This window comes from Pseudoalteromonas sp. J2K-J031, assembly GCF_058197095.2.
Window position 1 is genome coordinate 479,462 of the sequence record NZ_CM200279.1, and the last position, 115,343, is coordinate 594,804.

Below are 115,343 nucleotides of genomic sequence, written 5' to 3' on the forward strand. Positions count from 1 at the left end.
CCTCACCATTGAGCTCAATAATGTTTGTTTTTGTTAGTACTTCAAGCGTAATAGTGGTTGAACCTGAGAACTGTTCTTGGTTTGGGTCTAAAATTAGCGAGACGCTTTGAGCGCTTGGTTTAGCGAATTTTTCGATGACATATTCATTGGCGTGCGCGCAGATACTGGCGGAGGCCATTGCCAAAGATAGTGCGCTCAGGGTGAGCTTTTTCATACGTTCCCTTAATTTATTGTTATTGTTCTGGATTATTAGAAAAAAGACTATGCCAAGGCATTGTTGCTTTGTCTAGTTAACCTGAGCTTTGGTTAAGAGATTTACTAACGTATTGATATTGAATTGGTAGATGTTTTTTCAAGTCTGTAGCCGCTGGAGATAAATTTATTATCCAGAGCTCAGGTTAGTTACGTACTGAAAGTTGATTTGAATTTATCATCGGTAGGGGGGGGGCGCATATTAGGGTTTTAAACGGTTTACAAAACGCTTCCATGTAATACTTGGATTTAGTTGCCGCACGCCAAGGACAATAGTGTGAAGAGCACTTAAATCAAGCGTATTTGTCGCTTGGTATTCATTAAAACCTAATAGGTAATTAAAAAGTTCTTTTTGTTTTATTTGCATCGCGCTGATGCGGATATGTTGTTCGAAATTGATACGAAATGAACTCATCGCCACTTTTCGACCATCGTGATCAATATTGGGGATGCCACATTTTTGTAAATATCCTTGGCGTTCGCCTTCACCAGAAAACCAAATGCGCGCTTTTTCGCTATATCGGCCACTTTTTGATGGTAAATCATGCAGTAAGCGGGCGTTGTCACTTAAAGAGTTTACGTAGTCATTAAAGCCGGCTTGCAGTAAACCTGGGTGAATCGGGATAAGGCGACTTTGTATTTTGCTGTTGGTGTGGAAGTTAAAAAACCAACCGTGTTCGGTTTTAATAATATCTTGGGTGGTTAAACAGCCAATTTCATCACTGAATGCACCGGTGTAGTAAGCGAGTAAAGGCAGCCAAAAATGCCAATCTCTGGCTTGCTCTTTAATCACTTTATGATCGGAATAAATATAGCCACTAAACAGAGCATGAAGCTCCATTGCTGTGAATGGTCGCCGACCTAGGTGTGTTTTCAAATTAATATCGCATTAATAAATTGAGAGCGATATTATTTTAAACTCAAATTGGTGGAATAACCTATTAAAAATATTTATCTTTTAACCAACCATATTGGTAATAAGCGGCTTGGCCTAAGCGCCTAAATTGGGCAAAAGGAAAAGTAGGCGCTGCAGTTTGGTATAAGGGCAGTTCCGGAACTCGTTCTCCTGCTAGTTGCTGCGCCAGCCTAAATCCTGCTTGCGCGCTAAACGCGACGCCAGAACCACAATAACCGATGCTATAGGCACTGCCATTTTGATTAATCACATGTGGCATATCATCAAGTGCGGCAGCAATCCAGCCACTCCAAAAGTAATCGATGTTTATTTTAGCGAGAATAGGAAAACAAGTTGCTAAAGCTGCGGTTAAGTTAGCTTGATAACGAGGTTTATCTTGATCTTGCCCCCGAACCGCGCCACGGCCACCAAACAAAATGCGATTATCGGGCAATAGTCGGTAGTAATATTTAAGTGTACGAGTATCCATAGTAACTTGATGGGTTTTAATACCGGTAATTGCTAGCTCTTCTTTTGTGAGTGGGCGGGTAACTAAAATATTGCTCAAAATGGGGAGGTAGCGATTGGCAATGATGGCGTTATTCTTTTTATTATTATAAGCATTGCCAGCGCAGACAACTTGTTTGGCGGTAATGGTAGCGTGCTCTGTTTCAAGGGTGTGTTGATTGTTTTGTTGCTGCCAACTTTTAACTAAAGTGCGCTCAAAGACATCGACACCGGTTTTTTTTACCATATCACCATAGCCAAGCACTAATTTAAGAGGATTGATCCCAAACCCATCGTCAAGGCGCAGCGCGCCATAAGCTTGATGGTTAATCATATATTCTTTTTTTAGCACATCAGGAGACAAAAACTGCGCATTGCCACCTAAATTAGCACTTATAAATTGGCTTTGGCTCTGTAATGAATGTAATGCTTTGGCGTTGTGGGCAATTTTTAAATACCCATATTCTTGTTTGTCGCAGTTAATTTGATGCTCTGAAATTAAATCTTCAACACGTTGTACGGCTTGGCTAAATTCATGGTAAATACCTTGGGTAATTGGCATGCCCCATTTATCGGCCATTTGCCGATAACTCAGACGACCCGATCCCTTGAGTATAAAACCTGCATTGCGACCGCTTGCACCAAAGCCGATTTGATTGGCCTCGAGGACACAACAATCAAGGTTATATAATGTACTTAAATAATAAGCTGTGGTTAGGCCCGTGAAGCCGCCACCAATAATTGCGATATCAACCTGACGATTTTGTTTTAATGGCGTATTTGCTGGTGGATAGTCGATGGTGCTGGCCCAATAGCTCTTTGCTAATGGAGCGCTGCTACAATTTTGAGAAATGAGAGGATCATAGTGCATAAATTAAAACCCTAAAAACATTTCAACGGCATCACAATGGCATTTATTGCCACATAATGTACACACATACCCTGATTCAGCTCCATCATTAACCCAGCGATCAGGATGAATTTTAACGGTTGTACCACCCGCTTTACTAAAATAACGAAATGCAGCATTGCCAGGGCTTTGTTGCCATACGTGACAAATGCCGCCTTTTGCACCTTGTTGTTTTAGCGCTGCAATGGATGCATCTAATAGTTTTCCGCCAAGACCATTTCGTCGTACAGATGGGTGTAGTGTGTTCGATTTGAAATAGCACACATCTTGACTTGGAATAGGCCAGAGTTCGGTACTGCACCACTGGTCAAAAGGCCAAGAACCAGCTGCATAAGTTAAACGAAAACCAACAACGCGATTATCTAGGAGTGCCACAAAACTGGCGTTAATATCATTTTGAATTGAATAGTGGTAGATTTTTTCGATGCTTGGAATATCGAGGTAGTTGTCACCATGAACCAAGTTTCCAAGAGCAATAACTTCTGTAAAATGTTCAGGTGTAAATTCTGTTATTATCATGACTGCCTTAGCTGAATGCGTGAGTTAAATACAAGCTTCAGCTAAGGACGTTAACACTGTTTGTTGTTAGCTATCAAGTAACGCTTTTGCTACATCAATCGCTGTAAGCTCAAGGCATGCTTCTTCATCAGTCCATTGAATGCCAACAAAGGTATTATCTTCGCTTAAATCTTCAACCCAGTATTCTAGGTATTCTTCTTTGCTGATTGAAACTGGCGTATAGTCAGCCCACTCATCACAACAATGCTTTTTAGCTGTTTCTTTATTGCTCCATAGCAATAAAACGTCAACGTCTTCGTATTGCTCAGAGTCACACACGACATAGCCGCCATCGGGTGCAGTTAACGCCCATAATAAATCGTTTTGGTTTACTTCTTGCGTGAAAATAGCTAGTTGTGAAGTTTGCTCTGTCATGTTCTTGTGCTCAATATTTTAAATTATTGCCAAATAAATTTGGAGTTTGGAAAAGTGCGCTAGTTGATTGTTAGCCAAAGCTAAATATCACACTCATTATAGATCTCAAATAAATCCGAATACTTGAATTTATGTCAAATATAACCTTAATAATAACCTCATTTTCAGTTATTAAGAGTTTTGTTTACACCCTAAAGGCTGCAGCAAGGTTAGATCTAATTAAGCTGGCAATATAAACTGATTGCCGAATAATCAAAAGCTTTTAATGAACATTCGCTACCACTGGTTATGAGTATCAATAGGCGATGTTAACTATTAAAACAGAACAAGCTCACTAGTCATGATTGAAAAGTACTAATGAGCTGGTGGTATATTATGTTCGGCTTGTCACTTCAAGAAGGTGGTAGCCAAATTGAGTCTGAACAGGTCCTTGGACCGTATTTACTGGGGCTGAAAAAACAACCGAATCAAACTCTGGTACCATCATTCCAGGTCCGAACTCACCGAGCTCTCCGCCGGCTTGACCTGATGGGCAAGTTGAATGTTCTTTTGCAACGAGAGCAAAATCAGCGCCTGACTCAATTTGTTTTTTTAATTCAAGACAATGTTCTTCACTGTCTACTAAAATATGGCGTGCACTTGCTAATGCCATGATAATCCTTATTTGTAATCATTATTGGTTGTTTGCTAGTTTAAATCAAAAATCAAAAGATGCTAATTTTTGATAAGCCAATAAGTGACATTCCTTTTATTTATTGGATAAGCTTAGCTCGATGTTTTTAGTGTCTGTAAAAAAAGCCTAGCTTCAGCTGAATTACTGAATTTTTTTTCAACATAGCCCGATGCATCTTCATAAATTACTTTGCATTTATTGATAGACACAAAGCTGATGGGATGGTGCACAGGTGTTAAATCTGTATTTTGTAACATCATAATAATCTCCTGAAATTATCTATAAAATAGTGCCCTCTCTTTAAAGTTTTATGACAATCCACATTAAAGTGATAAATTGTTTATAGCGGCTTTAGAGAGATTCTTCAATAGCTTTAATGAAATCAGCATCTTCAGGTGTTGTTTTACTATTGAATTTAAGTACTGTTTTTCTATCTTTACTGACAATGTATTTATAAAAATTCCACTTAGGTGCGCTTGTTTGCTCTGCTAAGTGTGTAAATAAAGCGTTGGCATTTTTGCCTCTAACAGAGGTTGGTGCGAACATGTCGAATGTAACGCCATAATTGATAAAGCAGACTTTGGCTGTGTCTTTCTCGTCATCTTCTTCTTGGAAAAAATCGTCCGATGGAAAACCCAAAACAACTAAGCCTTGATCTTTATACTTTTTATGGATTGCTTCAAGTCCTGTAAATTGTGATGTGAAGCCACAGTTACTTGCGGTATTAACAATTAATAAGGGCTTATCTTTAAACTGGCATAAATTAAGTGTTTTATCTGAGCGTAACTTTTTCATTTCTACGTTGGTAAAATCGTCGCATTGTTCTGCAAATGCATTGGCGCTAAGTACAGTTAATGACAGTAATATTGCTTTTAACATGGTAATCCTTGTCTATTTTATTATCGAGTAAATACGGTTGAGTATTGAAGTCAGATCATTTGATTTATAGATAATGTCACGAAAATAACAAAGAGTCTTTAATTGAAGGTGTTGAAGTTACTTGTTCAGTAATTTGCACGCTGCTAAATTAGCGACAATTGAGTATTGAGTGTTAGAGGTAGAAATGATCCGAAAAGCTGTTGCAACCGATTTAGCCGCAGTGGTTGATATTTATAATGAAACAATCGCCAGTCGAATGGTTACCGCTGATTTAACACCGGTGAGTTATCAAGAGCGACAAGCTTGGTTTGATGGTCACACAGAACTGCGCCCACTTTTTGTTTATCAATCTGGTGATGACGTTTTGGGTTGGATGAGTTTTAAAACCTTTTACGGTCGCCCTGCTTACCAAGGTACAGTCGAGGTGAGTATTTATGTTGCAACGCATGCTCGAGGGAAAGGCATTGCAAAGCAACTACTCGATTATGCAGAAAACTATGCACACATCATTAAGGTGAATGTCTTTTTGGCATTTATTTTTAGCCATAACACTCCAAGCATTGAGTTTTTTTCTCGAAATGGTTTTTGCCATTGGGGGGAGTTGCCTGAAATTGCCAATATGGATGGTACGCTGCGTAGTTTAACTATCTTAGGTAAAAAAATAGAGGTAGTAAATTAACTGATAAACAGGATCAAGCGATGACATAAAATACCGCAGACTATTTATTAGACTATGCTTTGATATTGGTGAGGAAAACTCATTAATGCATGGTTTTAGGAGTGGTTGATGAAAAAAGTGTCTCTTGGTAAAAAACTACTATGGCTAACGACGAGTGCAGTCTTAATGACCGTAGTGGTTTTGTCAGGTGTATTGTGGTGGCAGTTAAAGCAAAATAATCTAGAGCTTTCCGAACAAGCACAAAAAATAATCCTTGATGAAATAGAAATAAAACTTAATGCCAAGGCTGGGCAAGAGTCTGAGCGTATCGCGGGCTTTATCAATGAAGCGTATCGGATCCCTTATACTTTGGCAGCTGAGCTCGGTTTCAGTGCAGAAAAGGCTCCTTTAAATCGAGAGTCTGTTCAATTATTAGACTTGGCTGTTATCACGCAAAATAAAAATATTTCATCGGTTTATTCTCAATTTGAACCCAATGGTTACGATAACCTTGATGGGCAATATATTGATGGGGCGAGTCATTCGGTAGCTGGATCTGGTTCGCTTGAAATTTATATGACGCGTGATAAAAATGGTCAGGTGTTGCAGCAATCCGTAGAAAATTCAACCGATAAATACCTCGATAAAATAAACGAATTTGGAAAGCGTGAAGCTGAATGGTATTTATGCGCCAAAGATAATAAAACCCCCTGTTTAATGGAGCCTTATCTTTACGAAATCTCGCCTGGTTACTCTGAAATGATGACATCACTTACTGTGCCAATTTTAAAAAATGGCGAGTTTATAGGTGTTACAGGAATTGATTTAAATTTACCTGTATTACAAAAAATTACTCAAGAGCTTTCACGTGAGCTTTATGATGGTAAAGCTCGGGTCACCTTATTGAGTCAGTTAGATTTAATTGCAGGCTCCAGTCATTATGACTCAAAGTTAGGGCGACCATTAAACGAGGCAATTAAAGCTGATGCTTTTGCTTTATACAAACAGCTCAAGCAGGGGAAAAGCTTGGTTTCATCCGATATTGATTATTTGGTCTCAGCTGCCATTCATATTCCATTAGCTCAAACCCAATGGCGGTTGTTAATTGAAGTGCCAAAAGAGTTGGCTTTGTTTGGAGCGTTTGAGTTAAAAAATACCTTGTCTGATAATGCGCAATCACTCGGGCAGACCATCCTCATACTCGGAGTTGTAGTGGCCGTTGTTGTGTTAATTATTATGAGCGCCATGATTAAAACGATTATCGCGCCACTTAATTTAATTCAAGCTCGTGTTGATAACCTTGCCAGTTCAGAGGGTGACTTGACCCAAAAAATCGTAGTTGAACATCATGCTGAGTTGATTGCATTGGCTGGTGGGTTTAATCAATTTTTGTTTAAGTTACGAGAGCTTATTTCAGAGCTTAAGGGCATTACGGAGCAGAGTCGGCTGCAGTCCATTAATTCGGCGAGTTTGTCCGAAGAATCAAACCGTTATTTAAGTGAGCAGTTTAGCGAAATAGAAAGTGTTGTGACGGCAATGAATGAAATGAGCGCGACTGCTGAAGAAGTTGCGAATGCTTCAGAATTTGCAGCCAGCCAAACGAATGAGATAAGTCAGCATATTTCCGATTGTGAAAAAAGTTTATCCGATGCTGTTAAGCAAGTTGAAACTATGTCTCATGAAATATCTGATGCAAATCAAGCGGTCGCTAAAGTATCTGCGCGAAGTCGAGATATTAATCAAATACTTGAAGTTATTCGCGCTATCGCAGAACAAACAAATTTATTGGCGCTCAATGCCGCTATTGAAGCTGCAAGAGCCGGTGAGCAAGGTCGAGGCTTTGCTGTGGTCGCTGATGAAGTAAGAGCTTTGGCCTCAAAAACACGCGCTTCGACAGATGATATCAGTCGCTTAATAGAGTCGTTGCAGCTTGAAGTGGTAAATGCCTCAAATATTATAGAAAAAGGGGTTGCTCGAGCATCTGACTCTGTAAAACAAACCAGTGTCGCGTTTAATACATTGAATGCTGTGGTTGAGCAAGTCAAAGCTGTCAGTGATCAAGTAACGCAAATCGCTACCGCGGCAGAAGAGCAAAGTGCGGTGACAGAAGAAATTAATCGTAATTTAACGCGTATTTCTGATGCCGCTGGGCATTTATCTGAGTTATCAGGTCAGGCTGGGGCTGGTAGTGTGGAGTTGGCAAAATTAGTCAGCCAACAAAGTATTCAGTTAAATAAAATGAGAACCTAATGTTTTAAAAGGTTGTCTGAATATTAAAGTTAAAAAACCCCCAATGAGTTTTAGCTCATTGGGGGTTTTTATATCCGCCTCAAAGGTGTTTTTTAAGGTGGTTTCTACAATAACAATTAAGTTTCTACTGTACTTGTATTGGCTGTGGGCTCTTTTAATACTGACATTTTAGGTGGTTGCATTGCAATGATCATATCGCCGCTTGCAGGTGTTTTATCTATGTCGATTGTAAACGGAATCAAATCAATAAAGTCTTCATCAGTGAGTCTGAATATAAATAACGGTACCGCATCTTTGTTAACCGCCAAATAGTCTTGCCAAGTAAACGCATCAGCTAGTTTGGTGGTGCTGACTTTGCCGCCTTTGGCTATCATGCTGCTTAAACGAGCGTATGATGCATTTTCACCAAATAAAATTTGGCGCGATAAGAAAGTGGCGCTGTCTTTATTTGCTTTGGCATGTGCATCTGAAGATTTAAGTGAATAGACATTTTTTTCGCCAAGCATATGTGAGAAATATTGTATCCCCAAAGCATTATGGTGGCGGTTAGGTGATAAAGCTAAGACTGATTTTAGATTCGACATAGGTAAATAACGCTCAGCATGCTCTGATTGTGGGTTACCGTAATAGCAGGTAAGGCCATCCATCCGTGCCATTTTGCAGTTTTCCCAGGCAGGATCTGATAAGTGGACTTCAATTTTTTGATCTTGTAGCCCTTTAGCTATCGCGCGTGAAAGGTGATTCGCACCAATAATCAATACAGTTGAAGGTTTTGGTTGGCGCATTTTAAGCAGTTTAGCGATGGGGATTGCGGTTAAACTTTGTAAAATAACCGTCACAATAATTACCGTAAAGACTAAAGGCACTATCTTTTGAGCATCTGCAATCCCCGCTTTTGCCATACTGAGCGCAAACACCGAACCAACCGCTGCAGCCACAATGCCCCTAGGTGCAATCCAAGCTAAAATAGCGCGAGCTCGCCAATGCAGTGGTGAATTGTAAGTTGATACTGCAATACAGGCTGGGCGCGCTACAAACAATACAATTAAAAGAAAAACGATAACGCCAGGTCCAAGGAGCATTAAATCCGATAGTTTTAAACGCGCTGCAAGTAAGATAAACAGTGTAGATATTAATATTTGAGATAAGTCTTCTTTAAACTCTAAAATTGAGTCGATCTCAAGATCGTCCTGATTGGCTAAATAAATACCAAAAACAGTGACTGCTAATAACCCAGATTCATGGCTAAGAAAGTTAGAGACTGTAAAACTAATGAGTACGAGTGCTAATACGCCAAATTTATGCAATTCATATGGCAGCCATTCACGGCGGATTAACTGAGTTGTGATCCAACCAGCAACGATACCAATCACAAAGCCCACACCAACTGTTTTAATTAAAGCTATTAATGTATGACTTAATACACCTGTTTGTCCTGCGAGCATGACCGCTTCAAAAACAAGTACTGCAAACAAGGCACCAATAGGGTCAATAACAATCCCTTCCCAGCGTAAAATCCGGTCGACCTCTTTGGTTGGGCGCATCGCATTTAACAACGGGGCTGTTACTGTTGGGCCTGTTACGACTAACACAGCGCCAATAACGGCAGCAACACGCCAATCTAAGCCCAGCAACCAATAGCTACTGAGCCCCAAAATAACAAATGTCACCACCATGCCGGTGGAGCATAGATTCCGAACTACCTTACCAATGCCTTTCAGTTCTCTAAAATGCAAAGTTAATGAGCCTTCAAATAAAATGACTGCAACCGACAACGAGATGAGTGGAAATAATAAATCACCAAAAAGTGCATCAGGGTCGAGTACATTAAACACCGGCCCGAGTAACAAGCCTGTGACGAGTAAAAATAAAATTGCGGGTATTTTCACTGCCCACGCTAGCCACTGGGCTAATACAGAGCAAAGTGCGATCCCGGCGATATAAATAGCTGTCATTAAGTCTCTAAAATCCTAGTTAAGTTGCTTTAATTATACGCATGTTTACAGATTAACTGCTTGAAATAAAATTATATTACGAATGTTGCAAATTGATACATTAAACATCGAAATGATGTATAAATTAAACTAGGAGATTTGATTGTATTATTTTTAATATTTAGAGGCCGCAGAGTGGAGTCTTGTGTGGTAAACGACTAAACAAAGCGCTATCCACACTCACACGAAGGGATATGATTATTAGTTTAGTTAAAGTAAACAGCTTTAAGGGTGGCTAACGGTTGTTGTTGGTCATTAAGTAACTGAAGAACCTCTCCATCAATCTGGTAATGCGTTGTGTTATTTAACGCGGCCAAAAAAGAGTCTTCGATTGGCATAACTTTTTGGCACACTTTTCGAGTGCTTGCTAGTTGTAAAAACTGAAGCTCTGATTGACCAGCTTCATAACGACCCATAAAACTATTGCAGCCACTAAACCCTTTAGCGCGGTGTTCACTGCGTAGTTGCACAAAAAGTTCTTGGCTGTTTTCATCTTTTATAGGCTTTTCTTTGCCAACAGAGATCACTTTCCAATAAGTATTCGTCAGAGGGGTATTGAGTTTCAGTGCATTGACTGGGTCTACCTCAATGGCCACTGTCGCACCGGTGCTTCCTTTAAAAGGGTCATGTAAAGTGGTTGATGTATAAAGGAGCTTATCTTGTGAGTGAATTTGCGCCCGAACATTGTATTGTAAGTTCGGTTTAATTAAATCAGCCGAGTAGGGCAGTGTTATTTTAAAAGACTGTGCAGAACTGATAGTGGTTTTGGCGCTACTAATAATCGGTGCGGCAATATCCATTATTGAAATATCTTCAAGAGTGATACTCAGCACGGAGTCGGGCGGTAATATTGCGTTATCGCGAAAAGATATCGAGAGAACTAGTTCATCTTGGTTATCTGATTGCTCGGTACCTTGCATTTGGCAAGCAGTTAATACCAAACAACTTAATGTTACAAAAAAGACTAAAACCAGATTATTAGTTAGGCGGCTGAGCGACATAAGGCAAAATCCTAAAAGTATAAGGTGACAACACAGTGAGAGATAATAGTGAGTCGAGCCTTAATCTAAGCTTAATTAGTTGCTTGGTAAAGTAATTAACCCACGCTTTAGTTAAGCGTATCGAGCCTGTAAATACTGATTGAGTTATTTTTGCTGCTAACAGCCCAGGATCCCTTGCTATAGATTTGCTGTTTCTGCATTAAGTTAGCGGTTAGTCAGAATAGGTTCTGACTTAAAGTGTTAAATGTAATATGTTAAATTAATTCCATCGATTAAGGTGTAATTAAAACAATAAAAAAGCCCAATATACTTGGGCTGATAAATATACGTTTTGCTGTTAAATTACTTTTTAACGTACTTCGTTAAAATAACAATACGTTGGCCTTCAACTCGCCCTTCAATATGTTCAGGATTGCTTGTTAAGCCAATATTACGTACCGCAGTGCCGCGTTTAGCGACCAAGCTGCTTCCTTTGACATCTAAATCTTTGATAAGTGTGACGGTATCGCCTGCTTGTAATTGCACGCCATTGCTGTCGATATGTTTAATCTCGTCGATTTCAGCAATTACTTTTTGTGCCCATACTTGAGTTTCTTCTTCAAGATAAAGCATGTCGAGCAAGTCTTTTGCCCAACCTTCAGTTGTCAGGCGGTTCAGCATGCGCCAGGCCATAACTTGCACCGCAGGAGTTTGACTCCACATGCTGTCATTTAAGCAGTGCCAATGGTTAACGACGAGTTCACTGTTATTTTCAATCTGATCTTTACAGATTTGGCATGTATAAATGCATTTGTCTGAATGCGCTTCTGCTACAGGTGGGACTTCATATACAGATAATGATTCGGTTGAACCGCAAAGTTCACATTTATGACCACTACGTTCAATTAGTGTTTGTTCAATGCTCATGGGGAGGCGTTCCTGTCAATTACAAACGCGATATTATACTTATGTGGTGATAAAGTGCGAGAACGAAGGAAAATAACGTTATAAATAGTAAGGTTAATTATGGCAAAATACGGGGTTAATTCATTTTATGACTGCGGCTGGGGTACCATCTGCATATAGCGCTGTACTATCACATCGAGCACACCTTGTTGTTGTAGTTTTATAATCGCCTGATTGAGCGCTGGTAATAGGTCTGCATGCTCATCTCTTAAACGAATATGTGTAAAGCCCTTAGAATGAACAGGACCTAATTTAATAGGAATATTAAGCTGTTTAGCCCAATAAAGTGTCGGTAAATCACCTGAAATAGCCACCTCGATACGTTGCTTTTCTAATGCAATGATGAGCTCTTTTTCGGATGTTAAATCGACTCGCTCAAACAAATAATCATTATGATAGAAATACCCCCTCACCGTGCCAACAGGGTGATGTTTAATTGCATCAATTGTGGACCATAAAAATGCTTTTTCCGGTAAAAAAATCAGGTGTTCTGTAACGCTTAAAATAGCAGTTGATAACACGTAGCCTTTAGGAATTTGATGATTGGGAAACCAGCTGGGGCTAATGATGTCAAAGTCGAGTTCGCCGCGAGCCAATGCCACTTGGGTTCTTTTAGAGGGCAGTGCAATCTCAACCCCTTTGATATTTGCCTCTTGTAATACCAACTGGATAAATTCGGGGTAAATACCGGGGAAGTCAGGGTTATTATTGTAATAGGGGATTAAGCCATTTGAAGCACTTAAGTCGTACTTTAAACTGGCAGGCACGCTGTCAGCTAGAAGGCTGCAACAAAAGCAGAGGAAAATGGTGAGCACTATTTTCACAATGTGTACCTTTTACAAAATCTATCAACGAATGAGGGTGGATAACCTTTTGTTTTAAAATCTATTTATTTGAGTTTGTATTTTTTATTCTAGAGTTTAAATTCTAAATAATCCAACATTGTATTGAAAATAGCCTATGATCATGTGTAGTTAAAAAAGCAAAATACCATTTTACTTATAGTTAAGTAGTCATTGAGCAGAGTGCCAAATTTGGGTTTGTATAAATGAAAAGTGATGAAAAAAATAATGAACAGCAATTTGTTGCCCGCCAAGCTATTTTTGATAGCCATAAGCGAATTTATGCCTATGAATTATTATACAGAGATTCGGCAGATAATTTTTTTCCAAGCCATTTAACCGATGATCAAGCAACTGGCCGAATGTTTTTTGATGCTTTGTTATTACATGGAGTAGATAAATTAGCCGCAAACAAAAAAGCATTTATTAATCTATCTACTTCGGGGCTTATTCTGGAATTGCCTCATCTAATATCGCCACATCATGTAGTGATTGAGATTGTTGAGCGCACAGACGATATATTGGAAGTTGCTGATTTTGTAACCCAAATGCGTTCAAAAGGCTATGCGTTTGCACTAGATGACTATGATGGAGCCCCCAAATGGCAGCCACTACTTGAAAAAGTACAGTATGTAAAACTAGAAGTTGAAACGCCTCTTATGCGTACTTTATTGCAAGTAAAAAAAATAAAGCGGTTTGATCCTAATATTAAAATCGTAGTCGAAAGAATCGAAGACCACACAACGTTTATCGAGTTAGAAAAAGCGGGCGTTGATTTATTTCAAGGTTACTTTTTTGCCAAACCCGAAATGATGAATTTAAAAAACATTTCGCCAATTAAGCTGGTGGTCATTGATTTACTGCGCTTGGTATTACAAGAATATTTAGATTTCACCGCAGTACAAAGCAAAGTAGCACGAGATCTGAGCTTAACTGCTCGAGTTTTAAAAATGGCAAACTCTGCCTGTAAAAGCTCTAAAAGTACAATTAGCTCTTTGTCTCAAGCCATTATCTATTTAGGTGAAGAGCTTATTCGCCAATTTATTACCGTATTAGCATTGAGTGAACTGGGCAAAGATAAACCATCTGAGCTCACTAAGCTTGGCCTGACACGTGCAAAATTTATGAGTAATATGCTCGATGGAAACGACCAAAACCTCAGCAATACGGCTTATTTGGTTGGTTTGGTTTCGGTATTAGACGCTATTTTAGATAAGTCGATGAATGAGATTTGTGACGAGTTTTTATTAAGTTTTGAATGTCGTGATGCTTTGTTATTCCATGAAGGTGATATCGGTGCAATTTTAGAATTATGTATGGCGATTGAGCGAGATGATACCGAGGTTATCCTCAAAGCAATACATGATAAAAATCTTACTTTTAGGCAAATAGGTCAAGCTTATGTAGAAGCTTTATTTTATGCCGATGAAACTTTGGAGTTTATTTCATAATCACCTGATGAAGTGAATGATCGTTCAAAAGCTCAATATAAAAAGGCACTTAATTTTTAAGTGCCTTTTTATATTGAGCTTAATTATGCCGTGAGATTTTATTGGAAAGACGGAGCAAAATTAACGCTAAAAATACAATAAAAGTACTTTAAATCAATAGATAAGAATCACAGCTAGCATGGTTAAATATCTACCCAGATGTCACATTACCCCAAAATATCAAGAGTGAGAGTGTCGATATTTATAATGTGAATATCGGTAAGGTGAATATCGGCACGTTAAATCTCAAGCAACTGAATGCCATTAATTTTTAGTTTCAACCATTAGCCAGTCTATCGTAATTTAATCTAACACCGAGAGTGCTCTATAAGCTGTGTTGCTGAATGCCGAGGGTAATAATATTGTGTTTTTAGATATTAACATTAATTGATTTTAGCAATAAAAAGGGTGCTTAAGCACCCTTTTCCATAAATTGATAATAATTTATAAGTATTATCAATTGGTTACGCTTATTAGCGCATGGTAACAAACTCTTCAGAGCCTGTTGGGTGAATGGCTACAACTGAATCAAAGTCCGCTTTGGTCGCGCCCATTTTCATAGCAACCGCAAAGCCTTGGATCATTTCATCAACCGCAAAACCAATTCCATGTAAACCGACAATTTTTTCGTTAGAGCCTTGGCAAACTAGTTTCATTTTGCACGGTTGACGGTGCTGGGTTACCGCTGTGTACATCGCAGTAAAACTAGAGGTGTAAACTTTAATATCGTCTTTACCAAATTGCTCAATCGCTTGCGGTTCCGTCAGGCCAATCGTGCCAATTGGTGGGTGGCTAAATACCACTGTTGGGATTAAGTTGTAATCCATTTTTGCATTTGGCATCGCTGGATTGAATAAGCGCTCGGCTAACATTCGGCCAGCTTTGACTGCCACAGGTGTCAGTTCAACACCACCTTCAATAATATCCCCAACGGCATAAATATTGTGAGTAGATGTTTGCTGGTATTCATCAACAATCACATAACCACGATCGTTTAAAGCAACACCTGCCGCTTGAATGTTAATGGCATCAGTTGCAGGCTGGCGGCCTATCGCCCAAATTAGTTGGTCAACATTATGGCTTTCGCCATTTTCTAAATGGAGCGTAACGCTACCATCCGCTTCTTTTACCACTTTTGATGGTGTGGCATGGGTATGTAATTGTGGGCCTTCAGCGGCCATCACTTGGGTTAACGTATCAACAATTAAAGGGTCGAAACTACGCAGTGGTGCATGTTGGCGCACAAACAGTTGAGTTTGGGTGCCTAACCCATTTAAGACACCTGCAAGTTCAACCGCAATATAACCCGCCCCGACTACAGCAACGCGTTTTGGTTGGTTTTTTAACTCAAAAAAGCCATTTGAATCAATGCCATGTTCAGCGCCAGGAATGTTTGGAATGCTTGGCCGGCCACCTACTGCAATTAAAAAGTGATCCGCAGTGTAGTGTTCACCGTTTACTTCAATGGTTTTTTCGTTAACAAATTTAGCAAAGCCTTTAATAACCGTTACACCGTTATTGGCCAAGTTTTTGTCGTATCCTTGGTGAATACGGCCAATGTAAGCCTCGCGACTTTCAAGTAATTTAGACCAATTAAAGTCTTTAATGTCTACGTCAAAACCGTAATCAGGGGCGTATAATTTTATTGCTTCAGCAACTTGAGCACCATGCCACATGACTTTTTTTGGTACACAACCAACGTTGACGCAGGTTCCACCCATGTGTTTAGCTTCAATTAGTGCCACTTTAGCACCACGCATGGCCGCTCGGTTTGCAGATGCAATACCACCACTACCGCCGCCAATTGCAATATAATCAAAATGTTGAGCCATTTTGTTTCCTTAACCGTTTTGAATGTAATGCCCAATAGCATAACATTAAGTAAATAAAAGCAAGAATAAATAAGGTTGACCTATGTTTAGTGAAAAAACATTCACATTTTTGGCCGAGCTTGAACAAAACAATCAGCGCGATTGGTTTAATCAGCATAAAGCCCGGTATGAAGATACGGTGCGAGAGCCCGCTTTAGCCTTTATTCGTCAGATGCAAGCATCAATTAGTGAAATATCGAGCCATTTTATTGCTTCGGATAAAAAGGTGGGGGGCAGTTTAATGCGTATTCAGCGTGATGCGCGTTTTAGTAAAGACAAAAGTCCGTACAAAATCAATATCGGCATTCAGTTTCGCCATTTTTTAGGCAAAGATGTGCATGCGCCGGGGTTTTATTTCCATCTTTCTAATCGGGAGTGTTTTGTGGGTGCCGGGATTTGGCGTCCTGACTCAAAGCCGCTAAACAAAATTCGCCATTGCATCGATGAAAACCCAAATAGTTATAAAAAGGCGATTTTTAATCCTGCCTTTAATGACGTGTTTGCGATGTCGGGCGAGAGCCTGCAGCGCCCACCAAGAGGGTTTGAAAAAGATCACCCCTTATTGGCTGAACTGAAACGAAAGGATTTTATCGCAATCAGCCCGCTCACTAAGCAGCAAGTGTGCAGTGAACACTTGCCTGAGTTAGTGGCTGAGCGTTTTAACTTAGCTGTGCCACTCATGGCCTATTTATGTTTTGCCCTTGAGCAGCCGTTTTAGGCTTGTAATTGCGCAGTTTGCCCCAATTTCTGTTTTTATATGCAATTAACGCAAGAGACACATTATGACTAATCCATTGATTAACCTTGAAGGTTTACCACCATTTTCTCAAATCAAGCCAGAACATATTGTCCCTGCGCTCAAGCAAGGCATTGAAAAGTGCCGTAAAACGATTGATGAAGTGCTGACTCACGCAACCCCAACATGGCAAAACTTTATTGTGCCACTTGAAGAAGTTGATGACGAACTCTCTCGGCTTTGGTCGCCGGTGTCGCACATGCATTCGGTAGTCAATAGCCCTGAACTTCGTGAACAATACGATGTGTGTTTGCCGTTAATCTCCGAATATTCAACCTTTGTTGGTCAACATCAAGGTTTGTATCAAGGTTATCAAGCTATTTTTGATTCGCCAGAATTTGCCACTTTGTCGGTAGCGCAGCAAAAAGTAATTACCAACGCGCTGCGTGATTTTAAGTTATCGGGCATTTCGTTATCGCCAGAAAAACAACAGCGTTATGGTGAAATTAGTGCTCGTTTATCAGAGCTTGCAGCTAAATATGGCAACAATGTGATGGATGCCACTCAAGCGTGGCAAAAACACATTACCGATGAAGCACAATTAAGTGGTTTGCCTGAATCAGCCAAAGCATTAGCGGCACAAACAGCGCAAAGCAAAAACTTAGAAGGTTGGTTGTTTACCTTAGATTTCCCCTCGTATTTACCTGTAATGACCTATGCCGACAGTCAAGAACTTCGTCATGAAACCTATGTCGCCTTTGCCACTCGCGCTTCAGAGCAAGGCCCAAATGCCGGTGAATTCGATAACAGTGCCATTATGAATGAGCAACTGGCACTGCGTCATGAATTAGCTCAATTACTCGATTTTGAAAACTATGCGGAACATTCTTTAGCAACCAAAATGGCTGAAAATACAGCGCAAGTTTTTGATTTTTTAAATGACTTGGCGGCACGCTCAAAACCACAAGCAGAGCAAGAGCTCGCTGAAGTGGTCGAGTTTGCAAAACAAACCCACGGTGTGGATAAGCTCGAAGCGTGGGATATTGGTTATTACAGCGAAAAACTCAAACAGCAAAAATATGCGATTTCAGATGAAGTACTACGCCCGTACTTTCCGGCAAACCGCGTATTAAGTGGCTTGTTTGAAACGGTTAAGCGTTTATTTGGTATCACAGTGGTTGAAGTTAATGGCATTGATACATGGCATCCAGATGTGCGTTTTTTCGACATTATCGATGAGCACAACAATAAACGTGGTTCATTTTATTTAGATCTTTATGCCCGTGATAATAAGCGTGGCGGGGCATGGATGGATGACTGTATTGGCCGCAAAGTGCGCCAAAATGGTGAGCTACAATTACCCGTTGCCTATTTGGTGTGTAACTTTAATAAAGCTGTTGGCAATAAACCTGCGTTATTTACCCACAACGAAGTAACAACGTTATTCCATGAGTTTGGCCATGGTTTGCATCATATGCTGACTAAAGTTGATGCCGGTGCAGTATCGGGTATCAATGGTGTAGCATGGGATGCGGTTGAGCTGCCAAGTCAGTTCCTTGAAAACTGGTGTTATGAAGAAGAAGCATTGGCGTTTATTTCAGGCCATTACGAAACTCATGAGCCTTTACCAAAAGAATTACTCGATAAACTGTTAGCTGCTAAAAATTATCAATCGGCAATGATGATGGTGCGCCAAATTGAATTTTCACTCTTTGACTTTCACATTCATGCTGATTTTAAAGTGGATGCCAAAGAGTATATCCAAGCGACCATCGATGCCGTCAGAGAGCGTGTTGCTGTGATTAAAGCGCCGCATTTTAATCGTTTTCAGCATGGTTTTAGCCATATTTTTGCTGGTGGTTATAGTGCTGGTTATTACTCATATAAATGGGCTGAAGTGCTTTCGGCTGATGCGTTTTCTCGGTTTGAAGAAGAAGGTGTATTTAACAGTGAAACAGGACGCTCATTTATGAGGAATATTCTTGAAATGGGTGGTTCATTGGAACCAATGGAGCTATTTACTGCCTTTAGAGGGCGCGTACCACAAATTGATGCCTTACTTCGCCATAGCGGGATTGGTGCATAAGTTTGGTTAGTTTTTTATATTGTAAAAGCACCTTAGGGTGCTTTTTTTTACTTTAGCGGCTGATTTATTGAAAAAAAATTTTCAAAACTCCACCTAAGTACTATGCTTTTTAAACCTCATCTTCGCCCAGTAATCATGGTAAAAGGAAGCCCAAAAATGTCCAAACTGGTTTTAGCCATAGATGACGACAAGTTTATTCGATCGTTAATTCAACAAACTTTACATGATTATTGTGAGGTGATGGTGGCTGAAAATGGTGAGCAAGGGATCAGAACCGCCATCAAAAAAAGCCCAGATATTATTTTACTCGATGTTGAAATGCCCGGAATGACCGGTTATGAAGTATGCCAAATGCTCAAACGCGACTCATCGACTAGTGATATTCCGGTGATGTTTATTTCAGGGCGTGGAGCGCTTAGTGACAGGATCCGAGGTTACAATTCAGGCGCAGACGATTACATTGTAAAACCTTTTGAAAAAGACGAGTTACTTGCGCGTATCGAAGTGCTTTATCAATATCGGCAACGTTCAATTTCGCTCAAAGAACATATCGCACATGCCGAATCGACAGCCGAAATGGCGATGACAGACTTTAGCGACATGGGTCGTGTGATGCGTTATGTTGGGCAAACTTATAACGCGCACAGTTTAGCGCGACTCAGTGACTATTTTTTTGAGTTTTTTATGCCACTCGATTTAAACGTGGTATTGGTTTTTTGGTTTAAAGAGGAGGCTGAATTTTTTAGTAACCATGACGCAGTGTGCCCACTTGAAGAAGAGCTACTGAACAAATGTCGTGATGGCGATCGTTTTATTGACTTTGGTGCGCGCACTATTATTAATTACCCCAAAGTTTCGCTCTTAATCAAAAATATGCCCCTAGCGGATGCTGCCACGTATGGCCGTTTTAAAGATTTGTTTCCTCACTTACTTGAAGCTACAAATGCCAAAGTGATGTCGATGGAAATCAACGAAATGATTTTAGATCAGGCGAATGAAATCACAGATACCTTTAACTTGGTTGACACCACACTTCGCACTCAAGTTGAGCAAATTTATGCTCATGGTCAAACCTCGGTAGAAATGGTTGAAAGTTTGTACAGTAATTTTATTAATGTTATCCCCACCCTTGATTTAGAAGATGAACAAGAAGAATTTGTTTTATATTCAGTAGAGCATACAGTCAAAGAGTTGCAGCAACATTTACAGCTCACTCAACAAATGCGTAGCTCCTTTAACGATGTAATTGCATATATGGAACATATCATGGCGCAACGTGCACAAATGCTAGAGCGATTTTCTCAGCAGCATCAAGAAGAAACCATTAACGAAGTCACCTCTCAAATTGATATCGAATTATTTTAACGTGGCTTTATTATTTATTATTGAGGTTATTTTAGCTTAACGGCTCAGTTTTAAATCGCTTTGCTTGCACTGCTTTGGGTATAATGGCGTGGTTCATTAGTAAGAGTATTCGTCTTGATAATTCAAAGCCCATTTTCAGAAGTTCGTCCTTATTTAGCCCGCATTGAGCAGCAATTTAACCTTGCAGCTTGGCAAAACCCCGGCAATCTATTCCAGCTGTATTATGATGAACATGGTTTGTCGTTGTTTAAAACTGACGAAAAAAAATTAGGGGCTATTCGAGTTGATTTTGTCACGGGTGCCGCAGCGCATCGGCGTAAATTTGGTGGTGGTAAAGGTCAGGCAATTGCAAAGGCTGTAGGGCTTAATAAAGGTGCAACACCTACAGTACTTGATGGTACCGCAGGACTGGGCCGTGATGCATTTGTATTGGCAGCCCTAGGGTGTAAAGTAATTTTGCACGAACGTCATCCTGTTGTTGCAGCCTTGCTTTATGATGGTTTACAACGCGCTTATCAAGACCTGGAAATCGGTAGTTGGATGCAACAAAACATGCAAATGGAGTTTGGTAGTAGCCATCAACTTTTACCAAGTTCAGGTCATACTATAGATGTGGTTTATCTAGATCCTATGTATCCACATCGCGATAAATCAGCCTTAGTGAAAAAAGAAATGCGGGTATTTCAAGATTTAGTAGGCCAAGATCTGGATGCAGATGCCTTGCTACCCGATGCCTTAGCCCTTGCTACTAAACGTGTGGTGGTAAAGCGGCCAGACTATGCACCAGATCTCAATTTGCAAAAGCCATCAATGGTGATCGCAACGAAAAAAAACCGTTTTGATGTGTATGTCAAAGCCGGAATGAATAAATAACACGTTTGTTATTTTTAATTAAATACAATGGTCTAACGTTGTTTGTACCGTTCCTCATTGGTCAGTAATATATTTTAAATAAAAATGTCACACAAAAGCGGTACTGTCGGCGCGTTTAGCTAGCCAATAGGAGCGTTTGTTAATGCGTGTTTCATCTTTTACTCGATTATTAGCTGTGCTCTTGCTGGGGGCCAGTATCACCTTGGCAGTTACGTTGTTTTGGGCTGCACAAGTTCAAGTCACATTAAGTGAGCAAAATCATTCTTACAACACCGTTAAGCAGGCTTTGGTTGTGATGCTTTCACGGCAAATAGAAGACTACCTTGCCTCTGGCGATAGCCAAGCACTAACTAAAGCTCAAGAGCTTATTGGTCAAATCGAAAACGAACAATTAGCACATTTACCCAAAGAACTTCAACAAAAGCTTTTGGCGCAATTTGAAACCTTATTAAAAGGCATTCAAACCAAATATCGCGCTTTAGGTAAATTATCAGGTAATGAAAACGCCTTGATTGATAATGCGATTAGGCAGATGTCGGGCAGTGCGACCTCACTTACCAATTACGCCCAAAAAGCGACAGAAGATAAACGTGAACTTGCCAAAAAATACTCGGTCTTAGCTGCGGATTACGCAGCGCAAACCCTCAATTTGGCGCTTTATAGCCAAGCCTTGAGTCAATCGTATTCAACCGAGGGCGAAAACAATGTTAAAAATGCCACTCGTGCATTACAAACCTTAGCTAAAACTATTGAGCAGCTACCGACCTTTGGGTTGTATGCAGCATCAGATGAAGACGAGTTGTTTATTGATGATGACAAAGAAGAATTATCAGATGAAATAAAAGCAGAATTAGGCAGCTGGCCGAATCGTTTTTTACGTGATTTTAGCAGCACAATTGAGCAGGCTAAAAATCGTGTGGCAGGCATTACTGCACTGCGAACCGAAATTGCAGCGTTAGCCAATACGGTGCTTGAAGCAGAACAAGATTTGCAGAGTGAGCAACAGGCCACACAGAGCCAAGTATTAATGATTTTTACCGTCAATATTGGTGGATTATTTATTTTAGCCATTGCCGTGTATTTTACCCAGCGCCAACAAGTGCTTAATCCGCTGCGTAATTTACGCAATGCTTTTAAAAACTTACTTGAAACCAACGAACTTAAAGCCCTCGAAAATAGCCGAGCCGATACCGAAACGGGCGAAATCACAGCCTATTTTAATCAACTGATTGAACAGCAACGCGTGCAAATGGCTGAGCGTGAGCAAATGCTTGGCTTAATTAACGAATTTATGCAAGATATGAGTGAAAACCTCAATAATATCAGCGGCCACTCGCATCATACGTTTGATCAAGTAGAGCGTAACGAAGGTTTGCTTATTGATATCAAGCAGATGGCTGAGCACCTTAATCAAGTTAATGCACAAGTAGAAGATAACGCTCAAAATACCTTTAGTGCGATGGATCACAGTTTGGGTTATGCCCAATCGATGCTTGCGGCCAGCTCTTCAACCCACAGCAAGGTTCAGCAAGGGATGAATAGCCTTGATGAGCTGCTAAAAGGTGTGTCTGATGTGCACAATGTGGTTGATGTGATTCAATCGATTGCGGAGCAAACGAATTTATTAGCGCTCAATGCCGCTATTGAATCAGCTCGAGCAGGTGAGCATGGCCGAGGTTTTTCGGTGGTGGCTGACGAAGTGCGAAAACTTGCGCAGCAAACGCAGTTATCGTTGGGCGATATCAAAACCCAGCTCGATTTATTGACCAACAGCTCTAAACAAGTATCGACCCAAATAAACGCTTTAGCGCAAGATTCTCAAAGCCAAACTAGTAATGCTGAGCAACTTAAACTCAATTCAGAGCAAGTAGCACAAAATGCTCAGTCAGCCAGCCAAGTGGCCAAAGATGCCAGTCAAGTGGCGGCTAATCAGCACAATTTACTGGAGAACTTTTCAAATGCGATGGGGCAGATGAAAAGCCAAGTGACTCAAGCGAACGAGTTAGTCAGCCACGTGCAGTATAGTTTGCAGCAACAAATGCAAAATGTCCGTCAAAGCCTTGGATTAAACTAGCATTTAATGGATTGATAGGTTACAAGTAAGAGGTTGTACTTAACAAATTAATTTAAGGAACTCAAATGATTACAGTAGGCCAATCTTTACCGACTCATGTATTTAATGTCTTAACAGCCGATGGTATGAGCAACCCTACCACTGCGGACTTATTTGCTGGTAAAAAAGTAGTAATGTTCGCATTGCCAGGCGCATTCACGCCAACGTGTTCAGCTGCACATTTACCAGGTTATGTTGTATTAGCCGACGAATTAAAAGCCAAAGGTGTTGATAGCATTATTTGTTTATCAGTGAACGACGCATTTGTAATGAAAGCGTGGGGCCAAAGCCAAAATGCTGAGCAATTAATTATGCTAGCTGATGGTGATGCAAGCTTTAGCCAAGCGCTTGGTTTAGCACAAGAAACCGGTGCATTTGGTGGTACTCGCGCCCTGCGTTATGCCATGATTGTTGACGATGGTGTTGTGAGCTATTTGGCAGTTGAAGAAGGCAAGGAATTTGAAGTATCGAAAGCTGAACACATTCTAGCGCAGCTTTAAATAACTGTATTAGCTGAATAATAGTTTGGTTGTTAATACGAATTACAATCAAAAAATTAGCTGAAAAGTACTATAAATCAAGTTGATAGAGCAATCTGTTAACTTGTTTTTTTTTGCTCAATCACCATAAACAGAGATTAATTATCCTCAGTTCTGAATGAGAGATTTAACAACGCATTGAATTAATAGGCAAAGCATCATTCTGGATAGGCAAAGGCTAACAAAGCTGGTTAAAATGGGCTCAAGTTCTATTATGGATCCGAGCGCTTAATAGAGTAAAATCGCCCCCTCAGAGAAAAGGATGCTATGCATCCTTTTTTTATCGGCCCAGCTTGATTAAATTAGCGTAAAAGCACCGTTGGGCGCACAGTTTAAAAGGTATTGGTATGCAAGAGTTTGATGTAGTGATTATTGGTGCAGGCGCCGCAGGGCTAATGGCTGCGGCTACCGCAGGGTATCGTGGTCGCTCAGTAGCCGTGCTTGATATGGGCAAAAAGCCAGGCCGTAAAATCCTCATCAGTGGTGGTGGCCGTTGTAATTTTACCAACGAAAATGCCACCCCCGAAAACTACCTCTGCCAAAATCCACATTTTGTGAAATCGGCCTTAAGCCGTTATACCCAGCACGATTTTATTGAGCTAGTCGACCGCCATGGTTTGGCTTATCACCATAAAACCCTTGGTCAGCTATTTTGTGATAACAGCGCCCAAGATATTGTTGATATTTTAATGACCGAATGCGAATGGGCTGGTGTGCAAGTGATGCTGCGCAGTGAAGTGGTGAGTGTGAGTAAAACGGATGCGGGTTATCAAGTTATTACCTCAGATGGCAGCTATCAATGCCAATCGCTAGTGGTGGCATCGGGCGGGTTAACGATGCCAAAACTAGGCGCAAGTCCAATTGGCTATAAAATTGCGGAACAGTTTGGTTTAAACGTACTGCCAACGTGCGCTGCGCTCGTGCCTTTTACTTTGCATGACCATGATAAAGAACGCTTTGATGGTTTATCGGGAGTGAGTGTCGATTGCCTAGTGAGTAGTGAAGAAGGTACTCAATTTCGTGAAAATATCCTGTTTACCCATCGTGGTTTATCAGGCCCCGCAATTTTGCAAATATCATCATTTTGGCGAGCGGGGCAAGCCGTTACCATAAACCTATTGCCAGAACTAGATTTAGCCGTGCACATTCATACTTTACGTGAGCAGCAAGGCTTAAAATCACTCAAAAATACCTTGGGGTTATTATTACCAAAACGCTTAATCGACATCATGATCAAACATAACGACATTCCCGATAAAGCACTGAACCAACTGACCCACGGTGAAATTGACGCCCTTGCAGCCTATATTCACCAGTGGCAAATTAAACCAAATGGCACCGAAGGTTATCGCACTGCTGAAGTGACTTTAGGCGGAGTCGATACCGACGAACTTAGCTCTAAAACCTTCGAGGCCAAAAAAGCCCCCGGTTTATTTTTTATCGGTGAAGTTATCGATGTCACAGGCTGGCTTGGCGGCTACAACTTCCAATTCGCATGGAGCTCAGGTGTAGCATGTGGTGGTGCAGTATAATTATCTAAAGGTAATACAAGACCTAATGCAAAACTACATTAAATTTACTGGTAAGCAGCCAAGTACCGGTGCGTTAAAACGCCGAGGCTTGTTATAAGCTTTTTAGCGTAAGTATTTAAATTAAGCCTGCAATTGCAGGCTTTTTTAGCGCTGTTTGTACTGTGTTTTACAATGGCTGCGCATGATATCGGGTGAGCGCAATTTTAGGTGCTTGGTTTTGCGACCGCTGTGGCGCTCACGCCAGGTTTTAAACGATCCTTTGGCTATATTGCTGCGCATAAAGCGTACCAGCTCGGGTTCAGTTAAGCCGTAGAGTTGTTCAATCGCTTCAAATGGGGTGCGATCTTCCCAGGCCATTTCGATGATCCTTGAAGTATCGGCTTGGTTAAAGTGGGTCATATTATTATCAGTTGTTGAGATTTATGGCTGTAATACGATGAGTGTTTGCAGGTGCGATCAATTTAATGCGAATTTTAACGTTTTGGGCACAAAGATGAGAAGGTTATAGCGACCATTACATTTGCAATGGTCGCTACGATAGCGTAACTATTTTGCTTCTGACTTAGCATTTTTTACATATTTTTCAAGCCATTGCTCTTGTTCCCACAAAACATGAAGCAATGATTCACGTGCGCGATAACCATGTTGTTCATGCGGTAACATCACCAAGCGAGCATTGCCACCTAGGCCTTTCATTGCGGCAAACATGCGCTCAGACTGCATTGGAAAAGTACCTGAGTTGGGATCTTCTTTACCGTGGATCATCAACATTGGCTCATCAATTTTTTCAGCATGAAAAAAGGGTGACATATCGCCATACACTTGTTGCCCTTCCCAAAAACTACGTTCTTCACCTTGAAAACCAAATGGCGTTAACGTGCGATTATAAGCTCCGCTTCGTGCAATACCGGCTTTAAATAAATCAGAATGCGCTAATAAATTAGCCACCATAAATGCGCCGTATGAGTGGCCTGCAATCGCAATGCGCTCTGGGTCGGCAATGCCTTTATCAACCAATACTTTTACCGCAGCAGCTGCACTGTCGACTAACTGCTCTCGAAAGCTGTCGTTTGGAAGTTCACTGCCAGTGCCAATAATTGGCATTTTAGGGTCATCAAATACCGCAAAACCTTGTGCTAAATGCGGCATTGGACCCCAATAGCTGACATTCACAAATTCATACGGTGAGTCTGTGACTTGGCTGGCTACTTTTTTATCTTTAAATTCTTGCGGATAGGCCCACATTAATACCGGTAAACGGCCTTGGCTGGCATCGTAATTTGGCGGCAAATATAAAGTACCAGTAAGCTCTACGCCATCTTTACGGGTATAGCTAATTTGCTCTTTTTTAACGCCATTAAATTGTGGGGCAGGGTGTGGAAAAAAGGTAAATTGGTTAACGGTATTATTGGCTAAATCACGAATAAAAAAGTTAGGCTGTTCGTTGGTTGATTCGCGCAAGGTAAGCACTTTTGTTGCTTGGTTATTTAGCGTGACTAAAACGCGCTCGTAATACGGTGCTGCTGATTGCCACAAGCGTTGTTTTTCGCCCGTTGCAAAATCAAAGCTATCCATAAATGGAATATTACCTTGTGGTGACGCGCCAATGCCTGTTAGTAATACTTTACTGTTATCAACTACTTTAATCACATTTTGGTTGTATTGATTGCGCTCATACACAAAATTACCCGGATCGTTGTAATTATCATTATAAGAACGTTGTTCAAATAATACGGTTTTTTCGCTGGGATTGTCGGGTGTGAATTTCCACGAGCGCACTTGGCGATCGCTAAAGCGCCAATCACTAATAATGGCAAATTGGCCGTTACCCCATTGAATACCACTAAAGCGGCGCTCAATCTTCATCAGTAAATTTGGTTCGTTTTTAAATGGTGCAGTCCAAGTGTAAACAGAGTCATGAAAATCATGCTTTTGGCTCATATCGCCGCCATCAAGCGCTTGCGCCCATGCCAGTGTCGCTGGGTGGTCATCGCGCCATTCAATGCTGCGGCGCCCTTCACGTACCGAATCAAATCCTTTTGGCATGCTTTCGCCAGAAGGTAAATCGGCCACTGTAATCACAGTTTTACCTGCTTTATCCCAAATTTGGCTTAGCAGTGGAAAACGGCTAGCAGGCACTAAATACGAAAATGGCTTTTTATATTGCGACACTAATAAATACTGGCCATCGGGCGATGGACGGTACTGATTAATAATACCCGGCTGACCTAGTTTTTTTATTTTTCCTTTGAGGCTTATTTCGGCCAATTGGGAGATTGTTAAAAAGCTAAATACCGCTTCATCATGGGGTGACGTTAATAAATTTGAATAGGTACGAACCGCTGCTTTTTTACCATCAGAGGTTTGAATAATTGGCTCAATATTACTAGTTGTTTGTTTTGGTATATCGCTTGCGGGTGCCACAGTTAAACGCGTGTAAAAGCCCGATGAATCGTCTTTCCAGCGATATTTAGCCCCACCTAATGCGGCATTTATGGTGTTTTTGCTTACTTGATGTAATTTTTGGCTTTTTAAATCAAAGCGCCACAGTGTTAAGCCGTTATTGGTTTCAACAATAAACGCAATGTGCGCATTGTTAGGGGCAAATTGCACATCAAGAATTTTACCCTTAGGTAAATTCTTGACGGTAATGGTCGTGTCATTGGTTAGTGAGCGTAGCTCAATGCCGTTGTAGCCTGTAGCACGGCTGGTAGAAAAGATATTTGGATTAATACGCAGGCCAGCTAACTTTTCCTCTGGCTGGGCGAGTTCTTCAATGCTGGCGAGTCCTGGGCGATTTAATACAGCAACCCATTGTTTATTTGGCGAAATGCTAAAACCCGGACGCTGAGGCGCATCGACCAAATCCGCCATCATTTTATTTGGGGTTTGGTAGCCCGTATTGGCCAGCACCCATTGGCTAAGCAGTAATAAGCTGAGTAAAAATATTCGATACATTCAAGCAGTCCTTTTTAGGTAAATGAAGGCATCATTGATTAAAAAATCAAATTTATCAATAGACTAGTTTGATTATGTGATGGGTGGACTGAGTCTTGGCGTAAACGGGGTTTCGGGTTAAAGCACGCTATTATGCCACTGAAACATCAAGTTTAGGGCCTTTCGCCATCAGAGTTCGATGAGAATACGTGTAACTTTGGACTGATTTTTTTGTTTTTATACGCCAGATCGCCACTTTTTTTGGTTGTTAGTCGTGCTGTAAAATAAACACACTAAGTTTGGGGTGTTTTTCGTTAAATGCACTGATAAATAAGGCTCTTTAAGCGTGAATTAACAAGATTGTAGTATGCCGCTTTATGCTTAATTTTTCACAGTTTTTTTAGCGCATACTGGTACTGTGCTCTAAAGTTTATAGACATCGATAGAATTTTACTGTGCGTTCGTATAGCGGCTACCCTTGGAGAGGTGAAGAATGCTTAACTCGTTATTAGAAAAAGGTTCAATCAAATCAAAATTTAATGTAGTGGTATTACTGCCCTTTACCATCATTACTTTGATATTGGGCTACCTTATCTGGCAAAACGTCAAGGAATACCAACAGCAAAAAGCAGTGCAAGCGCGCTTAGTGCAAGTTAAAGTACTGGCATCGGTTGCACATAATTTTGCCGTGGAGCGTGGTTTGACAGCTGGTTTTTTAGCGCGCAAAGGTGCCAATGCAGAACCATTAATCAATCAGCATAAAAATGCAGATCAAGCAGCCCAAGCACTGATTGCCATTTTACCTGAGTTAAAAATCAGCGCCCACCAAGATGAAATAAAATTGTTAACAGAGCTTGAAATGGCTTTGGCGCAGCGAGATAGCTTACGCCAAGGCGTATTACAGCTGGTGCCGCCTTTTTTACCGTTTGATTACTACTCCAATATTAATACCAATGCACTGACGGTACTAGAGCAAGTTATGGTGTCGCTTAATGACCCCAAAGCAAGCCAAATATTTAATGCCTACCTATCACTTAGTTGGTTAAAAGAAAAGGCGGGTCAAGAACGAGGCGCGTTAAATGGTGTATTTACCACCAACGAATTACCGCTTGAAAAAGCAGTCACAATAGAAAGTTACCTTGCACAACAAGCTTATTTTCAGCAACGTTTAATCCACTTTAGTTCTGAAGCGTTTCATGATGTGTTTATCCGCTTACTACAAGAAGACACCATGAAAAATGTACAAAATATGCGAGCGGTATTTATTAAAATACTTGGGCTAAAACAAAGATACAATCAACTGCTTGAATTGCTCGATACTAAAAATAGTACAGGTATTGAGGTGTTTAAAGCACAGCTTGCTTCAAGCGCAGATAGTCTTGATACTGCTGAGTTAACTGTGTTGCAGCAGCTGATAAGCGCTATTGAGCAAGCGCAAACAACAGACGAGAAACAAACGGTGTTTGCCGATATTGTGCGTTATAAAGCGCAATTTAATCCGCTTGGTACTGTACAAGCAAGTGATTGGTTTGGTGCTGCGACTGAGCGGATTAGTTTGATAAATCGCTTGGCAATTGAAAAATCAGAGGAGTTAGCGGCTCTCGTTAATAGCAAAGCGCAGTATTTATTTTGGGTTTCTATCATTGAATTGCTCTTTGGCATTGTTTTGTTGGCTGTTTTATTCATTATCAGCCGCGCAATATCAAATAAAATGGTGCAAGATCTTGGCGTTATTAATAAATCAATCAGTGATGTGTCAAATCTGTTTAGTTTTAAAGCTCAAGCAACAGTGACTGGCCAAGATGAAATTGCTACCACTGCGACGATGTTTAACCGAATGTTGGTGAAGCTTGATGCTGCGATTAGTGAATCTGTACAAGTCTCTGATGCGATTGCAAGTGGTAATTTTACCAAACGTATTGAAGGGGATTTTGTGGGCGATTTAGCGCTGTTAAAACAAGGCATTAATCGTTCTGCACTCAGTGTTGCCTCGACGATGAGTTCGCTTGAAATTGTGGTTGATGGTTTGGCTGATGGCCGACTAGATGTAAGGCTGCCGCAAGAAGTAAAAGGACAGTTGCGGGAAAAAGTAAATTTTGCCATGTCGCAAACTGAACAAGCACTTGAGCAAATCGAGCGTTCGGTCAGTAGCATCAGCCAGGGGGATTTTAGTAAACAAATTAACGTGCCACTCAAAGGGACGCTACAAACGGTAAAACTCAGTATTAATAGTGCATTAGAAAATATTAATTCAACCGTAACGGCCATTGCAGATGCAATGAGCGCTGTTGAAAAAGGCGATTTTTCAGCACATGTTAGTGGTGACTATAAAGGTACTTTTGCACAGTTACAGCAGTCAATTAATCAGTCTGTTAAAGTGAATCAGCAGGCACTATCGGCCATTAAGCAAACCTTTACTCATTTAGCTAATGGTGAATTCAAAACAATGGAAGTGGCAAAGTTACAAGGTGATTTTGTTTTGTTAGGGAAGGAGATTAACCATACCATTTCACAATACCAACAAACCTTTGCTGAAATTTTAGCCGCATCAAACCAACTTGCAGAGGGGCAATTGTCGGTGCGTGTTTCTGAGCATTACCCCGGTGAGCTTGGTAAATTAAGTAAAGCATTGAATCGTTCGACGTATCAGTTAGACGAGGGGGTTGCCAATATTAACGCTGTGATGAAACACGCATCAGCGGGGGACTTTAGCCATCAAATTACTGCGCAATTAGGCGGTGATTTAGCCACACTAAAATCGAATATGAATAAAATGCTCAAAGATACCGAAGGGGCGGTCGGAGATATCGCGTCTGTGGTGCAAAAGTTATCACAAGGTCAATTAACTGACCCAATATCAGTACATTATGACGGGATGTTTGGTCAGCTTAAAGATGATACCAATTACACCATTGAAAAGTTAAAGCGTTTTATTGAGGGGGATTTGGCGTTTATTATAGAGGCTGCACAAGCGGGTAAATTAGATCAACGAATTGAACTAACAGGAAAAAAAGGTTTTTATCTGCAAATCAGTGAAGGGGTTAACTTAATTGTTGCACGCTGCGCAGATGTGATTGATGACTGCCAACATGTGATGGAGCGTTTAGCCAAAAGTGATTTAACACCTCGAATTGAGCGTGACTATCAAGGTAGTTTTAATGATTTAAAACGAAATACCAATGCCTCACTGGATCATCTTTGTAGTGTGGTTGATAAAATTAAGGCTGCTTCATTAGTTAATCTCACTGGTATTGATGAAATTAGCAAAGGTAATACCAGCTTAAGCCAGCGCACCGAAGAACAAGCAGCATCTCTTGAAGAAATTAACGCAACGATGTCAGAAATTACTGAAATGGTGTCTGGCAGTGCAGAACAAGCAAAACTGGTTGAATCGCGGATGCAAGCAACATGTGAAACAGCTGAACTGGGTGGCACTGTGGTGGAGCGTGCGATTGCAAGTATGACTGAAATAAATCAAGCCAGTAAGAGCATTGAAGATATTATTAGTGTGATTGATGAAATTGCATTTCAAACTAATTTGTTAGCTTTAAATGCTGCTGTAGAGTCTGCTAGGGCGGGTGATTCGGGTCGCGGATTTGCGGTGGTTGCAGCTGAAGTACGCAATTTAGCGCAGCGCAGCGCAAGTTCAGCGAAAAAAATTAGCCAGTTAATAGCAGAAACAGTGGCAAAAGTTGAACAAGGGTCGTTATTAGTTGAGGAGTCGGGCACGACACTGCGCCAGATCATTAGTTTGATCCGTCAAGCGGCTAATAGCGCTACACAAATTGCTACTGAGTCGGTTGACCAGCAGCAACGTGTTCAAGAAACCAAAGCGGCGATAGAGCAATTGGATAATGTGACACAAAGTAATTCATCGCTTGTGGAGCAAATTGCAAGTGCCAGTCAAAACCTCGCCTCACAATCACAAGATACTTTGTCTTTATTAGAGGCATTTAGGTTGGCAGGGCAAACACAAGGTAGGCACGGTACGCTGCTATTACCAGGCTAGTGGTATTATTACGAAGTGATGCTAGCTCGTTAGTTAAGTCTAGCGGCTAGGATTACTTTACTGGTATTAAAAACGGGGCTTTTATTTTATTTAACGTAATTGAACAGATTCTTTTGATATTTGCTGGCATTTATGACGTTAATTGATTTAGTTACAGGTATAATGTGTTATCTGATCGGGTCGAAACGACCTTCAATCCATTTATTGCCGCTAGGAACATCATGAAAAAGACTTTTGTATTGTCTCATCCAAAAATTAAATTAGAGCGTTTGGTTGATTCATTTAAATTTGAAGCAAAAAAATACATTAAGCGCGAGCGCAATAAAAAATTGCCTGAAGGTGCTGACTTTTGGGATTTTGATTGCCGTTTTGGCCAAACAGAAGAAGTGGCTGAAGAAATCCGTTTATCTGCAATCAGCAAATGTATTGATGAGATTGTGAGCCAAAATCACACTTCGTTTTATTTAGAAATATTAGCCAAGCCAGGGTTTAAAAACACTGACTTTGGTGATGATGAATAATCTAAACTGATTATTCTTATTACAAAAAAGCCACTGATAGTTATATCAGTGGCTTTTTTGCTTTTGAAGGAAAATCAACCAATAAATATTTCTAATTCATCGGTATTTGCGCAGAGTGATGAAAGCTGAGAGGGATGAAATCCTTTTCCTGCTAGAGCGCTTTTTAACATCGCTTTGTTGTACGCACCTATTTTATCGTCATTTAAATACTCATCGACGTCCATCCAGCAGGCATCGGCAATCTCACTCGTCTGCATCACAATATCGTTATTTAAGGGTGTTAAACGACAAACGATGTACATGTTAGATGTATTAAATTGGCCTTTGTGATAATGACGAAAGCCCAATACAGACTCAAATGTGGTGCGGATCCCCGTTTCTTCGAATACTTCACGAATCGCACCTTGAGCTATGTGTTCTTTGGGGTCGAGCATGCCACCTGGAAATTTCCAGTTATGAGGGTGGCTAATTATATGGTCGCGCTCTCGTATGGTAAGAAGTTGATTTTTATCGTTTATGACTAAACCGCCAACCCCAATTGTATGATGAGCAAAATTAGGGATCAGGGCGTTTTCTTCTAGGCGTTTGGTCAAAGTGATATGGTTTGTCGTGCAGTGGTGGTTGGTAAAACCAGCTTTGTAGGCTTCGGGTAATAAATGGGCGTCATTATTAAAAATGGTCAGCCAAATTACCTTGCAGCCATTTTGTTGCCAGTAATCTTGTGATTGACTCAGCTGGTTGGCAAACATGGTGGCATCGCTGGGTAGATCGCGCCCAGAAATTTCAATTCCTCCATACTGATTTAGTTTGGCAATAAGATGCGACATAACGCTTTTTTACCTATTTGGCCTATTTAATTGCAGCAAACGTTACATTTGTTTAATTCAAATGGCTAGTGGAACTTAATGGGTTGTGGTTTTAGAGTTTTATAGTTTGTACACATTGATGACCTAAGTATTGTTCAATAGATTTTTTGAAACGATCAAAAAGAGTGTGTTATGGGCGGCATAAGCGAGCGATTTCGCTAGCTGTTTTACCATAATATGCAGCGATTAAACCCAAGCGCTGAACATGTTCGTTAATCGGCAAAGCTTGCTGCTGTAAGTTTTTGAACACTTGAGTCAGTGTGCTGTTTATATTGTCTGGTTGAATGGCTTGAAGTGTTTGCTCGGCTTCCATTAATCCGAATAACGCACTTAACTCATGGGCTGCTAGAGCGTCAAATTGACTGTTAACCCTCAAGTACACTTCAATGGGTGTGAGGTTTTTACAATCTCTGGCAATTAAAGCGTGGCTTAGGGCTTCGTTTGATTCAAATAACAACATTGAACGCAAATAATTAAAAGGAGGTTTTTGGCTGGCAAATAAATAATGCAGTACATTACGCTGTAAATAATTACGCTGGGTAAAGTGAGCATTAAGTTGTAATGCAGGGGTGAAAAAACTGAGCGCATCACTTGTGTTGATTTGCATAATTAAAGCTTCGGGTAAACCCGCACCTTCGATAAATTTAGTCGCAATTTGCTGATAAAACTCAAATACACTCAAAGATTTTTGACTTTGTTGATAAACAAAAGCCAGCATGTCGATTTTATCTTGCTCATTCGATTTTAGATAATGCGTGAGTAACGCTTTAAATTCTTTATTGGTTAATAACTGAATTAAGGTTTGGATATGAGGCTTCATTTTTAGCCCTTGTAATGCGTGACACTGCCATTTTTTGCTCAATTACATAGCTTTCAGCGTGTTTTATCAAGCTGTTTAGTTCACCTGTTTTGGTTAAGTGGCGAATATGCTGATCAATAATGGGAACCAGTCTGGCATCTTTTTTATGAATATAATGATAAAGCGGTAGTGCTACTAATGGATTTTTCATTGGTTTGATGTTGTTAAACCCTGCGCTTTTAATGATGATTTCGCCATCAAATGTATTGGTTAAGCCAATGTCTATTTTGTTTTGCTCTAATAACTCAAACATCAATTTAGTGCTATTAAAGTCATAAACCCCGGTTAAATTTTGGGTGATATTATTGGTGTGTTTGACACCTCGTACTCTACCAATGCGGTATTTTTTTAATTCAGCCTGTTGATTAATTTCGATATCACTATTGGCGCGTACAAAAGGCATTGTTTCTAAATAATAATACGGGGTCGGCACTCGTATTACATCGGGGTTTTCATCGCCGTAGCTCCAAATACGCATGATTTCACCATCGAGTGTGCCGTTGTTTGCTTTATATTGGGCGCGATTTGCCGGTAAAGGAGTGATAGCTATGCTGAGGTCGAGTTGCTGATAAATTTGTGTTAAAACAATTTTACCAACCTCTTGTTCTATTAAATATTCAATAGAAGCAAAGTGATAATGAGACTTAGCCTGAGCGGTAGCAGCCGTTGAGTAAAGCAGAGGTAGCATGGTAGAGAGTATTAAAATTAACTTCAATTTAATCCACATACATCAATCATATATCACATCATTATAGGTATAATTTTAAAGCAGTCGCTAGCATTATTAGCTTTATTTTATGGCTATTTTAATTGTACTTTATATTTTGTGCATAATGGGGGGATGTTAATTTATTTGCTTTATAAAGTGACTAGTAAAAATCATTATATGGGCAAAAAACAAGCGATTTTAAAAAAGTACTGACTGTAATGCTTACTGAAAAATACCCTAAAGCTACCGTAAAAGTTGTTTCGCTTTATATCGGTGAGCTTGTAAATAATAACTGTGTTCAGGCCAGACAAAATCAGATAACTTTCCACAGTCAGAATATTTACAAGGTTGTGTAATACGCCTTTTTACAAAATGCTACAGGGTAAGTGTAAGATACTTTATTTCAACACAATTAGGGCTGAATGATGTCATTGTTTTAGTTGGGGTAATAGTGTGTATAAGCAATGCGCAGCCACGTTATAAGGGCGACATTTGCGACAACCGTGATCCAAAACAAGCGTAAAAAAGCTGTTTTGGCTGATTTGTGCCGCAGCACAGCCTGCGCCATCGCAGCGCCAGGCCACCCACCAAGCAATGAGAGTATATGCAACGAGCGCTCTGAAATACGCCAATACCCTCTTTTTGCTTTAACTTTATCAAACCCATAAATAAAAAAGGTCATCAAGCTCATCGCTATATAGTAATAGCTCACCGCGCTAGCTTGCCAATCGAAATCGAAATAAACAGCTAAAAAACAAATCGCCAAAACACTAAAGCCTAAATAAAAGCGCATACTAGGCTTATTGTTTTTATGAGTTATTTTTGAGCGAACAGCTGCTTGGTGTTTTGTAATAATTCCCAATGACTTTTGCCCATCAATCTATACAAGCAAACAGCGTGTATTGTTATAAGAAGAACCTAAAGCCCTTTTTTGTTAATCAAGGGCTTTATGGCGAGGTAAAGCAGATTTATTTTTTATTCGATATTTTGGATCTGAATGTTGGTTATCTATTTAAACTTTTTATTTATTAGTTAGTTAGCTTGTTATTCTCGGTGGTTCATCTGTTTTGGTAACCACTTTAGTAACCAGTTGTTTGCTAAAGTGAATTCATTAAGGCTTCAAAGATCTAAACAGACCTTGCCATCCACCAGCTGTTTAACGAATGAGTTTTGATTATGGCCATGGCTAGGGTTTTAGCCCATCGCTCATTCTACTACAACTATATTGAGGAATGTCTTTAAGATTATAAAAATAGGTTGTGATTTTATAGCTGAATCCCTATAGTTTAATATAACAACACCCCTCCCGCGACCCGTAAGCACAGCGCCCTGCGAGGGGGTAATTATTTCTATAGCATGATAAAAGGATTTAGCCTTCATGCAATTCCCTAAATCAGGACACTTTTCTTAAGGAACTTTGCTCATACTCTACTGGCGACAGATCATCGTTAGTCGTATGAAGCCGTTCTAAGTTGTAATAACGCATATACGCTGTCACATCATTTCTCATATGCTCACGAGTTGGCTGTGGTACTTTCAGCAACCAATCATGTTTTAAGCTGCCGAAGAATCGTTCAACAACTGCATTATCCCAACGCGCACCGACATCGCCCATGCTTGCTCTCATGCCATAGTTTGCTAACAGTTTAGATAATGCTTGCTGGTATATTGTGAGCCTCTATCGCTGTGAAATACTAAGCCTTTTGGTGGCTGGCGTAAGTTATAAGCTTTCATCATGGCTCTGTTCACCAAATCAGTCATCCGTTTATCAATATGCCAGCCAACAATACGGCGAGAATATAAATCCATGACAATGGCTAGATACATCCAACCTTCGCCAGTTCTTAAGTATGTCACATCACCAGCCCACACCTGATTTCGCGCAACAGGGTTAAAGTTCTGATTCAACAGATTGTCAGCAACCGCATCACTATGTTTGCGCTTGGTTGTTACCTTGTAAGCCACTCGTTGAGTAACAACTAAACCAAGTGTTGCCATTAATTTCTGAACGCCATAATCACTGACGTTAAAGCCCTCACTGCGTAACTTCTTTCTAAGCTCTCGATAGCCTAAGCTATTTCTGCTTTTCTCGAAGAAATACTTGGCCTTTCGATTTAAATTAAGCTGCTCTACAGTAATGACCTTTGCTGGCCACTTGAGCCAAGCATAATAAGCACTGCGGCTTACTTTCATCACTTTGCAAAGCTTAACCACAGGAAATAGCGAAGATTGTAGCTTAATCGTTTTAAACGTTACTTGGTTTCCTTTAGCAGGAGGGCGCTGGCCTTTTTTAATATCTCTTTTTCCATCCTTAGTTCTTTATTTTCCTTGCGTAGTATTAACAGCTCAGCCCGTTCATCTGCATTTAAACTGGCTCCAGATTGCTCAATTTCAACCTTGGCTTTCCAGTTATAAAGTAATTTATCTGTGATACCTAAAGACGCAGCTGCCTTTGGTACGCTATAACCTTGCTCGGTTACTAATGCCACAGCTTCTTGTTTAAATTCTGCTGTGTAACTTCTGTTTGTTCGTTTTGTCATTTAACACCTCAATATTGGATTATATTCCATTATTAAAGGGCTCTGTTTAATCATTGCAGATCAGTGAAAGGTATGTGCCTTTGCCTAGATGCTTACATCATTTAAAGGTAAAGTTCCGTTCTCAAAATTATTACTTCTGTTATTTGAAAAACAAGTTGATATTTTTATTACTGTAAACATATTATCAACTAATTATTATTAAGTTCATTGGCGAAAAGTATTTATCTGTAAAAACGACTTAACAAAAGTTAAACTTGTGAAACTCAGCCTCAAAACTGCTCAATATTTGGTCATGAATGTATAAAAAATCTGTACTATAGTTCAATTTATAAAGGTGAAGGATGTTTAAATTATTTATAAAGGGTTTAGTCTTTGGATCGGGCTTTATGGTTTCTTTACTAATTTTTGAAAAATTAGTTGCTTTAAATTCAATTGATCATGACGCTATTGAGGATAATTTAAACAAACTTATGCAAACACCTAATATTTATTCCTTTGATAAAGCTGATTTAAATGAAAAAATTACTTTGGCCTCACATGTTTTTGTAACCAAGTATGAGGAATCAGAAAATGGTTTTGGAAACGCTATAATTACTAAGGTTTTAAAAAACTCCGAAACCCACCCTTTGCCTTATTCTGTTGGAGATATCTATCCAAAGGATAGTTACTACCTTAATGATAGTGCACATAAAATGGATGGCTCCGTTGTTTTTTACATTGGTCACGAACATAGAATTAGAAAGAGTTTTTTATATTTCGATGGTCAATTAGATGCTTTGGATTATATGTCTTTAGACGAGTTTATAAGTATTTTTAACGAGTGAAATAAGAATTTAAAGTTCATTGATTCTACACCTCCAACCTTTATCTAGTTAAATGACTCAATGAGTTGTTGCGAATGGAGGTCGTAAACTTGTTTTATGCTCAACTTAATTGGCTGTTTTTTAACCTATTTTATGGCTGGTTATAAATAGCACGATTAACGCCCCCACACAATCATCTGAGATATTTTTTCTAGTAGAGTCATATCTTTTACAATAATTTTTGCTGTTGCAGACAAATTTTCGGTTAGGTTTATATTTGAATCAATCTGTTCTGGATTTATAATGAAATCAAAATAGAATCCTTCGGGGGTTTCCACTTTTGAAATAGCTGTAATTTTAGCTTCGATATACTCGAATTTACTGGCCGGAAAACTAAAAACATCTAACAATATTTTCTGACCTACTTTGAGCTTTCCTGCATTAGTTGCTTTTGCAATGCCGACACCTTCAATTATCTTCTTATTGCTGTATATTGTTAAAAGGTGATTGCCTTTTTTAACTAATTGATTTTCTTTTCTATACTTATTAAATGTTGTGGTTGAATTAGCAGGACACTTTAATAAAGGAATATAATGCCATTATTGAGGTGAATATGACTAAACGAATAAATAAGCAGTATCCAAACGATTTTAAACAAGAAGCAGTGGCTTTGGTGCTTGAGCAAGGTTACACAATAGTTCAAGCAGCCGCTTCTTTAGGTATCACAGATAAAATCCTTTACAGCTGGGTTTCTAAACACAAAAAGCAGGCACAAGGTGATACCTTATCTGTCGATGAACGCACCGAACTTATGCTGTTACGCAAAGAGAATAAACGCTTATTAATGGAGCGTGAAATCCTAAAAAAGGCCAGCGCCTTCTTTGCGAAAGAAATGAAGTAAGGTACTCATTTATCAAGACTCTTGTGTCGAAATATCCTACTTCGATGGCGTGCAAAGTGATGCAGGTCAGTACATCAGCGTATTACGTTTGGCTTAAAAGTCCTGGTGAGCTTATCACTGCCGATACACTCGCATTGTTTCGTCGAGCTAAAGCATTATTCAAGGCCAGTCGGAACAGCCTAGGTAGTCGAGAGTTAGCTAAAGCGCTACGCAAAGAAGGGTTTAGTATCACACGTTATCGCACCATTAAGTTAATGGCGCGACTGAAGCTGCATGTGACGCAACGTCTGGCTTATAAGGTCACCACAAAGCGTAAGCACAGTGAGAGTGTGGCTGACAATTTGCTTAATATGAATTTTAATCCTGTGGGGCCAAACCAAGTTTGGGCAGGTGATGTGAGCTATCTTAAAACAGGCGAAGGTTGGCTGTATCTCGCAGTGGTAATGGATTTGTATTCTCGCAGAATCGTCGGCTGGAACATATCTAAGCGAATGACGCGAAGCTTAGTTGAGAAAGCATTTATAAAGGCTTACAACTTGCGCAAACCACCTAAAGGCTTGGTGTTTCATAGCGATAGAGGTTCGCAATATACCAGTAAAGGTTATCGACGTTTATTAAAACAATTGGGCTGTCGAGCAAGTATGGGTGATGTGGGAGCATGTTGGGACAATGCTGTTGTAGAGCGATTTTTTGGTAGTTTAAAGCATGACTGGTTGTTAAAAGTACCACAGCCAACTCGTCAACATATGCGTGATGATGTGGCGGAATATATGAAATATTACAATGTAGAACGACTGCATTCGGCAAATGCTGATCAGTCACCGATAGATTTTGAAATCTCTTTTAGAAAAGTGTCCGGTTGGAGTTGACCAGAACAATGTTAGCTGTTCTCTCGTAACGGTATAACCAACTGTGCAGCCATATTGTTTACTGAGCTTTTTTTGCTGTTGTTTAATGAATTGGCAAAAGGTTTGATTGTTTGTACTGAATTCATTTGGGTGAAGATCGATTCGTATTACACACACTTTTGAATAGAGTGAGAGCATTGATTCTACTAAATAAAATAATTTGTTTAGCGCTTTAAGATTTTGACCTTTGCTTTTGGGTTTATAAATTTCATAGCTATGGTTTTTATATTTAAAAATTAAAGAGTTATATTTTGTTATTTTAAAAGACATTGTTTAATTTACTGCATGATAACGAATTACATAAACCTTATATTTCTAAATATCCGCTTATTCATAAAGGCATAACTTTTACTTAAAGCTTGTAAAAATAGAGGGTTAGTAATTTTTTTATAAAAGTTCAAAGTGTCTTTTTTTGATCAACTTTGTCTCAATGTGTGTCATTACTAGGCAAAAAAAAGCAGGTAATTAGCCTGCAAGTTGCTTATGTTGTATATCTCGCCACTTTTTATAGTCTTGAAACTCCCACATAGAGCGGCCATTAATAATTTGTTTGGGTGGGGGGAAAATTCCGTCTTTTATCCAGCGACCCAAAGTCGAGCGGCTAATCCCCAGTAACCGCTGTAAATCCGGCTTTTTTAAAATACGTGTATCTTCGATATATTGTTCTAAGTGATTTGAAGGTGTTTTTGTCATTGTGAAACACCTTGATTTAATATTTCACGAGTTCTCACAAACTCTAGTATTTCGCTCAATAGCCAGCATACTCGGTCGCTACTTGGGTGAAGTTTTCGCCTTTTTGGGAAGTAGCCCTGTTTCTCAAGTTTCCATGCCGTGGTTCTTGAAATAGAGGTGATTTTAGCTCGCTCATCTTCACGGATTAAGCGATCAATAAATGGTGCTGGTGGTGTTGTTAATTCTTTCAAGGTGGTTTCCCCTGTTTGTAATTGTCTGATGGGGATAATAATTATGTTTAAATGGGGGAATAAGCCCTGATCATGATCAGGGTTTATTAAATTTATTAACCTTATGATATTACGTTGTTTATTTTATTTGCTTCTTCAATGTATCTTTCATTTATCCAGTGAGTTACTTTTTTAAGAGATGGTACTGAATGTGGTTTGTTGCCCTTTTTAGCGGGCTTACCAAAAGCAATATTGATATATTTTTTTATGGACTTATAAGATGGTTTATTTTTATGTTGGAATAATTCATAAATAGCTTCCGTTATATTTGCTCTGCTTGCTGTCACCATGAGTTCATCTTTTTTGATGTCGCTTACCATCACATTTATTAATTCAATAAACGGTATAAAGTTATTAGGAGGTGTTTTTCCTGCTTTTGAACGGTCGTTAGTGTTTTTCTCTGTTGCTTCTAGTGCGTATTTATGTTCAACAAGATCATTATATGCTTGAACTTTAGTGCCAAGAGTATACATTTTGTGGAGTAACTCAGTAAGCCAATAATTGTAATCAGGATGGGATGTATCGGGGAGAATTCTACTTATTTCCTCGACACTAGTAGCTGTATCTATGATTGTTCGCCTATCTAAAAGAATCAGGTCGAGCCCATACTTAGGTGGTGGTAAATTATTAATAGAATTAATAATAGTCCCAGCTATAAGCAAGCCGTTTTTTTCAAGAGCGTTTATAGTTTCTGCATTTGAGCGAACTTCTTCCATAATCTCCCCGCTTTGTCGGGCTATTTCTAAATCTGGAATGCTTTGTGCTTTTTCTAACTCACGTCTAATGCATTGAGGGAAAATGTCATATTTATCCATAAAATTCTGCCGTGATTTTCTTAATGATGGTTTGTTAAAGGGGTAATAAGTTGTGCTAGTTTTCTTAACGCTTCTCTGCGTTCATCTAAATAATCGTATTGGTTGTAAACCCCCATCACGCCTTTGATTTTATGATTTAAGCATCTTTCAGCTACATCATTAGGCGTGCCTAAATGTGCCAGTAAACTTCGGCATGTTCTTCGTAAGTCATGAATTACAAAATGCTCAATTCCTGCTTGACCAAGTAAATTAGGGTAAGGTTGTTTATTGCTATCGACTTTTTTACCAAATAATTTGGCTAGTGCATGGTTAAGGGTATCGTCAGAGATATAAGCTCTTCGTTGGCTTGTTTTTCTGGCTGGAAATAAATACTCAGACCCGCATGCTCTTACTTTTAATTCTTCAATAAATGGGAGTAAGTCAGCTGAAATAGGAATAGTGATACCTACACCTGTTTTACTGCGCTCTTTTGGCAGGTGCCATAGGTTTTTTATAAAATCAAATTCATGCCACTTTGCAGCGATGAGCTCGCCTTTACGAATGCCTAACGTGAGTAAAAGCACCACAGCGACATAGTTGTCTCGGGTAAAAATATCAGAGCGCTGTTTTAAAACGTTGAATAGAATCTCTATTTCATTAATGCTTAAATGTCGTGTTCGATTTTGTCCTGCACCACCAGCGTCGGAGTCATTAAATGCAAACGCAGGGTTAGAGTTTGTAATATCTAACTTACAGGCGTGATTAAATAGCTGTTTACATTGCAATAGCGTTTTATTGGCTATAGAAGGGCGGCCTGAGGCAACCACCTTTTGAACTATCGAGCGAATATCACGAGCATTTACATCCTCAATTCTTAGTTGGCCAATTTGAGGTTTAATTTCTTTATTGTAATAACGCGCTTGAATGTGTGGGTGTTTTAGTTTTTTTGTTACACCTTCAAACCAGTCATTAAACAAATCATCAACAGTAATAATGGTCTCTTCATTCTTGCGAGCTCTCTCTGCAAGTGGATCGATACCATTTTTGACTTGCTGTGTAATTTTGGCAGCTTGAAATTTTGCATCAGCTAATGTCATTTCAGGAAAGTTACTGCCTTCTAAGGTCATAAATCGGCGTTTACCATTAATGCTATATCGTGTTTCCCAAGCGCCGCCATCTTTCTTTGTATTTGGTTTTATATACAAACCATCACCGACACTAAACCTAAGTGTATTGCAGCTCTTAATTTTTGATTTTATCTCTTTATTGTTCATTTACTCACAGCCAAAGTGGTTACCAAAAATTGCATCAAGTGGTTACCAAGCGTTTTGGTAACCACTTTGGTAACCACTTGAACGCAAACAATAGGTAACTATTATGAACGGTGTAAAACAAAAAACCTAGCAAAAGCTAGGTTAATTAATCGGTTATGAACGGCAAGCCCTGTCAGGAAACGCTATTCTATGTTTTGGATCTGCTCGCGCATTTGCTCAATGAGTACTTTGAGTTCGACGGCAGCATTGGTGATGTCGCTGTTGATTGATTTAGAAGCTAAAGTATTAGCTTCGCGATTGAATTCTTGCATCATGAAATCTAAACGACGGCCACATGCTCCGCCTTTTTTAAGCATTTTACGAGTTTCTTTGACGTGTGATTTTAAGCGATCGAGTTCTTCGGCTACATCTTGTTTTTGTGCTAAATAAATGAGTTCTTGCTCTAGGCGGCTTTCGTCAATGTCAGTTTTGAGTTCTTCGAGTTTTTGGCTTAAACGTTCGCGCTGCCAAATTTTTACTTGTGGCATGTGCTGCTCAACAATATCAACTTGCTCTGTGATTGCGTTTAGGCGGCTTTCGATCATTTCTTGTAGGTTTGCGCCTTCTGCTGCGCGAGCTTCTAAAAAGTCGATAATTGTTCTATCAAGTGCAGCAAGTAATTCGGCTTGCACTGAATCCATATCAATTTCTTGCGCTTCCATGACTCCTGGCCAGCGGAGTATGTCTACAGGGTTGATTTCACCCTGACTTAAATTTTGTACCCATTTTGCACTGTTTACTAATTGGTTTGCAAGGGATTCGTTAATGGTTATTTCGCCAACATGCGCTGGGTTGGCTGTAAATTTTAGGAAAACTTCGACTTTGCCGCGTTGAAGGTTATTGCGCAAACGATCGCGAATGACAGGTTCCATGCCACGAAATTGCTCAGGGGCGCGAATAAAGGTTTCTAAATAGCGTTGGTTTACAGAGCGAATTTCCCAAGTGCCTGTACCCCAATCACCTTTTTGTTCCTGGCGAGCGTATGCTGTCATGCTGTGGATCATGAAATGATTCCCTTTTAATTGCAGGTTGTTGCTTAAATTTAAGTTCTATCCATTATAACGAAAGATATTATGAGCTCTAGTACTAATTTTGTTTGCTGGGCGGGGGTCTATAAAGTTTTTAAATTGGTAATGGCGTGTTGGCGGTCAAACATTCTATAATGTGGCAAATTTATCGATTAGAGAAAAGACGATGCGTCCAAGTGAAAGAACACTAAACCAGATTCGACCTGTTACCTTTACTAGAAATTATACTCTTCATGCAGAAGGGTCTGTTTTAGTTGAATTTGGCAATACCAAAGTTTTATGTACCGCAACTGTTGAAGCTGGTGTGCCTCGTTTTATGAAAGGTCAAGGCAAAGGTTGGATTACTGCTGAATATGGTATGTTACCTCGTTCGACGCATACTCGTTGTGATCGTGAAGCGGCCCGTGGCAAACAAAGTGGTCGCACTATGGAAATCCAGCGTTTAATCGCTCGTTCTTTGCGTGCAGCGGTTGATTTAAAAGCGTTAGGTGAAAACACAATTACTATTGATTGTGATGTTATTCAGGCTGACGGTGGTACTCGTACTGCTTCTATTAGCGGTGCTTGTGTAGCATTAGTTGATGCGCTGACTCATATGCGTGCTAAAGGTATGATCAATACTAATCCATTAAAATATATGATTGCCGCAATTTCAGTGGGGATCTATAAAGGTGAGCCAATCACAGATTTAGAATATATTGAAGATTCAGCCGCTGAAACAGATATGAATGTGATCATGACTGAAACGGGCAAACTTATTGAAGTGCAAGGTACAGCAGAAGCTGAGCCATTCTCGTTTGAAGAGTTAGATCAATTACTTACTTTAGCTAAGCATTCGATCCGTGAAATTATTGATATCCAAAAGCAAACATTAGCGTAATTAAAAGGTTTAAAATGAAAGATTATCAAATCGAGTTTATTGAATTTGCCCTTGAAAAGCAGGTTTTAAAGTTTGGTGAGTTCACTTTAAAATCAGGCAGAACAAGCCCGTATTTTTTTAATGCTGGTTTATTTAATACTGGCCGTGATCTTGCTCGCTTAGGTCGCTTTTATGCAGCTGCATTAGAAGACGCGGGTATTGATTATGATGTGTTGTTTGGCCCTGCTTATAAAGGTATCCCAATTGCGACCACTACGGCTGTTGCATTAGCTGATCATCATAATAAAGATGTGCCTTATTGTTTTAATCGTAAAGAAGCTAAAACACATGGTGAAGGTGGTTCGTTAGTTGGCTCTGCGTTGGTTGGTAAAATCATGCTCGTTGATGATGTGATAACCGCAGGTACTGCTATTCGTGAATCAATGGAAATCATTCAAGCAAGCGGAGCTGAGTTATCGGGTGTATTAATAGCACTTGATCGCCAAGAAAAGGGTAAAGCTGAACTTTCAGCAATCCAAGAAGTCGAACGAGACTTCGGAACTCAGGTTATTTCGATTGTGAAATTAGCAGACCTAATTTTATACCTAGAGCAACAAGGCACAATGGATAACCATTTAGCTGCGGTAAAAGCCTATCGAGAGCAATACGGCGTAGCATAATAATGAACCCTGCAGCTGCAGGGTTTTTAATTTCGAGTGAGAGTATTTAAATGAGTGAAGTTAATAAACCAAATGGCGGAGGTTTACAGCGTGTTTTTAAAGCGACCTATTGCTCGTATTTAGGTTTTAAAGCTGCAATAAAAGAGGAGGCCGCATTTCGTCAAGAATTAGGTTTGGCACTTGTTATGTTTCCTGCATCATTTTGGTTAGCGCAAAATCTACTCCATTGGGCTGGATTGGTAAGCGTGCTTATTTTAGTGCTTCTTGTTGAAATGCTAAATTCAGCGATTGAAGCATTAACCGATCGCGTAGGAACAGAGCGTCATGTTTTATCTGGGCGAGCAAAAGATATGGGCTCGGCAGCGGTCACGTTATCTTTATTAGTTGTCTTAGTTGTTTGGGGTGCGAGTTTGTATCTAAAACTTGTATAAAAGCACTGCTTTTATACAAGTCCTTCTTTATATAACTTCAATAAATAATGCCATCTGTTCAAAGCACCCAAATACTTCTATTTATTGTTGTGGCTATCCTTTTAAAGCAAGGATTGTGTTTCTCAAAATCCAGATAATTAAAGCTCAGAGCTAATCGGTGTATCTAGATATATAACTTATCCACAGCTTTTTGTGAGTAAGTTGAGGGTAAGGTGGTGTTAAGTCTGTATGGCTAACTAAGTGAAATAAATCGTAAATTTATGCAAAAAAACGCTTGCCAAAAAAGTTCGCCGCCCTATAATGCGACCCCACTGAGACGGCAGACAGCAACGCTTAGCGAGGCAAGAGTCGACTCACAGAGTTACATAAAACTTAGTTTGGTTTTGAAAGAAATTTCAAATTAAGTGTTGACTTGAAAAGTGAAACGTTTATTATAGCGCTCCACTTCGCAGCAAGCTCCTAGAGTTGACGCTGCAACGTTCTTTAACAATTTAAGCAATCATCTGTGTGGGCACTCGTACAGGTTGAGTTCTAACAGCTTAGTTACTTCGGTAGCGAAGCAAAAAATTTAGAGTCTCAATAATGAATGAGTGGCTATACAGTCAATTTGATTTCACTTTTTTAAAGTGGAAACGAAAATCAGAATTCATTGAGCTGAACCGCAAGGTTCAAAAAAACTTTTAATTGAAGAGTTTGATCATGGCTCAGATTGAACGCTGGCGGCAGGCCTAACACATGCAAGTCGAGCGGCAGCACAAGGGAGTTTACTCCTGAGGTGGCGAGCGGCGGACGGGTGAGTAATGCTTGGGAACATGCCTTTAGGTGGGGGACAACAGTTGGAAACGACTGCTAATACCGCATGATGTCTACGGACCAAAGTGGGGGACCTTCGGGCCTCACGCCTAAAGATTGGCCCAAGTGGGATTAGCTAGTTGGTGAGGTAATGGCTCACCAAGGCGACGATCCCTAGCTGGTTTGAGAGGATGATCAGCCACACTGGAACTGAGACACGGTCCAGACTCCTACGGGAGGCAGCAGTGGGGAATATTGCACAATGGGCGAAAGCCTGATGCAGCCATGCCGCGTGTGTGAAGAAGGCCTTCGGGTTGTAAAGCACTTTCAGTCAGGAGGAAAGGGTGTGTTTTAATAGAGCATATCTGTGACGTTACTGACAGAAGAAGCACCGGCTAACTCCGTGCCAGCAGCCGCGGTAATACGGAGGGTGCGAGCGTTAATCGGAATTACTGGGCGTAAAGCGTACGCAGGCGGTTGATTAAGCGAGATGTGAAAGCCCCGGGCTCAACCTGGGAACTGCATTTCGAACTGGTCAACTAGAGTGTGATAGAGGGTGGTAGAATTTCAGGTGTAGCGGTGAAATGCGTAGAGATCTGAAGGAATACCGATGGCGAAGGCAGCCACCTGGGTCAACACTGACGCTCATGTACGAAAGCGTGGGGAGCAAACAGGATTAGATACCCTGGTAGTCCACGCCGTAAACGATGTCTACTAGAAGCTGGGGTCCTCGGACAACTTTTTCAAAGCTAACGCATTAAGTAGACCGCCTGGGGAGTACGGCCGCAAGGTTAAAACTCAAATGAATTGACGGGGGCCCGCACAAGCGGTGGAGCATGTGGTTTAATTCGATGCAACGCGAAGAACCTTACCTACACTTGACATCCAGAGAAATCGCTAGAGATAGCTTTGTGCCTTCGGGAACTCTGAGACAGGTGCTGCATGGCTGTCGTCAGCTCGTGTTGTGAGATGTTGGGTTAAGTCCCGCAACGAGCGCAACCCCTATCCTTAGTTGCCAGCGAGTAATGTCGGGAACTCTAAGGAGACTGCCGGTGATAAACCGGAGGAAGGTGGGGACGACGTCAAGTCATCATGGCCCTTACGTGTAGGGCTACACACGTGCTACAATGGCGAGTACAGAGGGCAGCAAGCTGGCGACAGTGAGCGAATCCCTTAAAGCTCGTCGTAGTCCGGATTGGAGTCTGCAACTCGACTCCATGAAGTCGGAATCGCTAGTAATCGCAAATCAGAATGTTGCGGTGAATACGTTCCCGGGCCTTGTACACACCGCCCGTCACACCATGGGAGTGGGTTGCACCAGAAGTAGCTAGCTTAACCTTCGGGAGGGCGGTTACCACGGTGTGATTCATGACTGGGGTGAAGTCGTAACAAGGTAGCCCTAGGGGAACCTGGGGCTGGATCACCTCCTTATCACGATTTAGAACTGATTTGTTCGTAGTGTCCACACAGATGATTGTTAGTTAAATGGCTTAGGCTGTTTAATTAATATTGCTCTTTAAAAATTTGGAAAGCTGATAGAAAAAATTCTTTGAATCGAAAGATTTGAAAGAGTTTTCAAAAGTAAAATTATGCCATTTGCATCGAAAGATGTGATTGGTGTCTACTTTAGTATTCAATATTTAACTTCTGGCGAAGTTTAAATCAGTCCTTTATGTATAACTCAAACTATTTTGGGTTGTATGGTTAAGTGACTAAGCGTACACGGTGGATGCCTTGGCAGTTGGAGGCGATGAAGGACGTATTAACTTGCGATAAGCCTAGTCAAGCTAGTAAAAAGCGCTTGAGACTAGGATTTCCGAATGGGGAAACCCACCTATTTATAGGTATCATATGGTGAATACATAGCCATATGAGGCGAACGCGGAGAACTGAAACATCTAAGTACCCGTAGGAAAAGAAATCAACCGAGATTCCGGAAGTAGCGGCGAGCGAAACCGGAGCAGCCCTTAAGTTTATTTGTGATTAGTGGAATGTTCTGGAAAGGACAGCGGCACAGGGTGATAGCCCCGTACATGAAAATCTATAGTAAATGAAATCGAGTAGGTCGGGACACGTGTTATCTTGACTGAATATGGGGGGACCATCCTCCAAGGCTAAATACTCCCAACTGACCGATAGTGAACCAGTACCGTGAGGGAAAGGCGAAAAGAACCCCTGTGAGGGGAGTGAAATAGAACCTGAAACCGTGTACGTACAAGCAGTAGGAGCACCTTCGTGGTGTGACTGCGTACCTTTTGTATAATGGGTCAGCGACTTATATTTTGTAGCGAGGTTAACCAATTAGGGGAGCCGTAGGGAAACCGAGTCTTAACTGGGCGTATAGTTGCAAGGTATAGACCCGAAACCCGGTGATCTAGCCATGGGCAGGTTGAAGGTTGAGTAACATCAACTGGAGGACCGAACCCACTAACGTTGAAAAGTTAGGGGATGACTTGTGGCTAGGAGTGAAAGGCTAATCAAACCGGGAGATAGCTGGTTCTCCCCGAAATCTATTTAGGTAGAGCCTCGGACGAATACTTACGGGGGTAGAGCACTGTTAAGGCTAGGGGGTCATCCCGACTTACCAACCCTTTGCAAACTCCGAATACCGTAAAGTACTATCCGGGAGACACACGGCGGGTGCTAACGTCCGTCGTGAAGAGGGAAACAACCCAGAGCGCCATCTAAGGTCCCAAAGTGTATGTTAAGTGGGAAACGATGTGGAAAGGCCCAGACAGCCAGGAGGTTGGCTTAGAAGCAGCCATCCTTTAAAGAAAGCGTAATAGCTCACTGGTCGAGTCGGTCTGCGCGGAAGATGTAACGGGGCTAAACATACCACCGAAGATGCGCCTGCGTACTTTGTATGCGGGGTAGGGGAGCGTTCTGTAAGCCGTTGAAGGTGATTCGAGAGGGTTGCTGGAGGTATCAGAAGTGCGAATGCTGACATAAGTAACGATAATGGGAGTGAAAAACTCCCACGCCGGAAGACCAAGGGTTCCTATCCCATGTTAATCAGGGTAGGGTGAGTCGACCCCTAAGGCGAGGCGGAAACGCGTAGTCGATGGGAAACGGGTTAATATTCCCGTACTCGACATGAATGCGATGGGGAGACGGAGCAGGCTAGGCAGGCATGGCGTTGGTTGTCCATGTGAAAGTAAGTAGGTTGGAGACTTAGGTAAATCCGGGTTTCCTTAAGACTGAGATACGAGACGAGCTACTACGGTAGTGAAGTTGTTGATGCCATACTTCCAGGAAAATCCTCTAAGCTTCAGTTCATGTGGAATCGTACCCCAAACCGACACAGGTGGTCAGGTAGAGAATACTAAGGCGCTTGAGAGAACTCGGGTGAAGGAACTAGGCAAAATAGTACCGTAACTTCGGGAGAAGGTACGCTGCTGACGGTGAAGGGACTTGCTCCCGGAGCTGTTGGCAGTCACAGTAACCAGGTGGCTGGAACTGTTTATTAAAAACACAGCACTGTGCAAAATCGCAAGATGACGTATACGGTGTGACGCCTGCCCGGTGCCGGAAGGTTAATTGATGGGGTTAGCGGCAACGCGAAGCTCTTGATCGAAGCCCCGGTAAACGGCGGCCGTAACTATAACGGTCCTAAGGTAGCGAAATTCCTTGTCGGGTAAGTTCCGACCTGCACGAATGGCGTAATCATGGCCACGCTGTCTCCACCCGAGACTCAGTGAAATTGAATTTGCGGTGAAGATGCCGTATACCCGCGGCTAGACGGAAAGACCCCGTGAACCTTTACTATAGCTTGGCACTGAACATTGAACCTACATGTGTAGGATAGGTGGGAGACTTAGAAGCAGGAACGCTAGTTCTTGTGGAGTCGTCCTTGAAATACCACCCTTGTAGTTTTGATGTTCTAACGTAGGTCCCTAATCGGGATTGCGGACAGTGCCTGGTGGGTAGTTTGACTGGGGCGGTCTCCTCCTAAAGAGTAACGGAGGAGCACGAAGGTTTGCTAAGTACGGTCGGACATCGTACGGTTAGTGTAATGGTAGAAGCAAGCTTAACTGCGAGACGGACAAGTCGAGCAGGTACGAAAGTAGGTCATAGTGATCCGGTGGTTCTGAATGGAAGGGCCATCGCTCAACGGATAAAAGGTACTCCGGGGATAACAGGCTGATACCGCCCAAGAGTTCATATCGACGGCGGTGTTTGGCACCTCGATGTCGGCTCATCACATCCTGGGGCTGAAGTCGGTCCCAAGGGTATGGCTGTTCGCCATTTAAAGTGGTACGCGAGCTGGGTTTAGAACGTCGTGAGACAGTTCGGTCCCTATCTGCCGTGGGCGTTTGAGAATTGAGAGGGGTTGCTCCTAGTACGAGAGGACCGGAGTGAACGAACCGCTGGTGTTCGGGTTGTCATGCCAATGGCACTGCCCGGTAGCTACGTTCGGAATCGATAAGCGCTGAAAGCATCTAAGCGCGAAGCGAGCCTCGAGATGAGTTCTCACTAGAGCTATAAGCTCTCTGAAGGGCCGTTGGAGACTACAACGTTGATAGGTTGGGTGTGGAAGCGCTGTGAGGCGTTAAGCTAACCAATACTAATTACCCGTGAGGCTTAACCATACAACGCCAAAGTGGTTTGTATGAAGCACTGATGAATAGCAAGAAGTTAGATAGCACTGAAGTAGACGAATTGAATATCAGCCTTCCGAATTTTAGTTAATTGCGAGCGTGATTAACGAACCAAATTTTGCTTGGTGACAATAGCGTTTTGGACCCACCTGATCCCATTCCGAACTCAGTAGTGAAACGAAACAGCGCCGATGGTAGTGTGGGGTTACCCATGTGAGAGTAGGACATCGCCAGGCTCCTAATAAGAGAAACCCGTTGCAGCAATGCAGCGGGTTTTTTGCTATGTGCGTTTTAAATTATCAGAGTTAAGTTACATTTTTAAATTACATTGTATGTTTTTATTTAAAAAAGCAGATGAAACATTGTTATTAGGTGGGCGATAAACATATAAAAAGAAAGCCACCGATAAATCAGAGGCTTTTTGTATTTGGTGATTTAATTAAACAGGTACAGATAAAAATCTTGAATCTCGTCAGGGGTTTTATCTTAATGATCCCAGTATGCTTGCTGAAGACTATCTTCGCGTTCTGGTAAACCTTTGGTTAGGCGTGGGGAGTGCTGAACTAGCACCTCATAACTGACCCGATTTGCATATTTACTTATCTGTGAAAGCGATGAGTAAGTGAGTGCATTGAGTTTATGTTTGCTTGAGTTTGGTACATGAATATGATGATACACATTCGCGCTCAAATCATGTAAAACAGCTGCAAGAGCAGCATCACCAGCACCATTTGTGTTTTTAATACTGTCAGGTCCACCCATATAAGGAGCTGTATGTGAATAGATTTTTACCGGCTTTTCACAGTCTTGAAAGCGCATACCGCGAGAATATTCATAACGATTAAAATCTGGAATTGCACCTGGCATTAACATGTGTGTAGTCGCACGTTTCCATTTTTCATCGATATAGCCGCCTAAAAACATGCCTTTTTCACCAGCAGTGCAAATGACTAAGTCAACCCAATCAAGCGCTTTTTCAGTGGCGAGAAGCGGATCTTCAAATCCGGTTATCGCTAGACCTTCTTCTTCATTCATGGCAAGAATATCAACATGGTTCTTAACAAATTCTTGCCACCAAGTTGGATCTTGTTCGATTAAAAATTTAGTACCAAGTGTTAGCACGACAGGAACATTTGCTGCATTGGCGTACTCAACTGCTTTGAGTGCTGCTTGAGTCATTGTATCGCAGGCTTCTGTACGCATTAAGTACGCACTGATCACTAAGGCTGAAGATTCTGTAATTAATTGCTCTGAAATTGATTCAGGACGTAATCTGTTCATCAGCCCAGGACTAATCGCAAAGGTGCGTTCGCCTGACTCATCAATAAGTGTAAAGCAACGGCCAATAGGGCCATCAACGGGTTGTAAGTATTCCAAATCAACACGGCTTGAGGTATTGCTTAAAAAGCGATAGGCATAACTACCAATTTTAATGTTCTCACTCATTACACCCAGTAAAACTGAACGATCATCTGCTAAAACAGAATAATTGTGCATGGTATTACCAATTGTGCCGCCTGCAAACTCATAATCAACCATTTTGTTGTTTTTGAGATGTTCGTACAGCGCGTGAGTTGTTTCATCGTCAATAACTTGAGACATCCCGCGTTTGAGGCCAAATTGCGTTAAAAAGTTATTATCAACTTTTGCTTCTATATCAACGACGATTTGGTCTATTCCGACGATATAGTTATTTTGCAGCTTAGTATGTTGCTGAAATTGATTACTGAGAGGATCTTTCGCCTCAACAGGAAAATAATGTTTGTGCCTACGGCGTCCTGGAAATTTCATGATTTATCTACATTGATTAGCTAAAACAAAAAGCGCCGAATTATAGCGTAAAGGGGGGCTTAAGTGCTATTACTTGGCACTATTTCACTCAATAATGCTCTATTGTTTGTAATACTAGATTATTTTTTACCTTCGAGAGAGGGTATAATCCGATAGTTTTGAATATAAATGCACTTAACAACGAATGAAGACAGATGAATATTGGATGCAACAAGCGTTGTTGCGCGCAGATAAAGCAGAAGCTGAGGGAGAAATTCCCGTTGGTGCTATTGTGGTTTATCAAGATGAGATTATCGCTGAAGGTTGGAATCGCTCGATTATTAGTCATGACCCTTCAGCTCATGCAGAAATGTTGGCGATTAGAAATGCAGGGGTCGCATTACAAAATTATCGCATGATTGACTGTACGCTTTATGTCACGCTTGAGCCCTGTGCTATGTGTGCAGGTGCTTTGGTACATAGCCGAATGAAGCGAGTGGTATATGGGGCAGATGATTTAAAGACTGGCGCGGTGAAATCGGTGATGAACATTGTTCAACACCCTCAGTTTAATCATCAACTTGAAGTAACTGAGGGGGTGTTAGCACAAGAATGTGGCCAGCGTTTATCTGCTTTTTTTAAGCGTAGGCGATCTGAGATCAAAGCATTAAAACAAGCAAATAAACGAAAAGAGCAGGGTGCGCTTGAGGATTAAACGACAGGCTCGGCGACTACGATAGGGGTATCATTATCTACGAGCATTTCAAAGATTCTTCGGCGCATTGCAATTTTACGACGTAGTGCTTTGATTAAAATACGTCTTCTTGGATTACTTTTGTTTAATGTGCGTTTCTTGATTCTTAAGTTTCTTCTTTTCAAAATTTTTCTCCAAAAGTGTGAGAGCGGAGAAACAATTCACAACTAATTAAAATGTTTATGGTAACAATTGAATTAAGATTGTTATGTTTATCAGTTTATAGTGCTTGGTTCATTGCTGGGATTATCAGAAAACTCAGTTACTTCATCTTTGTTTTCATCTAACCAAACCAGAGTATCATAATAGCGGCGAATGTTGTCAACATAGGTCACTGCCACGTCACCTCTAGCATAGCCATAGCGTGTTTGCCGATAGTATCGTTTTTTGATTAAAAGCGGTAATCGTTTTTTTACTTCAGCCCATTTATCCGGATCCGCCCCTTCTTGTTCTGTAATAATTCTTGCGTCATTCACATGACCCCAACCAACATTATAAGCGGCTAATGCAAGCCAAAGCCTGTCAGGTGAGCTAACCCTTTGCGGAATTCGGTTTAGTAAACGCGATAAATACAGTGCCCCACCTTTTATATTTTGCTCTGGTTCTAGCCTGTTGGTTACACCAACTTGTTTGGCAGTTGGTAAAGTTAGCATCATGATCCCTCTGACACCTGTAGGAGATTTCGCTTTGGGATCCCACATTGACTCTTGATAACTCAAAGCGGCCAACAAGCGCCAATCTAACTCATTAGCATACTCCATAAACCAATCTTGGTATTTTGGTAGAGTTGTTTTTACCGCATTAATAAATGAAAGCGTATTGATGTAGTTAAATTGACGGACATGGCCGAAATATTTCTCTTCAAGCTCATGCAGTAAGCCAGATTGTTTTGTTAAACCAAAAAACTCAATCATCAAGGCATAAAGCGAATCATCATTTGAGTCACCTAACATCCAAGCAACGGGCTCTTCTCTTGTTACTGAAAAGCCAATACTTAATTCGGGATGATAGCGACGAAATAAAGCTAAATTGTTTGAATCAGCGATTGTGTAATCTAGTGTGCCATCCAAAATCATTTGTAATAGCTCGGCTTCATCCATGTCATCGGTTTCTTGCCATGATAATTCTTCAAAGCGCAGCTTTGCTTGTTTTAAACTTTCAGCGTGGCTGCTTTGAGATAGCACAGTTAAAGAGCCTTTAAGCTGAGAGAAGTTTCGAGGGCGCTCGTTTCCTTGTTTAAAAACAAGTTTTTGGCTAATCGTGCGATACTGCGGACCAAAACGATACTGTTTAATTCGTTCTTTATTGAGGGAGAGTCCTGAAGCTATGATGTCGATATTGCCATTTTTTAAACGAGGAAATATATCAGCTCGACTAAAAAAAGGTACAACTTCGAGTTTTACCCCTAAAAAGTCAGCAAAAGCAGAAGCTAGCTCGAATTCAAATCCAGCTTCACCATCATTATCTAAATAATAGGTACTTTGCCCAACAAGAATTCCTACGCGTAGCTTTTCTTGTTGTACGATTTTTTGTAGTTGTGTGGCATTTTCTTGCTCAGTACAGGCAAGCAAAAAATAGCAACTTATTAACAAGAAAATAATTCGCATAGTGAGCTTAAAATAAAGGTATCTGTTTATTTTATAACAGATGTTCAGGTTAGGGTCACGCGACAATATAAAACGTTTAGTTCTGTAAAGCAGTCTAGAAATCTAAACGTAACATTGCTTTTGGCTTTTAATTTGGCGAATTTTTGATTTTAGAGTTAAAACCAAGTTTTATTTCCACTATAATACCGCCTTTATTGATATATCGTTCACTCCTAACCCCGGATGAAAATACCTATGTTGATCCTACGTGGTGCTCCAGCACTCTCTGATTTTAGAATTCAAAAGATCTTAAAAAGCTGTGCTGATGCAAATTTAGCTGTCACAAATGTTTATGCCGAGTTTATGCATTTTGCTGATCTTACTGCTGATTTAAAAGCGGCAGAACTTGATAAACTGAAAAAACTATTAACTTATGGGCCAACTGCGGTTGAGCACACGCCTGCAGGAACGTTAATTTTAGTTACACCACGTCCAGGTACTATTTCTCCTTGGGCTTCAAAAGCAACGGATATCGCAAAAAATTGTGGTTTAAGCCAAGTTCATCGTGTTGAACGTGGCGTAGCCTACTACGTTGAAGGTTCTTTAACGGCAGAACAATTAGCTGAAGTAGCTAAATTAGTGCATGACCGCATGACTGAAGCAACTCACAGCTCGCTTGAAGCGGCTGCTGCGCTTTTTAAAGTTGAAGAGCCTCGCCCAATGTCATCAGTGGACATTTTAGGTGGTGGTCGTGATGCGTTAGTACAAGCTAACATTGAGCAAGGTTTTGCTTTAGCTGAAGATGAAATTGATTATTTAGTTGAAAACTTCCAAAAGTTAGGTCGTAACCCGAACGACATCGAATTATTTATGTTTGCTCAAGCGAACTCTGAGCATTGTCGTCATAAAATCTTTAATTCTGATTGGACAATTGACGGTGTTAAACAGCCGAAATCATTGTTCAAAATGATTAAAAATACCTATGAAGTAAACACCACCAACGTATTGTCAGCGTATAAAGACAATGCTGCAGTAATGAAAGGCTCGTTTGCGGGTCGTTTCTTCCCAAATGCGGTCGGTGAATATTCTTATCATCAAGAAAATATTGAAATTTTGATGAAAGTTGAAACGCATAACCATCCAACAGCAATTGCACCGTTTTCAGGTGCTTCAACCGGTTCTGGTGGTGAAATTCGTGATGAAGGTGCTACGGGTCGTGGTTCAAAACCAAAAGCAGGCTTAGTAGGCTTTACCGTTTCTAACTTACGTATTCCAGGGTTTGAACAACCATGGGAAAGCAATTTTGGTAAACCAGCGCGTATTGTTAACGCCTTAGACATTATGATTGATGGCCCATTAGGTGGTGCTGCATTTAACAATGAGTTTGGTCGTCCAAATTTATTAGGTTATTTCCGTACTTACGAAGAGCAAGTAAACAGTCATAACGGTATTGAAGTTCGTGGTTACCACAAGCCAATTATGCTTGCCGGTGGTTTAGGGAATATTCGTACCGATCATGTACAAAAAGGTGAAATTCCAGTCGGCGCTAAGTTAATTGTATTAGGCGGCCCGGCAATGAACATCGGTTTAGGCGGTGGTGCTGCGTCTAGTATGGCTTCAGGTCAATCAAATGAAGACCTTGATTTTGCCTCTGTACAACGTGAAAACCCAGAAATGGAACGTCGTTGCCAAGAAGTGATCGATAAATGTTGGCAGTTAGGTGATGCAAATCCAATTGCGTTTATTCATGATGTGGGTGCTGGCGGTATTTCAAATGCATTCCCTGAATTAGTGAATGATGGTGGCCGTGGTGGTAAATTCGAATTACGCAATGTGCCAAACGATGAGCCAGGCATGGCACCACACGAAATTTGGTGTAATGAATCACAAGAGCGTTACGTATTAGCGGTTGCAGCTGAAGATTTCGCTCGTTTTGAAGCGATTTGTAAGCGTGAACGCGCGCAATATGCTGTGATTGGTGAGGCGACTGAAGAGCGCCATTTAACGGTTTCTGATAGCCATTTTGATAACAATCCGGTTGATTTACCACTAGAAGTTTTATTAGGTAAAGCACCTAAAATGCATCGTGATGTGGTGACTCAAAAAGCGCAAGGTCAAGCACTTAATTTTGATGGCATTACATTAGATGATGCTGCTAAACGTTTATTACGTTTACCGACGATTGCTGAAAAAACCTTCTTAATCACCATTGGTGACCGTAGTGTTACGGGTTTAGTATCGCGCGACCAAATGGTTGGCCCTTGGCAAGTGCCTGTTGCCGATTGTGCGGTGACAGCTGCTGCATTTGATACTTATCATGGCGAAGCAATGTCGCTAGGTGAGCGTACACCTGCGGCATTATTAAACTTTGGTGCATCAGCCAGATTGGCAGTCGCTGAGTCATTAACAAACATTGCGGGTGCTGATATTGGTTGTTTAAACAACATTAAATTATCGGCTAACTGGATGTCTGCTGCAGGCCATCCAGGTGAAGATGCAGGTTTATATGAAGCGGTAAAAGCCATTGGTGAAGAGTTATGTCCTGCATTAGGCTTAACAATCCCTGTGGGTAAAGATTCAATGTCGATGAAGACGCAATGGGAAGAAAACGGCGAGAAAAAAGCGGTTACTGCCCCATTATCATTGATCATTACTGCCTTTGGCCGTGTTGAAGATATTCGTAAAACAGTGACACCACAACTTCGCACCGATAAAGGTGATTCAAGCCTAATTTTACTTGATTTAGGTGCGGGTCAAAACCGTTTAGGTGCATCAAGCCTTGCGCAAGTTTATAAGCAATTAGGTGATGTAACCCCTGATGTTGATAGCCCTGAGTTACTAAAAGGCTTCTTTAATGCCATGCAAACCTTGGTTGCAGAGCAAAAGTTATTAGCTTATCACGATAAGTCAGACGGTGGTTTATTCACTACTGTTGCTGAAATGGCATTTGCTGGACGTGTAGGTGTAACGGTTGCGATTGATGCATTAGGTCAATCTGATATTGCAGCATTATTTAACGAAGAGTTAGGTGGTGTAATCCAAGTACGCAATAGCGATAAAGAGGCTGTGTTTGCCGTATTAGCACAACATGGATTAACTGCGGTAAGTCATGACATTGGGTCGTTAAATGATACTGATTCTGTGGTCTTTACTCGTGGTGGTCAACCGGTGCTTGAGCATAGCCGTGTTGAATTACGTACTATTTGGGCTGAAACAACGTTCCAAATGCAAACATTACGTGATAATCCAGCGGGTGCAAAACAAGAGCATGAAGCTAAATTTGATGTTAAAGATCCCGGCTTAAATGTGAAATTAACGTTTGATATCAATGAAGATATCGCAGCGCCTTATATCCTCAAAGGTGCAGCGCCTCGTATGGCTATTTTACGTGAGCAAGGTGTTAACTCGCAGGTTGAAATGGCTGCTGCCTTTAACCGTGCTGGATTTAGCGCAATTGACGTACACATGAGCGATATTCTTGAAGGTCGTATTTCATTAGATGAGTTTAAAGGCTTAGTGGCGTGTGGTGGATTCTCTTACGGTGACGTACTGGGTGCGGGCGAAGGTTGGGCGAAATCAATTCTCTTTAATGAGCAAGCGCGCGAGCAATTTGTTTCGTTCTTTAACCGTACCGACACCTTTAGTTTAGGTGTATGTAATGGTTGTCAGATGTTGTCATCAATGCGTGAGTTAATTCCTGGCACCGAGCATTGGCCGCGTTTTGTTACCAATAAGTCAGAGCGTTTTGAAGCACGTTTTAGCTTAGTTGAAGTGCAAGAAAGCCCGTCAGTTTTCTTTAGTGGTATGGCTGGCTCGCGTATGCCGATTGCGGTTTCTCATGGTGAAGGTCATGCCGAATTTAAAAACGCAGTGGCATTACAAACAGCTATGGCATCAGGCACTGTTGCACTTAAGTTTGTGGATAATTATGGTAACCCAACCATGCAATATCCAAACAATCCGAACGGCTCACCTGAAGGTATTACGGCGATTACAAGCTTAGATGGTCGTGCAACAGTAATGATGCCACACCCTGAGCGTGTTTTCAGAACCGTTGCAAATTCTTGGCATCCAGATGAGTGGTTAGAAGATAGCCCGTGGATGCGCATGTTCCGCAACGCTCGTAAAAATATTGGTTAATTAAGCCATCAATAAAAAGCCGCTTCAAAAAGCGGCTTTTTTGTCGATTAAATTTGTGAGAGATTGCCTTATTTCAGTGGTGTAATAAGAGGTAATTGCAATTCGAGCAATAGAGTATCTATTCTGTTGTCTTTTTATGTAGTTGTTTTTAAATGGTATTTAATGGGGCTGTCGATATCGTTCATTTTATTGTCATAAAAAGTTCAATAAGCTCACCTAGGTAGAGTATTCACTTTAGAACTATAATTTCGCCAAGCAATTAGCTCATTAGGCAATAAGATGGAACTTACTAAAGCAAATATTCACCCAGCTCAAAAAGAAACCGCAGAAGACGTGATTGGACGCTATCAAGCGTGTATTAACGAGTTTGAAAAACTTGGCTATGACGACCCGTATTTACAGGAAATAAAAGCAGAAATGTTAAAGTTGAAAACGAGCCTTAGCACTGATTAATCAGCTTTTGGTTGGATCTGCAGCGCAAGATTTTCTACGGTGTAATTTTTAGTTGAATGATGCGCTAAGCTAAATGCTGAAAAATCGATTCGACCTATTTCGTTGTTGTTTATTAGGTTGATAATATCCTTACTGCATTGTTTTGTTTCATCAGTAAAAATATCAAGTAATTGTTTATTTTGATGGCTTTGAATTAATCTTTTTGATAAGTCGTTAAGGTAAACAATCGCATAACCGCCTAGCGTGACATGCCCCCCAAGTGAACGTACCTTTTCACCATAAACAGGTTTTTCGTCCCAATTAATCCCACCGACAACAATTTGATGTGTTTTTGAGAGGTTTTTTTCAACCGCCAACGACGCGCCAAATGCCATTGGATCATTTGCAGCCCAAATGAGTTGAATATCAGGTACTCGTTTGAGCCAAGCTGCGGTGATACGTTCACTTTTTTGCGCTGACCAGTTAGCTGTTTCGCTTGCTAATAAATCCACTTTAGATTCAAACGCTGCTTGCATTCCTTTGGTGCGGGCAAGGCTTGCTGGAGTAATATAATCGCCTAATAATGCAAGCGCTTTTATAGAACCATTGGTCGTGGATATCTGCTCAAGCATTGCTTGTGCCAGCTTAAACCCTGCTTGATAGTTGTCGGGTTCAATTGAGCCTAAAAAGTAATCTGTACTCGATGTGTTTTTTTTGTGTTTATACCATTGTTCGTCATCAATTCCGTTAAGCAAAAATAAGCTAGGGATTTTTGCTTGTTCAGCCATTTTTAGCATGCTGAGACCGACATTTTTTTCGTTCACTAGAATTAAATAATCAGGCTTAAGTTGAATAGCTTTTTGCAGCAGTGTTTTCATATAAATGTGATCTCGATTGGCATAAAACGTGGTTAGCTCAACGTTGAGATCATCGGCAGCAGCTTGCATAAAGCGCGTAGTATTTAGCCAGAAATCGCCAGTTGGATTGGGGTGAGCAAAACCTGGGTTTATAAACACGACAGATAAAGCATGTGATGGATTGCAAAAGAAAAGGGCCGTAAAAAAGAATACATGTAATAACGGGGCTTTCATCGTTAAGCCTTAAAAAGCGGTGGTGAGTACTTGCCATTATAGTTGCCACGAGATTAGGTAGTCGATGTTTTTAGGGGCTTTGTCTCTTAGTGGTAGACAAAAGAAATGGGAGTGATAGCGTAGCGGCACATTATTATTTTAGGGAAATATATATGTTAAAAAAAGCACTTGCATGTGCGGTGTTCGTTGCATTAACTGGCTGTAATGACACGACTAATAACGCTACAACAGCAGAGAGTTCATCGGTGTCTATACCCAATATAAAAGTAACCTATCCAACAACAATGAAAAATGAAGTAGTCGATCAATACTTTGATACCAAAGTAACTGATCCCTATCGTTGGTTAGAAGATGATATGAGCGCACAAACCGCACAGTGGGTGAAAGATCAAAATAAAGTGACATTTGATTATCTGGCAAACATTCCTTATCGCGATAAATTAAAAGAGCGCCTTGCTGCATTGATGAATTATGAAAAAGTCGGTGCCCCTTTTACAGAAGGCGAATATAGCTATTTTTATAAAAATGATGGTTTGCAAAATCAATATGTTGTTTATCGTCAGCTTGAAGGTGGTGAAGTTGAAGTATTTTTAGACCCAAATAAATTTAGTGTCGATGGTACTACCTCGATGTCAGGGTTGAGTTTTTCAAAAGATGGATCATTAGCGGCGTATCAAATATCTGAAGGTGGCAGTGATTGGCGAAAAATCGTTGTTATAGATACCAAAACTAAGCAGCCGATTGAAGAGGCATTAGTAGATATTAAATTCAGCGATATCTCATGGGTTGGTAACCAAGGGTTTTATTATTCAAGTTATGATAAGCCAAAAGGTAGCGAATTATCGGCTAAAACAGATCAGCATAAATTGTATTATCACCAAATAGGGACATCTCAGCAGGATGATAAGTTAATTTATGGTGGTGTTGAGGCGCAAAAACATCGTTATGTTGGTGGCAACGTGACAGAAGATAATCGCTATTTACTGATCTCAGCCAGCACATCAACATCGGGTAATAAATTATTTATTAAAGATTTAACTCAACCTGATAGTCCGCTTGTAAGTATTGTTGATCATACAGATTCAGATACATATTTACTTGATAATCAAGGGTCTAAGTTAATTTTAGTCACGAACTTAAATGCAGCAAATAAAAAAGTAGTGACGGTTGATGCAGCAAAGCCACAACCTGAGAATTGGCAAGATTTAATCGCTGAAACTGAGAATGTACTGAGTGTTTCAACAGCGGGTAAATATATTTTTGCTAAATATATGGTTGATGCTATTTCAAAAGTGAAGCAGTACGATAAGCAAGGAAAGTTTGTACGTGACATTGCTTTGCCTGGTGTTGGCACTGCACAAGGGTTTTCAGGTAAAGAAGATCAGAGCACGATTTATTACTCGTTCACTAATTATAAAACGCCAGGTACAACATTCAGCTTTGATATTGAGACTGGAGATTCAGCTGTATATCGTAAGTCGGGCGCACAGTTTGATGGCGATAACTACGAGTCGAAGCAAGTTTTTTACAAGTCGAAAGATGGTACACAAGTACCCATGATCATTACTTATAAAAAAGACACCAAGCTTGATGGCAATAACCCAACAATTTTATATGGTTACGGCGGTTTTAATGCCAGTTTAACGCCCGCTTATAGCCCAGCAACGGCTGCTTGGTTAGAGCAAGGTGGTGTTTATGCGGTTGCGAATATTCGTGGCGGTGGTGAGTATGGTCGTAAATGGCATGATGCGGGCACGCAACTACAGAAACAAAATGTTTTTGATGATTTTATTGCAGCGGCTGAGTTTTTGATTGCAGAAAAATATACTTCAAGCAATTATTTAGCACTACGTGGTGGCTCAAACGGTGGCTTGTTAGTGGGTGCTGTTATGACTCAACGCCCGGAGTTATTTAAAGTTGCATTACCAGCTGTCGGTGTACTTGATATGCTACGTTATCATACCTTTACCGCAGGTGCTGGTTGGGCTTATGACTACGGTACAGCAGATCAAAGTAAAGAAATGTTTGATTATTTACTAGGTTATTCACCAGTTCATAATGTGAAGGCGGGTGTACAGTATCCTGCAACGCTTATCACCACAGGTGATCATGATGACCGTGTTGTACCTGCGCACTCGTTTAAATTTGCGGCCCAATTGCAAGATAAACAAGCAGGTTCAAATCCGACATTAATTCGTATCGAAACGAATGCGGGTCATGGTGCAGGTACGCCAACGAGTAAGATCATTGAGCAATATGCAGATATTTATGGTTTTACTTTATATAACATGGGGATAACTAAACTATAGTTATTTCTTTTTGGAGGGTATTGCGCATTCGCAGTGCCCTTTTTTATAAGTGCTTTGATAGAAATTGATACAGAGCTTTTACCCGATTACTGTGTTTTAAATCACGGTGATAAACAAACCACAATGATTCACTTAATGGAATATCAATAGCTGCTATTTTGTGAAGATTAGGGTGCTGTTTTGCTTGTTGTAAATCAAGTGGGCCAATACCAAAACCATCTATAACAGCCTGATGAACATCAGGAAAGCTATTACTTTGATAAATTATATTCTCTTCTTCAATGTGTTCAGTTATATGCTTTATAAACGGAATTGAACGCTTACCCTGACTTGGTAATACCCAAAAGTGTTGTTTAAAGTGGTTTGTTGAGGTTGGCACACCATGCTCTGCAACATATTCCGCGGTGGCATAATACGCAAACTCAACATCGGTTAACTTTTTGACAATAATGTCACCATCGGTTGGTTTTTTACCAATACGGATTGAAACATGAACCGCGCCACTTTCAAGGGGGACAATGTCATCGGTAGAAACTAACTCGATGCGTAATTTAGGGTATTGTTTAATGAAGGCCTTAAGTGCGGGGTTGAGAATTTTTGAATAAGTTAATACCGATGTAATGCGCAACATTCCCATAATTTCACCTTCACTATCACACAGCATATTTTGTAAGCGGGTCAGTTGGTTATTAACGTTTGGCATATTGTTTAAGAGTAAAAAGCCAGCATCGGTCAGTTGGTAACCTCGTTGATGACGAATAAATAACTTAATACCTAATGAATCTTCAAGTTGGTTGATGTGGCGAAGGACCGTAGTATGGTTAATATTCAGCGTGATGGCCGCTTTACTTAAGCTGCCATCAACCGCAACTTGATACGCAATGCGATAATCATCCCAACTTGTTTTTTGCATACGGTGACTGATTCTATGTGATAAAAACGAGTTTTAGTGTAGCGAGCTTGTGCAAAAATGCACATTCATTTTGCATTTTTCGCTATTTTTTAAAAAACAGATTGCCGTAAACTGTAATTATATTTTCGTTTAAGAGTCTCTCATGTTTAAAAATACGATAGCGGGCTATGGCTTGGTAGCTATTTTGTTGCATTGGTTTATGGCTTTAGCCATTTTATTTTTATTTGGTTTGGGTCTCTATATGGTTGAATTAACATATTACGACGCGTGGTATACCGGTTCGCTTGATTTACATAAAAGCATTGGAGTGAGTTTATTTTTATTGCTGCTCATCCGTTTTGCATGGCGTATATTTAATCCGACACCAGCCCCTGTTGATACCACCGTTGCAGCGACAACGTTAAATCGAGTTGCACATTATATGCATTTACTGCTTTATAGTGTGATGCTGCTTGTAATGTTAACTGGGTATTTTATATCTACGGCCGATGGCCGAAGTATAGATGTGTTTGGTTTGTTTAACCTGCCAGCCATGCCTGCGAGTATCGAACAGCAGGAAGATATCGCAGGGGAAATACATTTTTGGCTGGCGTGGAGCTTAGTTATATTTGCTGGTGTTCATGCTCTTGCTGCATTCAAACATCATTTTATCAACAAAGATCGTACGCTCACTCGGATGTTTAAAGTGAGTAACACTTCATCATAAGGAAAAAAGTTATGAAAAAATCATTGTTAGCAGCATCACTTGCCGCAGCGTCACTTTTTACATTTAATAGCTCAGTGGTCAATGCAGCAGAATACAAAGTAGATGTTGCAGGTGCTCATGCATTTATTAATTTTAAAATTAAGCACTTAGGTTATAGTTGGTTACATGGTCGTTTTAACCAATTTGATGGTAATTTTTCGTATGATGCGGCTAAAATTAATGATTCACAAATTAACATTGAAATTAATACTGCAAGCTTAGATTCAAATCATGCAGAGCGTGATAAGCATTTAAAAGGTAAAGATTTTCTTGATGTGAAAAGTTATCCAACAGCCAGCTTTAAAAGCACTCAAATTAAATTCGATAACGAAACGAATGGAACTGTAACAGGTGTATTCACGTTACACGGCGTGAGTAAAACCATTAGTTTTCCGGTTGAAAAAATAGGTGAGGGTCAAGATCCTTGGGGTGGTTACCGTGCTGGTTTTGCTGGCGCAACATCATTAAAATTAACTGATTACGGTATTGATTATAATTTAGGCCCAGCTTCAACGCATGTTGAAATTGAGCTGTCGATTGAAGGCATTCGTCAATAAATACTTTATGGCGTCACAATGACGCCATATTGACTCACTTCTTGCTGTAAGCTTTTGATTAACTCAACATGAAATTGTTCTGGTAACCAGCGTGTCAGGATATGGTAATACTCCTTAAGTGGGTAAATGTTTCGTAAAGCATGATCAAGCTGCTTAATATGCGCCTTGTTTTTAAACGCTACTTAAGCGTTTATTAGGCTTACTACTCAGAGGAATAAGAGGTTTGTTGAGTGGAAGGTAGCCTTGTTCAATAAGCTTAAACTTATTAATAAGTGCTTGTAAAGTATCAGCTTGATGCTCTACTTGCTTGAAGTTTGTCGCCAAATTATTGAGCATAGTCGCATTTTCTTGTGCGCCATTATCAACTCGTTTTACAGATTGCGTCACAGAAGCTACTTGTCCTGATTGTAACTGCATTGCTTCAGTGACTGAGTTAATAACATCTTTAACTTCATGACTTGAAACTGTGATATGGCGTAAAATAGTCCCCGATTCAGTTGCAAGTACCACACCTGATTGGACTTTGCTGGCAGACTCTTTGATTAATACAGATATTTCTTTCGCTGCAGCGGCAGAGCGCTGGGCGAGGTTTCTTACTTCTGCTGCAACGACAGCAAACCCTCTGCCTTGTTCGCCTGCACGCGCTGCTTCTACGGCTGCATTGAGAGCAAGTAAATTTGTTTGGAAAGCAATTTCATCTATCACACTAATAATACTCGACATTTTTTTTGCTGAGTGGTTGATTTCTTGCATCGCCGCAATCACTTTTGCTACAACTTGTTCGCCATTATTGGCGAAATCGTAGGCTTTGACCGAGAGTTCCATCGATTGCTCTGTCTGATTAACGGTTTTAATAATCGCATCATTCATATTAACCATCGCATTACTGATGGTTTGTAAATTATCAACTTGTTCAAAAACACTTTGATTAATATGGCTAGTTTCTTCGGAAGATTGCTGTGCTTTGTGAGTGACAATATCTGCAGTTTTATGGATGTCTTCAATCATCAATACTAGGTTTTGTACGGTTTGATTAATACTTTGTTTGACAAGTTCGTATTCGCCTTCACTTTTAAATGAAATCGAGTGAGTTAAATCTCCTTTTGCAACAGCTCCCATTACATGTTTAGTTTGGCCAAAAATAGTTGCTAACGTATCCGATGTTGCATTTACTGCTTCAACTAATTTGGCAAAATCACCACTGCTTTCAATATCAATGCGTTTTTCAAGTTGCCCTTTTGCCAATGCTTGCATTACATCAGAAACCGCATGGACAACAATATCACATCGTGTTGCTGCATTATTGACATTATTTTTAAGGTCGAGCAATTGCCCTGACGCAGCTACAGCGACTTGCTGCTCAAATTCACCACGAGCGACTTTTTGCATGACCGTAATAATGTCTGAAATAACTATGTTGGTATCTTTTGCTGCGGTATTAATGCAGTTTTTTAATGTTGCCAAGTCGCCATTGGCTAATACAGTTAATTGATTGGTAAAATTACCTTTAGACAGCGATTGCATCACTGAAACTGCATCGTTAATAAATGACGATGTTGCGCTGGCTGAGGAGTTAATGGCTGTTTTTAATTGTGCGAGCTGCCCTTTGGCGGGGCTTTGTACTTGGCTAGTAAATTGACCATTCTCAATATCTTGCATCACATTAATAATGTCAGAAATCACATTGTCAGTATCGTGCGCTGCGGTATTAATACAATCTTGCAGTGTTTTTAGCTCGCCTTTACTAGGTACATCAAGGCAAACATCAAAGTTACCCTGCGATAAAGATTGCATTACATCGACTGCGCCAGAAATGAAAGTAGAAGTGCTCTTCGCTGAATCATTAATCGCTTCTTTGAGCTGATTAAGCTGGCCTTTAGCGTGGCATTGAATTTTTTTGCTGTAATTACCTTGCTCAATTGCGGCCATGACACTCACAATTTCATCAATGACTATTTCTGTATTGGTGACCGATAAGTTTATCGCTTCTTTAAAATGTAATAATTCACCTTGGCACTCAATATTAACGCGATTATGGTATTGTCCTTGCTCAACTTGTTGCATGACATTGACACCTTCTTTCATAAACTGACCTAAGGACTTGGCCGTTAGATTGACATTCTCGGTCAGTTGCGCGAGTTGGCCTTTACTGTCCACTTTAGCTATTTGATCAAAGCGACCGTTGCGCATGGTTTGCATCACTTGGCTTATTTCATCGATTGCAGTATCAATGCTGGTGGCTGAGGAGTTAATCGTATTTTTTAATGTGTTGAGGTCGCCATCGACCTTTACACCGACCCGGGCTTTAAATTGCCCTTCAGCTAACTGTGACATAGTGTTGTTTATATCACCGACAGCATTTTCTAAAGAGCTGAGCATTTCATTGAGTGATTTGGCTGCTTGTGCGGTTTCATCATTGCCAAATACAGGGGCGCGCATCGAGAACTGCCATTGATCTTTAAGTTTTAACAAGAACGTAGACAATTTTTTTATTGGCATCGCAATACTGGTTGCAAAACGAATGGCTAAAAACGCGATAATAGCAGTAACAATAACCAAGATGACCGAAAAAATAGTGGCTAAATTGTACACCAAAACAAAAGCCTCACTTTTGTTTTGCTCGATAATTAGCGCCCATCGATTACCATGAAGATCAATCCCTTCAAATGCGCTTAAAACATCATCACCATTATAATTTTTTGTTTCAATAACACCTTTCTCACCTTTTAACGCGCGGTTAATATTATCGCGATTAGCAAGGCGATTTATTGGTTCTGCAAAGCTTTTAGCGACAGTCATTGAAGAGTCAAAAAAACTGTTTGAGCGAAGTTTTAAATCAGATCCCACTAAGTAAGACTCACCTGTTTCACCTAAACCAAAGTTAGAGTTCATAACTTGGGTTATTTTATCCAGTGGTAATTGTAAAATTAATACACCTACGAGCGTGCCTTGATCAAAAAGTGGGGTTGAAATAAAGCTAGCAGGAGAGGCGTAAGATGGCGTGTAAGGCTGGTAATCGATCATACTGACAGAGTTATCTGTACTTTTGCGTGCTTGTTCAAATGCATGGGCAAGGCCGCTATCTTTATAGGGGCCATTAATTAAATTGGTTGCAAAATCTACTTCTTTATAAACGCTGTAAATAACATTTCCCGAAGCTGCATCGACTAAAAAAAGATCGTAATAACCAAAGTCGGCTACAAACCGGGCTAAATCCGGGTGGAATTTTTGATGTGCTAAATCATAAGGCAAGCCATCTTTATTGCTTTGCAGTAAGTGCTTTGCGCCAACAGGATGGTGATTATTACTGATATAAACGGTCTGTAAGTCTCTGGCTGATTCAGAGAGTTGTTCATAAATTGCATCAACATTAATTGATTGAGTGCTTTTTTCTTTATAGGTTGTGGCAAATTTAGAGTGATAAAAATCGGAGAGTTGAGAGGTATCTTGCTTGGCCACAAGGCCAAAACTTTCACTGAAAGCATTAAAACTCTGCTTTAAGGCTGATTGGTGAGAGAGGCTTCTAAGTTGTTGGGTTGCTTGATTTAAGTAGTTCTCTATCGCATTGGATTTTAGGCTTGCTATCGCAGAAAGGTTATCGGCTTTGATATTGTGGATGGCACTCGTTGAGTTATACAGCGCTGTAATAGCTAAAAATGTAGCGGGTAAAATGCCAATAAGTAACAGTAAATAGGTTAACTTTTTTTGTAACGTGAGTTGATTGAACATGCCCATCATGCCAGCGTCCTTACTAGTTAAAATAAATTGAGAGTTTTGTACCTCAGAAAGTATAGGTACAAAATGCAAGTTTGTAGTAAAAACCGATTATTTATATTTTCGCAGTAGTTTATGTCGTTTGTGCTCAATTATTTCTATAGTGAAAATAGATAAATTGGTACAAGAAGCCCTTGCTGTTAGGTGTGCAACAAATTTCCTACTCTCGGTCTGATTTGCTATAATCGCGCGCTTGTCGCTGAGTGAGTGAGTTGAGATGTTTAAATTTATTGTTAAATTGCACCCTGAGATTTCTATTAAGAGTCGTCCGGTTCGTAAACGCTTTACTAAGTTATTAGAAAATAACATTAAAATTGTAATTCGTCGTATCGATGAAGCTGCAAAAATCATTAATAACTATGATAATGTTAGTGTTGTTTCTAAAAGTGAAAATCCTTTAATACGTGAGGCGTTAATTGATGGATTAAAAAGAATTCCGGGTATTGTGCAATTTATCGAAGTGCAAGAAATTGCATTTGAAACACTCGATGATATTTATCAAGCAACTTTAAAGCTTAATTACGACATCGTAGCGGGTAAAACATTTTGCGTTCGCTGTAAGCGTCAAGGTAAACATGAGTTTACCTCAACCGATGTTGAGCGTTACGTGGGTGGTGGCTTAAATCAAAATGTGCCAGGTGCAAGTGTGCGTTTAAAACACCCTCAAGAAACAATCAAGATTGAGATAAAAGATCAACGTGCTTATATCGTTACCGAAACGCATTTAGGTATTGCGGGCTTTCCTCTTCCAACTCAAGAAGATGTATTGTCTTTGATGTCAGGTGGGTTTGATTCGGGTGTCGCTACTTATCAAATGATCCGTAAGGGCGCGCGCACGCACTTTTTATTCTTTAATCTGGGCGGTGCAGCCCATGAAATTGGCGTCAAGCAAGCGAGTTATTTTCTGTGGGATAAATATAGTTCAACCCACAAAGTAAAGTTTATTAGTGTTGATTTTGAACCGGTAGTCGCTGAAATACTCGAAAATGTTGAAAACAGCCAAATGGGTGTTGTATTAAAACGTATGATGATGCGTGCAGGTAGCTTAGTTGCAAAACAGTTTGGCATTGATGCGTTAGTGACAGGTGAAAGTTTAGGTCAAGTCTCAAGCCAAACCTTGGCCAATTTAAATGTAATAGACCAAGTAACAGATACGCTTATTTTACGCCCGCTTATTCAATACGATAAGCAAGAGATTATTAATATCGCTCGCCAAATTGGCACCTCTGAAATGGCAGAAGCGATGCCAGAATATTGCGGCGTGATCTCGAAAAAACCAACAGTAAAAGCAAAACTTGAAACGATATTGGCAGAAGAAACAAAATTCGATTTTGATATTTTGCAAACCGTGGTTACCAATGCCCGTGTGATGGATATTCGAGATATCCAAAAAGAAGCGAAAGAAGAAGTAAAAGAAGCTGAATCGGTGCAGGATTTACCCGTTGGTGCTGTGGTAGTCGATATCCGCTCCCCTGAAGAAGAAGATGCTAAGCCGCTTGAACTCGAGGGGATTGAAGTGATTCATCTACCATTTTTCCGTTTGGCGACTAAATTTGGTGATTTACCTCAGGATAAAGAATATTTCCTTTATTGCTCAAAAGGGGTTATGAGCCAATTACAAGCATTGATCTTACATGAAAATGGCTATGGTAATGTCAAAGTGTATCGCCCCTAAAGAAGCGAACAATACTCAGTGAATTAATGTAAAGGCGTATCGATAGGTGCGCTTTTTTTTGTTTTTTCAAGTGCTTTAACTATGCCAAGTATTTGTTTATTAAAAGGTGTTTGAATATTTTGTAATTTTGCTATTTCAACTACATAACCACAAATAGCGGTTATTTCAGTTGTTTTACCCAGTGTGATATCGCGATTCATCGACGAATAATTATCAGCCGTTGAGCGCATCACTTGATACGCTAACTGCAAGGCTTTGGCGAGTTCAAGTCGAATGCCTTGTGATTGCGCCACCAAATACACTTCATAAACTAAATTAAAGACTTGGCTTGCAAAATGTGGGGCTGTTAATTGACCGTTTTGTACATTATGCACTGCGCTAAGAGGGTTAATTGCAACGTTAATCAGTAGCTTTTGCCATAAAAGTTGGTCGATATCAGACACTAAATTTAAGTGTGCAAATGCAGGTTTTAAAAATGCAGCAACCTGATGTTGAGATTGTTTGGCCGCATGATTTATTGGCCCTAAATTACTTGCCCCCTGACCAGTATGAATAACATGTAAAGGGGCAGGCTTATATGCCGCTTGTGTGGTGGTTAAAAAATACAGCTGCTGCTGACCAACAAGTAGCGGTGCTATTTGTTCAATACTGCCCATGCCATTATGGCTTAAAATAATGACTGCATTTTTTGTTAAACGTGGCTTAATTTGCATAAAAGCATCGAGTACTGCAAATGCTTTGGTTGGGATTATAACAAATTCGATTGGCTCAAGGTTGTTACTCGTTTGATGATTAAAATCGCATAACTCAACGGATTTACCCACTTGGTAGTGGTATTGTTTGGCTGTACTTGGCTGTTTTAAATAAAACGTGACATCTGCAACGGATTTTAAAAAATAGCCATAAAGTAATCCAATAGCGCCTTGACCAATAATGTGGACTCTAGGCATGTTTTTTTGCTCGACGTTGCCAAATAGCCTGAGCGATAAAATAGCTGACCGCACCAAGGGTATCGGCAACAAAATCACCTAATGATGCCTGCCTATGAGGTAATGTGTGCTGCATCATTTCAATCGCACCACCATATGCAGCTAACAGAAGTATATACACCCATAAAGGTGCCTTTACAGCGTGAGATAACAATGCCGCTAAAATAAAGAAAATACCAAAGTGAGCTACTTTATCGATATGAGGAAAGAGCGGCAGGCCTGATTTTATTTCTTTAGCAAATAGCACGGTAAAAGCTAATACAGCGATAAAAAACAATATTTGATAAATGCGTCGACTCACAATTCGAACTCTTAGAGAAAATAGGACGCCAGTATAACAAACAAACTTAACGAGATTGATGGTTTTTTGTTAAATTTGCGGTGCCTTTTTATCGTGTCACTTATTTTTATGGTGTTTATCGGCAACTGTTTATTGTGTTGATTGCTCAACTTGTTTTTTGAATGTAACCACTGATATGGGTATAATCAGTCCATTATTGTTTAGGAGAGCACTTATGCCATCTTTTGATATTGTATCTGAAGTTGAAATGTCTGAAGCACAAAATGCAGTTGATAATGCCAATCGTGAAATTGCCACTCGTTTTGATTTTCGTAATATTGATGCAACGTTTGAGATCACTAAAGAAACCATTACTATGCATGCTGATGCGGATTTTCAGCTGCAGCAAATGTTTCCAATTTTAACTGGTTGTGCGGTTAAACGTGGTCTTGATGTTAAAAGCTTTGAAGTGAAGGAAGTTTCTTACACTGGCCGTCGCTGTAGTCAGCAAGTTGCGGTGCAGCAAGGTATCGAAAAAGAAATGGCGAAAAAAATCGTCAAACTTATCAAAGATGCAAAAATTAAAGTGCAAGCATCTATTCAAGGTGAAGAAGTACGCGTAACAGGTAAAAAGCGTGATGATTTACAAGAGGCGATGCAGTTAATTCGCACCTCTGATTTAGGGCAACCTTTCCAGTTTAAAAACTTCCGCGATTGATTCTTTATTGCAATATTGATGACAAGCCAGCATCACAAAATGCTGGCTTGTTTATTTCAGTTTCATCTTTATTTGGTTTTGGACATCCGTACGTCCATTGACAATTATTGTTAATCTCATCACAATACGCGCCGTTGTAACTATCACATATAAACAGTCTGGTTTTCTGATAGATACATTCTCAATTAAGGTGCCTCAAATACACTGAATTCTAAGAAGTGCATATTTATGAGGATAATCGGGAAGTTGGTGCCATCTTTTGATTTATTCCAACGCTGCCCCCGCAACGGTAATAGCAATCTTTGTTTGATACACAGATAGGCTAAAGCCCGGATACCGGCCTTAATTATTCATTAGCTACTTACATTTGTGCGGTGGGCACAAAGGAGACATCATGTTTTACCAATCTAAAACTGCACTTGCGGTGTGCGCTGCTATTTCGTTTAGTGCAACGGCACAAACTAATTCAAATCAACAACCTATTGAACGTATCACTGTCACGGCTAATAAGTTTGAGCAAGCGCTTAACCACTCATTAGCAACCGTTAATATTATTGACCGTGCTGAAATTGAACAATCAAATATCCGCGACTTGCCTTCGTTATTAAATACCGTAGCGGGTATCGACTTGGTGCGTAACGGTGGTTTTGGTCAAAAAGCCGATATTTTTGTGCGCGGTGCGGCAGCTAAACACACCTTAGTTTTAGTCAATGGTGTACGTATTAGTGATGCTAATTCTGGTGCTGTTTCGTTTACCAATATTCCAGTTAATAGCATCGAACGTATTGAAGTTGTTAAAGGTGCTCGCGCGGCTATTTATGGTTCTGATGCCATTGCTGGGGTGATTAACATTATCACGCGCCAAGCAACACAGCATGAGGTTTCAATTACCACAGGTACGCATAATTATGTTAATTATCAGCAAGCAGGCAGCTTTTCGACTGATAAAGTAGCACTGAGCTTTAACCTTGGCTTTGAAGATACCGATGGGTATGACGTGACTCAAAAAGACCCAGCAAAAGCCGTGGGTAAAGATCATGATGATGATGGCTATCGTAATAAAAACGTAGGTGCAAACTTTGCTTACGATGCTGCAGAACTGGGTGTTTTTGCTTTAGTGGGTCAGTATAGCGAAGGTGAGGGTGAATATGATAACGCATGGGGTAACGATGCGTATGAATTTGAAAATTACACTAGCAAATTATCGTGGTCGAAAAAATTAGCTGACTTTGCACATTATGCTTCAATCAGTTTCGCACAAGAAGAAAACACCCAAACGGGTACGCCAAAACACGATGTTTATAGTACTGAGCGTGTTGAGCTTGAATACCGAGGTTTATATACAGTATCGGATGCCGTTCAAATTACAGGCGGATTCAATCGCTTAACGGAAGATTTAGGCAGTGCATCAGCTGAGTTTTCAATCGCTGAACGTGATAACCAAGCCTTTTTTGTAGGCGGTTTTTATCAAGATAACAAATTTATTGCCAATGCAGTTGTGCGCACCGATGATTATGAACATCATGGTCGTGCCAATACGTATACCACAGGTGTGGGCTATCAATTTAATTCACAGGCGACGTTTAGAATTAATCACGGTACTGCGTTTAGAGCACCGTCACTGACTAATGCATTTGTAAAAAATAGCCCTTGGTATTTACCTAATGAGCAAATTAAACCTGAAGAAGCAACGAATAACGAGATTGGTTTTAGTTTAGATACTGGTTCGGCTCAGTACGATGTCGCAGTATTTCGTAATAAAATTGATAATTTAATTTCGAATAAATACGACGTTGCTACTAAAAAATACATTCCATACAACATTGATTTAGCCACAATGGAAGGGGCTGAATTTAGCGCGAATGTGCAGGCGTTTGGTTTTGGTCACAACGTTAATTTAACGCTATTAGATGCAGAAGATGATCAAGGTAAAGATTTAGTTCGTCGCCCCTCAGAAACATTTAACTATTCGATATCAAAAGCATGGGATTTATTTGATGTGAGTTTTGCAATGCAATACCGCTCATCTCGTCCTTCAATTGCCTTGTATAATGCAGCGGCAGGAAAATCTGAAGCGACAACATTGCCAGCGTTTACGATATTTAATTTATCTGCAAACTATGAAGTGTTTAATGGCTTTAAGTTTCACGCTCGCATTGAAAACTTAACCGATAAACAATACATCACTGCTGGTACAGGTTATACCGCTACGGGTGACGTATTAGGGTATGTGCCATTAGGCCGTCAGGTTTATGTTGGCGGTAGCTACCGTTTTTAATTGTGACTAACAATTAAAAAATTAAATGAAAAGGCGAACTCTGAAGTTCGCCTTTTTTGTCTTTATTCGATGAGGTAATTGGTAAAAATCGCGTTAAATTTTGCAATTTTTGGGGCGATCATAATGCTGCAATACCCTTGATTCGGATTGGCACTGTAATAATCTTGATGATATTGCTCGGCAGAGTAAAACACAGGGACAGGGCTTAATTCTGTCACAATTGGTGCTGAATAAGTCGCTTGTAAAGCGGCGATTTTTTCTTGGCTGTTTTGCTGCTGTTGGGCACTGTGATAAAAAATCACGCTTCGGTATTGTGTACCCACATCATTGCCTTGGCGATTAAGTTGTGTTGCATCGTGCAACACAAAAAACATATCTAATAATGTATCGAACGTCACGACGGTTGGGTCAAATTCAATTTGAACAACTTCAGCATGGCCTGTTTGACCGGTGCAAATTTGTTGATAGGTTGGCGCTGTTATCTCGCCTCCAGCATAGCCAGAAAGTACTTGTACAACGCCTTTTACTTGGCGAAAGGCGGCATCAATACACCAAAAGCAGCCCCCACCCAATGTTGCTAATTCTGTTTGAGATGTCATTCACATTCCTCATTAAAAAACAGCGTATTGTTGGTCAATACGCTGTTATTGTTGTCTGGATCATAACCTGTCAGCGTCAGAGCAATGACAGGTGAGTTTATTGAGTTGGATGGTCTTTATCCTGTTGCTCGAGTTGATGCAATAAAAACTCAGGTGATTGGGTTTTCTTTGCTAAGGCATAATACGCGCAAGGCACAATAAATAAGGTTAGTACTGTGGCGGCAATCACACCAGTAAAGACCACAATACCAATCACCATGCGGCTTTCAGCGCCTGGTCCTGTTGCCATGACCAAAGGCACTGAGCTCATCACCGTCGTGAGTGAGGTCATTACAATTGGGCGCAAACGTTGGCTTGCCGCTTGAATAATCGCTTGTTTAAATTCAATGCCTTTGTCACGTAGTTGATTGGCAAATTCCACAATCAAAATACCATTTTTAGCACTTAGACCAATCAGCATCACAATACCGATTTGGCTATAAATGTTAATCGTTGAACCGCTAAAATACAGGCCGAGCAGTGCGCCCACTAAACCAAGTGGTACGGTTAACATGATAACAAAAGGATGAATAAAGCTTTCAAATTGTGCAGCTAATACTAAAAAAGTGACCAGTAACGCCAAGACAAAAACCGCAGTCATCGCTGAAGCGCCTTCGTAGAATAATTGCGACTCACCTTTGTAAGCAATTGAACCTTCAATGTCGTTTTCTTCTAGTGCGACGGTATTTAAAAAGTTAAGCGCCTCAGAAAGTGGGTATCCATCAGCTAAGTTGGCGCTAAGAGTGATCGCGCGCATCCTATCAAAGCGGTTTAACCTTGCTGCGGTCGCACTTTCGGTTAAGGTGATTAAACTATCAAGCGGGACAAACTCCCCAGAGCGTGATTTTAAATAAATATCGGCAATGGCTTTAGGATCGCTAAAGTTATCTTTTGTGCCTTTGATCATCACATCGTATTCTTCGCCTCGGTCGATAAATGTTGTGACGCGGCGCTGGCCGAGCATGGATTCTAGTGTACGACCAATTTCACTGACAGAAATGCCTAAGTCGGCTGCTTTGTTTTTGTCGATATGAACTAAAAACTGTGGAAAGGTCTCTTTGTAATCGTGGTCAATACGCACCAAACCAGAATTAGTTTTAGCGCGCTCAATGATCCTATCGCGCCAGCTTGCTAGCTCATGATAGTCATTCCCTTGTAATACAAACTCTACTGGGCGGCTATTACCACCGCCACCAATACCTGAGCGCATAATGGCAAAAGCACGAACATCGGTTACGCTTTGAAGCTCTTTGCTGATTTCATCCATTACTTGCCATGTTGAGCGCGTGCGGTTTTCCCAATCATCCATCCCAACAATCGCGACACCACCTTGGCCGCCCCAGCCTGGTACTCGAACCAGCACTCGGCTTAGCTCACCAGCTTCGGCATAAGGCAGCAGTTTGTCTTCAATTTTGGCCATGTTGGCCGCGTTATTTTCATAGCTTGCACCTTCAGGCCCATTCATCATGATAAAAAATGTGCCGCGATCTTCTTTGGGGGTCAGCTCTGAAGGAAGCAGTTGCATTAATAAAAAGCTCGCCACGGCCGCTAAAATTAGCACTAGCGACATGCTTTTGCTTTTTTGCAAATTGCTTTCAAGTACGGCCTGATACTTTTTCTCAACGCGCGTTAAGAAGCGCTCAATCATCTGGTTAAATTTAGATTCTTTATTGGATGGTTTGAGTAGTTTTGAGCACAATGCTGGTGAAAGGGTCAATGCAGTAATACTTGAGAAAATAACCGCAGCACTCACCGCCATGGCAAATTCAGTGAATAAGCTACCCACGCGGCCCTCCATAAAAACAAGAGGTACAAATACGGCAATCAACACTAAGGTTGTAGCAATAATTGCAAACCCAACTTCACGAGCACCCCGATAGGCTGCCAATAAGCGAGGCTCGCCCAGTTCAATACGGCGGTGAATGTTTTCAAGCATTACAATGGCATCATCAACCACTAAGCCAATAGCAAGTACCAAAGCCAATAATGTTAAGAGGTTTATCGAGTAACCCATTGCATATAAAAACATAAAGCTGCCAATGAGCGCGACAGGAACCGTAATGGCTGGAATAAGCGTGGCGCGTAAATTACCTAAAAATAAATAGATAACAAGTACCACCAAAATCATCGAAATAACTAAGGTGCGATATACCTCGTTGATTGATTCACTGATAAAAATCGATGAATCGTAACTGTCTTCAATAGTGGTGCCTTGCGGTAAACTTTGTTTAATTTTATTAAGTTCGGCGCGGGCATTTTCAACCACGGTTAAGGTATTTGCTTTAGCTTGTTTGATGATCCCAAGGCCAATCATATTACGGCCATTGCCTCGAAACAGGTTTTCTTCATCTTGTGCTTCAAGTTTAACGTCTGCCACTTCATTTAATCGCACTAAATAGCCATCAAGGCCACGTTTAACGACAAGGTTTTCAAAGTCTTCTTGGTTTTTATAGCTGCGAGCGGTACGTACGGTAAAATCACGGTCAACCGATTCAATTTCACCTGCGGGTAACTCTACATTTTCGGCGCGTAATACTGTTTCGATTTCGGAGGCGGTGATGCCCCTTGCGGCCATTTGATCTCGGTTGAGCCAAATTTTCATCGCATAACGACGCTCACCACCAACACGCACATTCGCGACGCCATCAACTACAGCAATACGATCAACAATATAACGCTGCGCGTAATCTGATAGTTCAAGTGAGTTCATAGTTGTGCTGTTAAGTACAAACCAAGCAATGGGGCTATCGTCGCTATCGGATTTGGTTACTTCTGGTGGACGTACTTGATCAGGCAGGTTATTAACCGCGCGTGAGACACGTTCGCGCACATCATTAGCTGCAGCATCAATATCACGATTGATATTAAATTCTATCGTAATATTTGAGCGGCCATTGCTACTTGACGATGTTATGTTGTTGATGCCTTCAATGCCTGAAATTTGGTTTTCGATTATTTGAGTGATTTTTGTTTCAATAATTTCAGACGATGCGCCAGGGTAAGAGGTGCTAATTGAGACGATAGGTGTATCAATGTCTGGATACTCACGCAGTGGCAGCATTGAAAAGGCGACGATGCCAAAAGTGAGTAACAACAGGTTGATTACAATTGCAAAAACCGGTCGTTTGACTGAGATATCGGTTATTTTCACAGTGCGTCACCTTTTACTTCAACGCTGCTTCCTGGGCGAATTTTAATAATTCCTTCAGTAACCACGAGCTGCCCTTCGCTTAGCCCATCAGCGATGGCTACTTGCCCGTGTAAGCGCTGTAAAATCGTCACTTCTTTACGATTAGCTAAGCCATTTTCAACGACATAAACAAAGTGCTGATTTTCAATCGGAATAATGGATTTCTCGGGTACTAAAATAGCGTTGAATTCTGATAATTTAACAAAGGTATGCAGTAACATCCCTGAACGTAACTGTTTATCTTTGTTTGTAAAACTTGCAGTTACAGGGACGCTTCGGGTGGTTGAGTTTATGCGAGAGCCGATATTGCTCAGTACGCCAGAAAAAATGACTCCCGGATATGCAGGGCTTTTTGCTGTCACCGTCATGTTTGGTGTTAAAGCTGCAAGGTATTTTTCTGGGACGTTAAAATCGACTTTAATCGTGCTGATGTCATCAAGGGTGGTTATGTCATTGGCGCTGGTAATAAATTCACCAGGCGATACTAAACGGCGTCCAAGGCGGCCTGAAAATGGTGCCGTGATGGTCATCTGCTCTAACCGTATTGTGGCTGCAGCAAGTTGTACTTGAGTTGCTTCAAATTTAGAGCGTTGCTCTTCTAATAATGATTTTGCTGTCGCTTGGCTTTTTGCCAGTTCAGTGAGGCGATTAAGTTGGCGTTGTTCTTCTTTTAAATTAATTTGCAACTCTTTGACAGCTGCTTGCTCTTGTTCAACATTGAGTTGGACTAAAATGTGTCCTTTTTCAACTTCGTCACCATCATTAAAAAACACCTCACTTATGTAATCATTGTGTGCGCTTTTAATGAAAATGGCTTCTTTCGCTCTACTTGTACCGAAGGATTCAAGGTCAATGCTTTGTGTTTGTGAGGTCACTTTTATGGCACTAACAGTGGTAGGCTTGCTGGCAAATGCCTGATTTTCATCTGAATGCTTTGGGAAATATAAATAGATACACGTAACAGTGAGCAGTACGATTAAAAATGGAAATAAAATTTTACCTAATTGATAATTGCGCATCATAAGTTGGTTTCGTTATGTTAGGGGCTAAGTAGTTTACGTAATACTGACTAGAATTGATCTACCATGTATCTCAGAAAAAAGGCAGTTGACCGTAAAGCTTGGTTTAATTAGGAACAGCAGGGAGCAACTTAAAGTGTAAACAGTGTTGTATAATTTTAACAGGCTTATTAGATAAGCGTTAATTAACCTCAGTTCTAAAAAAGGTTTAACAATGCATTTAATTAAAATTAACTTTTCAAGTTGTCTATTTTAGCCTGACTTTTTAAAGGCTAGCACAGTGAGCGTTGACAATAGCTGTCTGAAATTAATTTATGATCCAGTATTGAGGTTAATTAATAAATAATATGAAAAAAATAAGTGAATGCCCTTATTGCCGAACAATAAGAGCGATGATTATTTGGGGTGTGCTGATGGCTGTTGTTTATTTTAGTTTTTATCGTTATGGCTAAATTATTAAAAGACCAAGCACGCTTAGTGATCCAAGCTTCAAGCAATAAGCATGGTGTCGAAACTCTGTTAGTGAGTAGTTTGGCGCTGCTAATTTTAATGTTGGCAATTAAGCTCAAACCAGGTTCCATTTTACTGGCGGAAATCGGACTGATCAGTGCGTGTTTGGTCGGTATGCTGATTGGCTACTTTAAAATGACCGAGCCACGCTTTAGTTTGGTTTTTTATGAGCAACAACTTGAGTTTCATCATAAATATGGTTGTTGGGAGTTACAACTCAGTAATCTTGAAGTCGCTGGGATCCCAAGCATAAGTAGTGAGTTCTTAAGCAAACCTCTCAATTGCATCGGTCTTAAAATTAAAGATTATGATGGCTTTTTACAGCAGCTTTCACCTCGTTTAGCTGCGCGAATATTGATCGAGCAACGACACTTATTGCGTGAACCGCTGCGAGAAAAGTATCAGCAATTACAAGATGTAGAGTCTTTTTTAGTTGAAAACACAGATTTTTGTAGTAAAAAAGGGCAGACTTATAGTGGATTGATCGCTATGTTTGCTAATAGAATGACTAACTTACGTCAACTTATTGGCTATGATTTATTAATACCTCTTAATATGCTTGATAGAAATGCGGATGAGTTTGTTTATTTGATTCACCGTTGGCAGTTAAATGCAGATAGTATTTTAAGTTCAATTGATAATCAGCAATCGTTGTAATATAGAAGCATAACAGGAACAAGATCATGAGTATGGAAAGAGCTTATATTCTGAGTGGTCGCAATACCATCATCCATAAAGAAAAAAAGTTTGATTTGGTGTTAGTAAATGGTGAGAACCATCCAAAAATTAAAGTGACGCAGCATGGTCTTGAGCCCTTCAAAGAAGAACTGCCAAAAAACCGTCGCGATGCAAAAGAGCGTTACCTTGAAGTAATGCACATAGCCAGCCCAGAGGTGTTTAGTGAAGAGAAATCTTTATTGTTTGTTCAATCACTTGATGGGCGCGAATATAAAATAGATTACACAAAAATAGGCACGAAGTTGTTTGTTCGTATTCATCAAGAGAGTTACCTTTAGTCAAAAATAGCTGGCTCGCTTTTTGCTTTATCTGTTTCAGTCTTAGTACAGGAATAGATTATGTATAAAAACTTGGTATGTCTCACTTTTTCAGTATGTCTGCTGACTGCCTGTGGCGGAGGCGGAGGGGACTCATCTAATTCATCAGCTCCACTACCTGTAAGCAGTATCAATGCGGGTAGCGATCAAGCTGCCGCAGAAAAATCAGTCATTACACTCTCTGGCCAAGCCACTCCTGCGGGTGGTGAGTTTATTTGGTCGCAAGTCAGTGGTCCTCTGTTGAGTAATTTCCCGCTCACTGGTGCAACACAAACAGTCACGCTGCCTTCTGTTAAGCTGGCAACGAAGCTGGTTTTTGATCTTAAGTACACCACACCTGCAAAAGAAGTGTTAATGGACTCCGTCACTGTTACGGTCAATTCGGTGAATCAATTACCGATAGTTTCTATTAAACAAACTGCCCCTGCACAGCTGCCTTCTAAATTTAACGATACGATAGTTCTTAGCAGTGATGGCTCGAAAGACCCTGATACTGATGGCGTTTTAGTGGCATATAATTGGCTGCAAACGTCGGGTGCATTAATTGAAATCAGCGAATTAACGGCTAAAAATTTAACCTTCAAACACCCAATGTTAGAACAAGACAATCAAGTACAATTTAGTTTAACGATTACCGATGATGAAGGCGGTAAAAGCACTAATTATCATGATTTAATATTACGAAAAACCACACAAGTCATTGCACCTGACGCAGGTAATAGCCAGACGGTGAAAGAATTTGAAACAGTGACACTGGATGCATCAGCGTCAAAAACTTTAACTGACGGTTACACCTGTTATTGGCAGCAAGTGACAGGGTCAATGATGGATTTAATCGATGCTGAACAATGCCAAGCACGTTTTATTGTGCCGGACATTGATGTTGCAGAACAATTGATTTTTGAAGTCACCATTACAGATGACAAAACGCGTACAGCAACGGCGCAAACACAAATTAACATTCAGCCATTACCGCTTGGGCTAAATAATGATTCAGGTATGAAAAAATGCTTCAATAATACCGCTCAAATTAGCTGTGGTAATGCGGATTTTCCTGGGCAAGATGCTGAGTTAGGGCGTGATGTGGTTGCAGATCATCTCGACAAAGTAGGCGCAGGTACGCTGGCGTTTGATTTTACCAAACTCGATGAGTTCGCTGATGAGCTGCCAGACAATGCGACTAAGTTTAGCTGTGTACGTGACAATGTCACAGGGCTTATTTGGGAGGTCAAACAAGCAAACACCGGTATTTTGCCAAACACCCAATTAAGAGAGGGTAAAAATCACTATAGCTGGTTTTATACTGGCGAAGGGAACGGCGGAGTGTCAGGTGTTGCAGCAGCGGCTAAGTCTTCTTGTCCAAGTGATATCGATTGCGGAATCGAAACCTATGTCGCTCAGGTAAACGCAGCTAATTATTGTGGTGCGAATAATTGGCGCATACCAAGCTATAACGAATTAATGGGTTTAATGGATTTAGATAAGCAAGGAAATGGGCCGCTAATAGATAAAGTATATTTTCCTAATTTACCTAACGTGAATACATTGGGCCACTTGCGCTATTGGACCAAAGAAACCAGTGCTGATGGACAAAGCTTGAGTTTTGCCTGGATCTTAGATTTTCAAACCGGTAATGATTTGGCTTATCCAAAAACAAGCACAGCTTATTTACGTTTGGTTAGAACACCATAGGAGTTGATGATGAAATATTACCTAATGGCTCTTGCAATTGTTAGCCAAACAGCCACCGCACAAACGTGCTATGACAAAGATTTGATTGTAACCACCAGCACAGAATCATTTAGCACAAGTGTCGATGGTACAGCCCATGACTTACGAACAGGCTTGATGTGGATGCGCTGTAGTTTAGGGCAAACATGGCAAAGCAGCAGTAATACCTGCACAGGAAATGCGTTACAAATGACATGGCAGCAAGCATTAAAAAATGCAGAGACAACGAGGTTCGCAGGGTTTAGCGACTGGCATTTACCGAGCGCAAAAGAGCTTGCGACAGTCGTTGAGCGAAGCTGTGTTGATCCTGCTATTAATAGCGAGCTGTTTCCAGCCACCGTTGCTGAAAACTATTGGAGCAATACCTCTAGCATTAATATGGCTGATCATGCATGGTCGTATGCATTTTACAGCGGTAAAAATAACTTAAAACGTAAACAAGCAGATGTTTTTGTCCGTTTAGTTAGGTACGCACAATAAGATCAGTCGCAATAGTTAGGTTTTAAGCAAGTTAAACGCCCCTTTGTAAGCAAGGGGCTTCGATTTGTTTTGAAAGCGGTTATTCAGTTTGTTACCCTTGAGTACTCAAGGGGGATTCATGCTCAAACATCTGCTCAGTTTTAAACCATGCAGCACCATGTTGCTGTTGCTGCTTTGCAGCCCACAACTTTTTGCTCAAGAACAATGTGATGTTCAGCTTGGTCATGGTTTAATCATTACCGAGGATGTGATCCGCATCGTTGATAAAGGGCAAACCCGCGTGCAAATAAACAATGATACGCAATTGTTTATTAAAGGCCGTTGGAAAATCCTTGATGAAAAAGATAGCCAAGTATTGATGCAATATAGCAAAGGCCTACGTGACACTGTACCTGAGCTAGTTTCATTGGCGACGGATGGTGTGAACTTGGGGTTAACAGCAATCGAACAGGTTGTGACGGGCTACACAGGTAAAGAACCTGAAGTGCTCAAAGATCAATTGCAATATGTCGAGCGGGCGCTGATGGATCGCTTTAAAAAAGGCGATGACTTTTTTTATATCGCACCACAATCCTTGGCTAAATTAGATGATTTTTTTGAAAAAGAAATCAGCGGAAAAATTCACTCTGCGGTTCATGGCTCACTTGGCGCTATTTTAGTGGCCCTTGGTGATGCATTTGAATCAAATGAAGGCAATATCGAAGATCGCATCTCTGACATGGGCGATCGAATGGATCTTATCGCCAAAGAAATTGATCGCTCCTTATTGCGCAAGGCAACACAAATGGAAAAGAAAGCTGCTGAATATTGTGGTTATTTAAAACTACTTGATGAAACTGAAACCCAGTTACAACAGCTAGTGCCAGAGTTACTCGATTTTGATTTAGTTCAAGTTAAATAACAGTGATACACAATACATTAACCCCAATACTGGATAATTAATCAATCTCTGGCTGCTATTTAGGATTAACTCACAATAGGCTGCAACGCAGCCTTTTTTAGTTTAAAAATATTGCTCAATTATAATTCGAACTTGGCAATTTCATGATCAAGTTTGGTGATTAAGCGCTTCATTTGATCGCTCGAACTATGCGCTTGCTGTGATACTTCGGCAGTATTACTGGCTGTATCTGAAATATTTACAATGCGTCTTGCCGTGTCTTCACCTGCTTCTAGCTGCTCTTTTGCGGCAACCGAAATTTGGTGGCTCATTGAAGAAATAGCCGATAGTGATATCGCTATTTTTTCGAGTTGATCTGACACTTTTTGTGATTTAGTGACCGTTTCTTCGCTGGTGGCAATGCTTTGTGTGACCGAACTTTTTGCATCTTTTGTGGCACTTTGTAGTTTCGAAATCATTTGTTGAATTTCTTCAGTGCTTGCTTGAGTGCGCTGCGCTAGTTGGCGTACTTCATCTGCAACCACAGCAAACCCTCGACCCTGATCGCCCGCGCGTGCAGCCTCAATTGCTGCATTCAGAGCAAGTAAATTGGTTTGCTCGGCAATGCCTTGAATGACAGATAACACACTCGCAATATTTTTAACTTCGTCATCCAGTATTTGAATATTGCTCCCTGCACTTTCAATTTGCTTTTCGAGTAATGCGATCGTTTTGGCCGATTCTTCGGTCAAAGCAAAGGCGTTTTTACCTTGAAGTTCAGCCTCTTTAACAGACTCTGCAGCTTGCTCGGCGTTGCTTGATACTGTGCCCGCCGAAGCCGATAACTGCGTAATAGTAGCGGCGATGATGTGGGTTTCATTGCTCATAGAGTGAGTTAATTGTTCAAGCTCAATCGTGCGTCGCTCAGAAGCCCGGCTGTGTTCATTAAGGGTATCTGATACATTTTTAATGCTATGGACCACTGTTTGAAGCCCGGTTTGCATGTAATTCATGGCACCAATGATGCTATCGCTATTCGCTTGAGCGTATTGGGCATTGTTTTTAAGATTACCGCGTGATACTTGTTTTACAACTTGTAATACATCGTCAATTTCAGCGCCTAAATTATTAATCAAACCAAAGCCAAACTTAGCTAAAATGGCTGACATTACAATCGAAATCACGACCGCATAGGCCAATAGCCATTTGGCAGTTGACCAGTAGCGATCATCGACTTCTTTTGAGCTAATGCCAGTGCCAACATACCAACCCCACACAGGCGTTTTTTGGACCACAGAGGTTAAGTCGACAACTTCACCGTTGCGCTCCGAATCCCAGTGATATGTAATGATTCGGTTTGTTTGGCTGCCAACTAAGCGTTCAACCATGCGGCCAATACTCGCACCGCTGGCGTCTTTAAAGTCATTAAAACTGGTGCCGTGCAGTTGTGGGTCGTGAGGCGTTGCGACAAAATTCAGTGAATCATCAACAATATAAACATATTCTGAATCGTGATATTTGTTTTCGCGTAGCATTTGAGTGGCAAATTGTTTGGCTTGAGACTCAGTGATTTGACCCGATTGGGCGAGTGCTTCGAATTGATTGACTATGTTACTCGTGCTTTTCATCAGTTGGTTTATGCGGGATATATTGTCAGTTTCGCTGGCATGGCGCATAGACTGCAAGCCTAAGAACGCGATACTGACCAAACATAAAAATAAAATCGAGACGAAAAACGTAATTTTTGAACGTAAGCTAAGCGATTTCAAAACTGACCACCCTAATTATCACAGTTTGTTAACTAGATAATAACGCTTTTTTTGCGCTCAGCTAGGGGAGATATTATAAAAATCGCTTATTTAACATGATATTTATTAATGTTGAAGCAGCTCCTAACTAGATAGACTGGATTTCTTCGGCTGTTAATCGGCGGTATTCGCCAGGCGCTAAATCAGCATCAAGTGTAATGCCTGCTATTTTTTCGCGGTGTAATACTTCTACTTTATTACCAACGGCTGCAAACATACGTTTAACTTGATGGTATTTTCCTTCGCAAATAGCGATACGAACTGAGTATTCGGCTAGCTGTTCAACAATAGCGGGTTGGGTAGGGCCTTTTTCGCCATGAAGTTGAACGCCATCACGTAACTCTTGTAAGGCATCATCAGTCAATGGCTCTAATGTTTCAACTAAGTAAGTTTTATATTTTTGGTATTTTGGCGATGTTACTTTATGCGACCATTCACCATCGTTTGTGATAAGCACAAGGCCAGTGGTATCTAAGTCTAAACGACCCGCAATGTGTAATTGTGACATGACGGGTTCGTCGAGTAATTCAAGTACTGTTTGATGTAACTCATCGCTGGTAGCGCAAACGTAACCTTCTGGTTTATTTAGCATAAAATAGCGGTCGCCTAGTACTTCAAGTTGCGTGTCTTGCCAAAGCACCACGTCACTTTCGGTGACTTGATAATCAAAGCTTGTGATCACTGTGCCATTAACTTTGGCGTATTTGCGCTTAATGCCCGCCTTGGTTTTGGTGCGCGGTAATTCGGTTAAATGACTAATAAATTTATCTAATCGACAAGGGAATTTCATAGGGCGGCTCTGGCGGCTAAGTTACAATGGCGGCGAGTATAGCCGATTGCCTATGGGAGTTAAATGCAAGAACACTATTTAAACTTAGTTGCGCAGGGGCAATTGCAGGCCGATCCGGCTCAGCAACAAGCGATTTTGGCGCTGGAGAAGCTTGCCTCTAAGCTCAATGGCCGAGCCCAATCCTCTCGTAATTGGCTGTCATCATTGTCAAAGCCTAAAACAATTAAAGGGGTGTATTTATATGGCCCTGTTGGGCGCGGTAAATCGATGTTGATGGATATGTTTTTTAACAGCTTAAAAACCCCACATAAATCACGCCTTCATTTTCATCATTTCATGCAGCAGGTTCATCAAGATTTAGCGCGCTTGCAAGGGCAAAAAAATCCGTTAAAAACCATCGCTAGGCAGTGGCGAAGTCAAACCGAAGTATTATGTTTTGACGAGTTTTTTGTGAGCGATATTGGCGATGCGATGATTTTAGCTAATTTAATCGAGGCTTTGTTCGAGCAAGGCGTTATTTTGATTGCAACCTCTAACTGTGCGCCTGCCGACTTGTATCGCAATGGCTTACAACGCCAACGATTTTTGGCCACCATTGATTTACTGAATCACTACTGTGACGTGGTTTCATTACAAGGTTTAGTGGATCATCGCTTTGCCGCAGGAAAGCGGTATCGCCATTATTGTTTACCTAATGATATTGAATGGCTATACGCCCAATTTAAAGCAAATTCGAAAAGTGAGACTAAAAGGAGAAATTGTGCTGGTACTTTGCTGATTAATCATCGTCACATTGATTATTTAGCATGTTATCAGCGGCATATTATGTTTGATTTTATGGCGCTGTGCTCAGGCCCCCGAAGCGCCAATGACTACATTGCTTTAGCGCAACAATTTAAGGTGATTTATCTGGCGAATGTGCCTGTGATGGCAAAGCATAAAGCGAAACATCAGCTGGTGCAGGGCGTTGAAGATGGTTATCAACGAGGTGGGGATGCGGCAGAACTTGCGCAACTTGATGACGAAGCGAGGCGTTTTATTGCGTTAGTGGATGAATGTTACGATCAACAAGTTTTGTTAGTGATTAGCAGTGATGCTGATATGCAAGCGCTGTATCAAGGGGAGCGCTTGGCGTTTGAATTTGCGCGCACAGAGTCGCGTTTAGTTGAAATGCAAACTTGGTTGGTATCTTAGTGTTCTTTTCCTATTTTAGCGTTTGAATTTGCGAGTGTTGCCTGTTGAGGCTTGCGCCATATTGCTGAGTTTGAAACAAAAAAAGCCAGTTTTAACACTGGCTTTGTTGGGATTATCTAAATGAATGAGCTGTTAAAAGCGTACTTCAGCGCTTAAATACGCGAAACGACCCACACCACCGCCATAACTACTGCTGAAGTTGCCTGTACCACCGAGTACAAATGGTCCTTTGTTATCAAACACATTGTTTACACCACCTGATAGTCGCACATCAGAAGTTTGATTCAATGAGAAGTTATAGGAAGCTGACACATCGTGTGTGGTGTAAGAAGGTAGCGTGTGATAAGCAAGTTGTTCAGGATTGGCGATACAACCTGTGTCATTAGCGGCGCAGCGCTCGTTATTAGCCTCCACTGCTTTTACATATGAGTCAGCACGAGATTGGCTATCAATTACCGCACCACGGAACTTAGTGCTCCAACGTAAACGCAGCCCCTCATAGGCCCAAGCAAGAGACATCGATGCGCGATCGGTAAATATGCCGTTATCTAGCTGGCCTGCATATTGATTGGTTTGAATACCATCATTGGTTGCAAATGTTTTTGAATATTCAATAACGTGAGTCATGTCAGCTTTAAAGGTTAAGCTGCCAAGTTCAGTTAAATCGTAACGGTATTCAGCTGCTACATCGTAACCGCGAGTACGTAATTCATCTAAGTTAAATGAACGCTGTAAAATCTCAATGATATTACCTTCTGAATCACGTTTGATGTCGTTACAAAAACGGTTATCAGATCCCCATGGTAATGCGGAGTCGTAACACTGCGTAATAATGTCGGCATTGTCGATTTGGGCAATCGCATCGCTAATTTTAATATCGTAGTAATCAACTGCTAAACGAAAGCCTTCAAAAAAGCTAGGTGCAAATGTCATCCCAAGGGTGTAGGTGTCGGCACTTTCTTCTTTTAACTCAGTATTACCGGTATTGGGTGAGTAACTGTTATTACCATCTATAAATACGCCTTCATCGGCAATAACCGCTGCAATGGTTGGCTCTTTACGGCAATTATCATGACCAGGATTGGTTGATGTTGCTGTGACACCATTACAAATATCGGTAAAAGAATCATAGTCACCGCGTGGTGGAGAGACTAATTCAGTAATGGTTGGCGCTCGTTGTGCTAGTGCGTAGTTGGCTCGTACAGCGTAACCTGCAATTGGCTCCCAAATTAAGCCGACTTTATAGCTGCCCACTAAACCTGTATTTGACCAAGAGTAATCTGCAATTCTAGCCGATAATTCAGCGGTTAAGCTTTTAGCACCCGGTGCATCTTTTAAGAGTGGAATTGCTGCTTCGGCAAATAGTTCAGATACTTCAACTTCACCAGAAAAAGTCGGGACTACGTTAAAAGTAATGCCACCAAACTCTTGTTCTTTACTGGTTTTTACTTTTTGTGAATCACGGCGGAACTCACCCCCAAATACCGCGGTAACAGTACCTGCTGGCAATTCGTACAAATCACCTGTCATGTAACCGAGCACATTGAATTGCTCGATATCGGTTGTGATGGTTGGGTTGGCGCGGATGTAATCGGCCGCTTCAGGCGTGATAGAGCCAATACCAAATAAATTTAACGGCACACAGCCTTCAGCTCGTGCGGCTTCATCTTTACATTGAATGGTGACACCATCTTGTGCGTATTCAGCTTGTAATGCATTGTTAACGTGAAACGTATTTAATTCATTGTAGCGATTTTGTTTTTGCTTAAATTGACCAAAACCAACGGATACATCCCAATCCCATTGATCATTAAATACCGTGCCTTGCAAACCAGCCCAAGTGCGTAATGTGGTGCGTTTATTGTCATTCACAATTTCACCCACTTCACCAAAACGACGATCCCAATAAATTCTATTTTTGTATGGGTTTGCGTCTAAAATCTCTTGCGGTACATAAGGGTTATTAATTGGGATGTAACCCGGTGCCACCCGACTTGGCTCACCCGTTATAGGGTCTAACACGAGCGCATAGGCGCCTTCGTATTCATCTTCAGGTGATTTAACATTTTCTGAATCATTTTGGGCGTATTGAACTTGGAAATACCCCGAAAGCGACGAGTTAAAATCATAATCAAATTTAATAGCGCTCGACATTCTATCTTCAGGAATTTTTAAATCTTCCCATTGTGCTGAATTCACACCAAAACGCTCTTCGTTATCGCGCCAGTCATTACGTAATCCACTTTCGTCATACCAAAACTGCGTGTCATTTTGACTGGCCTCTAAAAAAACGCCACCTAAAGTGCCATCGCTGCGGTCGCGCCAATCAGCTTGCGAGATATCAGCAATACATTGATAACCGTTTTCGGTATTCATTTCGTTACACATTTTAGTATTGCTGTAACGATAGTCTGTTTCTATAGCCGCGCGTTTACGGTCATAAAAACTAATCCCTAACTGGCGATCAAATGAAGTGCTGACATACATGTAGCCATTTTCATTACCAAATGACGAGCCGTAGCTTAAATCAAGGCTAAATTCTTCAGCCCCACCTTCAGTTGCGCTACCCGCGCGGGCCTTTATTTCTGCACCTTCTTTTTTGCTTTGAGTAATAATATTCACAACCCCAGCGACCGCATCAGAGCCATAAGTTGCAGATGCACCACCAGAAATGATTTCGACTCTATCGACCATACCGGTTGGGATAGTACTTAAACTGACATAATTACCACTGTAACTATTTGAGACTACGCGGCGACCATCAATTAATGTTAAGGTACGGTTAGTGCCTAAGTTACGAAGGTCAATGGTTGATAAACCGGTATTTTGTACACTCGATTGTGAGTTAGTATTGCTGCTACCTTCGCTAATAGCGGGAAAGCCTTCAACCAAAATTTCAGACAGCGAGCCTAATCCTGAATCTTGGATTTGGGCCTTGTCCATTGTGACCAGAGGCGTTGCTACTGAAAAACTATCACGACGCAGGCGAGAGCCAGTTACAGTAATTTTTTCGGGTAAGTCGTCTTTTGCAGTTGAACTTTGGGCTGCTACATTATTAACGCTGCTTTTTTCTATCGATTGTTCATTTGCATGTGTTTGACCGATAAAGGCACTGCTGATAGCGCATGCGATCAGACACTTTTTAAAAGTGATGTACTTCATTTTAATTCCCTTGTTTTTCTAGTTGTTGTGTTTTTTGCAAACTCAGTTTTATGGGAATGTTGAATAAAGCACAATCTAAGGTGTCTCTATTGTTAACCGTTTCTATCTCTATTTAATATCTATTGATTTATATTTAATTTAATCAAGGTGTTAACCTTGAGCCTAAAGTGGGTAATAATGCTTTGTTACATCGTAATTTTTGCCTTTTAATGTGAAAATTAGGTATGCTGAGCGGTAATTTAGACGCGATTTTTTACTGGAATTGGATAAAAGATGTTAACAAAAACGCCATTTCGTATTGGTAGTTATCAGATTAACCCGTTGGAAAATACGGTTGTGAATCAAGAACAAACGAATAGCTTGCAGCCAAAATTTATTGAGGTTTTGGTTTTTTTGGCATCGCAATATCCCAGTATTGTTACCCGTGAGCAAATTATTAATGCGGTATGGGATGGCAATGGTTATGTCGGCGAAAAAGCCCTCACCAATGCTATTTGGCATTTACGAAAAACCTTGGTCGATAAACCAACACAGCAAGAATATATCGAAACAATTCGTAAAACCGGCTATCGACTGTTGTATCAACCTCACTACCAGGAGTTAGAGACACCGTCTGCAGAGTCACAGATAAGCCATAAATGGTATGCAAAATGGCCCATAAAATGGTTAAGTGTCATTGCGTTCATAGGGGTGTTTATTTCAATTGGTTTATTTGTGGGCTTTTTTTCACGGCCAGATGCTGTGCAAGGTTATGATAAACCTGAATTATTAACCGAATATCCTGGGCGAGAGTTGTTTCCTGCGATGTCTGAGGATGGCCGCTATTTATTGTTTTCGTGGCGCAAAATGGATCGCGACACTGACCTATATCTTAAAGATTTATCACAACCTAGTGTGCCACCTAAAAATATAACCAATAGTGAATTTGTGGAGTCGCGGCCAATTTGGTCCAGTGATAACCAAACGATTTATTACTACCGTAAAAAACAACAATGCCAAATCATTGCTCAACATTTGGAAACAGACGATGTGACTGTCATTGGTCAATGTGCGACCTCAGCGGGCGGGGCATTGGCGTTGTTTAAAGATGATACTCGTTTACTCTATATCGGTAAAACCGAAGCGGATGAGGCAAATGCCGTTTATCAGCTTGATTTAATAACGCAACATCGAGAAAAGTTGACCTGTGTCGTAAGTTGTCATTTTGATGAAGAATATGTGGCACTTTCGCCTGATGAACTTACTATGATGGTGGTACGTAGCTTGCCTACAGGCCAATACCAGCTTGTTTTACACACATTTTCAACGCAGCAAGAAGAGATTTTATTAACTTGGATGCATACCATTCGGGGCGTTTCATGGCACCCGAATTTAGCAAAGTTGGTGTTTGCTTCACATGAAAATGGCAAGCGGCTGGGTTATGAAATGGATATGAAAACGGGGGAGCTCACTTTATTGCCCGTGCAAGGGTTTAGTTATCCGCGTTACGATGCAAAAGGTGATATTTATTACCACAATTGGCAAATGGGCACTGCCATTATGCGCATTGAGCTTGATGCACAAATCAATTCGGCACCTTTTCCTTTATTACAATCAGATTATAATTTTCGTTACCCTAATTTTTCGGCTGCGGCCAACAAGCTGGTCGTGGTCTCTAATGAATCGGGAGGCGATGAGCTGTGGCTAGCCAGTTTAGATGGTACAAATCGCACCCAATTAACCGAGCTTAACGCCGTGGTGCGCGACCCTGTTTGGTCTCATGATGGCAGGTTTATTGTGTTTAATGCCATTACGCTTACCGAAAATACCCTGTACTTATTAGACGTTGCGACCCGCCAAGTTCAGGTCTTGAATACGCAATTTGCATATCATTACAAAGCGAGCTGGTCATTGGATGATAAAGCTATTTTTGTCAGTGATGGTAACGATGTGTTTAAGCTCACATTAGCGGATCAATCACTTGAAAAAATCACCGATAATGGCGTGCGTTATTTGGTCGAATCAGCACCAAATACTTATATTTACAGCAAAAAAGATGAAAAAGGCTTGTGGACTAAATCAGCACATGAGGCTGAGCGCAGTTTGTTTGATGATGTGAAATTACCCAGCAGCACCGGTTGGCAATTAACCGAGCAGGGCATTTATTATTTTAAAGTGCGCGGTCATGATTATCGTTTGGGATTTTATAATTTCAGTACTGAGCAGCACCAAGATTTATTGCGTGTACCAGAGCGTACTTATAGCCGCACCCGCGGTATGGCGTATGTGCCAGAGCGAAACTGGCTGTTATTTACTGGCTACGAAACGCCGCAGGTGGATATCAAACGATTAGTACAAAAATAGCCTGCGGCTATTTTTGTTGTTTGCGGTAGCTTTGTTTATCCATTTCAACAATCTCAACACTGAGGCAACCTTCATTGGGCCAATAATGTTGTAAGCAGTCGAGTAAACAATCACTGAGTTCTTGTTTTTGCTTCTCGCTGCGACCACTTAAAATGCGGGCTTGAATATGGATAAAGCTATCGCTTAAATTACCCAGTGCAAAATGTTGATAAATTATGGCGCGACTTTTAACGCTGGGTGCATCAAACAAGCCGCACGATAAAGCAGCTTGTTGAACTTTATAGACCATGTCCTGTGCTTGGTTGGCTAAGTTATCAGATAACTCAATCACTAAATGTGGCATCGAAACCTCTTGTCTATTAATGCTTAAAAGCGGTAGCTAAACCCTGCACTGGCTTGAAATTGAGTCAGTACATCACTATCAAAATGCCATAAACACTGGTCGTCGTTCTTGTTTGATGCATTACAGCTGATACTACTGTTATTATTTACCAAGGTGTTCATCCAGCGAGTTTCAAGTTGAAAGCGTGCTGCATGAGTCAATTGATATTGGATGCCGGTATATAAACCGACCGCAAAGTACTCATCTGATTCGGCCATGCTTGGTTTTACTTTATTGATACCAAGGTGCGCACCAAAATAGCCACTTAAATCCTGATAGAGCGGATATTCAACGGCACTTTGAAAGGCGAAATACTGCATTGTTAATTGAGCGTTGGGTTGTTGCTCAAGTGTTGACTCAAACTTGGCGTAATAGAGGCCATAACGGGCATTTGGAATGGCACGCTCGAGACTTAATGCGATGTGAGTATCATCGGCCACATCAATTTCTTTTGCTTCTTTGGTGGTTAGAGTGTGGCTCACGGTTTTACCGGTTTGAGCGCTTACAATGACAGCTGCAACACTCAACTGGCTAACACTCAGTAATAAAGCGCTGGTGATTAATTGTTTTAACATTTCTTTATTCTCAAAAAATTATCCGGTTATTGAAGCATATTCGCCTGTATTCAACCAAGTTAATTCTTTGCTAAATGAATTGACAGGGTAGTCAACTCAGTCGCATAAAATGCTACTATAGCGGGTCATAACACTCGTTTTGCCTAATATCTAAATCCAGCAAAACGGCGTAATAAGGTGGCCAAAATGATTGACCACTGTTACTTTTTCTCGCTATTGTGAGCGAAAATTGATTAGGTCATTTTGAAATGCGTTTTTTATTTATCAGCCGTAATAACGTCCATGTTCGTTATTATCGTAAGTTAATACCTTTGTTAGGACTTCAAACCGAGCTACATATCATGGGGAAACCTAAATTGTCGGCTTGGCGTTTTTTATCTGCTGCATGGCGCTGCGATTTAAGTGATTTGATTGCTACGCAAGTTCGTCGCAAGCAAGCTAAACAACCGGTATTTTGGCGAAATCCAGTCGTACTGTTTTTATATCGTACTCTTTTAGCTGGGTTTGAAACGTTACGTTTGGCTAAATATTTGGCTTTACTAACCGAACATAAACCAGATAAGGTGGTGCTCTGGAATGGAAAAAAACTACCGAATCAAACCGTTGTTTTAGCCGCTGAGCAATTGGCGATACCTGTATATTTTTTTGAAAATGGATTATTACCTCAAACCACCAGTTTAGATCCCAGTGGTGTGAATGAAGCTGCGAGTTTAGAAAAAGACCCCGCATTTTATTTAACGCAAGCTCATTTGACTGACATGCCGTTTCAAGCGCCGGTTATTGAGCAGCGTAAAGCCGATAAGCGTAGGCAGTCAGAAGATGAGCAAAGCCTGCCTGCCCGTTATATTTTTGTGCCTTTTCAAGTACCGCATGATACTCAAGTGGTGTGCTATTCACCTTGGATTGCAGATATGGAGGCCTTATTTGATGCTGTGATGCAGGCTGTTAAAGCGCTGAATCAACCGGATTTAATGGTCATATTTAAAGAGCATCCTTCGTGGCATAAACATTACCCCCAGCTATATCACAAAGACCCTCAAGCTCGTTTTGCGAATGCAAACTTAACACAAGAGCTTATTTTAGGAGCGCAGGCGGTTATTACGATTAACTCAACTGTGGGTCTTGAGGGACTGTTGCTCGATAAAAAAGTGATCACCCTCGGGCAGGCTTGCTTTAATGTTGAAGGATTGGTTTTACACTGTGATAACCAGCGAGCGTTAAATGACACTTTGCAAACGCTGCCAAACTGGCAACCTAATTCAGCACTTAAAAATGCATTTTTTAATTATTTAAAGCAGGTTTATTGCATTACAGGTCGTTGGTTAGATTGCACCGATGAACATGCGCAAGCAGTAAAAGCGCGCTTGTTGGCACAAGATGACTTTTCAAAAAATAATAAAAAAAGTGCACCAGCTAAAGACGTTGCTGCATAACGTAACGCAATTATCGTGCTGTTTAAGGTGGGTTAGTTCGGTTTATTTTTAACTGATTAGCGAAGGAAATATATGCAATTGCCGCACAATTGGGTGTCGTGTCACTGGTTGGCACAGCATCTTGATGATGAATCATTAGTGATTTTTGATGCAGGAATGAGCCCCGCAGGCTCAACAAAGCCATATCAGGTTGATGCCATAATCAAGGGCGCACAGCGTTTTGATTTTTCTCATCATTTATACGATGCTACTAACCCATTACCGAATATGATGCCCTCGGCTGACTTTTTTAGCCAAGCGATGCGCACCCTGGGGGTGAATCAAACCAGTGCCGTGGTGGTTTATGATGACCAAGGAATTTATAGCGCAGCACGGGCTTGGTGGATGTTTAAAGCGATGGGGTTTAATAATGTTGCAGTACTTAATGGCGGCTTACCTGCGTGGCGTGCGCAGCAAGGGGCAGTACAATCTGCTTATTCTTCGCCATTAGCGCTAGGTGACTTTGTTGCTCAAGAGCAAGCTGGTTTGTTTATTGATGCAACACAAGTATTGCAAAGTGCGCCCGATAAAAATGTGTTGTTGCTTGATGCACGCCCCGCTAACCGATTTAGTGGTGAGCAAGCGGAGCCCAGAGCGGGTATGCGAGCGGGTCATATTCCTCATTCAAAAAACTTACCTTATGCCGATGTAATTCATAATGGCTTTTTACGTTCCAAAGCCGAACTTAAGGCGCTGTTTGATATGCGTATTTGTAGCACCGTATCGCAGTTACAATTTAGTTGTGGTTCGGGCGTCACGGCATGTATTTTAGCTTTGGCTGCCAGTGAAATCGGTTATAGTCATTTAGCTGTTTATGATGGGTCTTGGAGCGAGTGGGGGCAAAGAGCCGACTTACCGATAGAACAACAATAATTCGGCATCTTGAGGTGGTTTGGGTATCTATCTATTTTAACTGAGTTACTTTGATCTCAAGCGTAATAGACTGATTACCTTAACCTTGTCGGTTGTGTTAAATTAGCTGGTCTTTGGTATATTTAATTGGTATTTGTTTGGCTAGAAAAATTAAGCAGGTTATTACTTCTTCAGGTACCGATCGCCGCGCAACGGGTTATTACGCAACACCGTTATCAATTGCTGACTATTTTTATCAGCGCTGCGTAGCAATTAATCCTCATGGCTACGTTGTTTTTGACCCTTGCGTTGGGCAAGAAGAGTTACTGACGCCTTTTATTGCTGAAAATGCTAAACAAGCACAGTGTTTTGAGTTGCAAAGTACCGATGTATTGCGTCATTTATCGTCTTACCAAAGCCAGTTTATTCAAGGTGATTTTTTATTAAGTGCTAAAGCCCAGCAAACCAAAAAGAAAAAGTGCGATTTTATCGTTGCCAATCCGCCTTATAATTGTCATGAAGTAGATTATATCAAACAGCATAAAGCTGATTTAAAGCATCAGTTTAAAGATGTTGGAGTGCATAATATGTACTCGATGTTTTTAGCTGCGATGATAGATAAAGCAAACGATGGCTGCGTGATTGCGACTATTTGCGATAGCTCATTTTTAACCGCCAAAGTACACCGTAAACTCAGAAAAAAAATCCTCAGCAGTTGTATTATTCACGATTTAATTTTGTGCCCAACCGATTTGTTTTTAGATCAAGGTGCCAATGTGCGCACTTGTATTTTGGTGTTGCAAAAAGGGCGAAATTTACAGCAGCCTACGGTGCGTTTATTAAATCGCCCGCTCAATCAAGCTGATTTTTTTGCTGCATTAGCCGAAGAGCGTTTTATTTATAAAGCGCTTACAGACATTGTATTAACGTCTTGTGCCGACAACATGGAGCTATTGGTAGGTGTACCTTGTGAGGTTAAAACGCTGTTTGATGGCCCAAGGCTTGCGGCTAAATTTGCGTGTATTAGTGGGGTCTCAACGGGCAACGACCAAGCGTTTATTCGTAAACAACCTGAAGCTGGATTTTCAGTGCCATTTTATAAAAACCCGAGTTCGAGTAAGTTTTATTGTGCTCCGAATGGCTTTTTAATTGATGACTTTTTACAGCGCAGCCAGTGCGATGTTAATTTTAATGTGCGTAATCCTCAGTACTTAATGCAAAGCGGCATTACTTGTTCATCAATGGGCATTGAGTTTTCAGCCTGTTTGTTACCACAAGGTAGTTTGTTTGGCGTTAATCCCAATATTATCTGTGATGAGCAATCAAGCTGGTGGTTAGTGGCCTATTTAAATTCGGATTTAGTGAAGTACTGTGTGCGTGGGGTATTAATAAGAACCAATATGATCACATCAGGTTATGTTGCTAGATTACCCCTGCCGGATTTTACTGTATTAGCAAAGCAGCAATTAGCCCAACTGGCAAAGCAGGCTTATCAAGGTGCGCGGCAACAACAAGATTTAGCTGCGCTACTTGCCTCAATCAATCAGCTAGTGAATAAAGAGCTGAAGTTTAGTGAGCAAACCATTGCTGACATTGCGTTATTTTGCCGACAAATAGTGAAACGCACTTAACCTTCGTTGGCCAATTCATCTAAATAACGCATTACCAATATACTGGCTTCTTCTGTTGCTTGAAGGTGTTTTACAACGCTATTTTTTTTCACCTTTTTGAATCATTTTAAGAGCAAGTACACCATTTTGGTGAATTCCTTTATGGGGTTCTTCCCGCTTCTTAAAGACCGCACTTTTACTGAGCCCAGATGCTAAGGCGTATACGTTGCCTTTCCAAATAATATGATCAAGTTTGACTGTTTGAATAAAAGTGCGCAGTGAAGTATTAACTATGGCTGATTTCATTGAATTACAACATGAAATAATATCGGTGTAATCCTCGTTGAGTTTTTCGACCTCTTAAAGTAACTCGTTGTTTTTAATTAAATTAAAAGCGTTAATCAAGGTTTGCGTGAGTTTTTTTAAACTTCCACGGGCAGTGTTTACAGCCATTACCACAGCAATAACCGCGTTTAAGGTGTGACCAACTGCTAAATACATAAAACCCTTGCTCAATCGTGTAATCAAGCCCTGCAATAGTTGAGGGGCTCGATTGATATGGCGCAGCTAATGCTAATAAGGTTTCAATCGGTTGCGTTTGGTATTGTAGGGCTAAAAAAGTGTTTATTTGTGTAATTAAACAATTTTGGCATAAGCAGCTTGCAGTACTGTCAAGCGGCAGAATGTTGGGCAGTGCCATACACCAGCAGGTTTTTTCGGCGCTGCATGCGACAGGCGCTTGGCATTGTGGGCATAGGCTGGGCATTTATCAGGGAATCTGTTGGTAAAAATCGGCGCTATCGTACCATGTAAAAAGCGAAATTGCAGAGTTGCGAGAGTCATTTTTAGCGAAATTAAAACTGAACTTATTTCCCTTTATTCACTCCATTAATACCTTGTTGCACATTTTTACTGTGTATTAAAGAGCGAAATGGCAATACTGCCAGCTCGAGGAATCAATAAGTGAAAGGATTAAACATGCATAAAATTACAAAAATAGCAGCCGCACTCAGTTTAACGGCCAGTGCACTTTTAGGATCGCTTGCTCATGCCAAAAATGATGACGTGGTCACGTTTGATCAAGTGACGCTTAATGGCGCGCACGATTTATCGGGTAAATTATTTTACCTCAAACAAAATGATGCCCCGCGTCACATGGTGATTGTCGGTCTGCATGATAACCAAGTGGTATTGCATGTTTTTGCTGATTTTGACCGAAATGCCAAAGCGCCGATTAAAACATTTGCGTTGCCAGCCAACGTATTATTTTTTGGCAAAGGCAGTTTGGCGGGGCAACAAAGCGAGAGCATTTTATTGTTGACAGCGACAGAGTTGTTATCGTTTGATATTCAAAGTGGTCAATCAAAAGTATTAACTGCAATAGACTCTTTTTATGGCCCACAAAGCCAGACGCTTGCCAGTTATGCTGACTTTAGCCAAGACATTAATGGCGATGGTTTGGCTGATGTACTAAGCACCAATTTTACGGGTGTTAATGTGTATTTGCAGCAAACCAATGGTGAGTTTAGCCGCCAACAACTTAACTTTTCGCCCGAGCAGGAAATTAATGGACGCCAAGTCATTATTAAAGAGCCAAATAATTTTAGTTTTGATGTAAATGGTGACAGTAAAGCCGATTTAGTGTTGCAGCGTGATAATTTTATTCATGTTTTTAAACAGTTAGCGGATGGCTCGTTTAGCCCTCAAGAGCAAATAATTAACCTCAATGCCGGTATTTTAGACGCACAACAAATTAGGCTTATTGATGAGCAAGATGATAACGAAAGTGCCATCACTCGCTTTCATCAATTCAAAGACCTTGATGGCGATGGCTTGATGGACTTAATCACCCGCACCGCAGTGCCCGGAGGCATGTTTGGTGGTAAAGCGGAATATGATATTCGATTTGCGAACCAAGATGCTCAAAACCAGCTTGTGTATGCCGCTAAAAGTGATGTAACTCTCAATCCTAAAGGGCAAAGCTCGATCACATTTGATGATATTAATAATGATGGATTAGCCGATTATTCGATGTTTTCACTGGAGCTTGGTGTGGGTGCGGTAATGTCGTTTGTATCAGGATCCATTGATGGCGAAATGTCTGTTTATCGCATGCAGCAGGCGCGTCAATATGTAAAACAAGCAGATTTTAATACTGAGATAGAAATTCAAATTAATACTGATACTGGCAATGGTGGCCGTCAAGTTTTTGAATTGGCTGATTTTAATGGTGATGGTTTAAAAGATTTACTTATTCAACATGATGATGACGAGTTGCGCATTCACCAAGGTGGAAATAGCCCCTTGTTTGCCAAGCAAAAAACTAAATTAAATGCGCTTTTACCAAAAGATGGATCTTTGGTGGAAGTGGAAGATTTTAACCATGATGGTAAAGCCGATATTTTAATTCGTTACGCTAAACAAGATGGAAAAGAGCGTGAAAAATCGCTGGTTTTACTGTTATCTCAAGCAAGTGAATCCGTGACTGCTAACCAATAAGGTTGGTATTTATCATTTACTATTCATCATTACGAAATGGGTGTTTTTTACACTTGCTAAAAAAATGGAGAACTAGGTTCTCCATTTTTTATTGCCACAGCAAAGTATTACTGGTGATAAGATAAGCAGGTTTCAACTTCGTCTTTTGAGCCTAAAATAACCGCCACGCGTTGGTGAATGGCATTGGGCTGAATTGCCATAATGCGCTCAGTGCCTGTTGATGCAATGCCGCCAGCTTGCTCTATTAGCATGGCCATTGGGTTGGCTTCATACAGTAAACGCAGTTTGTGAGGTTTATTTGGATCTTTTGTATCGGTTGGGTAAGAAAACAGACCACCACGCGTTAATACGCGATGTACATCACCGACCATGGCTGCAATCCAGCGCATGTTGAAGTTTTCTTTACGTGGGCCTTCTTCACCCGCAAGTAAGTCGGCAACGTAATTTTGCATTGCAGGTTGCCAATGACGTTGGTTTGACATGTTTAACGCAAATTCATTGGTTTTAGCTGGAATGTTTGCAAATTCATGAGTCAGTAAAAAACTGCCGTGAGTTTTATCGAGTGTGAAAATACGCGTGCCTTTACCAACGGTGAGCGCCAACATAGTTGATGGGCCATACAATACATAGCCTGCAGCCACTTGTTTGTCGCCCGGTTGCATAAAAATGCTAGGGTCGCTGGCATCTGAGCCTTCAGGCGCTTCCATAATTGAAAAAATTGTTCCGACTAATGAGTTTATGTCGATATTTGATGAACCATCAAGTGGGTCAAAGGCAACAATAAATTTAGCATTTGGATTGCCTGCAACTGTGTAGTCTTCTTCTTCGGACGCAATGGCTTTTACGTAGCCCGTTTCAAGTAAAATATCTTTAAGTAGTTGATTAGATAATACATCTAATTTTTTTTGTGTTTCGCCTTGGATGTTTTCATCTAAAGTTGAACCTAATACACCTGACAGTGCACCTTGGCCAACACGAAACGAGATTTCTTTACAGGCCGCTAAAATAGTGCGGATCAAAGATAATAATTCTCTTGAACAACCATCTTCAAGTAAAACGGGTGGGAGTCTACGCATTTTGTTTTCCTAATCACTGAGCGTTGTAATAAAGCAAATGTGAGAGAGCATTTATTACAGGGTAAGCGCTGGGTTGAAATTTAAAGTATTGTTTAAGCTTAATAGAGCAGGCCGAATAAAGGTAGTAAATGACAATGAAAACATATTACTAGCTAAATTAACTTAGTCGCAAAGCTAAACCTAACAGTTGCAAAAACGTGTACCATCATGCGGTATATTGTGTATCATCTTTATACAACATGGCTTCGTACATAAATAACAAAGGCACCATTATGCTAAGAAATCGATTCTACCTATTCATAACACTGAGCTTGTTGCTGGGTATTGTAACCCAAGCGCACGCTGCACTTAAGACAATTGATGAATTTACTCACGATATGAATCAATATCCGGGTTATTTTCCATTTTATTATGACGATAATAGTGGCAAGCTCTTCCTTGAAGTAGAAAAACTCAATCAAGCCTTTTTATTGCAACAAAGCTTACCTTATGGCTTGGGCTCAAATGATATTGGGCTAGACCGTGGTCAGCTAGGTGAAACCCGTTTGGTGCAGTTTGAAAAAATGGGTAACAAATTAATGTTACGCCAGCTCAATACTTATTATCGTGCCAATACAAGTAATGAAGCAGAGCAACAAAGTGTTAAAGAGGCTTTTGCATCCAGTATTTTGTTTGGTTTTGAATTAGCAGCCAGCACCGAAAAACGTTATTTAATTGATTACACGCCTTATTTACTCTCTGATGTGCACGGTGTAAGTCGTACTTTAGAGGCGCGTCAGCAAGGTAGTTTTAGCTTAGATACCAGCCGCAGCGCGGTATTTATGCCGCGCTCAAAAGCGTTTGCTAAAAATACTGAACTTGAAGCGGTACTGACATTTAAAGGCTCGAAACCTGGTGAGTTTGTTCGCCAAGTCAGTGCCGATCCATATGCTATTTCAGTCAATATGCATCACTCCTTAATTGAATTACCTGATGATAATTACCAGCCTCGCGCGTTTCATCCACAATCGGGTTTTTGGAGTGTTGAACATAAAGATTATGCTGCTCCGCTTGGACAATCAATGTTGGTGCGTTATATCCCGCGTCATCGTTTAGCAAAAAAAGACCCTAGCGCTGCTGTGAGCGAAGCCGTTGAGCCAATAATTTATTATCTCGACCCTGGTGTGCCAGAGCCAGTGCGTACTGCGTTACTTGATGGTGCCAAATGGTGGGATCAAGCGTTTGCTGCAGCCGGATATAAAAATGCCTTTCAAGTTAAAGTGCTGCCTGAGCATGCTGATCCGATGGACATTCGCTATAACGTAATTCAATGGGTGCACCGTGCAACACGAGGTTGGTCTTATGGTGCTTCTGTCATTGATCCGCGCACGGGGGAAATCATTAAAGGTCACGTTACGCTAGGTTCGCTGCGTGTTCGCCAAGATATTTTAATTGCCGAAGCATTGGCAGCACCATTTGTGAAAGGCAATGAAGTGAATGATGCGCTGCAAGCAATGGCGTTAGATCGCATTCGTCAACTCAGTGCGCATGAAATTGGCCATACTCTTGGTATTGCTCATAATTTTTCGGCTTCTGTAAAAGATCGCGCCTCGGTGATGGACTACCCGCATCCATTAGTGAGCTTTAATGATGATGGTAGTTTTAATACCAGCCAAGGTTATGCGTCAGGCATGGGTGTTTGGGATACGCAAGTGATTAAATATGGCTATGCCGATGTGGCAAAAGAACAAGAGCAGAATCATTTAGCAGCGGTACTTGAGCAAAATAAACAACTTGGCCTAGAGTTTATTTCTGACAACGATGCGCGCGCTCAAGGTGGCGCTCATCCTACCGCCCATTTATGGGATAACGGTGCGCAGCCTGTTGCTGAACTTGAACGTATTTTGAATATTCGCGAAAAAGCATTGGCACAATTTGGTATTCAAAATATCAAAACAGGCACTGCGTTGTCGCAATTAGAAGAAGTGTTAGTACCGCTTTATTTATTACATCGCTATCAAGTAGAGGCGGCAGTTAAGCTCATCGCAGGTGTTGATTACCATTATGAAGTCCGTAATCAGGATGCTCCAGTGGGTGCTCAAATGGTCAGTGTTGAGCAGCAAAAAATGGCTTTTGCGGCTTTATTGCAAACGCTTGAGGCCAAACGTTTAGTGATCCCTGACAGTGTATTGGCGTTAATTGTGCCAAAAGCTTATGGCGAATCAAAAACCCGAGAAAGCATCGTTGGTCGCACCGGTTTAACGCTAGATGCCATGGCTTTACCAGAAGTGGCTGCGCAGCATAGTCTGAATTTACTGCTTAACAGTCAGCGTCTTAACCGATTACAACAGCAAAAAATGCGTGATAGTCAGCAGCTAGGTGTACGTGATGTCATTTTCCCGCTGAGCGAGCACGTTTTTTTTGCTGATAAAGCTACAGGTGCGACAGCTAAAATTCAGCAACGAGTGCAAATATTAACGGCAAGTTTAATGGCCAAGCAAAGTATCAATGCGGCTGTCGCGCCAGAAGTGCAAGCTGAATTAGTTTCTCAACTGAAGTTTATTGAGAAAAAATATCAACGTAGTGGTGATGTGTTTAGCCAATATTTAGCCGATGAAATTAGTTTTTTCCTCAGCAATGGCGAGTGGTCTAAGCGCTTTAATGCCTTACCTATGCCGCCAGGTTCGCCAATTTAACCGTGCTAAATCAATCTAATTTTGGCATCATACAATACCTGACTTAGTCAGGTATTTTTTTGACTTTTTTAAGAGACTCTTAATGCATATTCATATTTTAGGGATTTGTGGCACCTTTATGGGTGGCATTGCGGCGTTGGCAAAGTCATTAGGCCATACAGTGACTGGCTCAGATTTAAATGTTTACCCACCCATGAGCACTCAACTTGAAGAGTTGGGCATTACTCTTACTCAAGGCTATGATCCAAGCCAATTAGAGCCTCGCCCTGACATGGTGGTGATTGGCAATGCCATGAGCCGTGGTAATCCGTGTGTTGAATATGTACTCGCCAATGGTTTGCCTTATACCTCAGGCCCACAATGGCTAAAAGAAAATCTCTTACAAAACAGTTGGGTACTTGCGGTTGCTGGTACGCACGGTAAAACCACCACCGCCAGCATGCTCGCGTGGATTTTAGAATATGCCGGTTTAAAGCCGGGCTTTTTAATTGGTGGCATTGTGCAAAACTTTGGTTTGTCGGCTCGTTTAGGTGAAACGCCTTTTTTTGTTATTGAAGCAGACGAATATGACACCGCTTTTTTTGATAAGCGTAGTAAGTTTGTGCATTATTTACCTCGCACCTTAATTATGAATAATCTTGAGTTCGATCATGCTGATATATTTGCTGATTTAGCCGCGATTGAGCGACAATTTCATCATTTAATGCGCATAGTGCCACAAAATGGCAAGGTTATTTTTCCTAGTGACGAAGCTGCGCTGCAACGTGTTATTGCAAAAGGCTGCTGGAGTGAAACCGAGCAACTAGGCCAAGATTGGAGCTACGAGTTAGTCAATCCTGATAGCAGTGCATTTTTAGTTAAATTAGCAGGGCAATCCCTTGGTCAAGTGAACTGGCAAGCCATGGGAGAGCACAACGTGAAAAATGCGATGATGGCTATTGCGGCTGCGCGCCATGTCGGTATTCCGGTTGAATCATCAATTGAGGCCTTGGCTGAATTTATTTCGCCAAAACGGCGCATGGAACTCAAAGCCAACATCGCTGATATTTGTGTTTATGATGATTTTGCCCATCATCCAACCGCGATAAAAACCACTTTGGCCGGTCTTCGCGCCAAAGTAGGTTCACAAACAATTCACGCTATTTTAGAGCCACGCTCAAACACCATGAAAATGGGAGTGCATAAAGCAACGTTACTCGATTCGCTCGCAGGCGCTGATGAAGTGTATTTATTTGAACCTAAACAACTCGATTGGTCATTGCAGCAAGCCGCGCAAGATGCAGGTGCACACTGTTACGATGATGTAACAGCTATTGTGACTGATGTCGTGGCAAAGGTTGCCAAGGGCGACCAAATTTTAATTATGAGTAATGGTGGCTTTGATGGCATTCATGAAAAAATCATTCAGGCGTTGCACACTAAATATAATTAGTTGCGTATAACGTTCACTATTTATAAAAGGTAAAAATCATGAGTGAGTTTAAATCAACCATTACCCTCGCCTTTAGTGGTGCATCGGGAGCGCCTTATGGTTTGAGACTACTTGAAGTATTGATTGCGCAAGGCCATCAGGTTTATGTCTTGATAAGCTCTGCCGCCCGAGTGGTGTTAGACGTTGAATCAAATGTAAAACTGTCGGCTAATGAAGATAAAGCTACTGAACAATTAAGTGCGCGTTTTTCAGCAGCCCCTTCGCAGCTTAAAGTATTTGGTAAAGAAAATTGGTTTTCGCCTGTTGCGTCAGGCTCAGCCGCGCCGAAAAAAATGGTCGTGTGTCCTTGCAGCGCAGGCACCGTATCGGCAATTGCTATGGGGGCATCCGATAACTTACTTGAACGTGCCGCAGATGTGGTAATTAAAGAAAAAGGCCAGCTTATTTTAGTGCCGCGTGAAACACCATTTAGTGAAATTCATTTAGAAAACATGCTTAAACTAGCCAAAATTGGCGTCACGATTATGCCAGCGGCACCGGGGTTTTATCACAATCCACAGCGCATTGATGACCTTGTGGATTTTATGGTGGCAAGGATTTTAGATCACCTTGGTATAACGCATCAGTTGATGCAACGTTGGGGCTACGGAGAACAACAATGACAATAGCACTCAGTATCAGTGGATTAGAAAAAACCTATAAAAATGGGGTTAAAGCGGTTAAACAGATTGATCTTGAAGTAAAACAAGGCGATTTTTTTGCGCTACTTGGGCCAAATGGTGCGGGGAAATCGACTACCATAGGTGTGATTTCATCGTTAGTCACTAAAACCGCAGGGCAAGTTAGGGTATTTGGCCATGACCTAGATACAGACCTTGACGCGGCTAAGTCGTGCTTAGGATTGGTACCACAAGAGTTTAATTTCAGCCAATTTGAAACCTTAAGCCAAATTTTAGTAAATCAAGCCGGTTATTATGGTGTGCCTCGCAAAGAAGCTTACCTTCGTGCCGACAAGTACTTAGCAAAATTAGGCTTAATTGATAAAAAAGATCATCAAGCTCGTTCGTTATCCGGTGGTATGAAACGCCGCCTAATGATAGCGCGTGCGTTAATGCATGAACCTAAATTGCTGATTTTAGATGAACCAACTGCAGGTGTAGATATCGAACTACGTCGCTCTATGTGGGAATTTTTAAAAGAAATAAACCAACAAGGCGTCACCATCATTTTAACCACGCATTATTTAGAAGAAGCTGAGTTGCTGTGTAAAAACATCGCCATTATCGATAAGGGCGTGATCGTTGAAAATACCAGCATGAAGCGTTTACTTAGCCAGCTAGATAAAGAAACTTTTGTACTTGATTTAGCGGGCGAGACTCGTGATGTGCAGCTCAATGGTTATAGCTTAAAAGTGCTTGATGAGCGCAGTATTGAAGTTGAAGTACAAAAGTCCCAAGGCTTAAACGATGTTTTCGCCCAGCTCAGTGCGCAAGGACAGCAAGTACTCAGTATGCGTAATAAAGCCAATCGTTTAGAAGAGTTGTTTGTTGGGTTATTAAATCAGCCTGAAGCCGGTAAAAAGGGAGCTCAATAATGTCGAACTATTTTATTGCGTTAAAAAGTATTTGGATCCGCGAATGCATTCGCTTTTTACGGATCTGGATCCAAACCTTAGTACCGCCTGCGATCACCATGACCTTGTATTTTGTGATTTTTGGTAACTTAATTGGTTCGCGTATTGGTGAAATGGGCGGCTTTAGTTACATGGAATTTATTGTTCCGGGTTTAATTATGATGTCGGTGATCACAAATTCTTATTCAAATGTGGCATCGAGCTTTTATTCGACCAAGTTTCAAAAAAATATAGAAGAATTACTAATAGCCCCAGTGCCCAATTACATCATAGTGCTCGGTTATGTTGGCGGCGGTATGGCTCGTGGGATGTTGGTAGGGTTAATTGTAACTTTGGTTTCATTGTTTTTTGTCGATATTCAGATCCACAATTTAGCGGTGATTATTTTTACCGTGATGCTGACTTCAGCGGTGTTTTCTCTTGGTGGTTTGATCAACGCTATTTATGCTAATAGCTTTGATGACATTAGTATTATTCCTACTTTTGTTTTAACGCCACTCACGTATCTAGGAGGTGTTTTTTATTCGATAACATTACTGCCAGAAGTATGGCAAACCGTATCGCAAATCAATCCTATTATTTATATGGTAAATGCATTTCGCTTTGGCTTTTTAGGCGTCAGTGATGTTGATTTAACAGTGGCTTTAGCTGTATTAGTTGGTTTTATTGTGATTTTATTTTTTACAGCACTGAGCTTAATTAAAAAAGGTGTGGGGTTAAGACATTGATAGGAAAAGCGAATTCTCGAAGTATTACCACTAATCAAACCGGAATACATGAGAAACTCGATGAGGTGGTACTACGTCATTTAAAGAGTGAGTTTAAAAAACCAATTGCAGCGCACACTCAGGCTGCCTTTGATGAAGTCAATGCAAAAGTACAGGCATTTAATGGCCCGATTATTTTGGATTCGTGCTGTGGTGTCGGTGAAAGTACCGCTAATTTGGCAAAGCTTCATCCCGATGCATTAGTGATTGGGATTGATAAATCAGCACATCGTTTAGATAAACATGATGTTGAATATAAACAATCTGATACGGGTCACTATATTTTAGTGCAGGCCGATTTAAATGATTTTTGGCGTTTAGTTGAACAAGCTCGCTGGCAGCCAAGCCATCACTATTTGTTTTATCCAAATCCTTGGCCTAAAAGCAAACATTTGCAACGTCGTTGGCATGGCGCAGCGATATTTCCAACTATAGTGGCGATCGGTGGGCGATTAGAAGTGCGCAGTAATTGGGATGTTTATGTACAAGAATTTGCTCACGCATTGAGTTTAACAGGGCACTTAACACAAGTGACTGTCTATCAAGCGCAAGATGCAATCACACCTTTTGAGCGAAAGTATTGGGCTAGTGGCCAACAAAGCTATCGCTTAGTGATTGATCTATAACATCATCCGATGTGACGTTTAAGTATAGGTATTTCAAACACATCAAAGGGTTGAAATGCCTTTTTTCTTTTAGACCGTTAGCTTATTGTGAATTAGTTTGAGTGACGTGTCTTTGGGCACAACGGCACTGGGCTGTGCAAAATAATAACCTTGCACAAATTGCACACCGGCTTTGACCAAGGTATCTAAAATCATTTTGTTTTCGACCGCTTCAGCAATAAGTTGCAAATTGACCTGCTTGGTAAAGCTGGCAATGTGTTCAATAAATAAAAAGACATCGTGATCGGTGGCAATTTGTTTTACTAATGAACCGTCTAGTTTTATACCATCGACATTGAGTTTTAAAATATTCGATATATTCGAGTAACCAGTGCCAAAATCATCGATCATCACTTTTACGCCTTGAGCGCGCACTAGATCAATAAACGCTTTTACTTCAGCGAAGTTGGCGACCGCTTCCGTCTCAAGTAACTCAAAAGTGATATGGCTTGGGTTAGGGTAGCGCTTTAACTCATCTTCTAAATAACACGCTAAGCTTGGGTCAAGCATGTCTTGTGCGGTTAAATTGATACTCCAATGAATTTGTGTGCGGCGAAATAACTCAGCACATTGGCTGAACATTAAGCGTGTTAGTTGCCCATCCATTCGACTGCGATTGACGACTGTTAAGAAATCTTTCGGTTCTAAAATGTGTTCGTTTAAATTTTGGATACGGGCTAAGCACTCGTATTGGCTCACTTTATTATTGATTAAACACATGATTGGTTGGAAATACGGGATTAATAATTGATTATTAAAGGCTTCGCGTACTTCCTTGGCGATTTTAACATTGTTGAGATACTGGCTTTTTACTTGATGCATTGAGTCGCAATAACGCACGATACAATCACGGCTTTGCTTGGCCTGCGCTGCTGCAATGTGCGCATTCTCAACTAAAAGCGCTTTGTTACCTTGTGCGATACCGGAGCAGAGCGTGACATAAATAAAAGGGTCTTTAAGCACTGGCGTATTAAGGTTAAATTGCGTTATTAGTTGCTCAATCTTTGCAACATGAGACAGATGATTACCTAGTAGAGCTATTTTGTTGGTGGAGAGTCGATAAATTTTATATTGGTTGTTAGAGAGTTCAGTTAAGCGAGTCATTAAGCATTTCATTACTTTATCGCCAATGGGGCTGCCATAAAAACTATTAATCTCTTCAAGGTCGTTAACCCAAATAATTGCCATTACTAAATGAAGTTGCTTGTTATTGCGCAATTCATTTTCTAATGCAATGTGATTGGCAAAACCGGTCGCACTGTCGGTGCCTAAGCTGCGTTTAACTAAGTGGATGTAAATTGCGGCAACTAACACTGCAATAAAAAAGAAAAAACAGCTGGTAATAATGGCTTGGCTAATACTCGCTGTTAGGCGCTCATTTAAATCGGTGATCGTAATATCGGCCCCAGTAAGATAAATTTGTCCGTCACTGGCGGTAAAAGGTACAAAAATGGTTTTAAAATTCCCCCACTGATCACTTGAATATTCAAATACAGGTTCGGTTGAGAAAAAGGCTGAGCGATTGGTTTTGGTTGCTTCAGAATAAAGATCGTAAAAGTAGGTTATTTTTTGTAGCTCAATGTCTTTATCGGTATAACTTGAGGCGGTGAAATGTACTTGACCGTCTTTTAAAATCATTGCGTAGACATATTCTAGTTTTAGTTTTTTAGCAAAGTCAGACAGTTGCTTGCTTTTTGCTAGGTAATTTTCGAGGCTGATATGTGCGCTAGAGGTGATATTGTCATGATATGTTTCGCCTAAAATGTATTGCACACTTAAGGCTGCATCTAATAATTTATTATCGACCGCGTTCATGATTTCATTGTAGGTGTGCTGATAGCTGTAATATACATAACCACTTAAACTAATAATAAATGTGATAAAACCCGCAATTAACCAACCAAAATGTGCATGTCGATGTGTCATTCAAAGCCTTTGCAATACAAAAGTAGAGGTAAATTAGGAACAAGAAAAAGAGCATAGCGATGTTAGCGGGTAATGCCAATGGCTTTTTATGCTTTTAACTTGATTGTTTTTCAATCAGTGCTGCAGGTGCTTTGCGTTCTATTGGATTAATTAGCTTAACAAAAACATACGATTAATAAATGAATCCAGCACCGATGTGGGTTCGTATAATATGTGTTAGTTAAGTGGAATAGGCCTTTTTTGGTATAAAAGAAGACTTTTCATGTCATATCTATTACAGTTAGCGGCAATTTGTTTGGCAATCCAAAGTTAACATTTTGGGTCACTGGGTAGTAAAGATGGAAACAAAGCGTTGTGCCGTCGCCTCAGAAGAAAGCTTAATGCGTATTTTTACCGTACCGGAAGCGCCTGGTTCTACATTAGCGAGAATTGAGCGCGAAATATCGAGTAATTTAGCAGGCTTTCTGAATGAAAATATAGCGGCTATAGAAAAACCATTACATGAAATTGAGAAAGATTTCCAAGTAGCACAGATCCCTGAAGAACCGACATTTGTTTCAGATCATGCACAGCAGATTATGGAGCAAGTTGTTGCCCATTCGGTTCATACGGCTGCGCCAAGCTTTATTGGCCACATGACCTCTGCTTTACCTCACTTTGTTTTGCCCTTATCCAAATTAATGGTCGGTCTAAATCAAAACCTAGTGAAAATTGAAACATCTAAAGCATTTACCCCTCTTGAACGTCAGGTTTTGGGGATGATGCACCATTTAGTGTATGGCCAAAATGAAGGCTTTTATCAAAAATGGATGCACAGCGCTAAAAATGCCCTTGGTGCATTTTGTTCTGGCGGTACAGTGGCCAATATTTCAGCGCTGTGGATTGCCCGTAACCGCCTATTAAAAGCTGAAGGTGATTTTAATGGCATTGCCAGTGATGGTTTAATTGCTGCGATGTTGCATTACGGTTATAAAGGTTTAGCTGTGCTGGTGTCTGAGCGTGGCCACTATTCACTTGGAAAAGCTGCCGATGTATTAGGGATTGGCCGTAAAAACTTTGTTGCCATTGAAACCGATGAAAATAACAAGGTTAATGTTGCAGCCATGCGTGCCAAAGCGCACGAGCTTACAGCAAAAGGCATTAAAGTGATGGCGATAGTGGGCGTTGCTGGTACTACTGAAACGGGTAATATCGACCCATTAAATGACATGGCTGATTTAGCCCAAGAGCTTAATTGTCATTTTCATATTGATGCTGCATGGGGTGGGGCAACGTTATTATCGAATAATTACCGTCATTTACTGGCGGGCGTTGAGCGTGCTGATTCGATTACCATTGATGCACACAAACAAATGTATGTGCCGATGGGCGCGGGAATCGTGTTATTTAAAGACCCTGAAGCGTCAAATGCCATAGAGCATCACGCCGAATATATCTTGCGTAAAGGCTCGAAAGATTTAGGAAGTCATACTTTAGAGGGCAGTCGCCCTGGTATGGCGATGCTGGTTCATGCCTGTTTAAACGTGATTAGCCGTAAAGGCTATGAAATGTTAATTGATAAAAGCTTAAAAAAGGCGCGCTACTTTGCTGATTTAATTAAGAGTGAGCCTGATTTTGAGCTCATATCTGAACCTGAATTATGTTTGCTTACCTATCGTTATGTGCCTGAAAAAATTCAGACGCTGCTAAAAACAGCAGATGAAGAAACACGCATGGACATTTATATTGCACTTAACCGTTTTACGGCCAGCATGCAAAAACGCCAACGTGAATCAGGTCGCTCATTTGTGTCCCGTACTCGTTTAACACCGTTACAGTATCAAAAGTTACCTACGGTTGTTTTTAGGGTTGTATTAGCAAACCCGCTGACATCTGAGACTATTTTGCAAAATATTTTGGCAGAACAAAAAGAGTTGGCGCAGTCAGATCCTATCTTTAAAAAGTACCTACAAAAATATTTAAATTAGTATTTTTGTTACCTTTTACGCAATAAAAAAGAGTCTAGCGACTCTTTTTTATTGCGTAAAAGGCAGCTATAAAATGGTTAAATTTCGGTTTCAACATCAACAATAACATCGGCTGTGAGCGACTCAAGCGCTCGCACTACTTCATTTTTGTCTATGCCTTTTGGTAACTCAACGGTTGCAACCGCATTAAATAAAGGTACACCCCAGTTAGGCGCGCTTTGCTGTTTTGACGTAAAGTGCACAATACTCGCGCCTTTATGGCGAATAATGCTTGAAAGCTCTTGCACTATACCTGGGCGGTCGTTTCCGGTAATAACAAAGTTTAAGTGATTGCTGGTATCTGCAACTTTGTGAGTTCCTTGCTCAATCTTAATATCAAGGCATTTAAATGCTTGTAATGATTTTGTTAAATCTTGAAGGTGGGTTTCTGGTACTTCAACTTGAAGAATACCGGCAAAATGACCACAAAGATGGCTTAAGTTACTCGCAAGCCAGTTGCCATTGTTTTGTAAAATGATAGCTGAGAGTTGTTCGACTAGGCCAGGTTTGTCCTCGCCAATTAAGGTTAATACTAACTGCTTCATAAAATTTACTCTGTAAGAATGGATGGGATAATTATTGTTATTTAGCAAATACAGTATTAGCACTAATTGATCGGTTGTCCAAGGAAAAAGGAACTAAAAAAAGGCATAAAATATAATAAAAAGGGCTTAAAACTTGATGACGAACAATTTTTTTGTGCTTTTTCAGAGTATAAAAATGCCTTTTTGGGCGATACCGGACTGTCATGTTAATGTCATTAAATCGCAATATTTCCTAATCGATGTAACATTATTGTCATCTTTACGAAATATAATGCAGCCAATTTTAACGCTAAAGGATAGTTTGATGACTTCCAATCCGCCAAAATCCAGTTTTCATACGGATCGAAGCCGTCTGATAAAGGATAAACTTGCCCATTTCAGCATTTCAGCTGGTGGAGTCATGGTATTAATTGCTTTGTTGATGATCTTTTTTTACTTGCTCTATGTTGTTCAGCCGATTTTTGAATCTGCTGAGGTGCATAAGCGCGGCGAGTTTACGCTTCAAGAAGAAGGTAAGGTTTCAGCGCTTGGCGTCGAAGAGCAAACTGAAATAGCTTATGTAT

General features: G+C 40.7%; 90 protein-coding genes, 3 rRNA genes, 1 pseudogene and 1 riboswitch (2 of these 95 running past the window's edge). Of the genes and pseudogenes, 48 read left to right on the forward strand and 46 right to left on the reverse strand.

Annotation, left to right across the window (positions count from 1 at the left end; translation table 11 throughout):
• From AC3KZC_RS02240 to AC3KZC_RS02275, 8 genes are all read right to left on the reverse strand, one after another.
• On the reverse strand, positions 1 to 214 hold the start of the coding sequence (locus AC3KZC_RS02240) for a M1 family metallopeptidase (protein WP_490580000.1). 2,366 nt of this gene lie to the left of the window's left edge; 214 of the gene's 2,580 nt are visible here — the first part of the coding sequence; it begins with the start codon at positions 212 to 214; its stop codon lies off the left edge, out of view.
• Positions 215 to 454: 240 nt separating this feature from the next.
• Positions 455 to 1,129, reverse strand: coding sequence for a site-specific integrase (locus AC3KZC_RS02245; RefSeq protein ID WP_490580001.1), 675 nt, complete (start codon positions 1,127 to 1,129; stop codon positions 455 to 457).
• A gap of 64 nt (positions 1,130 to 1,193) precedes the next feature.
• A complete protein-coding gene (locus AC3KZC_RS02250; RefSeq protein ID WP_490580002.1) occupies positions 1,194 to 2,525 on the reverse strand; it encodes an NAD(P)/FAD-dependent oxidoreductase in 1,332 nt (443 codons plus the stop codon).
• 3 nt (positions 2,526 to 2,528) lie between these two features.
• Positions 2,529 to 3,083, reverse strand: coding sequence for a GNAT family N-acetyltransferase (locus AC3KZC_RS02255; protein WP_490580003.1), 555 nt, complete (start codon positions 3,081 to 3,083; stop codon positions 2,529 to 2,531).
• Between the two features lie 66 nt (positions 3,084 to 3,149).
• Positions 3,150 to 3,497, reverse strand: a complete 348-nt coding sequence (locus AC3KZC_RS02260; protein WP_490580004.1) for a DUF2750 domain-containing protein — start codon at positions 3,495 to 3,497, stop codon at positions 3,150 to 3,152.
• A 373-nt stretch (positions 3,498 to 3,870) separates the two neighbouring features.
• Complete coding sequence (locus AC3KZC_RS02265) at positions 3,871 to 4,149, reverse strand: peptidylprolyl isomerase (RefSeq protein ID WP_490580005.1); 279 nt, start codon at positions 4,147 to 4,149, stop codon at positions 3,871 to 3,873.
• 113 nt (positions 4,150 to 4,262) lie between these two features.
• Positions 4,263 to 4,430 (reverse strand): hypothetical protein, encoded by a 168-nt coding sequence (locus AC3KZC_RS02270; protein ID WP_490580006.1) that lies wholly within the window; start codon positions 4,428 to 4,430, stop codon positions 4,263 to 4,265.
• Positions 4,431 to 4,521: 91 nt separating this feature from the next.
• A complete protein-coding gene (locus AC3KZC_RS02275) occupies positions 4,522 to 5,049 on the reverse strand; it encodes a glutathione peroxidase (protein ID WP_490580007.1) in 528 nt (175 codons plus the stop codon).
• A 184-nt stretch (positions 5,050 to 5,233) separates the two neighbouring features.
• Between AC3KZC_RS02275 and AC3KZC_RS02280 the strand changes: the two genes are divergently transcribed.
• Both AC3KZC_RS02280 and AC3KZC_RS02285 read left to right on the forward strand, forming a co-directional pair.
• Positions 5,234 to 5,728 (forward strand): GNAT family N-acetyltransferase, encoded by a 495-nt coding sequence (locus AC3KZC_RS02280; protein ID WP_490580008.1) that lies wholly within the window; start codon positions 5,234 to 5,236, stop codon positions 5,726 to 5,728.
• A gap of 108 nt (positions 5,729 to 5,836) precedes the next feature.
• Entirely contained in the window at positions 5,837 to 7,957 is a 2,121-nt protein-coding gene (locus AC3KZC_RS02285) for a methyl-accepting chemotaxis protein (protein ID WP_490580009.1), read from the forward strand.
• A gap of 116 nt (positions 7,958 to 8,073) precedes the next feature.
• Here the strand turns inward: AC3KZC_RS02285 and AC3KZC_RS02290 are convergent, their stop codons facing one another.
• The 4 genes from AC3KZC_RS02290 to AC3KZC_RS02305 form a co-directional block, all read right to left on the reverse strand.
• A complete protein-coding gene (locus AC3KZC_RS02290; RefSeq protein ID WP_490580010.1) occupies positions 8,074 to 9,912 on the reverse strand; it encodes a cation:proton antiporter in 1,839 nt (612 codons plus the stop codon).
• A gap of 245 nt (positions 9,913 to 10,157) precedes the next feature.
• A complete protein-coding gene (locus tag AC3KZC_RS02295) occupies positions 10,158 to 10,952 on the reverse strand; it encodes an META domain-containing protein (RefSeq protein WP_490580011.1) in 795 nt (264 codons plus the stop codon).
• A 342-nt stretch (positions 10,953 to 11,294) separates the two neighbouring features.
• Complete coding sequence (locus AC3KZC_RS02300) at positions 11,295 to 11,858, reverse strand: PhnA domain-containing protein (protein ID WP_490580012.1); 564 nt, start codon at positions 11,856 to 11,858, stop codon at positions 11,295 to 11,297.
• Positions 11,859 to 11,983: 125 nt separating this feature from the next.
• Positions 11,984 to 12,721: a substrate-binding periplasmic protein gene (locus tag AC3KZC_RS02305; RefSeq protein WP_490580013.1), complete on the reverse strand. Its 738-nt coding sequence runs from the start codon at positions 12,719 to 12,721 to the stop codon at positions 11,984 to 11,986.
• 224 nt (positions 12,722 to 12,945) lie between these two features.
• Here AC3KZC_RS02305 and AC3KZC_RS02310 point away from each other — a divergent pair, with 224 nt between their 5' ends.
• Positions 12,946 to 14,190 carry an EAL and HDOD domain-containing protein gene (locus tag AC3KZC_RS02310; RefSeq protein WP_490580014.1) on the forward strand — a complete coding sequence of 415 codons (1,245 nt, stop codon included), beginning with the start codon at positions 12,946 to 12,948 and terminating at the stop codon, positions 14,188 to 14,190.
• A gap of 512 nt (positions 14,191 to 14,702) precedes the next feature.
• Here the strand turns inward: AC3KZC_RS02310 and gorA are convergent.
• A complete protein-coding gene (gorA, locus tag AC3KZC_RS02315) occupies positions 14,703 to 16,061 on the reverse strand; it encodes a glutathione-disulfide reductase (RefSeq protein ID WP_490580015.1) in 1,359 nt (452 codons plus the stop codon).
• 82 nt (positions 16,062 to 16,143) lie between these two features.
• Here gorA and AC3KZC_RS02320 point away from each other — a divergent pair, with 82 nt between their 5' ends.
• The 7 genes from AC3KZC_RS02320 (at position 16,144) to AC3KZC_RS02350 (ending at position 25,344) form a co-directional block, all read left to right on the forward strand.
• Positions 16,144 to 16,818, forward strand: coding sequence for a DUF2461 domain-containing protein (locus AC3KZC_RS02320; protein WP_490580016.1), 675 nt, complete (start codon positions 16,144 to 16,146; stop codon positions 16,816 to 16,818).
• Between the two features lie 64 nt (positions 16,819 to 16,882).
• Entirely contained in the window at positions 16,883 to 18,922 is a 2,040-nt protein-coding gene (gene prlC / locus AC3KZC_RS02325) for an oligopeptidase A (RefSeq protein WP_490580017.1), read from the forward strand.
• Positions 18,923 to 19,078: 156 nt separating this feature from the next.
• A complete protein-coding gene (locus tag AC3KZC_RS02330; RefSeq protein WP_490580018.1) occupies positions 19,079 to 20,287 on the forward strand; it encodes a response regulator in 1,209 nt (402 codons plus the stop codon).
• Positions 20,288 to 20,401: 114 nt separating this feature from the next.
• The gene (locus tag AC3KZC_RS02335) at positions 20,402 to 21,160 is read left to right on the forward strand and encodes a class I SAM-dependent methyltransferase (protein ID WP_490580019.1); all 759 of its coding nucleotides are present in this window, start codon (positions 20,402 to 20,404) and stop codon (positions 21,158 to 21,160) included.
• 142 nt (positions 21,161 to 21,302) lie between these two features.
• A complete protein-coding gene (locus tag AC3KZC_RS02340) occupies positions 21,303 to 23,234 on the forward strand; it encodes a methyl-accepting chemotaxis protein (protein WP_490580020.1) in 1,932 nt (643 codons plus the stop codon).
• Positions 23,235 to 23,299: 65 nt separating this feature from the next.
• The gene (locus AC3KZC_RS02345; protein ID WP_305972807.1) at positions 23,300 to 23,773 is read left to right on the forward strand and encodes a peroxiredoxin; all 474 of its coding nucleotides are present in this window, start codon (positions 23,300 to 23,302) and stop codon (positions 23,771 to 23,773) included.
• A 386-nt stretch (positions 23,774 to 24,159) separates the two neighbouring features.
• Entirely contained in the window at positions 24,160 to 25,344 is a 1,185-nt protein-coding gene (locus AC3KZC_RS02350; protein WP_490580021.1) for a BaiN/RdsA family NAD(P)/FAD-dependent oxidoreductase, read from the forward strand.
• Between the two features lie 144 nt (positions 25,345 to 25,488).
• Here the strand turns inward: AC3KZC_RS02350 and AC3KZC_RS02355 are convergent, their stop codons facing one another.
• Both AC3KZC_RS02355 and AC3KZC_RS02360 read right to left on the reverse strand, forming a co-directional pair.
• Positions 25,489 to 25,743 carry a TIGR03643 family protein gene (locus AC3KZC_RS02355; protein WP_305972805.1) on the reverse strand — a complete coding sequence of 85 codons (255 nt, stop codon included), beginning with the start codon at positions 25,741 to 25,743 and terminating at the stop codon, positions 25,489 to 25,491.
• Positions 25,744 to 25,890: 147 nt separating this feature from the next.
• Complete coding sequence (locus AC3KZC_RS02360; protein ID WP_490580022.1) at positions 25,891 to 28,302, reverse strand: alpha/beta hydrolase family protein; 2,412 nt, start codon at positions 28,300 to 28,302, stop codon at positions 25,891 to 25,893.
• A gap of 472 nt (positions 28,303 to 28,774) precedes the next feature.
• On the opposite strand from AC3KZC_RS02360, the gene AC3KZC_RS02365 reads away from it, so the two are divergent.
• Together AC3KZC_RS02365 and AC3KZC_RS02370 are read left to right on the forward strand one after the other, a co-directional pair.
• Positions 28,775 to 32,290, forward strand: coding sequence for a methyl-accepting chemotaxis protein (locus AC3KZC_RS02365; protein ID WP_490580023.1), 3,516 nt, complete (start codon positions 28,775 to 28,777; stop codon positions 32,288 to 32,290).
• 221 nt (positions 32,291 to 32,511) lie between these two features.
• A complete protein-coding gene (locus AC3KZC_RS02370) occupies positions 32,512 to 32,811 on the forward strand; it encodes a DUF6172 family protein (protein ID WP_490580024.1) in 300 nt (99 codons plus the stop codon).
• 74 nt (positions 32,812 to 32,885) lie between these two features.
• Here the strand turns inward: AC3KZC_RS02370 and AC3KZC_RS02375 are convergent, their stop codons facing one another.
• From AC3KZC_RS02375 to AC3KZC_RS02395, 5 genes and pseudogenes are all read right to left on the reverse strand, one after another.
• On the reverse strand, positions 32,886 to 33,638 hold the full coding sequence (locus AC3KZC_RS02375; RefSeq protein ID WP_490580025.1) for an NUDIX domain-containing protein: 753 nt from the start codon (positions 33,636 to 33,638) through the stop codon (positions 32,886 to 32,888).
• Between the two features lie 169 nt (positions 33,639 to 33,807).
• Positions 33,808 to 34,497, reverse strand: coding sequence for a hypothetical protein (locus tag AC3KZC_RS02380; protein WP_490580026.1), 690 nt, complete (start codon positions 34,495 to 34,497; stop codon positions 33,808 to 33,810).
• The gene (locus AC3KZC_RS02385; protein WP_490580027.1) at positions 34,454 to 35,251 is read right to left on the reverse strand and encodes a substrate-binding periplasmic protein; all 798 of its coding nucleotides are present in this window, start codon (positions 35,249 to 35,251) and stop codon (positions 34,454 to 34,456) included. The genes AC3KZC_RS02380 and AC3KZC_RS02385 overlap by 44 nt, the downstream gene beginning before the upstream one ends.
• A 430-nt stretch (positions 35,252 to 35,681) precedes the next feature.
• Positions 35,682 to 36,038: a DUF1294 domain-containing protein gene (locus AC3KZC_RS02390; RefSeq protein ID WP_490580028.1), complete on the reverse strand. Its 357-nt coding sequence runs from the start codon at positions 36,036 to 36,038 to the stop codon at positions 35,682 to 35,684.
• Between the two features lie 600 nt (positions 36,039 to 36,638).
• Positions 36,639 to 37,785: pseudogene (locus AC3KZC_RS02395) on the reverse strand (IS3 family transposase).
• A gap of 341 nt (positions 37,786 to 38,126) precedes the next feature.
• On the opposite strand from AC3KZC_RS02395, the gene AC3KZC_RS02400 reads away from it, so the two are divergent.
• A complete protein-coding gene (locus AC3KZC_RS02400) occupies positions 38,127 to 38,609 on the forward strand; it encodes a hypothetical protein (RefSeq protein WP_490580029.1) in 483 nt (160 codons plus the stop codon).
• Positions 38,610 to 38,764: 155 nt separating this feature from the next.
• Here AC3KZC_RS02400 and AC3KZC_RS02405 read toward each other — a convergent pair whose 3' ends face one another.
• Positions 38,765 to 38,998 carry a hypothetical protein gene (locus AC3KZC_RS02405; protein ID WP_490580030.1) on the reverse strand — a complete coding sequence of 78 codons (234 nt, stop codon included), beginning with the start codon at positions 38,996 to 38,998 and terminating at the stop codon, positions 38,765 to 38,767.
• 203 nt (positions 38,999 to 39,201) lie between these two features.
• Between AC3KZC_RS02405 and AC3KZC_RS02410 the strand changes: the two genes are divergently transcribed.
• Positions 39,202 to 40,358, forward strand: a protein-coding gene (locus AC3KZC_RS02410; protein WP_518525900.1) for an IS3 family transposase whose coding sequence is annotated in 2 segments (ribosomal slippage) — positions 39,202 to 39,448 and positions 39,448 to 40,358 — 1,158 coding nt in all. Because the reading frame shifts where the segments join, the coding sequence is not laid out codon by codon here.
• Positions 40,359 to 40,862: 504 nt separating this feature from the next.
• On the opposite strand, the gene AC3KZC_RS02415 is transcribed toward AC3KZC_RS02410, so the two are convergent.
• The 5 genes from AC3KZC_RS02415 to AC3KZC_RS02435 all read right to left on the reverse strand — a co-directional run bounded on the left by AC3KZC_RS02415 (position 40,863) and on the right by AC3KZC_RS02435 (position 44,470).
• On the reverse strand, positions 40,863 to 41,090 hold the full coding sequence (locus AC3KZC_RS02415) for a helix-turn-helix transcriptional regulator (protein ID WP_490580451.1): 228 nt from the start codon (positions 41,088 to 41,090) through the stop codon (positions 40,863 to 40,865).
• A complete protein-coding gene (locus tag AC3KZC_RS02420) occupies positions 41,087 to 41,320 on the reverse strand; it encodes a helix-turn-helix transcriptional regulator (RefSeq protein WP_490580452.1) in 234 nt (77 codons plus the stop codon). The genes AC3KZC_RS02415 and AC3KZC_RS02420 overlap by 4 nt, the downstream gene beginning before the upstream one ends.
• 101 nt (positions 41,321 to 41,421) lie before the next feature.
• Positions 41,422 to 42,174: a hypothetical protein gene (locus AC3KZC_RS02425; RefSeq protein ID WP_490580453.1), complete on the reverse strand. Its 753-nt coding sequence runs from the start codon at positions 42,172 to 42,174 to the stop codon at positions 41,422 to 41,424.
• A gap of 20 nt (positions 42,175 to 42,194) precedes the next feature.
• Entirely contained in the window at positions 42,195 to 43,427 is a 1,233-nt protein-coding gene (locus AC3KZC_RS02430; RefSeq protein WP_490580454.1) for a tyrosine-type recombinase/integrase, read from the reverse strand.
• A 182-nt stretch (positions 43,428 to 43,609) separates the two neighbouring features.
• Positions 43,610 to 44,470: a YicC/YloC family endoribonuclease gene (locus tag AC3KZC_RS02435; protein ID WP_490580455.1), complete on the reverse strand. Its 861-nt coding sequence runs from the start codon at positions 44,468 to 44,470 to the stop codon at positions 43,610 to 43,612.
• A gap of 190 nt (positions 44,471 to 44,660) precedes the next feature.
• Here AC3KZC_RS02435 and rph point away from each other — a divergent pair, with 190 nt between their 5' ends.
• The 6 genes from rph (at position 44,661) to rrf (ending at position 52,090) form a co-directional block, all read left to right on the forward strand.
• Complete coding sequence (gene rph / locus AC3KZC_RS02440) at positions 44,661 to 45,374, forward strand: ribonuclease PH (RefSeq protein ID WP_490580456.1); 714 nt, start codon at positions 44,661 to 44,663, stop codon at positions 45,372 to 45,374.
• A gap of 14 nt (positions 45,375 to 45,388) precedes the next feature.
• Positions 45,389 to 46,033 carry an orotate phosphoribosyltransferase gene (gene pyrE / locus AC3KZC_RS02445; RefSeq protein WP_490580457.1) on the forward strand — a complete coding sequence of 215 codons (645 nt, stop codon included), beginning with the start codon at positions 45,389 to 45,391 and terminating at the stop codon, positions 46,031 to 46,033.
• Between the two features lie 50 nt (positions 46,034 to 46,083).
• Entirely contained in the window at positions 46,084 to 46,464 is a 381-nt protein-coding gene (locus AC3KZC_RS02450; protein WP_490580458.1) for a diacylglycerol kinase, read from the forward strand.
• 681 nt (positions 46,465 to 47,145) lie between these two features.
• Positions 47,146 to 48,687, forward strand: a 16S ribosomal RNA gene (locus AC3KZC_RS02455).
• A gap of 271 nt (positions 48,688 to 48,958) precedes the next feature.
• Positions 48,959 to 51,845: ribosomal RNA gene (locus AC3KZC_RS02460) — 23S ribosomal RNA — on the forward strand.
• 130 nt (positions 51,846 to 51,975) lie between these two features.
• Positions 51,976 to 52,090 (forward strand): 5S ribosomal RNA (rrf, locus tag AC3KZC_RS02465).
• The 16S, 23S and 5S rRNA genes sit together here, the layout of an rRNA operon.
• A gap of 250 nt (positions 52,091 to 52,340) precedes the next feature.
• Here rrf and AC3KZC_RS02470 read toward each other — a convergent pair.
• Positions 52,341 to 53,645 carry an inosine/guanosine kinase gene (locus AC3KZC_RS02470; protein WP_490578198.1) on the reverse strand — a complete coding sequence of 435 codons (1,305 nt, stop codon included), beginning with the start codon at positions 53,643 to 53,645 and terminating at the stop codon, positions 52,341 to 52,343.
• Positions 53,646 to 53,829: 184 nt separating this feature from the next.
• On the opposite strand from AC3KZC_RS02470, the gene tadA reads away from it, so the two are divergent.
• Positions 53,830 to 54,339 (forward strand): tRNA adenosine(34) deaminase TadA, encoded by a 510-nt coding sequence (gene tadA / locus AC3KZC_RS02475; RefSeq protein ID WP_490578197.1) that lies wholly within the window; start codon positions 53,830 to 53,832, stop codon positions 54,337 to 54,339.
• Here the strand turns inward: tadA and AC3KZC_RS02480 are convergent.
• Both AC3KZC_RS02480 and mltF read right to left on the reverse strand, forming a co-directional pair.
• Complete coding sequence (locus AC3KZC_RS02480) at positions 54,336 to 54,503, reverse strand: hypothetical protein (RefSeq protein ID WP_490578196.1); 168 nt, start codon at positions 54,501 to 54,503, stop codon at positions 54,336 to 54,338. The two genes, tadA and AC3KZC_RS02480, sit on opposite strands and share 4 nt — an antisense overlap.
• Positions 54,504 to 54,593: 90 nt before the next feature.
• Entirely contained in the window at positions 54,594 to 55,985 is a 1,392-nt protein-coding gene (gene mltF / locus AC3KZC_RS02485; protein WP_490578195.1) for a membrane-bound lytic murein transglycosylase MltF, read from the reverse strand.
• Positions 55,986 to 56,219: 234 nt separating this feature from the next.
• On the opposite strand from mltF, the gene purL reads away from it, so the two are divergent.
• Both purL and AC3KZC_RS02495 read left to right on the forward strand, forming a co-directional pair.
• The gene (purL, locus tag AC3KZC_RS02490; protein WP_490578194.1) at positions 56,220 to 60,104 is read left to right on the forward strand and encodes a phosphoribosylformylglycinamidine synthase; all 3,885 of its coding nucleotides are present in this window, start codon (positions 56,220 to 56,222) and stop codon (positions 60,102 to 60,104) included.
• A 279-nt stretch (positions 60,105 to 60,383) separates the two neighbouring features.
• Positions 60,384 to 60,557: a hypothetical protein gene (locus AC3KZC_RS02495; RefSeq protein ID WP_490578193.1), complete on the forward strand. Its 174-nt coding sequence runs from the start codon at positions 60,384 to 60,386 to the stop codon at positions 60,555 to 60,557.
• On the opposite strand, the gene AC3KZC_RS02500 is transcribed toward AC3KZC_RS02495, so the two are convergent.
• On the reverse strand, positions 60,554 to 61,627 hold the full coding sequence (locus AC3KZC_RS02500) for an ABC transporter substrate-binding protein (RefSeq protein WP_490578192.1): 1,074 nt from the start codon (positions 61,625 to 61,627) through the stop codon (positions 60,554 to 60,556). The two genes, AC3KZC_RS02495 and AC3KZC_RS02500, sit on opposite strands and share 4 nt — an antisense overlap.
• 152 nt (positions 61,628 to 61,779) lie before the next feature.
• Here AC3KZC_RS02500 and AC3KZC_RS02505 point away from each other — a divergent pair, with 152 nt between their 5' ends.
• A complete protein-coding gene (locus tag AC3KZC_RS02505; RefSeq protein ID WP_490578191.1) occupies positions 61,780 to 63,936 on the forward strand; it encodes a prolyl oligopeptidase family serine peptidase in 2,157 nt (718 codons plus the stop codon).
• A gap of 43 nt (positions 63,937 to 63,979) precedes the next feature.
• Here the strand turns inward: AC3KZC_RS02505 and AC3KZC_RS02510 are convergent, their stop codons facing one another.
• Positions 63,980 to 64,849: a LysR family transcriptional regulator gene (locus AC3KZC_RS02510; RefSeq protein ID WP_490578190.1), complete on the reverse strand. Its 870-nt coding sequence runs from the start codon at positions 64,847 to 64,849 to the stop codon at positions 63,980 to 63,982.
• Positions 64,850 to 64,991: 142 nt separating this feature from the next.
• On the opposite strand from AC3KZC_RS02510, the gene AC3KZC_RS02515 reads away from it, so the two are divergent.
• Positions 64,992 to 65,555: a cytochrome b gene (locus AC3KZC_RS02515; protein ID WP_490578189.1), complete on the forward strand. Its 564-nt coding sequence runs from the start codon at positions 64,992 to 64,994 to the stop codon at positions 65,553 to 65,555.
• Between the two features lie 11 nt (positions 65,556 to 65,566).
• Positions 65,567 to 66,151, forward strand: coding sequence for a YceI family protein (locus tag AC3KZC_RS02520; RefSeq protein ID WP_490578188.1), 585 nt, complete (start codon positions 65,567 to 65,569; stop codon positions 66,149 to 66,151).
• A 171-nt stretch (positions 66,152 to 66,322) separates the two neighbouring features.
• Here AC3KZC_RS02520 and AC3KZC_RS02525 read toward each other — a convergent pair whose 3' ends face one another.
• Complete coding sequence (locus AC3KZC_RS02525; protein ID WP_490578187.1) at positions 66,323 to 69,889, reverse strand: methyl-accepting chemotaxis protein; 3,567 nt, start codon at positions 69,887 to 69,889, stop codon at positions 66,323 to 66,325.
• A 253-nt stretch (positions 69,890 to 70,142) separates the two neighbouring features.
• On the opposite strand from AC3KZC_RS02525, the gene thiI reads away from it, so the two are divergent.
• Positions 70,143 to 71,600 (forward strand): tRNA uracil 4-sulfurtransferase ThiI, encoded by a 1,458-nt coding sequence (gene thiI / locus AC3KZC_RS02530; protein WP_490578186.1) that lies wholly within the window; start codon positions 70,143 to 70,145, stop codon positions 71,598 to 71,600.
• Positions 71,601 to 71,623: 23 nt separating this feature from the next.
• Here the strand turns inward: thiI and AC3KZC_RS02535 are convergent, their stop codons facing one another.
• A complete protein-coding gene (locus tag AC3KZC_RS02535; protein ID WP_490578185.1) occupies positions 71,624 to 72,550 on the reverse strand; it encodes a ketopantoate reductase family protein in 927 nt (308 codons plus the stop codon).
• Positions 72,543 to 72,890, reverse strand: a complete 348-nt coding sequence (locus AC3KZC_RS02540; protein ID WP_490578184.1) for a VanZ family protein — start codon at positions 72,888 to 72,890, stop codon at positions 72,543 to 72,545. The genes AC3KZC_RS02535 and AC3KZC_RS02540 overlap by 8 nt, the downstream gene beginning before the upstream one ends.
• A gap of 214 nt (positions 72,891 to 73,104) precedes the next feature.
• On the opposite strand from AC3KZC_RS02540, the gene AC3KZC_RS02545 reads away from it, so the two are divergent.
• Together AC3KZC_RS02545 and AC3KZC_RS02550 are read left to right on the forward strand one after the other, a co-directional pair.
• Positions 73,105 to 73,587, forward strand: coding sequence for a YajQ family cyclic di-GMP-binding protein (locus AC3KZC_RS02545; protein ID WP_490578183.1), 483 nt, complete (start codon positions 73,105 to 73,107; stop codon positions 73,585 to 73,587).
• 171 nt (positions 73,588 to 73,758) lie between these two features.
• Positions 73,759 to 73,946, forward strand: a riboswitch (cobalamin riboswitch).
• 35 nt (positions 73,947 to 73,981) lie between these two features.
• Positions 73,982 to 75,865 carry a TonB-dependent receptor domain-containing protein gene (locus AC3KZC_RS02550; RefSeq protein ID WP_490578182.1) on the forward strand — a complete coding sequence of 628 codons (1,884 nt, stop codon included), beginning with the start codon at positions 73,982 to 73,984 and terminating at the stop codon, positions 75,863 to 75,865.
• 62 nt (positions 75,866 to 75,927) lie between these two features.
• On the opposite strand, the gene msrA is transcribed toward AC3KZC_RS02550, so the two are convergent.
• The 3 genes from msrA to AC3KZC_RS02565 all read right to left on the reverse strand — a co-directional run bounded on the left by msrA (position 75,928) and on the right by AC3KZC_RS02565 (position 80,712).
• On the reverse strand, positions 75,928 to 76,464 hold the full coding sequence (msrA, locus tag AC3KZC_RS02555) for a peptide-methionine (S)-S-oxide reductase MsrA (protein ID WP_490578181.1): 537 nt from the start codon (positions 76,462 to 76,464) through the stop codon (positions 75,928 to 75,930).
• Between the two features lie 97 nt (positions 76,465 to 76,561).
• Positions 76,562 to 79,654 carry an efflux RND transporter permease subunit gene (locus AC3KZC_RS02560; protein WP_490578180.1) on the reverse strand — a complete coding sequence of 1,031 codons (3,093 nt, stop codon included), beginning with the start codon at positions 79,652 to 79,654 and terminating at the stop codon, positions 76,562 to 76,564.
• Positions 79,651 to 80,712 carry an efflux RND transporter periplasmic adaptor subunit gene (locus AC3KZC_RS02565; protein WP_490578207.1) on the reverse strand — a complete coding sequence of 354 codons (1,062 nt, stop codon included), beginning with the start codon at positions 80,710 to 80,712 and terminating at the stop codon, positions 79,651 to 79,653. The genes AC3KZC_RS02560 and AC3KZC_RS02565 overlap by 4 nt, the downstream gene beginning before the upstream one ends.
• Positions 80,713 to 81,156: 444 nt before the next feature.
• Here AC3KZC_RS02565 and AC3KZC_RS02570 point away from each other — a divergent pair, with 444 nt between their 5' ends.
• The 5 genes from AC3KZC_RS02570 to AC3KZC_RS02590 all read left to right on the forward strand — a co-directional run bounded on the left by AC3KZC_RS02570 (position 81,157) and on the right by AC3KZC_RS02590 (position 85,389).
• Positions 81,157 to 81,879 carry a DUF2982 domain-containing protein gene (locus tag AC3KZC_RS02570; RefSeq protein WP_490578179.1) on the forward strand — a complete coding sequence of 241 codons (723 nt, stop codon included), beginning with the start codon at positions 81,157 to 81,159 and terminating at the stop codon, positions 81,877 to 81,879.
• Positions 81,880 to 81,905: 26 nt separating this feature from the next.
• Positions 81,906 to 82,238 carry a hypothetical protein gene (locus AC3KZC_RS02575; RefSeq protein ID WP_490578178.1) on the forward strand — a complete coding sequence of 111 codons (333 nt, stop codon included), beginning with the start codon at positions 81,906 to 81,908 and terminating at the stop codon, positions 82,236 to 82,238.
• A 60-nt stretch (positions 82,239 to 82,298) separates the two neighbouring features.
• Positions 82,299 to 83,969, forward strand: a complete 1,671-nt coding sequence (locus AC3KZC_RS02580) for an Lcl C-terminal domain-containing protein (RefSeq protein WP_490578177.1) — start codon at positions 82,299 to 82,301, stop codon at positions 83,967 to 83,969.
• A 9-nt stretch (positions 83,970 to 83,978) separates the two neighbouring features.
• Positions 83,979 to 84,488, forward strand: a complete 510-nt coding sequence (locus tag AC3KZC_RS02585) for an Lcl C-terminal domain-containing protein (protein ID WP_490578176.1) — start codon at positions 83,979 to 83,981, stop codon at positions 84,486 to 84,488.
• 157 nt (positions 84,489 to 84,645) lie between these two features.
• On the forward strand, positions 84,646 to 85,389 hold the full coding sequence (locus AC3KZC_RS02590) for a DUF2884 family protein (RefSeq protein WP_490578206.1): 744 nt from the start codon (positions 84,646 to 84,648) through the stop codon (positions 85,387 to 85,389).
• Positions 85,390 to 85,508: 119 nt separating this feature from the next.
• On the opposite strand, the gene AC3KZC_RS02595 is transcribed toward AC3KZC_RS02590, so the two are convergent.
• Entirely contained in the window at positions 85,509 to 87,044 is a 1,536-nt protein-coding gene (locus tag AC3KZC_RS02595; protein WP_490578175.1) for a methyl-accepting chemotaxis protein, read from the reverse strand.
• 220 nt (positions 87,045 to 87,264) lie between these two features.
• A complete protein-coding gene (rsuA, locus tag AC3KZC_RS02600; RefSeq protein WP_490578174.1) occupies positions 87,265 to 87,966 on the reverse strand; it encodes a 16S rRNA pseudouridine(516) synthase RsuA in 702 nt (233 codons plus the stop codon).
• A 63-nt stretch (positions 87,967 to 88,029) separates the two neighbouring features.
• On the opposite strand from rsuA, the gene zapE reads away from it, so the two are divergent.
• Positions 88,030 to 89,160, forward strand: coding sequence for a cell division protein ZapE (gene zapE, locus AC3KZC_RS02605; protein WP_490578173.1), 1,131 nt, complete (start codon positions 88,030 to 88,032; stop codon positions 89,158 to 89,160).
• Positions 89,161 to 89,292: 132 nt separating this feature from the next.
• On the opposite strand, the gene AC3KZC_RS02610 is transcribed toward zapE, so the two are convergent.
• Entirely contained in the window at positions 89,293 to 92,322 is a 3,030-nt protein-coding gene (locus tag AC3KZC_RS02610; RefSeq protein ID WP_490578172.1) for a TonB-dependent receptor domain-containing protein, read from the reverse strand.
• A 273-nt stretch (positions 92,323 to 92,595) separates the two neighbouring features.
• Between AC3KZC_RS02610 and AC3KZC_RS02615 the strand changes: the two genes are divergently transcribed.
• On the forward strand, positions 92,596 to 94,665 hold the full coding sequence (locus tag AC3KZC_RS02615) for a winged helix-turn-helix domain-containing protein (protein WP_490578171.1): 2,070 nt from the start codon (positions 92,596 to 92,598) through the stop codon (positions 94,663 to 94,665).
• A gap of 7 nt (positions 94,666 to 94,672) precedes the next feature.
• Here AC3KZC_RS02615 and AC3KZC_RS02620 read toward each other — a convergent pair whose 3' ends face one another.
• Together AC3KZC_RS02620 and AC3KZC_RS02625 are read right to left on the reverse strand one after the other, a co-directional pair.
• Positions 94,673 to 95,008, reverse strand: coding sequence for a 5-carboxymethyl-2-hydroxymuconate Delta-isomerase (locus tag AC3KZC_RS02620; protein ID WP_490578170.1), 336 nt, complete (start codon positions 95,006 to 95,008; stop codon positions 94,673 to 94,675).
• Between the two features lie 23 nt (positions 95,009 to 95,031).
• On the reverse strand, positions 95,032 to 95,622 hold the full coding sequence (locus AC3KZC_RS02625; RefSeq protein ID WP_490578169.1) for a hypothetical protein: 591 nt from the start codon (positions 95,620 to 95,622) through the stop codon (positions 95,032 to 95,034).
• A 248-nt stretch (positions 95,623 to 95,870) separates the two neighbouring features.
• On the opposite strand from AC3KZC_RS02625, the gene AC3KZC_RS02630 reads away from it, so the two are divergent.
• The 3 genes from AC3KZC_RS02630 (at position 95,871) to AC3KZC_RS02640 (ending at position 99,577) form a co-directional block, all read left to right on the forward strand.
• Positions 95,871 to 97,055, forward strand: coding sequence for a capsular polysaccharide export protein, LipB/KpsS family (locus AC3KZC_RS02630; RefSeq protein WP_490578168.1), 1,185 nt, complete (start codon positions 95,871 to 95,873; stop codon positions 97,053 to 97,055).
• Positions 97,056 to 97,127: 72 nt separating this feature from the next.
• Positions 97,128 to 97,967 (forward strand): 3-mercaptopyruvate sulfurtransferase, encoded by an 840-nt coding sequence (gene sseA, locus AC3KZC_RS02635; protein ID WP_490578167.1) that lies wholly within the window; start codon positions 97,128 to 97,130, stop codon positions 97,965 to 97,967.
• Between the two features lie 137 nt (positions 97,968 to 98,104).
• Positions 98,105 to 99,577, forward strand: a complete 1,473-nt coding sequence (locus AC3KZC_RS02640; protein ID WP_490578166.1) for an N-6 DNA methylase — start codon at positions 98,105 to 98,107, stop codon at positions 99,575 to 99,577.
• 376 nt (positions 99,578 to 99,953) lie between these two features.
• Here AC3KZC_RS02640 and AC3KZC_RS02645 read toward each other — a convergent pair whose 3' ends face one another.
• Positions 99,954 to 100,322, reverse strand: coding sequence for a C1orf53 family protein (locus AC3KZC_RS02645; RefSeq protein ID WP_490578165.1), 369 nt, complete (start codon positions 100,320 to 100,322; stop codon positions 99,954 to 99,956).
• Between the two features lie 212 nt (positions 100,323 to 100,534).
• Here AC3KZC_RS02645 and AC3KZC_RS02650 point away from each other — a divergent pair, with 212 nt between their 5' ends.
• On the forward strand, positions 100,535 to 102,055 hold the full coding sequence (locus AC3KZC_RS02650) for an FG-GAP repeat domain-containing protein (protein ID WP_490578164.1): 1,521 nt from the start codon (positions 100,535 to 100,537) through the stop codon (positions 102,053 to 102,055).
• A gap of 107 nt (positions 102,056 to 102,162) precedes the next feature.
• Here the strand turns inward: AC3KZC_RS02650 and AC3KZC_RS02655 are convergent, their stop codons facing one another.
• Positions 102,163 to 103,131, reverse strand: a complete 969-nt coding sequence (locus AC3KZC_RS02655; RefSeq protein ID WP_490578163.1) for a class 1 fructose-bisphosphatase — start codon at positions 103,129 to 103,131, stop codon at positions 102,163 to 102,165.
• 272 nt (positions 103,132 to 103,403) lie between these two features.
• Between AC3KZC_RS02655 and AC3KZC_RS02660 the strand changes: the two genes are divergently transcribed.
• The 6 genes from AC3KZC_RS02660 to trmB all read left to right on the forward strand — a co-directional run bounded on the left by AC3KZC_RS02660 (position 103,404) and on the right by trmB (position 110,264).
• Positions 103,404 to 105,806 (forward strand): zinc-dependent metalloprotease, encoded by a 2,403-nt coding sequence (locus AC3KZC_RS02660; protein WP_490578162.1) that lies wholly within the window; start codon positions 103,404 to 103,406, stop codon positions 105,804 to 105,806.
• Positions 105,807 to 105,888: 82 nt separating this feature from the next.
• Entirely contained in the window at positions 105,889 to 107,238 is a 1,350-nt protein-coding gene (gene mpl / locus AC3KZC_RS02665; protein ID WP_490578161.1) for a UDP-N-acetylmuramate:L-alanyl-gamma-D-glutamyl-meso-diaminopimelate ligase, read from the forward strand.
• Positions 107,239 to 107,276: 38 nt separating this feature from the next.
• A complete protein-coding gene (locus tag AC3KZC_RS02670; RefSeq protein ID WP_490578160.1) occupies positions 107,277 to 107,900 on the forward strand; it encodes a flavin prenyltransferase UbiX in 624 nt (207 codons plus the stop codon).
• Positions 107,897 to 108,832, forward strand: coding sequence for an ABC transporter ATP-binding protein (locus tag AC3KZC_RS02675; protein ID WP_490578159.1), 936 nt, complete (start codon positions 107,897 to 107,899; stop codon positions 108,830 to 108,832). Before AC3KZC_RS02670 ends, AC3KZC_RS02675 begins: the two co-directional genes overlap by 4 nt.
• Positions 108,832 to 109,599: an ABC transporter permease gene (locus AC3KZC_RS02680; protein WP_490578158.1), complete on the forward strand. Its 768-nt coding sequence runs from the start codon at positions 108,832 to 108,834 to the stop codon at positions 109,597 to 109,599. The genes AC3KZC_RS02675 and AC3KZC_RS02680 overlap by 1 nt, the downstream gene beginning before the upstream one ends.
• A complete protein-coding gene (gene trmB / locus AC3KZC_RS02685; protein WP_490578205.1) occupies positions 109,599 to 110,264 on the forward strand; it encodes a tRNA (guanine(46)-N(7))-methyltransferase TrmB in 666 nt (221 codons plus the stop codon). Before AC3KZC_RS02680 ends, trmB begins: the two co-directional genes overlap by 1 nt.
• Before the next feature lie 69 nt (positions 110,265 to 110,333).
• On the opposite strand, the gene AC3KZC_RS02690 is transcribed toward trmB, so the two are convergent.
• A complete protein-coding gene (locus AC3KZC_RS02690; RefSeq protein WP_490578157.1) occupies positions 110,334 to 112,229 on the reverse strand; it encodes an EAL domain-containing protein in 1,896 nt (631 codons plus the stop codon).
• Positions 112,230 to 112,567: 338 nt separating this feature from the next.
• Here AC3KZC_RS02690 and panP point away from each other — a divergent pair, with 338 nt between their 5' ends.
• Positions 112,568 to 114,196 carry a pyridoxal-dependent aspartate 1-decarboxylase PanP gene (panP, locus tag AC3KZC_RS02695; protein ID WP_490578156.1) on the forward strand — a complete coding sequence of 543 codons (1,629 nt, stop codon included), beginning with the start codon at positions 112,568 to 112,570 and terminating at the stop codon, positions 114,194 to 114,196.
• 77 nt (positions 114,197 to 114,273) lie between these two features.
• On the opposite strand, the gene AC3KZC_RS02700 is transcribed toward panP, so the two are convergent.
• A complete protein-coding gene (locus tag AC3KZC_RS02700; RefSeq protein WP_490578155.1) occupies positions 114,274 to 114,780 on the reverse strand; it encodes a glycine cleavage system transcriptional repressor in 507 nt (168 codons plus the stop codon).
• A gap of 304 nt (positions 114,781 to 115,084) precedes the next feature.
• On the opposite strand from AC3KZC_RS02700, the gene AC3KZC_RS02705 reads away from it, so the two are divergent.
• Positions 115,085 to 115,343: the 5' portion of an ABC transporter permease subunit gene (locus AC3KZC_RS02705; RefSeq protein ID WP_490578154.1), read on the forward strand. The gene runs 1,976 nt beyond the window's last position; the window shows 259 of its 2,235 coding nt (coding positions 1-259); its start codon is at positions 115,085 to 115,087; its stop codon lies off the right edge, out of view.

Coding starts and splice junctions, on each gene's coding strand:
- sseA (WP_490578167.1), top strand. CDS start 97,128: ATGCAATTGCCGCACAATTGGGTGTCGTGTCACTGGTTGGCACAGCAT.
- zapE (WP_490578173.1), top strand. CDS start 88,030: ATGCAAGAACACTATTTAAACTTAGTTGCGCAGGGGCAATTGCAGGCC.
- AC3KZC_RS02660 (WP_490578162.1), top strand. CDS start 103,404: ATGCTAAGAAATCGATTCTACCTATTCATAACACTGAGCTTGTTGCTG.
- AC3KZC_RS02620 (WP_490578170.1), bottom strand. CDS start 95,008: ATGCCACATTTAGTGATTGAGTTATCTGATAACTTAGCCAACCAAGCA.
- AC3KZC_RS02510 (WP_490578190.1), bottom strand. CDS start 64,849: ATGCAAAAAACAAGTTGGGATGATTATCGCATTGCGTATCAAGTTGCG.
- AC3KZC_RS02495 (WP_490578193.1), top strand. CDS start 60,384: ATGGAACTTACTAAAGCAAATATTCACCCAGCTCAAAAAGAAACCGCA.
- AC3KZC_RS02595 (WP_490578175.1), bottom strand. CDS start 87,044: ATGCGCCATGCCAGCGAAACTGACAATATATCCCGCATAAACCAACTG.
- AC3KZC_RS02565 (WP_490578207.1), bottom strand. CDS start 80,712: ATGCGCAATTATCAATTAGGTAAAATTTTATTTCCATTTTTAATCGTA.
- AC3KZC_RS02285 (WP_490580009.1), top strand. CDS start 5,837: ATGAAAAAAGTGTCTCTTGGTAAAAAACTACTATGGCTAACGACGAGT.
- AC3KZC_RS02575 (WP_490578178.1), top strand. CDS start 81,906: ATGAGTATGGAAAGAGCTTATATTCTGAGTGGTCGCAATACCATCATC.
- AC3KZC_RS02345 (WP_305972807.1), top strand. CDS start 23,300: ATGATTACAGTAGGCCAATCTTTACCGACTCATGTATTTAATGTCTTA.
- AC3KZC_RS02470 (WP_490578198.1), bottom strand. CDS start 53,645: ATGAAATTTCCAGGACGCCGTAGGCACAAACATTATTTTCCTGTTGAG.
- AC3KZC_RS02450 (WP_490580458.1), top strand. CDS start 46,084: ATGAGTGAAGTTAATAAACCAAATGGCGGAGGTTTACAGCGTGTTTTT.
- AC3KZC_RS02550 (WP_490578182.1), top strand. CDS start 73,982: ATGTTTTACCAATCTAAAACTGCACTTGCGGTGTGCGCTGCTATTTCG.
- AC3KZC_RS02585 (WP_490578176.1), top strand. CDS start 83,979: ATGAAATATTACCTAATGGCTCTTGCAATTGTTAGCCAAACAGCCACC.
- AC3KZC_RS02375 (WP_490580025.1), bottom strand. CDS start 33,638: ATGTCGCATCTTATTGCCAAACTAAATCAGTATGGAGGAATTGAAATT.
- AC3KZC_RS02435 (WP_490580455.1), bottom strand. CDS start 44,470: ATGATCCACAGCATGACAGCATACGCTCGCCAGGAACAAAAAGGTGAT.
- AC3KZC_RS02280 (WP_490580008.1), top strand. CDS start 5,234: ATGATCCGAAAAGCTGTTGCAACCGATTTAGCCGCAGTGGTTGATATT.
- AC3KZC_RS02390 (WP_490580028.1), bottom strand. CDS start 36,038: ATGCGCTTTTATTTAGGCTTTAGTGTTTTGGCGATTTGTTTTTTAGCT.
- AC3KZC_RS02630 (WP_490578168.1), top strand. CDS start 95,871: ATGCGTTTTTTATTTATCAGCCGTAATAACGTCCATGTTCGTTATTAT.
- AC3KZC_RS02380 (WP_490580026.1), bottom strand. CDS start 34,497: ATGAAGCCTCATATCCAAACCTTAATTCAGTTATTAACCAATAAAGAA.
- AC3KZC_RS02690 (WP_490578157.1), bottom strand. CDS start 112,229: ATGACACATCGACATGCACATTTTGGTTGGTTAATTGCGGGTTTTATC.
- AC3KZC_RS02275 (WP_490580007.1), bottom strand. CDS start 5,049: ATGTTAAAAGCAATATTACTGTCATTAACTGTACTTAGCGCCAATGCA.
- AC3KZC_RS02645 (WP_490578165.1), bottom strand. CDS start 100,322: ATGCCCAGCCTATGCCCACAATGCCAAGCGCCTGTCGCATGCAGCGCC.
- AC3KZC_RS02350 (WP_490580021.1), top strand. CDS start 24,160: ATGCAAGAGTTTGATGTAGTGATTATTGGTGCAGGCGCCGCAGGGCTA.
- AC3KZC_RS02310 (WP_490580014.1), top strand. CDS start 12,946: ATGAAAAGTGATGAAAAAAATAATGAACAGCAATTTGTTGCCCGCCAA.
- AC3KZC_RS02650 (WP_490578164.1), top strand. CDS start 100,535: ATGCATAAAATTACAAAAATAGCAGCCGCACTCAGTTTAACGGCCAGT.
- thiI (WP_490578186.1), top strand. CDS start 70,143: ATGTTTAAATTTATTGTTAAATTGCACCCTGAGATTTCTATTAAGAGT.
- AC3KZC_RS02670 (WP_490578160.1), top strand. CDS start 107,277: ATGAGTGAGTTTAAATCAACCATTACCCTCGCCTTTAGTGGTGCATCG.
- AC3KZC_RS02355 (WP_305972805.1), bottom strand. CDS start 25,743: ATGACCCACTTTAACCAAGCCGATACTTCAAGGATCATCGAAATGGCC.
- AC3KZC_RS02520 (WP_490578188.1), top strand. CDS start 65,567: ATGAAAAAATCATTGTTAGCAGCATCACTTGCCGCAGCGTCACTTTTT.
- AC3KZC_RS02320 (WP_490580016.1), top strand. CDS start 16,144: ATGTTTAGTGAAAAAACATTCACATTTTTGGCCGAGCTTGAACAAAAC.
- rsuA (WP_490578174.1), bottom strand. CDS start 87,966: ATGAAATTCCCTTGTCGATTAGATAAATTTATTAGTCATTTAACCGAA.
- AC3KZC_RS02290 (WP_490580010.1), bottom strand. CDS start 9,912: ATGACAGCTATTTATATCGCCGGGATCGCACTTTGCTCTGTATTAGCC.
- pyrE (WP_490580457.1), top strand. CDS start 45,389: ATGAAAGATTATCAAATCGAGTTTATTGAATTTGCCCTTGAAAAGCAG.
- AC3KZC_RS02295 (WP_490580011.1), bottom strand. CDS start 10,952: ATGTCGCTCAGCCGCCTAACTAATAATCTGGTTTTAGTCTTTTTTGTA.
- rph (WP_490580456.1), top strand. CDS start 44,661: ATGCGTCCAAGTGAAAGAACACTAAACCAGATTCGACCTGTTACCTTT.
- AC3KZC_RS02610 (WP_490578172.1), bottom strand. CDS start 92,322: ATGAAGTACATCACTTTTAAAAAGTGTCTGATCGCATGCGCTATCAGC.
- AC3KZC_RS02255 (WP_490580003.1), bottom strand. CDS start 3,083: ATGATAATAACAGAATTTACACCTGAACATTTTACAGAAGTTATTGCT.
- AC3KZC_RS02615 (WP_490578171.1), top strand. CDS start 92,596: ATGTTAACAAAAACGCCATTTCGTATTGGTAGTTATCAGATTAACCCG.
- AC3KZC_RS02270 (WP_490580006.1), bottom strand. CDS start 4,430: ATGATGTTACAAAATACAGATTTAACACCTGTGCACCATCCCATCAGC.
- AC3KZC_RS02700 (WP_490578155.1), bottom strand. CDS start 114,780: ATGAAGCAGTTAGTATTAACCTTAATTGGCGAGGACAAACCTGGCCTA.
- AC3KZC_RS02260 (WP_490580004.1), bottom strand. CDS start 3,497: ATGACAGAGCAAACTTCACAACTAGCTATTTTCACGCAAGAAGTAAAC.
- AC3KZC_RS02570 (WP_490578179.1), top strand. CDS start 81,157: ATGGCTAAATTATTAAAAGACCAAGCACGCTTAGTGATCCAAGCTTCA.
- AC3KZC_RS02590 (WP_490578206.1), top strand. CDS start 84,646: ATGTTGCTGTTGCTGCTTTGCAGCCCACAACTTTTTGCTCAAGAACAA.
- AC3KZC_RS02330 (WP_490580018.1), top strand. CDS start 19,079: ATGTCCAAACTGGTTTTAGCCATAGATGACGACAAGTTTATTCGATCG.
- AC3KZC_RS02500 (WP_490578192.1), bottom strand. CDS start 61,627: ATGAAAGCCCCGTTATTACATGTATTCTTTTTTACGGCCCTTTTCTTT.
- AC3KZC_RS02370 (WP_490580024.1), top strand. CDS start 32,512: ATGAAAAAGACTTTTGTATTGTCTCATCCAAAAATTAAATTAGAGCGT.
- AC3KZC_RS02430 (WP_490580454.1), bottom strand. CDS start 43,427: ATGAACAATAAAGAGATAAAATCAAAAATTAAGAGCTGCAATACACTT.
- AC3KZC_RS02360 (WP_490580022.1), bottom strand. CDS start 28,302: ATGTATCGAATATTTTTACTCAGCTTATTACTGCTTAGCCAATGGGTG.
- AC3KZC_RS02680 (WP_490578158.1), top strand. CDS start 108,832: ATGTCGAACTATTTTATTGCGTTAAAAAGTATTTGGATCCGCGAATGC.
- tadA (WP_490578197.1), top strand. CDS start 53,830: ATGAAGACAGATGAATATTGGATGCAACAAGCGTTGTTGCGCGCAGAT.
- AC3KZC_RS02525 (WP_490578187.1), bottom strand. CDS start 69,889: ATGATGGGCATGTTCAATCAACTCACGTTACAAAAAAAGTTAACCTAT.
- AC3KZC_RS02535 (WP_490578185.1), bottom strand. CDS start 72,550: ATGCCTAGAGTCCACATTATTGGTCAAGGCGCTATTGGATTACTTTAT.
- AC3KZC_RS02265 (WP_490580005.1), bottom strand. CDS start 4,149: ATGGCATTAGCAAGTGCACGCCATATTTTAGTAGACAGTGAAGAACAT.
- mltF (WP_490578195.1), bottom strand. CDS start 55,985: ATGCGAATTATTTTCTTGTTAATAAGTTGCTATTTTTTGCTTGCCTGT.
- AC3KZC_RS02545 (WP_490578183.1), top strand. CDS start 73,105: ATGCCATCTTTTGATATTGTATCTGAAGTTGAAATGTCTGAAGCACAA.
- gorA (WP_490580015.1), bottom strand. CDS start 16,061: ATGGCTCAACATTTTGATTATATTGCAATTGGCGGCGGTAGTGGTGGT.
- AC3KZC_RS02300 (WP_490580012.1), bottom strand. CDS start 11,858: ATGAGCATTGAACAAACACTAATTGAACGTAGTGGTCATAAATGTGAA.
- AC3KZC_RS02250 (WP_490580002.1), bottom strand. CDS start 2,525: ATGCACTATGATCCTCTCATTTCTCAAAATTGTAGCAGCGCTCCATTA.
- msrA (WP_490578181.1), bottom strand. CDS start 76,464: ATGACATCTCAAACAGAATTAGCAACATTGGGTGGGGGCTGCTTTTGG.
- purL (WP_490578194.1), top strand. CDS start 56,220: ATGTTGATCCTACGTGGTGCTCCAGCACTCTCTGATTTTAGAATTCAA.
- AC3KZC_RS02515 (WP_490578189.1), top strand. CDS start 64,992: ATGTTTAAAAATACGATAGCGGGCTATGGCTTGGTAGCTATTTTGTTG.
- prlC (WP_490580017.1), top strand. CDS start 16,883: ATGACTAATCCATTGATTAACCTTGAAGGTTTACCACCATTTTCTCAA.
- AC3KZC_RS02340 (WP_490580020.1), top strand. CDS start 21,303: ATGCGTGTTTCATCTTTTACTCGATTATTAGCTGTGCTCTTGCTGGGG.
- AC3KZC_RS02505 (WP_490578191.1), top strand. CDS start 61,780: ATGTTAAAAAAAGCACTTGCATGTGCGGTGTTCGTTGCATTAACTGGC.
- AC3KZC_RS02415 (WP_490580451.1), bottom strand. CDS start 41,090: ATGACAAAAACACCTTCAAATCACTTAGAACAATATATCGAAGATACA.
- AC3KZC_RS02625 (WP_490578169.1), bottom strand. CDS start 95,622: ATGTTAAAACAATTAATCACCAGCGCTTTATTACTGAGTGTTAGCCAG.
- AC3KZC_RS02675 (WP_490578159.1), top strand. CDS start 107,897: ATGACAATAGCACTCAGTATCAGTGGATTAGAAAAAACCTATAAAAAT.
- AC3KZC_RS02365 (WP_490580023.1), top strand. CDS start 28,775: ATGCTTAACTCGTTATTAGAAAAAGGTTCAATCAAATCAAAATTTAAT.
- mpl (WP_490578161.1), top strand. CDS start 105,889: ATGCATATTCATATTTTAGGGATTTGTGGCACCTTTATGGGTGGCATT.
- AC3KZC_RS02400 (WP_490580029.1), top strand. CDS start 38,127: ATGTTTAAATTATTTATAAAGGGTTTAGTCTTTGGATCGGGCTTTATG.
- AC3KZC_RS02425 (WP_490580453.1), bottom strand. CDS start 42,174: ATGGATAAATATGACATTTTCCCTCAATGCATTAGACGTGAGTTAGAA.
- panP (WP_490578156.1), top strand. CDS start 112,568: ATGGAAACAAAGCGTTGTGCCGTCGCCTCAGAAGAAAGCTTAATGCGT.
- AC3KZC_RS02655 (WP_490578163.1), bottom strand. CDS start 103,131: ATGCGTAGACTCCCACCCGTTTTACTTGAAGATGGTTGTTCAAGAGAA.
- AC3KZC_RS02580 (WP_490578177.1), top strand. CDS start 82,299: ATGTATAAAAACTTGGTATGTCTCACTTTTTCAGTATGTCTGCTGACT.